The following is a 93,444-nucleotide window of genomic DNA, read 5'->3' as shown; positions in this document are numbered from 1 at the left end:
TCCGCGCTCCAGGATTTCAATGCCCGATCATCCACTTGTGACGCGTGGAGGGCCCCTTCTTGCCGACCTTGCAGATTCCGCAGCCGCAGCCGGCGAGGTGGGCCTTCTTCACCACCTTCGGCTCGGTACCGCTCTTTTCGGAACGAGCAAGAGCGCGGCGCAGCGTGCCGTTCATCAGGCTGAGCTGCGGGGAGGCGACGTCGCGCTGGCCGGGCTCGCTGCAATTGGGGCAGGCGCAGGCCTTGGCGGCATCCGCCATCGGCACCCATTCGTCGAAAGGGCCGCAATCGTCGCAGACATAATTGTAAAGCGGCATGGTTCTCTCCAACCGATATGCGGAAGATGCCGCGGGGCGTACCCCGCGGCCGGTTCACAGCTTGCCTTCCAGCAGCAGCAAGCCCGGGATCCAGCCGGTGATGATGCCGGAGGCTACGGTGGCCAGCCCCGTCACCTTGAGGATCGGGCGCTTGAGCGCCAGCAGCAGGAAATACATGAACCAGAGCACGGCCCAGATCGCCCAGTTCAGGCCGAGCCAGGTATCGGTGAGGCTCTGGGCCGAGGTCAGGCCCTGGAAGGCGATGGGCACGACGGTGACGGCCACGAACAGGCTGAACCAGCCTAGGCCCCGTCCGTCGACCGTCACCACCCGGTTATAGGCGACCCACAGATAGGTGGTGGTGAACAACAGCGTCAGAGCGGCGGCCTTGATCGAGGCGGCATCGGCCTTGGTGCCGAAGGCCGACGACAGGGCGACGCACAAAGTGACGAAGCCGGAGACGACATTAATGACGACGATCTCCTTGTCGTCGATCCTGCCCATGAGCCACAGGCCATTCAGGAACAGGACGGCACCCACGTAAAGCAGTGCAAATCCGAGCAGCATGATCGCGTTTCCTCTCCACGCAACGCGTCGACCGGAGATGGCATTCCGGCCGAGGCGCAGGTTTCATGATGTATGCGAGGCGATGATCAGCTGGTCCTGGCGACGTCGGCGCCCGACACCTTCTTGGTCGGCCCCGAGGCATTCGGATTGATGTCGAAGTCGAAGATGGCCGTGGGAATGGCCAGCGTCGCGCAGACATTGGGAATGTCGACGATGCCGGCAATGCGCCCTTCCACCGGCGCCGTGCCCAGGATCGAATAGGCCTGTTCGCCGGAATAGCCGAACTTCTTGAGATATTCGATGGCGTTGAGGCAGGCGCGCCGATAGGCGACATGGGCGTCGAGATAATATTGCTCGCCCGTATGCTCGTCGACCGAGATGCCCTCGAAGATGAGGTAGTCGTCGAAATGCGGGTCGATCGGGCTCGGCTTGAAGATCGGATTGATGATGCCGTATTTGGCCATGCCGCCCTTGATGACGTCGACGCTGATGTCGATCCAGCCGGCCATCTCGATGGCGCCGCAGAATGTGATCTCGCCGTCGCCCTGCGAGAAGTGGATATCGCCCATCGAAAGCCCGCCGCCCTTCACATAGACGGGGAAGTAGACCTTGGAGCCGCGTGACAGGTTCTTGATGTCGCAATTGCCGCCATGTTCGCGCGGCGGCACCGTGCGCCAGGCCTCGGCGGCCGCCCTGTGGGCGGCATCGCCCGTCATCTGGCCCATCAGCGCCGTATCGCCGAACGGAAGCGCGGCGAGCGGCGGCACGCGCTCGGGATCGGTCGCAACCAGTTCGGCCTCGCGCCGATTGGCCTCGGCGAGCAGCTTGTGGTCGGGCAGGCAGCCGATCAGGCCAGGATGGATCAGGCCGGGATAGCGCACGCCCGGCACATGGCGCGAGGTGGTGTAGATGCCCTTGAAATCCCAGATCGATTTGGTGGCGTTGGGATAGTGCTCGGTGAGGAAGCCGCCGCCATTCTCCTTGGCAAACAGGCCGTTGAAGCCCCATTCGGAATCCGGCAGGGCGCCGATGTCGAGGATATCGACGACCAGGAGATCGCCGGGCTCGGCGCCCTCGACCCCGAAGGGACCGGAGAGATAGTGCACGCGGGTGAGGTTGACGTCGCGCACGTCGTTGGCACTGTTGTTGTTGCCGATCTGGCCGCCGGTCCAGTCATAGCATTCGACGCGGAAGACATCGCCGGGCTTGAAGGTCTCGACCATCGGAATGTCGGGATGCCAGCGATTATGGGTCTTGATCGCCTGGTCCTCGGGCGCCTTTTTCAGATCGACGGAGAATACGGTCTTGGGCATCGGTTCCTCCTCCTGGGGCCGGCCTGCGGGGAACTCCGGGCCGAACCGTCACGATGTTCTGTGCCGGCGCCGCAAGGGACAGCCTGGCCGTTCGTGCAAGGGGAGCCTAGGCGGGCCCTGTAACCGCCATGAATCGTCCGACCACGGTTTGTGTAATTTTTTGTAACCAGGAAGGCGAAGATGCGCCGCGGATCGATGATCCCTTCGCCATACCACCCGGTTTTCCAGCGAAATCGGCACGAAAGCCCCGATCGCGGCCTTGTGCGCCAGTCGTCATGGCCTTGTGCCCGTCTCGACCACAGGCGGCATTGCGACTATCCTGCCGCCATGCCAGCCACCGACGCCAAGTCTCGCGATACCAAGCCTCGCATTCTCGTGGTCGATGACGATCATCGGCTGTGCCGCTTTCTGGAGAAATTCCTGGCGAGCGAAGGCTTTGCCACTGCCAGCGCCAATGAGGGCCGGGCCATGCGCCGCGCCATGGCGGACGAGAGCTTCGACTTGGTCATCCTCGACCTGACCTTCCCCGCCGGGGAAGACGGCCTCAGCCTGGCGCGCGCCCTGCGCAGCCAATACGACCTGCCGGTGATCATGCTGTCCGGCAAGAACAGCACCATCGACAAGGTGGTCTGCCTGGAACTGGGTGCCGACGACTACATCACCAAGCCTTTCGAGCCGCGCGAATTGCTGGCCCGGGTCCGCACCGTGCTGCGCCGCTTCGCCCGCCGCATCAATCTACCCGAAACAGTGGAGCCTAACGCCTCGCCCGCCATTCGCTTCGCCGGCTGGCAGCTCGATCCCTCGCGCTACGAGCTCTCCTCACCAGAGGGCGAGCGCGTACGCCTGACCAGCCAGGAGTTCCAGATCCTGTCGGCCCTGGTCGAACGACGCGGGCGCATCCTCTCGCGCGACCAGATCCTCGATATCGTCGCCAACCGCAGCTGGACGCCCTATGACCGCAGCATCGACGTGCTGATCGGCAAGATTCGCCGCAAGCTACGCGACGATGTGCGCGACGCCCAATATATCAAGACCATCCGTGGCGTCGGCTACATGTTCTCGGCGGAGGCCCGGGGCGAGTAGGCCCCTCATCCCCCTGCCGGGACCTCTAGTCAACTCAAGAGAGTTGACGACACCCGCAAGGGGAGAAGGAATTTTATCAGGTGAGCACAGTGCGAATCAGCGGTTGCGCCCACCGGCCGCGACCTATGGCATTTTGGCCCCTTCTCCCCTTGCGGGAGAAGGTGGCGGCAGCCGGATGAGGGGTTTCTCAACCTCCCTCCCGCCTTGCCTGCGGCAGATAGAGATTGATCGTGGTACCCTCGCCCGGCGCGCTGACGATGCCGAGGCGCCCGCCGGCCTGGCGCACGAAGGCATCGACCATGGCGAGGCCGAGGCCGTTGCCTTCGCCGGACGGCTTGGTACTGAACAAGGGTTCGAGGGCCCGGCGCCGGACCGCCACCGGCATGCCTTGCCCTGTATCGGTCACCGCCAGCAGCACATAGGCGCCCGGCAGCAGGCCCGAGGCCACGCGGGCATCCTCCGGCGGCACCAGGAGATTGCTGGCCGCAAAGGTCAGGCGCCCGCCTTCCGGCATGGCGTCGCGGGCATTGAGGGCAAGATTGAGCAGGCTCGATTCGAGCTGGCCGGTCGGGATCTCGACCGGATGGAGATCCGGTGCGACGTCGAGGACAACAGCGACCTTGTCGCCCAGCGTGCGGGTGAGGACGCGCATCAGGGGCGGCAATTCCGTACCGAGAGCGACGACCGCCGTCTCTTCCATGCGCTTGGCCCCGAAGCGCAGCAGGCGCGACGCCAGCTCGGAGCCGGACCTGGTGGCATCAAGGGCATCGGCAACGAGTTCGTGCAGCTCCGGCTGGCTATCGAGCCGTTCCTGCAGCCAGCGCAGATTGGAATAGAGCACCGCCAATATATTGTTGAAGTCGTGGGCGATGCCGCTGGCGAGCTGTCCCATCGCCTCCAGGCGCTGGGTCTGGCGGAGGCGCTCGGCAATCCGGCTCTTCTCTTCCACCAAGCGGATACGCTCGAAGCAGCGATCGAGCAGGGCCAGCAATTCCTCGGTGTAGAAGGGCTTGGAAAGGTAGTCATAGGCCCCTGCCTTGAGGGCCTCCACCGCCGTCTCGATCGAGGCATAGGCCGTGACCATCACGCAGACGAGATCGGGATTGCGCTGGCGCAGGGCGCGGACGAGATCGACGCCGTCGCCGAGGCCGAGGCGGACGTCGACCAGCGCCACGGCGATACGCTCGCGACCGAGCATGTCGAGGGCCGCCGCGGGATCGTGGGCGATCGGGGTGTGATAGCCTTCCAGGCTCAGCAGGCCGGCGAGACTGGAGGCGAAGTCGACATCGTCGTCGACGATCAGCACGCAGCGCGTACCGGCCTCCTCGCTCCCGGGGGAAGTTCCCGACGCGCCGATGATATCCGCCGGCAGCTCGCTGTCCTCGTCCTTCATGGCCGGGCCGCCGGAATGCAGGGCAGGGCCAGCGATATCAACGTGCCCTCTCCGGCTTCGCTCTCGACCCTGACTTCGCCGCCATGCTGTTCGAGGATGCGCTTGACCAAGGGCATGCCGAGCCCGACGCCGAAGGCCTTGGTGCTGAACAGGGGCTCGAAGATGCGGGCAGCCACCTCGGCGGACATGCCGCTGCCCTTGTCGGCAATGGCGAGTACCATCCGCTCCCCTTCCCGGCGTGTGGAAATGGTGATGGCACCCTCGTCCTGTGCCCGGCCCTCGCAGGCCTGCACCGCATTGACGAGCACGTTGGAAAAAGCCTGGCGCAGCCGCTCGGCATCCGCCGGCACGGCGCAATCGGCTTCGAGCCTGAGCGTGATCAGGGCGCGGGTTCCCGCATCCTGCTCGCTGGCCTGCTGACGGACCCAGGCATCGATGGCGACGGGCGCGAGCACCAGAGGCCGCTTGCGCGAAAAGTCGAGCAGGTCCTCGATGATGCGCACGCAGCGCCAGGCATTGCGCTGCAGGCGCTGCAGCTCGCCCATCACCGGCTCGCCGGCATCGCGCAGCGAACGCCTGAGCACGTCCGCCGAGGTCACCAGCGTGCCGAGCGGATTGCGCAATTCATGGCTGACCGTGGCCGTCATCTGGCCGATCGCGGCCAGGCGTTCATTGCTCGCCAGTTCCTGCTGGGCCTTGTGCAGGCGCTCCAGCGAGGCGACCAGGTCACGCTCGGCAAGCTCGCGGCTTTCGTGCGAGAGCACGATCCACCAGGCACCGATGCCGAGCAGCGGCAGGAGAGCCAGAAAGACCCTGAGCAGCAGGGCGCCACTGTCGAGATGCGGCTCCTCGGCCCCGGGTTCGATCAGGCGGTAGGTGAGCAGGAACACCGCGGCGGTGACGATGGTGAGCGCAAATCCGACGCCCCCGACCTTGAGCAGGCGCTGGCCCATATGCGGGGCGATCTTGCCGATCAGCGTGCGCCCGAAATAGCGCGAGCGCTGATCCTCCAGCACGCCGCCGGGCGACTTGCAGACATCATGGCAATGCGAATCCAGGCTGCAGCACAGCGAGCAGATCGGCCGGTCATAGAAGGTGCAATGCACCATGTCGGGGCGCTCATAGTCGAGACCGCAGATCTCGCAGGTGACAATGGCCTGCCGGCGGGCGGCGACTTCCTCGCGCGGGCGTGCCAGATAATAACGCCCCCCGGTCGCCACGCCGATCGCGACCGCGCTGGTGAGGGCCGTGAAGAAGGCGATCGGCGCCGCATAGGCTTCCGCCAAGGAGCCGAAGCTCCCAACGAAGCAGAGCACGGCGACGATGGAAGCGAGCGCCATCGAGCCGCAGCCGACCGGGTTGAAATTGTGGAGATAGGCCCGCTTGAACTCGGTGAAAGGCGGGCTGACCTTGAGCGGCTTGAGAATGGCGAGATCGGCGAAGATCGAGCCGATCCAGGCCGAGGCGATGATGGAATAGACGGCCAGCACCAGCGCCAGGGTCTGGAAGATGCCGAGCAGCATCAGGAGTAGCGAGATCAGGATGTTGAAGATCAGCCAGACCACCCGGCCCGGATGGTAGTGGGTGACGCGCGAGAAGAAGTTCGACCAGGCGAGCGAGCCGGCATAGGCGTTGGTGACGTTGATCTTGACCTGCGAGATCAGCACGAACACCACGGCGGCGGCCAGCACCACGGCCGTATCGGCGCTCACATACTCATAGGCCTTGATATACATATGCACCGGCTCGAGCGCCGTCGCCTGCGGCAGGCCCGAACTGACCACCAGCACCGCCAGGAAGCTGCCGCACAGGATCTTGAACCCGCCGACCACGATCCAGCCCGGCCCCGCCGCGATCACCGCAGTCCACCAGCGCCAGCGATTTTCCTCGGTCTTGTCCGGCAGGAAGCGCAGGAAGTCGACCTGCTCGCCGATCTGGATCGACAGGGCGCCGAGCACGCCGATCGCCGAACCGAAGGCGAGGAGGTTGAACTCCCCGCCCCCCGTCGCACTGCCGGCGAAGGCGACCCATTCGCCGAGCGTGCCGGGATGGTCGATGGCGATATAGACGAAGGGGAGCAGATGCAGGCCGATCCAGACCGGCTGGGTCAGCATCTGCAGCTTCGAGATCATGGTGACGCCCATGAAGGTGATCGGGATGATCACCAGCGAGGAGATGATGTAGCCGAGCACCAGCGGCACATTGGCGAAGAGCTTCAGCGCCTGCGCCATGATCGCCCCTTCGAGGGCGAAGAAGATGAAGGTGAAGGTGGCGTAGATCAGCGAGGTGATGGTCGAGCCGATATAACCGAAGCCGGCCCCGCGGGTGAGCAGGTCCATGTCGATGTTGTAGCGGCTCGAATAATAGGCGATCGGCAGGCTGGTCACGAACACGAACAGGCAGGTGACCAGGATGGCCGGAAAGGCGTTGGCAAAACCATAGCTCAGCGTGATGGTGCCGCCGATCGCCTCCAGTGCCAGGAAGGAGATGCCGCCAAGCGCCGTATTGGCGATGACAAAGGGGGACCAGCGCCGGAAGGATCTGGCTGCATAGCGCAGCGAATAATCTTCCAGGGTCTCGTTGGCGATCCAGGAATGGTAGGATCGCAAAGCAGGCAGGCGCGGAATGTCCACTAGCCACCCCGCCCGCAAAGGCGCATGCGCCTCAGGCCGACCGTATCAGACATGCCTCTCCCCTCCCGGCCCGGGCACCGCTTTCATGCGGCGGCAGCGAGCTCGATACGGTCCGCGATCCCGGTGTTACCGGATTGAAGCGGCCGAATCTCCTTCGCTCCGACAGTATCATCCCTCGCCGTCGGTATTGTGATCCGCCCCCGCCGATACCGCAAGGCGGCGCCCGCCATTTCCGGAAGCGCGGAGAAGGCGTTCATAGGCACTGACTTGAGGGGTTGGGCAAGATGAGGCGGTTGGAGATGAAACTCGACATATGAGCCCCCTCGCCCCGTTCTTACGGGGAGAGGATAGAGGTGAGGGGCTGCTCCAAGGGTGTAATTTATGAGGTCGAGCTGCCCCTCATCCTTACCTTCTCCCCGTAAGGACGGGGCGAAGGGGCGATTGGCGTCGCGCCCCTCGCCTCAAGTTAACGCCTACGGATGACGTCCGCCCTGCTGGAAACCCAATCTTGGATCTTGACGAAACGTCTCGCGCCTTCTATAAATGAGCATGTACTCACTCAAATGAAGTCGAACCGTGGCACGCCCCCTCAGCGAAGCAAAGCGCCAGGCGATCCTGGCATCCGCCACCCGGTTGGTGGCGGCCATGGGGATCGGCGCGCCGACGGCGAAGATCGCCCAGGGTGCGGAGATCGCCGAGGGCACGTTGTTCAAATATTTCGCCAACAAGGACGAGCTGCTCAACCAGCTCTACCTGACCCTCAAGACCGAGCTCGGCGGAGCCATCATGCAAGGCTTCGTTTCGAATGCCAGCATCAGGGAGCGTGCCTGGCACATCTGGAGCCATTGGATCGACTGGGGCGCGAAATATCCGGTGAAGCGCAAGGCCATGCGCCAACTCGGCGTATCCGAGCGCATCACCCCGGCCAGCAGGCAGGCCGGCAGTGCGGCCTTTCGGGACGTCAGTGCCGCTTTCGAACAGGCCCATGCGCTTGGCCCGCTCAAGGACCAGCCCATGGCGTTCCTGAGTGCCTCCTTCGAGGCACTCGCGGAGACCACGCTGGAATTCACGGCGCGTGATCCGGAAAGACGGGAAGCCTACAAGCAGGCCGGCTTCCAGATCTTCTGGGGCGGCCTGGGCAGCTAGGACACTCTTAGTCGCCGAACTCTTTTACACGTTAAATGAGTGAGTGCACACTCTTTATTCACCGAAACGGGAAGTGAACCATGTCTAAGATTTGGCTGATCACGGGCGCCGGCCGCGGGCTGGGGCGTTCGATCCTCGAAGCGGCGCTGGCCGCCGGCAACAAGGTGGTGGCGACAGCGCGCGATCCGGAGCGCCTTGCCGACCTCAAACAGCTTTATGGCGACAACCTGCTCAATCCGGCGCTCGACGTCACCAATCCAGCCATGGCCCGCCGCGCCGTCGACGTTGCCGTCGCGGCCTATGGCCGCCTCGACGTCCTCGTCAACAATGCCGGCTTCGGCCATCTGACACCCTTCGAACAGACCGAGGAGGAGGATTTCCGCTCCCAGGTCGAGACCAATTTCTTCGGCGTGGTCAACTTGATCCGGGCGGCCCTGCCGGTGATGCGCAGCCAGCGATCCGGCCACATCATCAACATCTCCTCCGTCGGCGGACGCGTCGCCACCCCCGGTCTCAGCGCCTATCAGGCGGCCAAATGGGCGGTGGGCGGTTTCACCGAGGTGCTGGCCCAGGAGGTCGCGCCCTTCGGCGTCAAGGTCATCGCCCTGGAACCCGGCGGCATGCGCACTGATTGGGGCTACACGGCCCGTGACGCCGCCAGCGACATCCTGCCCGACTACGAGCCCAGCGTCGGTGCGGTCCTCAAGCGCATGAAGGCTTATGTCGGCAACGAGGTCGGCGATCCCGAGAAAATCGCTCGGCTCGTCGTCGATATCTCCACTCGAGAAACATTGCCGGCTCACCTGCTTCTCGGCAGTGACGCACTCCATGTCTACCGCCAGGCGGAGGCGGCCCGGCAGAAGGCCGCTGCCGACTGGGCCGAGGTCAGCGCCTCCACCGATTTCGACGGCGCCGAACTTCCGGCCCTGCTGAGAGCCTGACACCATGAGCGCAACCAGCGCGGCCTGGACTATCCGTGACATGCCGCCCCAGAAGGGGCGGCGCGTCCTGATCACCGGCGCGACCGGCGGTCTCGGCTACGAGACCGCCCTGGCCTTGGCGCAGGCGGGCGCCGATGTGCTGCTGACCGGGCGCAATCCGGCCAAGGGGCAGCAGGCGCTCGCGCGCATCCGCGCCCATTGTCCCGCTGCCACCATCCGCTATGCCGATCTCGACCTGGCGGATCTCGGCGCCGTCACGGCCTTTGCCGATCGCCTGGGCAACGAACAGGAGGGGCTGGATCTCCTCGTCAACAATGCCGGGGTGATGACACCACCCATCCGGCACGAGACCCGGGACGGCTTCGAATTGCAGTTCGGCACCAACTATCTCGGCCATTTCGCCCTCACCGGCCGATTGCTGCCCCTGCTGCGCCGGGGCAAGGCCCCACGTGTCGTCAATCTCAGCAGCGGGGCCCACCGGCTGCTGGCCGATATCCATTTCGACGACCTGCAATGGCGCACCAGCTACAAGCCCTGGCGGGCCTACGCCCAGTCCAAGCTCGCCATGATCCTCTTCGCCTTCGAACTGCAGCGGCGCAGCAACGCCTTCGATTGGGGCCTGCTCAGCAATGCCGCCCATCCCGGCTATGCCGTCACGGATCTGCAGACCAGCGGTCCACGCCTCGGCCGCAGCCGCCCTCACCCGATGGCCTGGCTGACCCGGCTGATGCAGCCTTTGATGTCCCAATCCGCCGCCGAGGGGGCACTGCCGACCTTGTTCGCGGCGACAGCAACCGAGGCCAGGCCGTCAGGCTATTACGGCCCGCAAGACATGTTCGAACTCAAGGGGCCGGTCGGGGATGCCAGTGTCGGCGACAAGGCCCGGGATCCAGCCCTCGCAGCCCGACTCTGGACCATCTCCGAGAAACTGACAGGTGTGATATGGCCGAACCATCAGCCGAGCTTCGTTTGACCGATCCCGGCACGTCCTGTGCCGATTTTTCCCGCTTCTTCCGAGCCTGGGTGAGCAACCCGCTGCGCGTGGCCGCGGTCGCGCCCTCCAGCGACGCGCTTGCCCGGGTGATGACCCGCGAGATCTCCCCGGCGCTCGGCCCCGTGCTGGAACTCGGGCCCGGCACCGGCGTGTTCACCCGCGCTCTGCTGGCACGCGGGGTCGCCGAAAGCGACCTCACTTTGATCGAGTTCGGTGCCGATTTCGCCCGCATGCTGGAGCGCCGCTTCCCGCGCGCCCGCATCCTTTCGATGGACGCCGCCCATCTCGCCCGGCACGCGCTCTATCAGGGCAGTCCCGTCGGCGCCGTGGTCAGCGGCCTGCCCCTGCTGTCGATGCCGCCCGACAAGGTGGCGGATATCGTGGCCGGCGCCTTCCATTATCTGCGCCCGGACGGCGCCTTCTACCAGTTCACCTACGGCCCGCGCTGTCCCGTTCCGCGTGCCGTCCTCTCCGATCTCGGCCTTGAAGCCAAGCGCATCGGCGGCGCACTCTGGAACCTGCCGCCGGCCGCCGTCTATCGGGTCACCCGAAGCGACGGGAAAGCCTGAGGACCGGCAAACCTCAGGCGACAGCCGGCTGACCGCCCGGGCTCACTTGTGAGCCCGGGATCACCACGGTCTGCATCCCGTCGGCGAAGCGGATGCCGGCGGCCTGCAGGGCGGCCTCGATGCGCTTATAGGCTTCGGCCCTGACGTCGAACTGCTTGCCCGGTGCGGTCTGGAACTTGCAGCGGAAGATCTTGATGCCGGGATCGATGCGATAGAGCTTGGCTTTCAGCGGCTCGCGGATCATCGGGCCGATATCAGGATCGGCCTGCATACCCTCGCCCACCTTCTTGATGATCTTGCGGACCTGTTCGGAATCCACGCTCACCGGCAGCGGCAGGTTGAACTTCTCGATCACCCAGTCGCGCGAATTGTTGCGCACGGTGCCGAGCGAGCCATAGGGCACGAAATGCAGGGGTCCGTTGTGGTGGCGCAGCGCCACGGTGCGCAGGGTGATGCGCTCCACCGTACCCTTGGTGCTCGAACCGCTCTCGATATATTCGCCGATGCGGAAGACGTCCTCGACCAAGTAGAAGATACCGGCGATAATGTCGCGCACCAGGGCCTGGGCACCAAAGCCGACGGCGAGCCCGAGCACGCCCGCGCCGGCCAGCAGCGGCGTGATCTCGATGCCGAGGGTCCAGAGGGCGGAGAGCACCAGCAGTACCAACAGCACGATGGCGCTGGTCATGCGTAGCAGCGGCAGCAGGGTGCGCAGGCGCGCATTGGGCCCGGGCTCGGCATGGGGATCGAAGGGCCCGATGCTGCGCAGGCGCCGGTCGATCAGTTCGCGGATGGCGACCCAGCCGACATTGATGACGAGCGCCAGGCCGGCGACACCGAGCAGGTGCAGGACGAAACGCATCAGCGGGCTGTCGCCTCCCGCCATGTTGCGCATCGGCGCGTCGAGGGCGATGAGGGCGGCGGCGATGCCGGTGAGCACCACGCCATAGCGCGACAGCGACAACACGATGTTGGGAATGAGGCCGGCGCCGATGGTGCTGCCGTCGGGCGTGACCTCCTCCGGCCAGAAGAAGAACACCCAGCGCCTGAGCCGCGTCTGCACCGTCGCGACGATGGCCAGGATCGCCAGCAGCGTCGCGAGCGTCGAGCCGGCCGCCAGCCAGACGCCGTAAATGCCGAGGATCAGCGCGGCGGCGAGGAAGCCATAGGGAAAGCGAGGCAGCAGCCGGCCGCTGGCGCTGGCCGTGGCGCGGCCCCGTCTCAGACCGATCAGGACACCGGCCAGCACGATCAGTGTGATGAGCGTGGCCGAGATCACCCGCACCGCCGAAGCCGCATGCGGGGCGCCGGCGACATATTCCAGGAGTTCGGGCAGGAGGTGGCTGAGGGCGAGCAGGAAGGCCATGCCGACAAAGGCGGCCACGAAGCGCTGGGCATGGGCGGGATCGATGTCGCCGAGCCGCAATTGCGGATGACCGGGTGCGGCGATGATATCAGCCATGAGCCAGGCCAGGCGCACGAACACGATGAGCAGGATCGAGGCGATCACGAAGCCGTCGAAGCCGGACGGCCAGTCGAAATAGGCGGCGGCGCCGACAATGCTCACCACGAACAACACCAGGCCGAAGGCACGCAGGCCGAGGCGCCGCATGGCGAGGCTGAATGCCGCGCGGCGGCTCGTGACGGCGGCAGCCTCCAACGCGATCACCGCCGGCGTGGCATAGGTCCAATAGAGCCATTCTGCCCCCGCCCCGACGATGAGCAGGATGAGGCCATAGGTCAGCGTGACGATGCCGTTGCCCGTCGGCATTGCGGTGGAGACGTCCGAGGCAAGGCGGGCGAACTCACCGGGCGCCAGGGTGAGACTGTCGGCGATGCCGGCGAGGCGATGCTTGGCGGCCTGCAGCAGGCTGGCCACGAAGGCCGAAAGCTGCCCCTGCTGGACCGCCTGGTCCTGGATCAGTGCGGCGGCGGCAAGCGTTTCCGCCTGCGCCCGCTGCAGGACCAGGCCGGCGGCCGAAGCGCCTGCCAGGATGGAAAGGACGCTGCGTGTGCTCATGGCGCGGCCTGCGACGGGATGGGCTGTGGTATCACCCCGCCGGCCGAAGCTGCCGTCCAGCCTGCAGGGTCACGCGCCGCGGTGACGTCGGCATAGGCCGGACGCAGGCGGCTGATCGAAACGCTCTCGCCCAACAATCGGGCCTGGCAGGCGAGGCGCTGGCCGGCACCGGCGTGAATGCGCGCAAGCGTCGCCCGTTCGTCGACACCGATCGGCGACAGGTTGGCCTCCCCTTCGTCGACGGCGACCACACAGGTCCCGCACCGGCCCCGGCCGCCGCAGACATGGGCATGGGGAACGCCGCTGGCCAGGCTGACCTCCAGCAGGGAAAGGCCGGGCCGTCCCTGGCCGAGGAGATCACCGTCATAATGCACGCTGACCACTCGCTGCCGGTTCCCCAGCATACGGCTCAGCATCACGCCGCAAGCCAGCAGCACCAGGCCGGCATAAGCCAGCAGGGTAGCGTCGCGGATGGCGCCGATCTCGGCCTGCGCCGCGCTGAAACGCCCCATGCTCGCAGCGATCGCCGCCTGCCATTCGGGCTCGGCGGCGAGCCTGGCCATGGCATCCTTGCCGCCCTGCACGAAACCGAGCAGGGCGGCGACCGGCAGGATGAAGAACAGCGGCGTCAGGATCAGGCCGAGGCGCCGCCAGGCCGGCTTGAGCACCAGCCAGGTATAGAGCCCCACCGCGCCATGCACCCAGACCACCACCACGGCAAGCACCTGCAAGAGGGCATTGGCCGGGGCGAAGTGCCAATAGGCCGCCAGCACCAGGCCGAAATCGGGCTTGAAGTCGGCATCGATCAGGCTGAACACCTGTGCGAACAGGATGTGGTTGATCAAGAGGGGCGTCGCGAGCAGGCCCAGCCCGATCTGCACCCAGTCCGTGCGCGACAGGGCCAGGCTCCGCCGCCTGGCAATCGCCATGAGGCCGAGGGCGCCATGCACCAGGGCCGCGGCCGACAGCAATGCCAGGCCCGGCATGGTGCGCCAGGGCAGTTGCAGAAACGGCTTGGCCTGTTCCATGGCCTCGATGGAGATCAGGCCGAGGGCCGCATTGACGAGGTGCATCGTCACGAAGACGAGCAGGACCAGCCCGGCGATCAGCCGCAACCGACGCTGCAGCGAGCGCATGTGCTGGGAAAAGGGAAGCGCCGACAAGGGACCCGCCTGCCGCTTGAGTTCATTGCCGACATCATCCTACGAAATCCGTAAGATTCAATGATCCCTGTCGGAGACTGGGACGCTCCTGTCCCCCAGCCATTTTCAGGTGGTGCGCCGATAGAGAAAATAGCGCCCGGACGGCACGCCGGCCGGCAGGTCGAGGTGCTGGAGCGTGGCATGCTGCAAGGGAAGGCCGCTGGCGACGATGCCGCCGGGCTGCAGCAGATCGGTCGCCAACGGTGGCAGCCAGCGCATCGTCTCGGCGTCGACCTCAGCGTAGTTGGTCTCGATGTCGGCATGCACCAGTGCGGCGCCGATGCCTGTGAAACGGGCGGCAGTCTCGAGGATTTCGCCGAGCACCAGGTCTTCCTCAGGCGGCACCGAGCTCTTATGGGCGCCCAGGGCCCTGTCGAAGGCGACGATGCGCCGGCCGGGCAGTCTTTCACGCAGATGGTCGAAGGTCCGCCCATTGCCGAGTCCGAGTTCGAGCACGGGGCCGGGCAGGCTGGCGATCAGGCCGCAGACATGGTCGAGCACGTCACGCTGGGCGCAGACCCGGCGGATGAAGCTGTCGAGCCGGCTCACGGACGCTGCCCCGCCAGCACCGGTGCCGGCACGGCGGCCGCGCGGGGGCCGGCCAGCACGCCATCGAACTTGCCGGCCAGCACGGCAATGCCCGCTTCGAAGGAAAAAGCCTCGCGCACGCGCCGATAGGCCCCCTCGCCCAGGCGCTGGCGCAAGGCCGGATCCGTGGCGAGTGTCCACAGCCCCCCGGCGAGGGCTTGCGGATCGTTCGGCGGCACCAGCAGCCCTTCCTCGCCCTCGCGCACGAATTCCGGCACGCCGGCAAAACGCGTGGAAAGGATGGGCAGGGCCTGCGTCGACGCTTCCATGATCACGTTGGGTAGCCCGTCGCGGTCGCCGCTTTCGCCTTCCTTGCAAGGCAGCACGAACAGATCGGCGGCGCGCAGGGCCTCGATCACCTCGCCTTGCGCCAGCGCCCCTCGCCAGATGATGCGATCGGCCAGGTCCAACCGCTCGGCCTGGGCCTGCAGCGCCTTGCGCAATTCGCCGCCGCCGATATGGGTGAGGCGCCACGAGAGGCTCGGGGGCAGTTGCGCCAGTGCCGTGAGCAGGTCGTCGAAGCCTTTCTTGGCGACGGCGCGTCCCACGGTGACGAATTCGACCGGCGCTTCGGCGCTGCTGCCGTCGCGCCACGGCCGTTCGGCCGGCGGCATAGGAAAACGGCCGAGATCGAGGCCGTGATAGACGAGGCTGACCCGATCGGGATCATCCGCCGGCGCGAGGCGCTGCAAGGCCTCGACCCCGCCGCGCGTGCAGGTGACCCCCCATTGGCTGTCGGCGATCTTTTCGCGCTTCTCCCAATCCTTGGTGGTCCAGATGTCCTTGGCGTGCGCGGAGAAAGAGAAGGTCCGCCCGGTCAGCAGGGCGGCATAGCGCGCCACCGAGGCCGGCGTGTGCAGGAAATGCACATGGAGATGGCGGATGGCCGGATCGAGCTCGCGCGCCATCACCAGGGCCTGGCCGAGGCGGCGGCCGCGGCTGGCGCTGAAATCGCGTCGAAGATCACGCAGGAACAATCCCATCAGCTTGAACAGCCCAGGGCGCTTGAGGGCACTGAGCGCCCCTGCCAGCACCCGCAGCGGCGCATGATGCAGATATTCGGGCAGATAGACCGGCCGAGCCTTGATCTGCCGGTTCAGCATGTGCACCGCCCCGTCCGTCGGCTGGCGCAGCGACCAGATCTCGAAGGCAAAGCCTGCCTGCTCCAGCGCCAGGATCTCCTGGGCGATGAAGGTCTCGGACAGGCGGGGATAGCCCTTGACGACGATGGCAATGGGAGAGCGGCTGGAAGACATCAAGATCCGGTCGGAGAGAAACGTGTTGGTCATCGCTCGCGTCGACAGGAACCTCCGGGTGCACGGGCATCCTACCCGTTCTTCCCATCCTGCCAATGCAGCGTATCCAGGAACGGGCAGGATGCCCGTGCACCCGGAAAGGGTCAGGTTCCGGCCACGCGGCCGAGCGGGACGGCGTTCAGCCTGGCCTCGAACCAGGGCGTCGCCAATTGCTCGATACGGTCGAGGCCCTCGAGCAGGTGCGGCAGGAAGGCCTTGGACGGCAAGGACTGGCTGGGCAGGTTGCGGATGGCCTGCGCCATCTCCAGCGGATCGCGGCGAGCGCCCGGATTGAGGTTGTTGCCATCGAGCATCGAGACCAGCCCGAGACGGGTCGCATGCTCGGCCCGAATCGTCTGCTCGCGGCGGGGCGTGGTACGCGGCACGATCAGCGCCCGTTTGTCGAGCGAGAGAATCTCGCAGAAGGTGTTGTAGCCGCCCATCGAGACGATGCCCTGGGCCTTGACCATCAGATGCTCGATCTTGGCGTCGAAGGTGATGGCGTCGACATTGGGCAGGCGGGCGATGCGCTCCATGAAGGGGCCACGGCGGTCTCGGGCGACGAAAGGCCCGAATACCAGCAGTGCGGGAGTCGGGATGCCGGGATCTCGCTCATAGGCGGAGAGCACCCAGTCGACCAGCTCATGCCCGTCGCCGCCACCGCCGGTGGTGACCAGCACGAAGGGTCCCTTGGTCAGCTTGGGATAGCGGATCAATTGCGGTTGGGGCGGCAATTCGCGGCGCAGGAAGCCGGTATAGACGATGCGCCGGCGGACATGGTCGGGCAGGTCGAGTCCGGCCAGCGGCTCGTAGATCTCGCGCAGGCCATAGACCCAGATGTCGTCATAATAGCGCACGAGGGCGTCGACGGCGCCCTTGCGCTCCCACTCCGGCGCCAGCACCGAGGGTTCGTCCATCACGTCGCGCACGCCGAGCACGATGCGGGCACCGGCCCGGTGCAGTTCCTCGAGCGCCGGCAGCAGTTCGCCACGAAAGCCCGTCGGCTCCTTGTCGACGATCACCAGGTCCGGCTTCAACGCGCGGGCCGTCTGCAGGATGATGCCCTCGCGCATCGCCACCGCCTCGTCGAGCGACAGGTTGAGGCTGAGGGTGGTGTAGTTGCCGTCGGCATGTTTGACCACGCCGGGCACGCGCACATAATCGACCCCGTCGCCGAACTCGAAGCTGCCGATCACCGGCGAACCGGAGATGATGACGATCGAGGCGTCCGGGTGGCGTTCGACCAGGCGATTGGCGATGGCGCGCGAGCGCCGGAGATGGCCGAGGCCGAACGTATCGTGGCTGTAGATCATCACGCGCGGGCCGCCGGAGCCGCGTTGCGCGCGGCGGGACGGTCCCGGCCCGGGCTGATGCAACATGACGACTAGCCCCCCGAGCTTTTGCTGGATGCTTTACGCATTAAGACCTGATTCTCGCCTGATCGGTTTGCCGGATCTCGACACAAATGAAGCGGGGCGGCGCAGCGCCGATACCCGCTGTGGTTTCATCATAAACATACCGCGTCGCAGCGACAACGGGCAGATAGCTGCTTTCCCAGCCTCCCCGGAGGGGAGGCGATGCCCGAGCACCCCTGCCGTATCGCCGCGCCGATACGGACGCAACCCACAATTTAGTCACGGATTCATAACAAGCTTTTGTCAGTTCCAAGCAGTCGCTGCGTTGACGGACGGCTTGCAAGCTCTTAACTCCACGACACTGGAAACAGGTGTCACCCGTTGGACCCTAGCCTTTTTCGATATGTCTGGCGGCATTCGCGAGGCGAGCAGATCTTCCTGCTGCTGGTGATTCTTGCGTCCTTGCCCTTCTATTGGATCTCGCTGGAAGTCCCCAAGCACATCGTCAACCAGGCGATCCAGGGCGGCGCCTTCGAGGGTGGCAAGCAGACCGCGCGCCTGTTCGAGATGTCGCTTTCCCTGCCTGATTTCCTCGGCGGCACCACCTGGCGGATCTTCGACGGCATCGAGCTCACGCGGGTGCCGTTCCTGTTCGCCCTCAGCCTGTGGTTCCTGGTGCTGGTGCTGATCAATGGCGCCTTCAAATATGTCATCAACATCCGCAAGGGCATCTTGGGCGAGCGCATGCTGCGGCGCCTGCGCTTCGATCTCTTCTCGATCCTGATGCGTTTCCGGCCCGAGGACATCGCTCCTTTGAAGCCGGCCGAGGTGGCCGGGATGATCAAGGACGAAGTCGATCCGATCGGCGGCTTCATCGGCGATGCCTTCATCCAGCCGATCTTCCTGATCACGCAGGCCGGCACTGCTTTGCTCTTCATCATGATGCAGAGCCCGAGCCTCGGCCTGGCCGCCCTCGTCGTCGTGCTGGCGCAGGCGATCATCATCCCGATCCTGCGGCGTGAGCAGATCCGCCTCGGCCGCGAGCGCCAATTGGCGTCACGCCAGCTCGCCGGGCGCATTGGCGAGGCGATCGAGACGGCACCCGCCCTGCATACGTTCGGCGCCACGCGCTACGTCGAGGCCGAAATCGGCGACAGGCTCGGCGGCCTCTACCGGATCCGTGCCGACCTGTTCCGACGCAAATTCGCGGTCAAGTTCCTCAACAACCTCCTGGCCCAGCTCACGCCCTTCATCTTTTATGCAGCGGGCGGCTATTTCGCCTTGATCGGCACCGTGAGCATCGGCTCCCTCGTCGCCGTGATCAATGCCTACAAGGATCTTCCTGCGCCCATCAACGACCTCATCACCTGGGACCAGCAGCGCCAGGACGTGCAGGTCAAATATGAGCAGGTCTCGGCACAGTTCTCACCGGAGCGGCTGCTACCGCCGGCCAACGGCAAGGCCGCGGCGATCCCTCCCGCCGACACGCCCATCCAGCTCACATCGGTGAGCGTGCAGGATGCCCGCGGTGTCTCGCTGCTCGACCGCCTCTCCCTCACCCTGGAACGGCCTGGTCATATCGCCCTGGTCGGACCGGCCGGTGCCGGCCGCGACATCCTGGCCCGCATCCTCGGACGCCAGTTCCTGGCCTATCAGGGCAGCGTGAAGATCGGCGACGCCGAGATTTCGTCCTTCTCCGACCTCGAACTCAGCCAGATCCTGTCCTTCGTCGGCCCCGATCCCCTGCTCTCGCCCGGTTCCATCCGCGACAACATCCTGTTCGCCGCCCAGCGCCGCCCACCGACCCTCGGCGACATTTCGGTGCTGGTGTCCGACAATGCCCAGTACAAAACCTTCCTGGAGGCTCGCCGTTCCGGCAATCCACTGGTCTCCGCCGACGCCGACTGGACGGACTACCAGGCGCTGGGCATCGCCGGGCCGCAAGAGGTCGATGCGGCGATCCGCAGGGCACTCGACGCCGCCGGCGCCTTCGCCGATATCAACCGCTTCGGCGTACGAGGCCGCTTCGACGACAGCCATAGCGACGCCTTCCTCGAGCGTTTCGTGCGGGCGCGCCAGGTCGTGCGCGAGCGCCTGGCCAGCAAGGGCATGTCCCATCTGGTCGACCCCTTCGACCCGCAGCTCTACAATGCCGGCGCTTCGGTCGGCGAAAACCTGCTCTTCGGCGTGCCCAAGGGCAAGAAGCTGCATATGGACAGCCTGCAGCGCAACCCGTTCATGCGCTCCATCCTCGAGGCTGAGGCCCTGCTGGAACCCCTGATCGATTTCGGCCTGCGCGTGGCGGAAATGGCCGTGGAGACCTTTGCCGGCCTGCCACCGGAACACCCCGTGTTCGAACGCTATTCGGCGATTCGTCCCGAAGATCTGCCGCGCTTCCAGGAAATCGTGGATTCCGTGCATGCGCGCGGCACCACGCGGGCCCTCTCGTCCTCGGCGCGCACGCGGCTGCTCGGCGCGGGCCTGGCCTATATCGAGCCGCGTCATCGCCTGGGCCTGATCACCGAGGCCTTCACGGCACGGGCGCTGCGGGCGCGCCACAGCTTCCGCAGCCACCTGCCATCGCAATACAGCGACGAGATCGAGTTCTACGATCCCGCGCGCTACATGCGCGCCGCGCCGGTGGGCGACAACATCCTGTTCGGGCGCATCAGCTACGGCATCGCCAATGCGCCGGAACGCGTCTATGCGCTGGCGCGCGGCGTGGTCGAGGAACTCGGCCTCGACAAGGATATCTTCGCCCTGGGGCTGAATTTCGAAGTCGGCAAGAATGGCTGGCAGCTGCAGCCGGCCCAGCGTGCCCGCATCGCCATCGCCCGGGCCCTGGTCGCCAATCCCCAGATTCTGGTGATGGAGAACGCGCTTCTGGCCTTTTCCAGCTCGGAAGCGGAGGAGCTTCTCCACAGCGTACGCGGCGCCATGCAGGGGCGCACGCTGATTGCAACCGTTGCGAGCGCCAGCCAGGCCGAGGGATTCGACCGGATCATCGAATTCGACGGGCCAAGAATCGTCACTCGCGATATTGTTACTCTTGCGCAGAGTGCCTAAATGATGCTTGGATTGCATCTGGATTTTGCCTCGATTGCTCAACGAGGGGTTGCTAAAGCGTTTTGCGATGTGAGGGAGTCACCTCGAATCGCAAAGGCGTGTCGGAACAAGGAGCTAGAGCAAATGGGCGTTCACACTTGAACGCGCTTTGCTCTAGGGTTGAGCGGGGAGAGGGACCTTGGATCTCGATCTGGAAGTCAAAACCATCAGGAACGCGCCGATCTTCACGGGCATCGATCCGTGCAAGATGCGGCTGCTCGCCTGCATGAGCGAGCAGTTGACCTTCGAGAAGGGCGACTATCTCTTCAAGATCGGCGAGATTCCCGATGCTGCCTACGTCATCCTCAGGGGCGACGTCGAACTGCTCGCCCAGAATGGCGAGAACCTCATCGCCATCGGTACCGAAGGTCCGGGCGCCATGATCGGCGAAGTCGCGGTGCTCTGCGACGCACGCCGTTTCACTTCGGCGCGGGCCCATACCGACATTTCGGTCATGCGCATCAACAAGGACTGCCTGCTTCGCATGATGCAGGACAATCCGCAGTTCTCCATGTCGATCGCCAAGGAATTGGCGCGCCGCGTCATGCAGATCGCCACGCAGGATGCCCACGTCCTGACGCACTGAATTTCCGCACAGGCGGATACGACCTGCCGGCGCAGCCATGCGGCAGCCGTTGGCTGTTTGCCGAGTGTACCCACAATCGCTTGAATCGTAAAAAATGGGCGGGCAAGGCTCGGTTGTGCCTGTGCGCCATGCCCGCCCCTCCTGCCGAGCGCATCTACAAGCCGCCTCCATCCGATTCCATTTCGACGCATCTTTGCGATTCGATGCCTCCATCCGATCGAAAGATGCCCGAGGAGCCATAATGACCCTTGCACTCGACCGCCTTCGTGCCGAAACCCCCGGTGTCGCCAACCGCATCCATCTCAACAATGCCGGCGCAGCGCTCATGCCGACGCCGGTGGTCGATGCGATGACCTCCTATCTGCGACGCGAGGCCGAGATCGGCGGTTACGAGGCCGCCGAGGAATCGGCAGCCCGGCTCGACAGCGTCTATGACAGCCTGGCCCGCCTCGTCGGCGGCGCGCGCGACGAGATCGCCTTGACGGAGAATGCCACCGTCGCCTGGCAGATGGCATTCTACGCCCTCCCCTTCCGGCCGGGTGACCGCATTCTCACCACCACGGCCGAATATGGCGCCAATTACGTCGCCTTCCTGCAGGTCGCCAAACGGACTGGCGCGGTGATCGAGGTCATTCCCGACGATGCCGACGGCGTGCTCGATCCCGCTGCGCTCGAGGCCATGATCGACGACAGGGTGCGCCTGATCGCCATCAACTGGATCCCGACCAATGGCGGCCTGGTCAACCCGGCCGCCGCCGTGGGGGTCGTGGCCCGGCGCCATGGCATTCCCTATCTGCTCGATGCCTGCCAGGCCGTGGGGCAGATGCCCATCGACGTCGAGGCTCTCGGCTGCGACATGCTGTCTGCGACAGGCCGCAAATTCCTGCGCGGGCCGCGCGGCACCGGCTTCCTCTATGTCCGCCGCAAGCTCTGCCTCACGCTCGAGCCGCCAATGGTCGACCATTTCGGCGCAATTTGGGTCGACAAGGATCATTATCGCCTGCGCGATGACGCGAGGCGCTTCGAAAGCTGGGAGAACAATTACGCCGCCCGGCTCGGGCTCGGCGTCGCCGCCGATTATGCCCTTGCCGTCGGCATCGAGGCGATTCACGATCGCTGCCAGGCGCTGGCACAACGGCTGCGGGCGGGTCTGCGATCGCTCCCGCGCCTGCGCGTCTTCGATCTCGGCCCACATCCGGCAGCCATCGTTTCCTTCACGGTCGACGGCCTGGAGGCGGACGAGGTCCGCAGGCGCGCCACCGAGGCCGACATCAATCTCAGCATATCCCGGCCCGGCAGCACCTTGCTCGACGCGCTCGCCCGCCATCTGCCGATATTGGTGCGTGCATCGCCGCACTACTACAACAGCGAGGATGAGATCGACGCCCTGCTGGCGCTGCTGGAGAAGATGCATTGATGGCAGGCTCGGACCGGAACACCCCGAGGACGGTGCCACGGATCGCAAAGTCGCGTCGAAACAAAGAGCTAGAGTAAAACTGCGTTTTCGCTAAAACGGGCTTTGCTGCCAGGCCCGCATGGGCTCTCCCCTTTGACCGACTGCCGCATCCCGGCACTCATCTTCACGAGTTCGACCGCATGAGCGACACCGAGAGCGCACCCGGGCAAATCGAATGGCGATTGCCACGGGAGCGCGAGTTGCGGCTATGGGCCGGCGTCGTGCTGTTCGCCTTCGTGACCACCCATCTGCTCAACCACGCCCTCGGCGTGTTCGGCGTGACGACCATGGAGGCCGTGCAGCGCTGGCGAATCTGGGCCTGGCAATCCTATGGCGGCACCGTGCTCCTCTATGGAGCATTGCTGACCCATGCGACGCTCGCACTCAAGCGCCTGACCACGCGGCGCATTTCGCGCATGCCACTCGAGGAACTGGTGCAGATCGCCCTCGGCCTGGCCATTCCCTATTTCCTGATCTCCCATGTGCTCGGCACGCGCATCACCTCCCTCTACGGCTACAGCGAAAGCTATGGCGAGGTGCTGGCGCGGATCTGGCAGGGCGGGCCGGCCAAGCAGATCCTGCTGCTGCTCTGTGCCTGGACGCATGGCTGCATCGGCATCGGCCAGGTGCTGCGCAGCCGCTCCTTCTATGCGCGCTGGCGTGACCTGCTGATTCTGGGCATGGGCATGCTGCCCACCCTGGCGCTGGCCGGCTTCTTCTCCGCCAGCCGCGAGCTCGAGGCGGCCGGACGCACGCCCTCGCCGATCGCGACCGACCACACCATGGCCCTGCTCGTCGCGGGGCAATGGCTGCTGCTCGGCCTTGCCGCCGTGATCGCCTTCGTTGCCTTCGTGATGATTCTGCGGGTCGTGCTGCGACTTCGGTCGGGCACGGTCTCCATCCGCTATGTCGGCCACGGCACCTTCAAGATCCCGCGCGGCACCACCGTGCTCGAGGCCAGCCGCGCCAACGCCATCCCCCATCCGGCCCAGTGCGGCGGGCGCGGGCGCTGCTCGACCTGCCGGGTGGCCGTCACCTCGGATGCGAGCGCCCTGCCGGCCCCGAGCAAGGCCGAGCGCACCATGCTGGAGCGCATCTCGGCACCCGCCAATGTGCGCCTTGCCTGCCAGCTTCGCCCCGACCACGACATCTCCGTGCAGATCCTGCTGCCGATCGTGCCGTCAGGCATGCGCGGGCGTAGCGGCGACGATCTCTATCGCTGGGGTGCCGAACGCGAGATCACCGCCCTCTTCGTCGACATCCGCGCCTTCAATGCGATGACGAGGCTGCAGATCCCCTACGATATCGTGCTTTTGATGAACCGCTTCGTGCAGGAAATGACCCAGGCCGCCGAGGCCCATGGCGGGCGCGTCGATGCCTTTGCGGCCGACGGGCTGATCGCGATCTTCGGCCTGGGTGACGAGCCCTCCCGCGGCGCCGCCGATGCCATCCGGGCGGCCCGGGGCATGCTCAAGAGCGTGGAAGGCCTCAACACCGAATTCGGGGCCGCCCTTTCGATCCCCCTCAGGGTGGGCATCGGCATCCATTCCGGCCCCGCCATCATCGCCCGGGTCGGCGACAGCGAGCGCGGCATGCGCCTGGTCGCGCTGGGCGACACCGTCACCATCGCCGGCCGGCTGGAAGCCGCCACCAAGGACTACCTCACCGACTGCCTGATCTCCGAAGAAGCCATGCAGCGTTCGGGCATGTCGCTGCGCCGCCAGAACGGCAAGCATCTGCACATCGTCGGCCGCGACAAGCCGATCACGCTCTATACGCTCGACGAGACGCCGGTACCGGCCGAGTGAAGGGTCACGCCGGCCCTTCAGCGCAAGCCTTCCCGGATCGTCGCCGGGAGCGGCGTATAGGCTGGAGCGGGCTTGGACGGCGTCGCAGATTGCAGGGGTGAGGCAGGCTGCGCGGTGCGCGGGCGACTGCGGGCCTCGGCCGCCCGTCGCTGGTTGGCATCATACTCCCGCCGGGCCCTGCGGCCCTCCTCTATGCCCCATTGCCGCGCCGTGCGGACCAGCCAGGCATCGGCGGCAGCCTTGCCGTTGCGCAACACGCGGCGGCGGTATTCGGGTTCGATCTCGCGCATCTTCTGCTGCACGCGCGCCGGATTCGGCCGGACGGGAATCGCCTGCGCGGACTGAGCATGAACCGGAGGAACAGCCAATCCGGACATGCCGGCGAGGCCGACGAGCGCAGCCATGGCCAGCAACGGGATCTGCCTCTTCAGCTGCATTCCTCTTCCTTCCGGACCGGGACCGACAGGATTGTCGCCTCAGATTCCCTGAAGTCGTCGCCATCGTCAAACCCGGCTGGGATCCGGTACGGTCCCGACGGGATTTTTCCGGCATCCGACACGCCATATCCTGCCGGAACCGCCATCACTCGAATTTGAGCGCGGCCTGTCGCACTCCCGCCAAATCTGCGCTACACACGGGCTCAAGCCACCGGCCTTGACCCGGTGTGCCGGATGGAGAAGACCGTGCTTGACCTGACTGCGATTGGAACCAAATCCGCCGCCCCCAAGCTGCTGCACCGCATGCGTGACAAAGTGACGGACCAGATTCAGAAATCGCCCCTGGCCCGCAAGGCGTTCACCTATGCCGCCAGCCATATTCCGCTCAGCTATTTCAAGAAATTGCCGACGATCATCGTCGTCGACGTCACCAATTCCTGCAATCTGCGCTGCCCCGTCTGCCCGGTCACCTTCGCCATGACGCGTCCGCGCGGCCTGATGAAGATGGAGATCTTCCGGCAGATCGTCGACGATTTCGTCGACGAGCCGCTCAAACCGGCGATGTATTTCAACTTCTCCGGCGAGCCGACCATGAACAAGGCGCTGCCCGAGATGATCGCCTATGCCAATGAGCGCGGGCACGACACCTTCGTCTCGACCAATGCCACCAAGCTTTCTTCCGAGCTGATCGAGAAGATGCTCCAGGCCGGGCTCGGCCGCATCAACCTGTGCATCGACGGCTTCGACGCCGAGGCGCAGGAATCCTACCGCGTAGGCTCGAAGTTCGAGCAGGTGAAAGCCAATATCGAGAACTTCCTCGCCATCAAGCAGCGCCTCGGCAACACCAAGACGGTGACCGTGCTGCAGACGCTGCTGACCTCCTATTCGGAAAAGCAGATCGACGCGATGGTGGAGTGGGCGGACAATATCGGCTTCGACCAGGTACGCTTCAAGACCTTCAGCCTCGGTTCCTACACCGACGACGACCAGCAGACGAAATATGGCCACCTCGTGCCGAAGAACCATGATCTGCAGCGCCACCAGAACGAGAAGATCAGCCTGCTCTGCGACGTGCCGCTCTATCAGACCGTGGTGTTCTGGGAAGGTGACCTCGGCCTGTGCTGCATCGACTATGACCGCATGATCAAGCTGCCCAATGTCGACAAGGTCGGCTTCAAGCAGGCCTATCTGTCGGACGAGGCGGCCAAGGCCAGGCGCCACGGCTATACCAAGCAGTTCGATATCTGCCAGAGCTGCTCCTATTCCAATGCCGACAATATGGGCTTCAAGATCAAGCTCAACAAATTGCGCCGGCAGAGGGCCGCCGAGCTGCAGAGCAAAGCGGCGTGAACGCCCGGTTGCGCAGCGTCGCCGGCGCGAGCTTCGCCGTCGCCGACGACAAGGACGGCTTCTGGGACAAGGCCGAGAGCGGGGCCTGGGAGCCCGAGACACTGGCGAGTGTGCATGCGCTCGCCGGTCCCGGTACGTTGTTCATCGATATCGGCGGCTGGATCGGACCGATCACCCTGACGGCCGCCGCACTCGGAGCCGATGTTCTCGCCTTCGAACCCGATCCACGCGCCTTCGAGCTCATCAGCGCCAATGTCGCCGCCAATCCGGTGCTGGCATCGCACATCCGCCTCCACCATGCCGCGGTGTCGCCGACGCCGGGGCGCGTCAGGCTGGGTTCGCCCAAGAAGCCCGGCGACAGCATGGGCAGCATCCTGGCCGCCGACAGCGGCGCCGCGCTGTGGGAGGCGGAGGCGATCCTGCCCGCCGACATCGCCCCCATGGCGAAGGATGCCGAGCGCATCGTGCTCAAGATGGACGTGGAAGGGGCCGAGTATCAGCTCCTGCCGCATCTGGCCTCCCTCCTCGACCCGCGCACCGTCGCAGCCCTGATCGCCTTCCATCCCCGCCTGCTCGCCAAAGCCGGCCGTTCGGCCGCTGAGATCGAAACCCTGACGGCGACGGCCCAGTCGGCACTTGCCGCCTACACGCTGCGCAGCCTTGATTGCGAGGGCGCGCCAATATCCCGGCAGGCCAATTCCACCGTGCTGGCAACGCGAAAGTAGCGGCTTGCCGATACGGGGCCATTGACCGGCTCTTCCGCCTGTGTCGTGAATTGGTGGCAATCCAGTCGGCAGCACGCGCTATGTGCGACTGCCTGACGGCAGCGGGAGCAAGGCGGGTTCGCGGCTGAAGGCTCGTTTGCGCCAGCTCTGTGTTTCCAGCCAATCCGGCGGGATTGGCTATAGCGTCTTTGCGATTCTCGGCGTAGCCCGCAAATCGCAAAACGCCTTGGGAGGACGTTCGTCTTGAGACTGCCTGGCGGGTTGCGTTGGCTCTTCGTGGTTTTCGCCTTGGCCGCCTGGCCGTGCTGGGCGCAGGGAACGCCGTCTCCTGCCGCTCCCGCGCCTCCCGCCATGAGCCAGCAGCAGATGGACACGATGGTCGAGGCCATCAGCCAATCCGTGATGAAGAAGCTGCAGGCCCAGGGCGCCCAACCTGCTCCGCCCAGCCCCGACGGCAGCGGCATGCAGATGGCAAGTGCCCAGCAGACCGAGATGTTCATGCATGTCGGAGGCCTCGTCACCGGCCTGCCGGCTCTCTGGGCCGAATTGGGCAAGCTCGTCACCAGGCTCGATGCCGATTACAACGATGGTCGGGGCCTCGGCCGCTATTTCCTGCTGCTGATCGGCGCGCTGGTGGCAGCCCTCGCGGCAGAATGGGTGGTCCGGCTGCTGCTGACGCCACTACGGCGCCGGCTGGTGATCCGGATGCACGGCCTGCATGGCATCAGGGCGCTGCTCGGCCTCGGGGCCCTGGAACTGCCGCCCCTGATCGCGCTGTGGATCGTCGGCAATGCCAGCGAAGCGGCTCGCTTCATGGGTGACCTGCCGCAGACCCGCTTCTCCATCGCCATGCTCAAGACCATGCTGATCTGGCGCCTGCTCCAGGCCGTGTTCCGCTTCACCCTGCAGCCCCGCCTGCCCGAGGCCCGCCTGCCCGATCTCGGGGACGCCGATGCGCGCGCGATCTACCGTGGCGCTTCCTTCGCGATCCTGCTGCTTTTGTTCAACGCCGTGCTCGCCGATGTGCTGCGTGCCCTGCAATCCCCGCCGCTGGCGGTCGGAACCGCCCAGCTCTATGGCGCCGTGGTCATGATGCTGGGCATGGTGGCCGTCTGCATCCGCCTCAACGGCCCGATCGGCCGCTGGTTCATCGGCGTCGCCAATCCCGCTCAAGCCAGCCCGGTCAAGACCGCGATCGCCAAGCACTGGTTGTTGGGGGCCCTGCTGCTGTTCGCCCTGTTCGTCACCGCCGATATCTACGCGGCCGTGGCCGGCCAGACGCGCATCTCCGGTGCCCTGATGCTGACGCTGGCGATCCTGGTGGCCCTGCTGGTGGTCGAATCGCTGGTGCACCGTATCCGCATCATGCTCCAGCACCAGACCGACGGCGTCCGTCTGATCCATCCAAGGGGTGCGGAAGCGCTGGCGCGCTGTGCCCGCTTCGGCGTGCTGATCCTGGCGATCGGTGCCCTCGGCCGCACCTGGGCCGTCGATGTCAGCGGCGTCATGGCCGGCGATGACTTCAACCGGGTGGCGCGTAACCTGTTCTCTGCCGGACTGACGGCCTTCGCCGCCTATTGCGCCTGGGAGTTGGTGCGCTACATCACCGACCGTTATTCCGCGGGCCGCAGCGGCCCGGCCCTGCCGGGCGCAGCTGATGCCGAGGACGACGCCCCGGTTTCCACCGCCTCGCGCATTGCCACCATGATGCCGGTCTTCCGCATCGGCCTGGCGATCGCGATCTCCATCCTGGCCGTGCTGACCGTCCTGTCCCAGCTCGGCGTCAACGTGACGCCGCTGATCGCCGGCGCCTCGATTTTCGGCCTTGCCATCTCCTTCGGATCGCAGACGCTGGTGAAGGACGTGGTGTCGGGCGTCTTCTTCCTCATCGACGATGCCTTCCGGGTCGGCGAATATATCGATGTCGGCAAGGCCAAGGGTACCGTCGAGGGGTTCACCCTGCGCTCGCTGCGCCTGCGACACCAGAACGGCCCGGTGCATACCATCCCCTATGGCCAGCTCGGCCAGGTCACCAATTACAGCCGCGACTGGGCGACCATCAAATTCCCGCTGCGCTTCGCGCGCGAGACCGATCTGGAAAAGCTGCGCAAGGCGGTCAAGAAGATCGGCCAGGACATGCTCGAGGATCCCGAGATGAAGGAGGAGTTCCTCACCCCCCTGAAGATGCAGGGCGTGTTCGACATCACCGACAACGCCATCGTCGTCCGCTTCAAATTCACGGTCAAACCGAACAAGCCGACCTTCATCCAGCGCGAGGCGCTCAAGCGCCTGGTCCGCATCCTACCCGAACAGGGCATCGAGTTCTCCACCGGCACCGTGGCGGTGCGCACGCTCGACGGGGAGGGCCGTGCCGGCCTCGGTGCCGCCGTCGCCGCCAATGCAGCGTTGGCCTTGCCTCCGGCCGCAGCCGGATAGGCCCGTAAAGATAGGAGGTGAGGAGGGCTGGCGCCACCTAACCCTTTCCCAAACGCGCATCCGGGTGTAGCAGACACCTACTTGATTTGTGCTGGCGGATTGTCGCGATGACGTTTCTACCCGATCTCCATACGCTTGCCCTCTATTCGGCCGCCTGCATCTTCCTCTTCATCACGCCCGGTCCCGATATGAGCCTGTGGCTGGCCAAGACCATCTCCGGCGGCCGGCGCGGCGGCACCGCCGCCATGCTGGGCACGCAGGTCGGCTGCCTGTTCCATACCTTCTTCGCCGCGGTCGGCCTGTCGGCCGTGCTGGCGGCCTCGGCCACCGCCTTCACGGCCCTGAAGATCGTCGGCGCACTCTATTTGCTCTGGCTTGCCTATGGCGCCATCCGCTCCGGTTCGGCCCTGAACGTACGCGATGAGGGCAAGCAGGAGGCCGGATTCTGGCCGACCTTCATGGTGGGGCTCGGCATCAACCTCACCAACCCCAAGGTGGTGCTGTTCTTCCTGACCTTCCTGCCGCAATTCGTCGACGCAGCCGACCCCCATGCCTCCCAAAAACTTTTCTTTTTGGGACTCTATTTCATTGCCATCAATCTGCCGTTTGCGTTTCTATTGATTCTCGGGGCTGAGAAGGTGGTGTCGTGGCTGAAGGCCCGCCCGCGGGTCTTGCGAGGCATCGACTTCACCTTCGCCGGTGTCTTCGGGCTTTTCGCCTTCAAGATCCTGACCACGCAGACCCGCTGACGGAGTTCGCCTAAAGCGTTTTGCGATTTGACCGAATCGCTCCAAGTCGCAAAATCGCTTTGAATCAAAGAGTTAAAGTAAAAGCGTTTCTGCTCGAAATGCGCCTGGCTCTGGGGAGTTGTTGCTTGCCGTCGTTCCTGCGCCGAGCCCTGCTGGGCCTGGCAATCATCGTCGCTCTGATCGGTTCGGCCGTTGCAGCCGAGGCTGCCTGCGAGGACATGACCTCGAAGGGGCGCAGCTACATTGTGTGCCGTTTCGATCTGTCGAACGACAGTCTGGCCCTCTATTGGCGCGGTGCCGACGGCACGCCGCTCGGCAGTCCGGACCGGCTCGCCCAGGAACTGGACACCCAGGGCAAGAAGCTGATCTTCGCCATGAATGCCGGCATGTACGACAAGGCGCTCGGCCCTGTCGGCCTCTATGTCGAGAATGGCCGCATCCTGCACAATGCCAATACCCGCAACGGCTTCGGCAATTTCCATCTCAAGCCCAATGGCGTGTTCTATTTCGGCGACGGCAAGGCCGGCGTGATGGAGACGAGCCGGTTCCTGAAAGCCCGCATCAATGCCCGCTTCGCCACGCAATCGGGCCCGATGCTGGTGATCGACGGCCAGATTCATCCCAAGATCCAGCCGGACGGGCCGTCGGAGAAGATCCGCAATGGCGTCGGCGTGCGCGACGGCAAGATCGTGATCTTCGCCATCTCGGCCGAGCCGGTGAGCTTCCACGATTTTGCCGAGCTGTTCCGCGACCGGCTGGGCACCCAGAACGCCCTCTTCCTCGACGGCTCGATCTCCACCCTCTACGCGCCGCCCATGCCGGCGATCGGCGGCTGGACCACGCTGGGGCCGATGGTGGGCGTGACGGAAGGACCGTAGCGCCGGCGCGACGCGCTCCTGCTTGCCGCAAGGCTGTTAGTTTTTACACTCTTTTCCAGACGGGCATTTTTGACTACATCAGCCGTCAAAATCGCGTCACACTCTAGGAACAGCCATGGCTCCCCGCACGCTCTATGACAAGATCTGGGACGATCACGTCGTCGAAACCTCCGCCGACGGGACGAGCCTGCTCTATATCGACCGCCATCTCGTGCATGAGGTGACCAGCCCGCAGGCCTTCGAGGGCCTGCGCGTTTCCGGTCGCCAGGTGCATTCGCCCCAGCGCACCTTGGCCGTGGTCGACCACAACGTGCCGACCTCCGACCGCTCCAAGGGCATTGACGACCCCGAAAGCGCCATGCAGGTCAACACGCTGGCCCAGAACGCCAAGGATTTCGGCGTCGAGTACTACTCCGAACTCGACAAGCGCCAGGGCATCGTCCACATCGTCGGCCCTGAGCAGGGCTTCACTCTGCCCGGCACCACCATCGTGTGCGGCGACAGCCACACCTCCACCCATGGCGCCTTCGGGGCGCTGGCCCACGGCATCGGCACCTCCGAGGTCGAGCATGTGCTCGCCACGCAGACGCTGATCCAGAAGAAGGCCAAGAACATGCGGGTCACCGTCGACGGCGTGCTGCCGGACGGCGTGACCGCCAAGGATATCATCCTGGCCATCATCGGCGAGATCGGCACGGCGGGTGGCACCGGCCATGTGCTGGAATATGCCGGCGAGGCCGTTCGCGCCCTCTCGATGGAGGGCCGCATGACCATCTGCAACATGTCGATCGAAGGCGGCGCCCGCGCCGGCCTGATCGCGCCCGACGAGAAGACCTACGCCTATCTGAAGGATCGCCCCAAGGCGCCGAAGGGCGAAGCCTGGGATAGGGCCCTGGCCTATTGGAACACGCTCTACACCGAGGATGGCGCGCATTTCGACCGCGAGGTGAAGCTCGACGCCGCCGCCCTGCCGCCGATCGTCACCTGGGGCACCAGCCCCGAGGACGTCGCCTCGATCATGGGCAAGGTGCCGCATCCGGACGATGCGCCGAACGAGCACAAGAAAGCCGCGATCCAGCGTGCCCTGGCCTATATGGGCCTGCAGGGTGGTGAACGCATCCAGGACCTGACGCTCGACCGCGTCTTCATCGGCTCCTGCACCAATGGCCGTATTGAGGATCTGCGCGCCGTCGCCGGCATCGTTGCGGGCCATACGGTCAACGCCAACGTCAATGCCATGATCGTGCCGGGCTCGGGCCTGGTGAAGATGCAGGCCGAGGCCGAGGGTCTCGACAAGATCTTCCGGGCCGCCGGCTTCGACTGGCGCGAGCCGGGCTGCTCGATGTGCCTGGCCATGAATGCCGACAAACTCAAGCCCGGCGAGCGCTGCGCCTCCACCTCGAACCGCAATTTCGAGGGACGCCAGGGCTACAAGGGCCGGACCCACCTGGTCTCGCCGCAGATGGCCGCCGCTGCCGCCATCGCCGGCCATTTCGTCGACATCCGCGAATGGGAAAAGATCGCGGCCAACGCGTAAGCGGGCAGCGCCCTCCCGCGCTTTCCCCATATGCGGGAAGAGAGCAAGGGTGCGTCCGTCAAAAAGGGGGGCTGAATTGGCTCCGACATTTGTCATTGCCGGGCTTGACCCGGCAATCCAACCCCTTCCCCGCAGGCGTCGCAGACGAGGCCTCTGGATGCCCGGGTCAAGCCCGGGCATGACAAAGGTGGCGTTTCAGTTATTTCTAGGCGAGACCTAGAGCAAAACGCGTTCAAGTGTGAACGCTTATTCACTCTAACTCTTTGTTTGGACGCGTCTTTGCGATTCTTGGTGACGCCGTCAAATCGTAAAACGCTATAAGGGTGAGGGGCGGCGCGACCGTGCACGAACAAGTCCTCATGCCCCATCTCTCGCCCGCCGATGCCCGTCGCCTGCCGCCCTTTGCCCCGGGGATGACCATCGGGCTGTTCGGCGGCAGCTTCAACCCGCCCCATGAAGGCCATCGCCATGCCAGCCTGGTGGCGCTGACGCGGCTCGGGCTGGACCGGGTCTGGTGGCTGGTGACGCCGGGCAATCCGCTCAAGGACAACCGTGCCTTGCCCCCGCTCGAGTTACGGGTGGCCGCCGCCCGCCGGCTCGCCGATCACCCGCGCATCGAAGTAACCGGCATCGAGGCCGATATCCACACCCGCTACACCTATGACACCATTGCCTGGCTGCAGCGCCGCTGCCCGGGCGTGACCTTTGTGTGGATCATGGGCGCCGACAATCTCGCCGGCTTCCACCGCTGGCAGCAATGGCAGGCCATCGCCTCGCGGGTAGCCATCGCCGTGGTGGCCCGCCCCGGCGCCACCACCAAGGGCCCGCTTGCCAAGGCGGCTCGTGTGCTTGCCGCCTATCGCGTCCCCGAATATCAGGCCGCGACGCTGAAATATCGCCGAGCCCCTGCCTGGATCTTCCTGCACGCGCCACTCGACGCCAATTCCTCCACGGCTTTGCGGGCCAGCGGCCAGGGCTTGCCCGTAAGGTAAAAATTAACCACTTATTAACCATGTCGGAGCAGGCTTAATTCTATTGGCGTCATTGAATCGACGCGATGGCTTGCTAATATTGCGGAGCGAGTGGAATTCGCGGAGGTCCGCGAATCAATGAGCAAGAGGGTGTGCCCCTGACCACGTTGGTGAGACGCGAAGCGGACGTGATTCCGCTTCATCCCGTGAGCCGAGCGATCCGCCCGGACGTTGAAGCTACGGTTCGCCTGATCCTCAATGGCCTCGATGACATGAAGGCCGAGGAGATTGTGGAAATCGATCTGCGCGGCAAGAGTGCAATCGCCGACGTCATGATCATCGCGACAGGCCGGGTGGCCCGCCATGTCGCCGCGATCAGCGATCGCATCGCCAAGGATCTCAAGGAAAACGGACACGGCAATCCCCGCATCGAAGGCGTCCCGGTCTGCGACTGGGTGCTGATCGATACGGGAGACGTCATCGTGCACGTGTTCCGCCCCGAGGTCCGCGCCTTCTACAATCTCGAGAAGATGTGGTCGTCAGGCCGCCCGAACGAACTGCTTCCGAGCTGACCTGAATGCGCCTATTGATCTGCGCCGTCGGCCGGCTCAAAGCCGGCCCGGAACGCGATCTCGTGGCCCGTTATGCCGAGCGGCTGAACGCCAGTGGCCGGAGCCTCGCCCTCGGCCCGCTCGACATCATCGAAATCGACGAAAGCCGCGCCCGGCGGCCCGATGACCGCAAGGCCGAAGAGGCCGACAAGCTGCTCTCGGCCGCCGGCCAGGCCTCCATCATTGCCCTGGATGAAACCGGCAATTCGCCCGGCAGCGAGGCGTTTGCCGCCAAGATCGCGGGCTGGCGGGACAGTGGAACCCAATCCCTTGCCTTCCTGATCGGCGGCGCCGATGGTCATGGTGACGCGATCCGGTCGCGCGCAATCCTGTCGCTGTCCTTCGGCAAGATGACCTGGCCTCACCAGATCGTGCGCATTCTCCTGGCCGAGCAGCTCTATCGCGCTGCCACCATCATCGCCGGCCACCCCTACCACCGGGTGTGACGCACGCTCGCCCCGAGACCATCTTCCCAAAAGACCCCCTGACCGTGCCGGCATTTCCAAAGCCTGGCGCGAAGGCACAAAGTCGCCGAGGCCAATGACTGGGGCCGATCTCAACCACCGCCGTCGCGAACGCCTCCCCCGCACATCGTCCTTTTGTCGGCGATCCGTGGAGTTCGAATAAATAATGCAAGGTACCTTGCATTAAAAGGTACCTTGCATTATTCTCTATCTCGAAGCATAGGGAGGCCATGACCGATTCCATCGATATCCAGCTCAAGAAGGGCGCCCTTGAGCTCTGCGTCCTCGCTCTGCTGCACCGGCGTGAAAGCTATGCCTATGAGATCGCCAGCACGCTCACCGAGCGGGTCGGCATGGGCGAAGGCACCATCTATCCGCTGATGCGCCGGCTGCAGACCGAGGGACTGGTCAGCACCAGGCTGGAAGAATCGGCCAGCGGCCCGCCGCGCAAATATTACCGTCTGACGCCCGCCGGCCAGGCCGCCTATGCGGCCCGCCAGCGCGAATGGCGGGATTTCGTCACCGCCGTCGACCGACTAATGGAAGGCATGCCATGACCCGCCAGGACTTCTCTCGCCAGGAATTCCTCGACGCGTTGAAGGCCGGTCTCGATGGGCTGCCGCCGGCGGAGATCGAGGACGTCCTGCGCGACTATGCCGCCTATTTCACCGATGCGCAGGAGGCCGGGCGCAGCGAGGACGACGTGGTGCAGATGCTCGGCGATCCCGTCCAGCTCGCCCGGGCGCTCAAGGCGGAAAGCGGCTTGCGCCAATTGCAGGCGCGACCGAGCCCGTCGACCGTGCTGGGCGCGATCGCCGCGCTCACCGGCTTGGCCATGCTCGACCTCTTCGTGCTGCTGCCGGTTCTTTCGATCCTTCTGGTGGTCTTTCTCGTCCTCGGCCTGGTCGCCTTCGCCCTGGCGCTCGGCGGCTCGGCGATGGTGCTCCATTCGGCTTTCATGTGGGATGGCGCACCCCTTCTCGCCCATCTCGGACGGGCCTTCATCGGCTTCGGTTTCATCGCCATGGCGGTGTGCCTGAGCTGCCTCTTCCTGCTCGGTCTCAATGCCGGACTGAAGGCGATGGCCGCCCATGCCCGGCGCTATACTCGCTTGCTCACTTCCCCTCCACGCTCCGTCGCCACGCCGTGACAATGTTCGCGCCCCGCAGGCGCCATGGGAGGCACCATGCCCTCGAAACTCGGAAAACTGGCGGCCTTCTCCTTCCTGATCGCCTTGGCCTGCCTGTTCCTCGGCACCAGCCTTGCAGGCCCGAATTACGGCTCACCGTGGCGAGGCTGGCACCGAGCGGCGCTGACGGGATGGGGAAGCTGTCCCGAAACACCGCAAAGCAGCGATGCCAAGGCCGGTTCGGTCACCTTGCCTTGGGACAATGACGGCTCGCTCGTCATCGCCGTTCCGGCCAGCGTGAGCTATGCTCCCGGCTCGCAATCCAGCGCCGTGATCAGCGGTGATCCCGCCCTGATCGGCCATGTCCGCCTTTCGGCGGGCCGCCTTGAGCTGGACGAGGACTGCGATCTCCCGGACGGCGCCATCACGGTGCGGCTGACAGGTGGCACCGTCAGGGACTGGACGGTGAATGGATCCGGCGAACTCCATCTCGCGGCGATCGCGCAGGATCGACTCGATCTTCGCCTCCATGGCAGCGCGCAGGCGACCGGCGAAGGCTCGGTGGACCAGCTGAACCTGCGCATCTCCGGCTCCGGCAACGCGGATCTGGCCAAACTCTCCGCCAAAGCGGCCGAGATCCGCATCAGCGGCAGCGGCGAGGCAGGCATCGCCGCCAGCGAGAGTGCCGACGTCACTCTTTCCGGCAGCGGCAATGTCACACTGCGCGGCAAGCCCAGGCTTACGACACAGATCCACGGCAGCGGCCGGATCGAGGCAATTCCCTAAATCACAGTGTGACTAGACGGAATCACCTCGACGCAAGGAGCGGGAACAAGCAAGTGCCGTCACCAGAACGCGCTTTGCACTAGCCGCCACGACTCAAAGCACTGATTCCTTCCCGTCGCCTCCAGCGGCGTCGGGGATGGCTGTCCCTTCGCGCCCCGCGTCCACGGGTAAACCCGTGGAATTCCAGGCTTATTCCGGTCGAAGTCTCGCTGTTCCCATCTCCCCGTCACACCTTGCAAGGAGGCGCTCATGCGACCCCATAGCTTTTCCGTTGCCTTGGCTATTCTTCTGACCGGCATGACCACGGCCGGGCTGTCGGGCCCGGCGGAGGCCCAATCGACCTGTGGCGCGCCCGGGAAGGGCAGCGAGGGATTGGGCACGTCGGGCTGGCCGGTCGCCGCGCCCGACGATGTCGGCCTCGATCCACAAAGCCTGTGCACGCTCGCCCAGAGGCTCGACTTGGCGAAGGAGGACAATGTCCATGCCGTGCTGATCGCCCGGCACGGCAAATTGGTGTTCGAACGCTATTTCACCGGCTCCGATTCCCATTGGGGCCAGCCCGAAAAGGACGTTACCTTCGGGCCGGACGTTCCGCACGATCTGCGTTCGATTACCAAGAGCGTGGTGTCGCTGCTGGTCGGCATCGCCGTGGGCGAGGGCTGGGTCGCCTCGATCGACCAGCCGGTGCTGGGGCTGCTGCCCGCTTATGCCGATCTGAGCACCCCGCAAAAACAGGGCATCACGCTGCGCCATCTTCTCACCATGTCGCCGGGCCTGGCCTGGAGCGAGCAGCTCCCCTACAGCGATCTTCGCAATAGCGAGAACGGCATGGACATGGCCAAAGATCCCTGCCGCTATGTGCTGGAGCAGCCCGTGGCCCATGACCCCGGCACGGTATGGACCTATAGCGGCGGCACCACCGGCCTGCTTGCCTGTGTGCTGCGCCAGGCCACCGGAAAGCCTCTTGACGCGTTCGCCCGCGAAACCCTGTTCGAGCCCTTGGGCATCACCAAGGTCGACTGGGCGCGTTATCCGCAAACTGGCGAGCCGGTTGCGGCTTCGGGCCTGCGTCTCCTGCCGGCTGACACCTTGAAATTCGGCCAGCTCGTGCTCGACAAGGGCGCCTGGAACGGCAGGCAGATCGTGCCGGCCACGTGGATCGAGATGGCAACGGCGCCGCAGGTCAATGCTCCCAACGCGATGTTCTACGGCTTCCAGTTCTGGCTCGGGCGCTCCCTGGTCGACCACCGCACCATCGAATGGATCGCCGGCTTCGGCTATGGCGGGCAGCGCCTCTTCATCGTGCCGTCGCTCGACCTTACCATGATGGTGCAGGCAGGGCGCTATGGCGGCCAGGACGAGGGCGGATTCGCCGCCGCCATCCTCAACCGCTACGTGCTGCCGGCTGCCAAGCCGTAGGTCGCACGGAGTGTCAGGACCCGATCGCCGCCCTGATCAGCGCCTTGGCATCCTCGCTGGCCCACTCGGCCGGGCCGGCCATGGCGCCGATGCGGCAGCCCTGCTTGTCGATCAGCACCGAGGTCGGCAGGCCCTGGCCGAGGCCCTCGTTGCGCAGGCTCTGCAGGATGCCGGTCGAGGGATCGGCATAGCGATGCAGCTTGTCGATCTTGGTCTCGTTCAGGAAGGCCTCGACCCGCTCGGGTCCCTGCGTGTCGATATTGACGGCCACGACCTCGAAATCCTTGCCGCCGAGATCGGCCTGCAGCTGATTGAGAGCCGGCATTTCCTTGCGACAGGGCACGCACCAGGTCGCCCACAGGTTGAGCAGCACGGTCTTGCCCTTGAAATCGGCCAGGGTCGTCTTGCTGCCATCTGCCTTCTGGAAGCTGATCGGCACCAGCGGCTGGGGCGCCTTGGAAACGGCGAGGGCCGCCACCTCGCCCTTGGCCAGGGGGTCGACGCGAGCGGCAATCGCCGCCGAAGCAGGGCAGGACGCGCTTTCCTGATTGCCCGAGCCGCCCTTTGTCCCGTATACCGCGGCAACACCCACCACGGCTCCCGCCAGGATTGCCGCGCCGATCAGCCAGCGCCGGTTCGATCCTTGCGGTGGCTGACTCTCAGAATGTTCCTGCCGACTATTCTCGTTCACTGAAAGCCTATCCGGATGAGCAACAAAATGTGGGGCGGCCGGTTCCAGTCGGGACCGGACGCGATCATGGAAGAGATCAACGCCTCGATCGACTTTGACAAGCGCCTATGGGCCCAGGACATCCGCGGCTCTCTGGCGCATCTCGCCATGCTGGAAAAGCAAGGGATCGTCGCCGCCGCCGATGCCAAGGCCATCGCGGATGGTCTAGAGGCGGTCCGCGGCGAAATCGAGAGCGGCTCGTTCACTTTTTCGCGTGCGCTCGAAGACATCCATATGAATGTCGAGTCGCGCCTGGCAGCGATTGCCGGGCCGGCGGCCGGCCGCCTGCATACCGCCCGCTCGCGCAACGACCAGGTCGCCACCGATTTCAAGCTGTGGGTGCGCGACACCATCGACGATCTCGACGCCCAGCTGAAAGACCTGATGACCGCGCTCGCCGAGAGGGCGCTCGCCTTCGCCGGTGCCGTGATGCCGGGCTTCACCCATCTGCAATCGGCCCAGCCGGTCACCTTCGGCCATCATTTGCTCGCCTATGTCGAGATGCTCGGCCGTGACCGCGGCCGCTTCGCCGATGCGCGCCGTCGTCTCAACGAATGCCCGCTCGGCGCCGCCGCGCTCGCCGGTACCTCCTTCCCGATCGACCGCCATGCCACGGCCAAGGCGCTCGGCTTCGACCGCCCCACCGCCAATTCGCTCGATTCGGTCTCCGATCGCGACTTCGTGCTGGAGGCGCTCGCCGCCGCCTCGATCACCGCCATGCATCTCTCCCGCTTTGCCGAAGAGATCGTGATCTGGACGACGCCGCAATTTGCCTTCGTGGCGCTGTCGGACAAGTTCACCACCGGCTCGTCCATCATGCCGCAGAAGCGCAATCCCGACGCAGCCGAACTGGTGCGCGGCAAGGCCGGCCGGGTCATCGGCGCGCTGGTCGGCCTGATCACCATGATGAAGGGCCTGCCGCTTGCCTATGGCAAGGACATGCAGGAGGACAAGGAACCGGCCTTCGACGCGCTGCAGACCCTGTCGCTGTGCACGGCGGCCATGGCCGGCATGGTCAGGGACATGGTGCCCGACCTCAAGCGCATGAAGGCGGCGGCTGGCTCGGGCTATGCCACCGCCACCGACCTTGCCGACTGGCTGGTACGCGAGCTCAACCTGCCCTTCCGCGAGGCCCATCACGTCACCGGCCGCCTGGTCGGCATCGCCGCCGAAGCCAAGCTGCCGCTGGAGAAGCTCTCGCTGGCGCAGATGCAATCGGTGGAGCCACGTATCCATCAGGGGCTTTTCGCCGTACTCGGCGTGGAAAAGTCGGTCCGCAGCCGTATCTCCTATGGCGGCACGGCGCCGGCGAACGTCAAGGCCCAGGCCAGGAAGTGGCTGAAGGCGCTGGCGAAATAGCCGGAGCGCGGACATCACAGCAACATGCTTGCATGTTGCGATGTCCGCCCTTGGAACCACCATGCCGACAGGATAGGAAGAGCGGACAAGATGTCCGCGCTCCAAAGAACACCAAATCAAAATTCGTGCTACACAGCGTCAAACACTGGAGTTCCCCATGGCTGGTAATGCGTTCCGCATCGCGCTTGCTTTGACGCTGGTCACGACCCTCGGCCTGGCTGGTTGTGGCCGCAAGGGCAAGCTCGAGCCGCCGCCCGAGCAGCATGTCACGACTGGCGATGGCAATGGCTACAACAAGAAGAAGGATCCGGGCTATGTGAAACCGGACCGCAAGCTGCCGATGGACTTCCTGTTGAACTGATTTCGAACCGAACCGACCATGCATCACTTCACTTATCGCAACGGCGTGCTTCATGCCGAAGATGTCGCACTGCCGGCGATCGCCGCCGCCGTCGGCACGCCCTTCTACTGTTATTCGGCCGCTACGCTGCGCCGGCACTACAAGGTGTTCGCGGGCGCCTTCAGCGATGTGCCCTCGCTGGTCTGCTTTGCGGTGAAGGCCAATTCGAATCTCGCCGTGCTGCGCCTGCTCGCCAAGCTCGGCGCCGGCATGGACGTGGTTTCGGAGGGTGAGCTGCGGCGCGCCCGCGCTGCCGGCGTGCCCGCCAGCAAGATCATGTTCTCGGGCGTCGGCAAGCTCGTGCGCGAAATCGACTATGCGCTCGACGAGGACATCCTGTGCTTCAACGTCGAGTCCGAGCCCGAACTGGAGCTCTTGTCGCAGCGCGCCAGCGCCAAGGGCCGGATAGCCCGAGTGTCGCTGCGCATCAACCCGGACGTCGACGCCAAGACCCACAAGAAGATCTCCACCGGCAAGTCGGAGAACAAGTTCGGCATCCCGATCGCCCAGGCCCGCGCCATCTATGCCCGTGCAGCCAAGCTGCCGGGCATCCTGGTCACCGGCGTCGACATGCATATCGGCAGCCAGATCACGGCGCTCGAGCCCTATGATGCCTCGATCGAACGCCTGGTCGGCCTGGTCAGGGACCTCAGGGCCGACGGCCATGTCATCGATCACATCGATTTCGGCGGCGGCCTCGGTATTCCCTATCGCGACGACAACGAGCCGCCGCCCCATCCCGACGACTATGCCGCAGTGGTCAAGCGCTATGCCAAGGATCTCGGCGCCACGCTGGTGTTCGAACCCGGCCGCCTGATCGCCGGCAATGCCGGCATCCTGGTGAGCGAGGTCGCCTTCGTGAAGGAGGGCGAGGGCAAGACCTTCGTCATCGTCGACGCCGGCATGAACGACCTGATCCGCCCGACGCTCTATGAAGCCTATCATGCGATCTGGCCGATCAAGGAACGCCCGCTCGGCGGCGCCATGGTGACGGCCGACGTGGTCGGCCCGGTCTGCGAGACCGGCGACTATCTCGCCCTCGACCGCGATATCCCGGTGGTGGCGCGCGGCGACCTGGTGGCGGTGATGTCGGCTGGCGCCTATGGCGCCGTGCAGTCGGGTACCTACAACACCCGTCCCCTCATCCCGGAAGTGCTGGTGGATGGCGACAAGTTCGCGGTGATCCGGCCTCGCCCGAGCTATGACGAACTGCTCGGGCTCGACAAGGTGCCGGACTGGCTGTGATCCTGCGACGGGAACGCGTTCCCGGGAACAGAGAGTGTTTCCGGGAACAGCCCGCTTCCCGATCCTGTCGTAAGGTCGTCATTCCATCTGGAACTCCGAGGATCCATGCGCAGTCTCGTTGCACTTTCCCTTCTCGCCAGCGTCGCCGCGGCCACGCCCGCCTTGGCGGACGCCTATCGCTGGCAGCTTCGCCAGTCGCCGGAATCGGTGGTCGTGGCCTATGAGGTGCCCGACACCGACGACCAGCCGCTCGGCCTTTTTTGTGAACCCGAGGGCAAGGCCTTCTCGATCACCTATCGGCCTGGCGCCGACAAGATCCGCAAGGGCTGGAGCGGGGTGGTCAGTTTCAGTTCCGACGGCGGGCAGGTCGATGTGCCCATGCAGGCGGTCGAGGACGAACTGAGCGGGCTCACGTTGGAAGCCAAGGCAGCCTTCGACCCGGACTGGACCGTCGTCCTCGGCAAGGGCCGCACCCTCAAGATCGCCTTCAGCGGCCAGAGCGAGAGGATCAAACTGGCCGGCGTCGCCAAGGGAGCCGCTGCGCTGGCCAAGGCCTGCGGTCTGTAGGAAGATTGCTTTGTAGCGCAGTGCCGCCCTTCACCCGTACCATCCCCCCGTAAGAACGGGGCGAGGGGGCACGGGCGTCGCGCTCGATCCTCAGACCCTTCACCTCGCCCGGCGGTTGAGCGAGACGATCGGGGTTGTATATGAAATACGCGATCACAGTCCCCTCGCCCCGTTCTTACGGGGAGAGGATACGGGTGAGGGGCTACGCTACCCCCGACAATTTCTGCGGGAAATGGTCCCTCGATCAGCCCTTTTGATCCGCACTTGCTCCATGCTCACCTGGCAATGCCGAAGCATTTGGCCAGTTTCGCCGCGACGGCGTCATAAGTCGCCGCTTCCTTGGCTGGATAGGTCAGGCGGAAGGCGCGGATGGTCTCGACCGCGCCCTTGGCGTCCTTCTCCAGCAGGAGCTTGCCATAGAAGATCTCGCCACCCTTCCGGCCGGAGACCACCACGCCGTTCTTGGCCGCACTGCGATAGGTGATCTTGCCGTCATCGGCGATACCAGCGACGATCGCATCGATGTCTTCTTCCGCAGCATTGTAGGAACCCCAGACCCGCAGGCTCGCGCCGGAAGGGGCCGAGAAGACGCGTCCGTCGCCATTGTCGGCCTCGGGTTCCGCCGTCATGAGGTCGGACGGATAGCAGATGCGGTAGCCGAAACGCGCATTGGCGTAGTCGCTCCAGTCACGCGCCGCCGCCGGCCCGGCCGCAATGGTGAGGCTCAGGAGCGGGGCGATCAGGGCGCAGAAACGGATCAGGCGGCGCATCGGCCTCTCCTTGCGATATGAACGCCATCGCGGCGGGGAGGCTCCGCGCGATGGCTGTCCTGTCTTAGGTTGCTTGGCCCGGGCCGGCTGTTCTGCAGGGAACCAGCGCGGCCGGCTCAATGCCGGCGCCGGCGGCGCACCTCTTCGCCACCGCCTGCCTTGGGTGGGGCGACCAGCGGACCGATCTCGGCGATCACCTTGGCCGCATCCGGGCGCTCGGCGCGGACATGGCCGTCGATGGCCTGGCGCATGGCGGCAAGATGGGCCGGCGAGGTGCCACAGCAGCCGCCGATGATGCGCGCGCCTGCATCGATGGCGAGCCGCGCATAATTGGCCATCAGCTCCGGCGTGCCGGAATAATGGATATGGTCGCCATGGAACTGGGGAATACCGGCATTGGCCTTGGCAATGACAACCGCCTCGGGATTGGCCTCGGTCATCGACAACACGGAGACCAGCAGGTCGGAAGCCCCGACGCCGCAATTGGCGCCGACCGCGACGGGGTTGGGATCGACACCACCGGCAACCTCCGGCATAGCCGAGGGCGGAATGCCCATCATGGTCTTGCCGGCCGTGTCGAAGCTCGCCGTCACCGTATAGGGCATGCCGGCCTTGACCGCCGCCTTGGCCGCGGCGCGCATCTCCTCGGCGGCCGACATCGTCTCGATCCAGATCACGTCGGCGCCGCCTTCCTTGAGCCCTTCGATCTGCTCGACGAAGATCTCGACGGCCTCGTCCTCGGTCAATGGCCCGAGCGGCTGGAAGAGGTCGCCGGTCGGGCCGACCGAGCCGGCCACCACCACCGGGCGGCCCGCGCCGTCCGCAACCTGGCGTGCATTGCGCGCCGCCGCGGCATTGAGTTCCTTCACGCGCCCGTCGAGCTTGTGCAGCACCAGGCGCCGGCGATTGCCGCCGAAGGAATTGGTCAGGATGATATCGGCCCCGGCATCGACGAAGGATTGATGCAGGGCGTGGATGCGGTCGGGGTGGTCGAGGTTCCACATCTCCGGCGGATCGCCCGACATCAGGCCCATCTCGAACAGATTGGTTCCGGTGGCCCCATCTGCGAGCAGCACGGGCTTTTGAGCCAGAAGTTCGGTCAGGCGCATGGCGTGTCCTTCATCGAGAAACCATGCTTCCACATAGGCCTTTGCGGCAACGATTCAAGCAGGAATGTCCGGGAACGGCCTCGTTCCCAAAAACAGCAACGCCGGGACAAGCCCGGCGCAAAAGTCATCCCGGACGCGATGCGGCACGAAGTGCTGCGGCGCAGATCCGGGATCGCAGGAGGAATAAGGCACTTTCGATCCGATCCCGTGTCTGCACCGCACCATTACATGGTGCGACGCGCACGGGATGACGAAGCCTACGGCTTCGTCAGTTCGGCACGCCCGCCTTCGGATCCGGCGGGAAATAAGCGCTCTTCTGCACGCCATGCAGCAGGTCGATCGCCTTGTTGAGCTGGGTATCGTCCTTCTCGTTGGCGGGCACATAGGCCGAGGAGCCGCCCTCTTCGGTCTTGTCCGCATCCGGATTGGCCAGATGGCCCTTCAGGCCGGACTCGCCCTTGGTCTGATCCTTGCCCTTGAGATCGTCCGGCACGTTCTCCTGCACCACGATCTCCGGATCGATGCCCTTGGCCTGGATCGAGCGTCCGGACGGGGTGTAGTAGCGCGCCGTGGTCAGGCGCAGCGCGCCATTGCCCTGCAGCGGGATGATGGTCTGCACCGAGCCCTTGCCGAAGGAACGCGTGCCCAGGATGGTGGCCCGCTTGTGGTCCTGCAAAGCGCCGGCCACGATTTCCGAGGCCGAAGCCGAGCCGCCATTGACCAGCACGATCACCGGCTTGCCATTGGTCAGGTCACCGCCACGGGCGGAATAGCGCTGCACGTCATCGGCCTGGCGGCCGCGCGTGGACACGATCTCGCCGCGCTCGAGGAAGGCATCGGAGACCTGGATCGCCTGGTCGAGCAAGCCGCCGGGATTGTTCCGGAGGTCGATGATGTAGCCCTTGAGCTTGTCCTGCCCGATCTCCTTGCTCAGCTTGTCGATATTCTTCTTCAAGCCGTCGAAGGTCTGCTCGTTGAACTGGGTGATGCGGATATAGCCGATGTCATCGCCGGTCTTCTTGGCCTTGACCGACTGCACCTTGATGATGTCGCGCACCACCTTGATGTCGATCGGCTCGCCCTTGTTGCGCAGGATCTTCAGGGTGATCGGCGTGTTGACGGCGCCGCGCATCTTGTCGACGGCCTGCTGGAGCGTCATGCCCTGCGTCGCCTCGCCGTCGATGGCGGTGATCAGGTCGCCCGCAAGCACGCCCGCCTTGGAAGCCGGCGAATCATCGATCGGCGAGACCACCTTGATGGCACCGTCTTCCTGGGTCACCTCGATGCCGAGACCGCCGAACTCGCCCTTGGTCTGGACCTGCATGTCCTGGAAGCTCTTGGCATCCATATAGCTCGAATGCGGATCGAGCGAGGTCAGCATGCCATTGATGGCCGCTTCGACCAGCTTGCCGTCCTCAGGCTGCTCGACATAGTCCGAACGCACCCGCTCGAACACGTCGCCGAACAGGTTGAGCTGCTTGTAGGTGTCGGTGACGGCGGCGTTGGCACCGCCCATCAGCAGCAGGTGGGGCTGCGTTACCGCGATCGTCGCGATCGCGCCCATGGCCACGCCGCAGAACAGAATGGGAAGCTTGCGAATCATCCGCGTGCCTTCTCGCCTTGATTGGCCCACCACGGGGTGGGGTCTATGGAAACACCGTCTTTGCGAAACTCTATATATAGGGCGGGTTGCCTTGCGCTTGAAGCACCGCCAAACGCCGCAGCCGTCGCCTGCATTCCCGTATCTGTCTTACCCAAGCCCGCCTGTGATCCCGGATCGGCATCCGATCCCAGAGACGGACCTGAACCCATGGCGGCAACCGGCTCGCCCGTCAAGACAAACTGGCCCAGCCCCACATTGATCTTATCCATGCCGGCCATCACGATATGATACCCGCCACCGGCATTGATGATCAAGAGTTGGCCGTAGGAGCGGAACTTGCCAGCGAAGACGACCCAGCCGTCGCAGGGCGCGGTGACGCTGGCGCCGGGCGTCGCCGTCAGGGTCATGCCCTTGGCCGCGCCGCCATTGCCGTCATCGGCACCGAAGCCGCGCAGCATCGCGCCGGTTACCGGCAGGCGCAGCAGGCCCTTGGCCTGGTCGAAGGGCATGGCCGGGGTCAGGCGGCTCGGATCCTGCAGGGCGGCAAGGGACGGCCGAGCCTGGTTCGTCGCCGCATCGGCCGTGTCGGCGGCACGCTTGGCCGGCGCCACCTCGCGCTCCATGCGGGCGATCAAATCTTTGAGATTGGCCGCTTCCTGCGCCAAAGCGGTGGCATGGGCCTGCTCGGTGGCGAGGGTATTCTGCTCCTGGGCCAGCACCTTCTGGCGCTCCTCGACCAGAAGCTGGGTGCGGGTGCGTTGCTCGGCCAGGGTGATCAGCGCCTGTTTGAGCGTGTCGCGTTCGACGGAGATCTCCCCGCGCACCCGGGCCAGTTCCTTAAGATCGGCCACGAGGGCCTGCATTTCCTGGCGCATTTCCGGCAGCACCGCACCCAGCAGCATCGCCGTGCGCACCGCTTCCAGCGCGTCGTCCGGACTGACCAGCAGGGCCGGCGGCGGATTGCGCCCCATGCGCTGCAGCGAGGCCAGCACCTCGATCAGCAGGCCGCGCTTGGAATCGAGCGAGACGCGGATATTGTCCTCGTTGCTGTCGAGCGAAGCCAGCCTTGCCTCCGCCCCCAGCACCTTGGCCTCGGTCTCATGCGTCTGGTTGCCGGTCTCGACCAGTTGCTGGCGCAGCTTCTCGCTGTCGGCCCCGATGGCCTGGATCTCCTTGCGCAGGCGGGCCAGGGTCTCGTCGGACAGTTTGATCTCGCCCTGGATGCGTGCGAGGTCCTGGCGCTTGGCGGCCGCCCCGTCGGTGGCGGACGGGGCCGCAGCCGGAACATCCTGGGCCGCTGGCGGCGTCTCGGCTCTTGCCGACGGCAAGGCCACGAACAGCGCCAGCAAAGCCCCGGCAAGGACGGAGCCGATGATCGAGTTTGCGCTGTCGTGGTTCATTCCAGATTGATGCGACCAATATGGTTAACGAAGTTTCAATCGTTAACGATTCTTCATTGTTGTCGAGGGATAGTGGCGTGTCATCCAGTCTTTTCTGGGGCAGGCCGGCCATGCCACCGGGAAATGGCCTGTCGCGATGTCGTGCGAATCGCGATTTTTTTCCAATTTGGCGCTTTGACGCATTTTCTCAACCAAAAATGCTGTAAGGGGCCTCATCCTGCCGCGAACATGCCGCAATCGCACTGCCGTCATGCCCGCCTGCCATTCAACCATGCAGTCGCTTCGGTGGCTGCATCGAACAAGGTGCGATTTCCTTGGATCATGCCTTGTTCAAATTGCCTGTTTGACGCGCTTTCTTAATCGACAAGTCTGTCAACTTTTCAGGAAAGCGCTTTAGGGACGATCATGCTGCGCCGCTTCTACGACTGGATGATCCGCATTTCGGAAAGTCCCCGGGCCGTCTGGGCCCTCGGCATCGTTTCCTTTGCCGAAAGCTCCTTCTTTCCCTTTCCGCCCGACGTCATGCTGGTGCCGATGGCGGTCGCCAAACCCAAGAGGGCCTGGCTTTATGCCGCCGTCTGCACCGTCACCTCGGTGCTGGGCGGCGTGTTCGGCTACATGATCGGCTGGCTGCTCTACGACACCGTCGGTTCCTGGCTGATCCGGGCCTATGGCTATGAGCACGGCGTCGAGCAATTCCGCTGCCTCTATGCCCAGTATGGCAGCTGGATCATCCTGATCAAAGGCCTGACGCCGATCCCCTACAAGATCGTCACCATCACCTCCGGCTTTGCCGGCTACAGCCTGTTCTGGTTCGTCCTGCTGTCCCTGCTCACGCGCGGCGCCCGCTTCTTCATCCTGGCCGGCATCCTCAACCTGCTGGGCGAGCGTATCCGCACCTTTATCGAGAAGCACCTGACGGTCGTCGCCATCGCCTTCGTGGTGGTGCTGGTCGGCGGGTTCTTCGTCGTCGAACATCTGATGCCCACCGGTGGTAGTGCCACATGCCAGTAAATTTCAGTTCCCGGGCCGCATTGGCGGCCGGATTGATCGGCCTCGTCGTCATCGTCAGCGCCCTGGTGCTGCAGCATGGCTTCGGCTACGCCCCCTGCCCGCTCTGCTTGGAGCAGCGCTGGCCCTATTATATCGGCGTGCCCATCGCCTTCATTCTCGCTTTCATCGGCGACAGACTGCCCCGGAAGGTCATTGCCGCGGCGCTGCTGCTGCTCGCCATCCTCTTCGCCTATGGCTGCGGCCTCGGCATCTACCAGGCGGGCGCGGAGTGGGAATATTGGCTCGGTCCGGCCAATTGCGCCGCGGGCAATATCGGCTCCAACCCAGCCAATGTCGGCGGGCTGCTCGATGCGATCGACAGCTCCACCGTGGTATCCTGCACCAATCCGAGCCTGCGCATCCTCGGCCTCTCCCTGGCCGGCTGGAACGCCATCGTCATGGCCGTGATGGTGCTGATCTCGCTGAAGGGGGCTTTGAGCGCGGCCAAGTCTGGCTGAGGAAGCGCTGTCATCCCGAACGCGGCGCAGCACGAAGTGATGCGGCGCAGATCCGGGATCGCCTTCCCGTTCGAGCACCTTCTTCGTCTTACGATCCCGTGCGCGACGCAGCATTGCGTGCTGCATCGCGCACGGGATGACCACATTTCAGATCACGTTGAGCTCGAAGACCGGCCTGTTCTCGATCACGCGCGAATAGTCGAATACCGAGAGGTCGAGCGTCTGGAAGCGGCCCGTCGTGATCAGTTCGGCAAGCGCGCGTCCGGCGGCGGGTGCCTGCTGCAGGCCGTGGCCTGAAAAGCCGTTGAGGAAGAAAAAGTTCGGCATGGAAGGATGCGGGCCGATCACCGCATTCTGGTCGAGCGTGTTGTATTCATAATGTCCCGCCCAGGCACGCACGAGCTTGAGCTCCTCCAGCGCCGGGACCTGGGTGGCGAGCGCCGGCCAGACCGCCTCCTCGAACAGGCTGTAGTCGACCTCGAAATCGCCATCGGCCCGCTTCTCGCCGCGTTCGTCCTCGGCACCGCCGCAGATATAGACGTCGCCTTCCGGCCGGATATAGATGCCGCCCGGCTCGACCAGCAGCGGCATGCGCGGCAACTCGGTCTTGCAGCGCACCACGAAGACGGAACGCTTGCGCGGCTCGACCGGCAAAGCGAGGCCGGCGAGGGCGGCGACGTCGCCGCCCTGCGGCCCCGCCGCGTTGACCAGCGTGCCGCAGGCGATGCGCCCGCCCGATTTCAGCCTGACCGCCTCGGCCTTGCCATCCCGGTGATCGATGCCAACCACCTCGTCCTTGACATAGACGGCGCCGGCATCCCGGGCCGCCTTGCGGAAGAGATCGAGCAGGGAATGGGCATCGAACCAACCCTCGCCCCGGCGGCCATAGGCACCGGCGGCGATGCCCTCGACATTAAGCCAGGGAAATTCATGGCTGAGGGCCTCGGGGCCGAGCAGTTCGATCGCCGTGCCCTCGGCCTGCTGGACCTGCCAGTTCTGCTCCAGGATCGCCTTGCCCCCCTCGCTCGCCAGCAGGAGGTAGCCGCCCTCATGAAAGCCGATATCGGCGCCCGGCCCGAAGCGCTCCTTGAGGCTGCGCATGATCTCCAGCCCGAACAGGCTCATGCGGATGTTCTCGGGCGTGGAGAATTGCTGGCGGATCGAGGCCGCCGAGAGGGTGGTGGAGGAATGGGCGTAGGTGGGATCCCGCTCGATCACGGTGACGGTGCCGGCAAAGCCGAGCTGGACCTTGAGGAAATAGGCGGTAGCGGAGCCCATGGCGGCGCCACCAACGATGACGATGTCCGAGAAGGAAGGGATCACGAGAAACTCGCTGGCAGAAGGGGCGATTGCACCCGGGGGTCGGCCTTTCTATGATCGGAGACGGGATATGTGCAACGTCCTCGAGCAAAGCGCGTTCAAGCGTGAACGCTCATTTGTTCTATCTCTTTGTTTCCAAGCCAATCCGAGGGATTGGCTCGAACGTCTTTGCGATTAGCGGCGACTCCGTCAAATCGCAAAACGCCATGGGAGAGTGTCTGTGAGTTCCTGGCGGCCGCAGCCTGCAAGCGACCTGCCCGACGGGCTGATCCTGTTCGACGGGGTCTGCGTGCTGTGTTCAGGCATGGTGGCCTTCGTGATCCCCCGCGATGCCGTCGGCCGGTTTCGATTCGTCGCCGTCCAGAGCGAGGCGGGCGCCGCGCTCGCCCGCCGCTTCGGCATCCGGACTGACGATCCCGAGGCTGTCGCCGTGGTCAGCGACGGTATGGCCTATTTCAAGGCGGACGCGGCCATCGCCATCGGCCGGGGCCTGCCGGGCTGGCGCTGGGCGATCATGCTGAAGGCTCTTCCCCGGCCCGTGCGGGACTTTCTCTATGACCGCATCGCCCGCAACCGCTATCGCCTGTTCGGCAAGCGCGAAAGCTGCCTGATGCCGACCCCGGAGATCCGTTCGCGCTTCATCGCCACCTTGCCCGATCTGGCGAGCGCGGCATGATCGAGGCCGACATCACCGTCCGGCGCGCCGGCTTCACGCTCGAATCGGCCTTCACCTCCGATGGTGGCATCACCGCCTTGTTCGGACGCTCGGGCTCGGGCAAGACCACGCTCCTCAACGCCATGGCCGGGCTGATCCGGCCTGACAATGGCCATATCCGCCTGGATGGGCAGACGCTGTTCGAAGCCTCCACGCGCATCTTCCTCGCCCCGCATCGGCGCCGGATCGGCCTCGTCTTCCAGGACGCCCAGCTTTTCCCGCACCTGACCGCCCGGCAGAATCTCCTTTATGGCCGATTCTTCAACCGCCGATTCTTCAACGTCGCGGCCGGCCCGAAGCTCGATTTCGACGCAGTGGTCGGCGTGCTCGGCATCGGAAAGCTGCTGGAGCGCCGCCCAAATGCGCTTTCGGGGGGCGAGAAGCAGCGCGTCGCCATTGGCCGCGCTCTGCTGGCCTCCCCTCGCCTCCTGCTGATGGACGAGCCCCTCGCCGCCCTCGACACCCCGCGCAAGCTCGAAATCCTGCCGCTGATCGAACGCGTGCGCGACGAGATGAAAGTGCCGATTCTCTATGTCTCGCACGCGGTGGAGGAGGTCGCGCGCCTCGCCGCCCGTGTCGTGGTCCTGGAAGCCGGCAAGGTCAGCCGCATCGGCACGCCGCAGGAAGTGCTGGCGCCGGCTCCAAATTCACTCCTTGGCCCGCTCTCCAATCAGCGCTTCGAGACGGTCTCGCTGCTGGAAGCGCGGGTGCGCAGCTATGACGAGCATTATGGCCTCTCGACCCTGGATCACCCCGCCGGCCCGATCAGCATTCCCGGCCGCGCCGGCACGCCCGGCGCCAAGGTCCGCGTGGTGGTGCGCGGCTCCGACGTTTCGCTCGCCATGAAGCGCCCGGGAGCGGTGTCGATCCGCACCATGCTGGCGGGTGAGGTCAAGACGATCGATGCCGATGATGGTCCGGTCGCCCGCGTCGATCTCGCGCTGTCCGGCGGCGACATGCTGTCCGCTTTCATCACCCGCAACGCCGTGGATGAACTGGGCCTGGGCCAGGGCGACACCGTGCTGGCCATGATCAAGGCCGCCTCGATCGATGCGCGTTGAGGGCTAGCGGGCCTTCTTCACCTCGTCCAGCCAGCGCCGGGCCGCTTCGTGATGGCGCGGCTGGATGGCGCCGGAGACCATGCGGATGGCGGCATAGAGGATGGCGGCATCGTCGGTGAAGCCGAGGCCGACGATGAAATCGGGAACGACGTCGAAGGGCAGCACGAAATAGGCAAGCGCAGCGGCCAGCGTCGCCCGTACCTTGAAGGGCGTATCGCGATCGAGCACCGCGTAATAGGCGGCCAAGAGATCGGAAGCGAAGGGGACATGGGCGAGCGCCAGCTTCAGCTTGGGCAGGAAATCGGCCTTGAGCTGCTCCTTGCGCCGCTCGAAACGACGGCCGGCATCGTCATACATACGCGACTGTGTGACCATGGTACCCTCCTCAACGCGAAAGCATGTGGCCCCGCCTTCAGCGGTTTCAAGCGCTACATACCCTTACGTCATGAAAATATTTCGATCTGCATGGCTGCTCTGCGCCCAAAATCCGCCAGGATCTCGGGATTCGCGTTCTAATCCATTGCACTGAGCCCGCCGACAGGATATCGCATCGCAGCAAGATTATAACGGGTCGAAACTGGAGGTCCTTCCGATGGCCGATCCAAACGCGTCCGCCGGCAAATCTGGTCTGGCTGATTCGCGTCCCTTGTCGCCGCATTTGCAGATCTATCGCTGGCCGATCACCATGACGATGTCGATCCTGCACCGCGTCACCGGCGGGGCTCTCTATGTCGGTACCTTGCTGCTCGCCTGGTGGCTTCTGGCCGCGGCGACCAGCCCCTCGGCCTTCGCCTGGGTGCAATGGGTGATCGGCAGCCCGATCGGCCTCCTGATCCTGTTCGGCTATACCTGGGCCCTGATGCACCACATGCTCGGCGGCATCCGCCACTTCATCTGGGACTTCGGCCACGGCCTCGGACCGGGCGAACGCGATACCTATGCCTGGGCCAATCTGATCGGGTCGGTGGTGCTCACCGTGCTGATCTGGCTCATCGGCCTGCTGGCCTTCTGAGGATCCGACATGAGCAAGAGCCTCAAGACCCCTCTCGGCCGCGTGCGTGGCCTCGGTTCGGCCAAGTCCGGTACCCATCATTTCTGGCTGCAGCGCCTCACCGGCGCCGCTATGGTGCCGCTCACCATCGCCTTCGTGCTGACGGTGGTCTGCCTTGCCGACGCGAGCCAGGCCACGGCGATCGCCACCTTGTCGTCGCCGCTCGTCGCCATTCTGCTGTTCCTGTTCATCATCGCCGGCATCGTCCATATGCGGGCCGGCATGCAGGTGATCATCGAGGATTACGTCGAGACCGAAAGCCTGAAGATCCTGGCGGTACTCGCCAACACCTTCTTCTCGCTGCTTGTGGGGGCTGCGTGCCTCTACGCTCTGCTGAAATTGAATTTCGGGATGTAACCCAGTTTCGGGGTATTTATTTATGGCCGAAGGCACTGTTAACAATCCCTCCGCCCTGGGCATCGCCTATCCCATCACCGACCACACCTATGACGTCGTGGTCGTCGGTGCGGGCGGTGCGGGCCTGCGCGCCGTGGTCGGCTGTTCCGAGGCCGGACTGCGCACCGCCTGCATCACCAAGGTCTTCCCGACGCGTTCCCACACCGTGGCCGCCCAGGGCGGCATCGCCGCCTCGCTCGGCAATATGGGCCGCGACGACTGGCGCTTCCACATGTACGACACCGTCAAGGGGTCGGACTGGCTGGGCGACCAGGACGCCATCGAATATCTGGTGCGCAACGCGCCGGCCGCCGTCTACGAGCTCGAGCATTGGGGTGTGCCCTTCTCGCGCACCGAGGACGGCCGCATCTACCAGCGCCCCTTCGGCGGCATGACCACCGATTTCGGCAAGGGCATCGCCCAGCGCACCTGCGCCGCCGCCGACCGTACCGGCCACGCCATGCTGCACACGCTCTATGGCGCGGCGCTCAAGCACCAGGCCGAGTTCTTCGTCGAATATTTCGCCCTCGACCTGATCATGGACGAGGAGGGCCGCTGCCGCGGCATCGTGGCGCTGAAGATGGATGACGGTACCATCCATCGCTTCCGCGCCCACCGCACCATCCTGGCGACCGGCGGCTATGGCCGTGCCTATTTCACTGCGACCTCGGCCCATACCTGCACCGGCGACGGCAATGCCATGGTGCTCAGGGCGGGCCTGCCGCTGCAGGACATGGAGTTCGTGCAGTTCCACCCCACCGGCATCTACGGCGCCGGCTGCCTGATCACCGAAGGCGCCCGCGGCGAAGGCGGCTACCTCACCAATTCGGAAGGCGAGCGCTTCATGGAGCGCTACGCCCCCTCGGTGAAGGACCTCGCCCCGCGCGACATGGTCTCGCGCGCCATGACCATGGAAATCCGCGAGGGCCGCGGCGTCGGCAAGCGCAAGGACCACATCTTCCTGCATCTCGACCATCTGGATCCCAAGATCCTGGCCGAGCGCCTGCCGGGCATCTCCGAATCGGCCCGCATCTTCGCCGGCGTCGACCTCACCAAGGAGCCGATCCCGGTGCTGCCGACGGTGCACTACAATATGGGCGGCATCCCCACCAATTATCACGGCGAGGTGCTGACCAAGAAGGGCAACGATCCCGATGCGATCGTGCCCGGCCTGATGGCGCTGGGGGAAGCGGCCTGCGTTTCCGTGCACGGCGCCAACCGCCTCGGCTCCAATTCGCTGATCGACCTCGTGGTCTTCGGCCGTGCGGCGGGCCTGCGTTGCGCCGAGATGCTCAAGCCTGGCGAGAAGCATGCCGACCTGCCGGCCGATTCGGCCGAGAAGGCCCTCTCCCGCTTCGATCGCCTGCGCTATGCCAAGGGCGGCACGCCGACGGCGGAGCTGCGGCTCTCGATGCAGCGCGTGATGCAGAACGATTGCGCGGTTTATCGCACCGGCACCTCCCTTGCCGAGGGCAAGGAGAAGATCCACCAGGTCTGGCAGAGCGCCGACGACGTCCGCGTCAGCGACCGTTCGCTGATCTGGAACTCGGACCTGATCGAGACGCTGGAATTCGACAATCTGATCAGCCAGGCCGTGGTCACCATGGATGGCGCGGAGAACCGCACCGAAAGCCGCGGCGCCCATGCGCGCGAGGATTTCCCCAACCGTGACGACCAGAACTGGATGAAGCACACGCTGGCCTGGGCCGATACCGAGAAGAAGTCCGTCAGCATCGACTACCGGCCGGTACACACCTACACCATGTCGAACGACGTCCAGTACATCGAGCCGAAGGCACGCGTTTATTGAGAAAGGCAGCTCGCTGACGCGAGCCGCCAGCCTGACATCATCAGACTTATCCGGGCGCCTTGCCGCAGCCCACGAGAGACCCGAAAATGGTTCAGCTCACACTTCCCAAGAACTCCCGCATCGTCGGCGGCAAGGTCTGGCCGAAGCCGGAGAACCAGAAGAATCTGCGCGAGTTCAAGATCTATCGCTACGATCCGGACGGTGAGACGAACCCGCGCACCGATACTTATTTCGTCGATCTCGACGATTGCGGCCCGATGGTGCTGGACGCCATCATCTGGATCAAGAACACCATCGATCCAACGCTGACCTTCCGCCGCTCCTGCCGCGAAGGCATTTGCGGCTCCTGCGCCATGAACATCGACGGCGCCAACACGCTCGCCTGCACCAAGGCGATGGACGACATCAAGGGCGTGATCAAGATCTATCCGCTGCCGCATATGCCGGTGGTGAAGGACCTCGTGCCCGATCTCACGCGCTTCTACGCCCAGCATGCCTCGATCGAGCCCTGGCTGAAGACCGACACGCCCCAGCCCGAGAAGGAATGGCGCCAGACCCATGGCGACCGTGAAAAGCTCGATGGCCTCTACGAGTGCATCCTGTGCGCCTGCTGCTCCACCTCCTGCCCGAGCTATTGGTGGAACGGCGACCGCTATCTCGGCCCGGCTGCCCTCCTGCAGGCTTATCGCTGGCTGATCGACAGCCGTGACGAGCGCACCGGCGATCGCCTGGACGAGCTGGAGGATCCCTTCAAGCTCTATCGCTGCCACACCATCATGAACTGCGCCCAGACCTGCCCCAAGGGCCTGAACCCGGCCAAGGCAATCGCCGAAATCAAGAAGATGATGGTGGCAAGGCAGGTGTGAGGGGGCGGTTCACCCCTCATCCGGCTGCCGCCACCTTCTCCCGCAAGGGGAGAAGGGAATTTACTTGGCTCGGGAGGCGGTACTTCGGAGCCATTCAGCCCACCTCGATCTAGACCACTGGAGCCCCTTCTCCCCTTGCGGGAGAAGGTCCCGGCAGGGGGATGAGGGGTGCAGGCGCTCTTCAGCAAGGTAGCCCTGCCCTTGCCAGAATCGTGTCCTGCACGATCTGCGGCGTCTTCAAAATCTCGACATTCCAGAAACGCACGATGGTGAAGCCCTGCGCTTCCAACCATTGGTCTCGAACTTGATCATGGACGCTTTCGGCATGCTGCGAGCCATCCGCCTCGACGATCAGCCTATGCTCGAAGCAGACGAAATCGACGATATATTTCCCGATCGGCACCTGGCGCCTGAACTTGAGTTCAGCAAGCCGGCGCCCCCCTCAACAGCCGCCAAAGCCTGGCTTCCGCGTCGGTCGATTCAGCTCGCATTGAACGGGCGAAGCCGAGTTGCTCCTGCTTCACGATCGAGGCTCGTTGAAAAAGGAGTAGCGAATTACTCCCCTCATCCCCCTGCCGGGACCTTCTCCCGCAAGGGGAGAAGGGGCTTCATCCAGCTTGGCCCACTTTCGCCCTCACCGCACCGGGCCGGTGACGTCAACGTCTTCCACCGGCGGCTGCCGGCCGAGTTCGTTGCGATCGAGCCGCGGCGAGGCGGCGGCCGGCACCGTGGCGGGCGCGTGGAGCGTGAGCTTGGGCAGTTCGAGATTGCTGTCGACGCGGCCGATCGGAGCGGCTGCAGACGTCATCGTCGACAGGGCAACCAGCACTGCAACGGCGCTTGGGGCAGCCATGGGGTCTCTCCGGGACGTGTGACGTTCGGGCCACACCTTGGCGGAATTGATTTAAGCAAGCCTTAAGATCATCCGGCCTATCAAAGAATCGACACAGAACCAGCTCAACAGGGTCGTGCATTCTCGCTATCCGACTTCCCCTACGGTATGCGGGATTGTCCGGCCGATTATCGCATGCGGCATTACGCTTCTTGCTGTCGCCACCTGCCTCGATCTGATATTGGCAGTACCTGTTAACTCTGACTGGGACCGGATGGACCGATGAGATTTTCCGCGCTGGCAATTCTACCCTGTGCCCTGCTGCTGGCGTCGTGTGCGTCATCCACTCGTCTTGGCGACGCTTTCGATTTCGGCAGTTCCCAACGTCCCCCGCCGGATGCCGGCCGGCCCGTACCGGCGCCGGAGCCGCTGATGGCGGCACCGACGGAGGACGTGACCTCTCAGCCTTTGCCGCCCGCCGGCGGCGAGGCGACGCCCGGCGGCACCGCTGCTGCGCCTTCCACTTCGCTTGCCCCGCCGAGCAACCAGGTCGCCGCCCTGCCGACAGCACCGCGCCCCTCCTCTACCGGCAGCATCTCCGGCAGTTGGAAGATCTCCGATGCCGCACGCGGCAGCTGCAACATCTCGCTGACGCGCCAGGCCCTGCTCGACGTCTACCGCGCCTCCCCCTCGGGCTGCCAGGCCGGTTCGCTCGCCAAGGTCAATGCCTGGCAGCAGCGCGGCCAGGAGATCGACCTGCTCGAGCCCGGTGGCCGCACGGCGGTGCGCCTGTTCCCGACGGGCGACGGCGCCTATGAAGGCGCTGCCACGCTGTCGGGCGCCAAGATCCGGATGACCCGCTAGAGAGGGCTGCTTTCAGCAAGCAGGCGTCCCGGGGCAGGCTCGCAGCCTGCCCTTTGTCTTTGTAGATCCCGGCGGACGAGCCGGCCCTGTCCGACTCATCCCTGCACGGGAGCCCGCCCATAGGGATGGATCAGCGTGTCGTGCTCGGTGATGAAATAGCGCCGGGCCACATCCCAATAGCCGTCATAGACCAGGCCGCCATTCTCGCGAATCACCCGCTCGCGGTTGGCGCGATACCAGGCCGGGATCTCGTACCAGGGCATCATCGGATTGTCGTGATGCACGACATGCAGATTGTTGTAGAGGAAGAGCAGCCCGAAGACCGGCGCATTCTCGACGATGGCCGTACGCTCCTCCACCTCGTTCTCGGCACGGTGCTCGGCGAAGGAACGCACCAGCATCAGCGCCGTAGCCGGATAGACGATCGCCGCAAAATAGATCAGCGGATTGAGATCGCATATCAGCACCAGCCAGGCCAGTACAACCAGGAGTTGCAGGGCATGGCTGGTCCAGATTCGGCGATGCATCGGCTCGCCATTCCACACGGCGCGGGCTTCGCGGGTGAGGAAGGTCGACATCGCCCGCGCCGGACCGATGGTCATCCGGCCGAGGAAGGTGGAATTGGCGCGGATCGCCCAGGCATGGAAGCGGCCGAGCCGGTCCCACTGCTCCTGCGTCCAGTAATGTGATTCGGGATCATCGAGCGGGTCGGTCAGCCGCTCGTCCCGGTGATGCAGCAGATGGCTGATGCGATAGGATTCATAGGGCAGCCACAAGAGCAGCGGCCAGCAGCCGATCCAGCGGTTGAGGGCGCGGTTCGCGGTCGGATGGCCGTGAATGACCTCGTGCTGGAGGGAGGCGTGCCAAGCGACCGTCCAGGCCCCGAGCGGGATCCAGATCCAGAGCGGGATTGCCGCATGAAAATAGGTCAATAACCCCCAAAGACTATAGATTATAGACGCAAGAACGACCGTCGGCCACTCGACCGCCTTCCGTCTCCACCGCGCCTGAATCTCAGCCTTACGCATTCAAATCACTCCACAATTACAGTGATGATGCGGTGAAAGCCCAAATCACACAAGGATTGTGTTGTCGCATAACATTGACATTTGTCGTCTAATGCTCTCTCTTGTAGATTATTCCATTATTTGTTGACCAACATAAACATCTAGGGCAAAAAATGGCGCATCCCTCCGCGGCGCAGAGCTTTCGTGACCGACTCGAACGGGTCATCGCCCAGACGGGCCTCAACCAGGCGGGCTTTGCCCGCCATGTCGGCATCGACCGCTCCACCCTGTCGCAATTGCTCTCGGCGGAGAACGACCGCCTGCCCCGGGCCGAAACCTTGGCGGCCATCGCCAAGGGGTGCCGTATCTCGATCGACTGGCTGCTGGGCCTGAGCCAGCGCGAGCAGATCGGTGCGGAACTGGTGGAAGCCGTGCTGACCATCGAGACCCAGGCCCACGCTCCCTTCAACGAGCGCTTCCTGCGCTGGCATGCCGAGGCAGCCGGGCGCAAGCTGCGCACCGTGCCGATGAGCTTTCCCGACTTCCTGAAGACCGACGAAGTGATGCAGTTCGAATATGCAGCGGCGCTCGGCCCCGATTCAAAGCCGGCACTGGCCGAGCGGCGGCGGCTGACCATTGCCTCCATCCGCGATGGCGGCGAGATGGAGGCCTGCGTCTCCGTCCAGGCGCTGGAACTCTTCGCCAGGGGCCACGCTCAATGGGAGGGGTTCGATGCCGCCGCCCGCAAGGCCCAGTTCAACACCATGGCCAGCCTGGTGGACGAACTCTATCCGACGTTGCGGCTCAATCTCTACGATCTCAGGCAGACCTATTCGGCCCCCTTCACCATCTTTGGCAATTCCCGCGCCGCAGTCTATCTCGGGCCGACCTACCTGGTGCTCAATGCCAGCGAGCATATCCGCATGCTGACGCGCCGTTTCGAGGACATCGTACGCACCGCCACGGTTCAGCCCCATGTTGCGGCAGCCTATCTGCGCGATCTCGGCGCCTCTCTCGACTGAGGGCCCGACGGGCGCATCCTCCACGCAAGATGAACGCCACGTGAACGGGTGCTTGCATGATTGTTCACACTAATCCGGTTATGGTCCGCCTCAAGTCAAGGGCATTCGCGATCGAATGCTCGTCTGCGCCAACGTTTCGTCTCGACGTCTCTTTGCGACCTCCGGTGATTCCGACCGGTCGCAAAGCGTTCTAGCATCTGGTCTGGAGAAGCTTCATGCCCTGCCGAGCCCTTTTGGGGGTGATTGCCGGTCTGGCCCTGCTGACCCTGGGCCTTCAGACCGACGTGAACGCTGCTTTCGCACAAAATTCGCTGAATAATTATGCCCAGACGCCACAGCAGGCACCGGCGCTGGGGCGCAATCGAGGCCTTCCCCAGGCTCCCGACGAGATCGGCCAGGGACCGGACCAGGGACCCGACATGGCAGGCAATCCGCGCCTATTGCCACCGCGCGCCATCATTTCGAGCCTCGCCGGCCGGGGATACCACAATGTCGTCATCAAGCGGGTACGCGGCGACAGCTATATCGCCGAGGCGGAGGGTTCGGAAGGCGGGCGCGTGCTCATCGTCATCGACGGCCATACCACCGAAATTACGGGATTGCGGCAATTGGGCTGGGCTCGCCCGCCCCGGCAATGGGACAACGACAGTTGGGTCCCACCGCGTCCCTGGAGTGGTCCACGCTGGTAGGCTCGAGCCGAAGTTCAGTTCCTGGCTCGATAGCTCGGCGTGCTCCGGAGCGGTCCGGCAGCCCGCCTGCGCCCTCGGCGCGGGCGGGCTCGTTATTTGACGCTGCCGCGGCAAAAAATGCTAAGGAGCAAGTCATGCTCCAGCCTACTGGCCCCCGGCTCCACGACAGCCCAGACAATCCCTGCCCGGCCGGCGCCATCGTCGAGGCGCTCACCACCCGGGACGGCATCACTTTGCGCACGGCGCGCTGGCCCTCGCTGTCACCGCATCCCAAGGGAACGGTCTGCCTGTTCCAGGGGCGCTCCGAATTCATCGAGAAATATTTCGAACTCATCCGCGAATTGCGGGCGCGGGGCTTTGCCGTGGCAACCCTCGATTGGCGGGGGCAAGGCGGATCCGACCGTCTGCTGCGCGACGGGCGCCTCGGCCATATCGACGATTTCGGCGATTTCGGGCCGGATCTCGATGCCTTCATGCGCAAGATCGCCTTGCCCGAATGTCCCGGCCCCTTCTATGGGCTGGCCCATTCGATGGGCGGCGCCATCCTGTTCGCCAATCTGCCGCCCGGCTCGATCTGGTTCGACCGGCTCGTCGTCACCGCGCCCATGATCGAGATCGACCGCAAGCCCCCCGGTGCGCGCTGGCTCGCCCGTTTCCTCGGCGGGCTTGGGCTGGGACGGCTGATCGTGCCGGGCTGGTCGCCCCGCCCGGTCGGGCTCAAACCTTTCGACGGCAATCCGGTGACCTCGGACAAGGCCCGCTATGACCGCGCCGCCCGCATCGCCCGCGACGCCCCCGAGCTTGCCATCGGCGGGCCGACGATCGGCTGGGTCCGGGCTGCCTTCCGGGTGATGGACCGGCTGGCCGACCCGCGCTTCGGAGCAGATTGGCGGATCCCCACCCTGGTCCTGCTGGCGGGCGACGATCACGTGGTTTCCTCGCCGGCCGCCCAGCATTTCGCGGCCAAGCTCTATGCCACCCGGACCCTGACCCTGCCCGGCTCGCGCCACGAGATCACCCAGGAACGCGACGCCATCCGCGAGGCCTTCTGGGCTGCCTTCGACGCCTTCGTGCCGGGCACGCAGGCGTAAGTCCGGGACCGCAGGAGATCCTCAGCCCTGTGCCTGCAGCAGGGAAAGCGCCGCCGCATGCACGCGCGCATCGCCCGCCGCGACGATGCGGCCGCCGGCCTGGGCTGGACCGCCATCCCAGGTGGTGATGACGCCGCCGGCGCCTTCCACGATCGGGATCAGGGCCGTGATGTCGTAAGGCTGCAGGTTGGATTCGATTACCAAGTCGACCAGGCCCATCGCCAGCATGGCATAAGCATAGCAGTCGCCGCCATAGCGCGAGAGCTTCACCTTCTCTTCCACGACGGAGAACAAGGCCCGATCGGCCTCGGCCATTAGGCGGGGGCTGGTGGTGTAGAGCACGGCATCGGCGAGGCCTGCGCAGGAGCGGGTGCGCATGGCGCGCTCACCACCGGGGCCGCGATATTTGGCCGAGCCGCCATCGCCCGAAAAACGTTCGCGCGTGAAGGGCTGGTGCATCATGCCATAGCAGGGCTGCCCATTGCGCAGGAGGCCGATCAGCGTGCCCCAGCCGACCATGCCGGAGATGAAGGATTTGGTGCCGTCGATCGGGTCGAGCACCCAGACGAATTCGGCATCCAGGCGTTCGGAGCCATATTCCTCGCCCATCACGCCATGGCTGGGAAACATCGCCCGGATCTTCTGGCGGATCACCGCCTCGGCGCCTCGGTCGGCCTCCGTGACAGGATCGAAATTGCCGCCGCCGGACTTGTCTTCCGTGGCCAGGGCCGAACGGAAGAAAGGCAGGATCGTGGTGCCCGAAACATTGGCGAGTTCATCCACGAAGGCTTCGAAATCCACCGGTGCCATCTTTTTCTCCGCGCGGCCAGAGCGCTTCGTCTGCGCCGGTCTCCCCTAGAGCAAAACGCGTTCAGGCGTGAACGCTTTTTTTCTCTAGCTTGTTGATCCGACGCGTCTTTGCGATTCTTGGTGATTCCACCAAATCGCAAGACGCTTTAGAGGCTTTTGCGTTCCGGCGAAATCGCCGGGGCACGCAAAGGCATGTCAACGAGGAGTTGGAGCAAAGCGCGTCTCAGTCTGAACGGGCTCTGCTCTAGAGCAGATTCCCGCCGGAGCAAACCGGTTTTTGAAAATGAAAACCCCGCCTCGCGGCGGGGTTCCGGGGCCCGGCTGCCAGCCACCTGTCGGGGCCGGTGCCGGGACGCTACCGTGATATTCGATTAGCGGCAGACGCGCACGCGCTCGACATGATAGCCGTAGTCGTACTGGTTCGGCACGCGCTGGCGCTCGAACCAGCAGCGGGGCTGCACATAGACCGGAGCGGGCTCGTAATAGCCGTCATCATAATCATAGCCGCGATCACGGTTTGACAGCGCGCCGCCGAGGAGCAGGCCGCCGACGAGGCCGGCTGCCGCACCGCCGGCGAAGGCGCCGCCACGGCCATAGCGAGCTTCGGCGGTGCCGGTGGTCGCCATCGAGGCACCGGCAACAGTGGCAACAACCAGGGCCGATGCGAGAATTTTCTTCAACATGATCAATTCCTCACGGAGGGGCGCTCCAGAAGCGCCACCATCGGTAGCTGCTTTGTGCCCTTGAACTCATGGGGTGCACTTTAGGGGGTACAAGCTGAATGGACTATGAACGCTTCCGTCAGCTTTCGGACGGGTTTTGCGGGTCCAGCGCGATGATGTCGACGGCCGGTCCCAGGCGTTCACGCGCGATCTCTATCACATGGCGGTGGTGGGTGAACAGAATCTTCTGGAGCCCCGATTCCTTGGCCGCCAGCACCTGCAGCGCAGCGGCGACGCGCTCCTCGTCGAAGGTCATCACCAGATCGTCGCCGACGAAAGGCGGCACCTCGCGTCGCGCCGCCATGGCTTCGAGATGGGCGAGGCGTAGCGACAGATAGAGCTGGTCACGCGTGCCCTCGCTCAGGCCGCCGATGTCGGTGGTGCCGCCATCGGGGCGGCGTGCGGCAAGGCGCAGCCTGTCGGCCTCGTCATAAAGCGTGGCGATGCCGGCAAAGCCGCCGGCGGTGATGGTGGCGAACAGGCCGCCCGCCCGTGCGAGCAATGGCCCCTGCTCGGAGCGGAGCTGGCGCTCGAGCCCCGCCTCGAGCAGCAGGGAAGCCGCCTTCAGCACCAGATAGTCACGGGTGATGCGGGCAAGGTCGCTGCGGGCATCCTCCAACGCCTGGGCCGCCCCGGCTGCGCCGGCTTCCCGCTCGATCGCCTCGCGCCGCCGCCGCAATTCCCCGAGGGCCAGGGCCGCCTGCTTGTCCGCTTCGATCAGGCCGTTAAGTTCGGCCTGCACTGCCTCGCTCTCGCCCGCGGCCTCGTCGACGCCGATCTCGGCCGCTTCGGCCCTTAGAGCCGCCTCTTCCAAACCGTCGCCCTGTCCGCCCAGTTCGGCCCGGGCCGCCGCGAGTTCACGGTCGAGGCCGGCGCGCAGGGCGAGATCGGCCGCCAGCGCGGCAAGCGCTGCTGGTTCGCGGCCGGCCGTGGCGGCCAGACCGGCAATGGCTTCGTCATGGCCTGTTTGAGCCGCCTCCGCCTTGGCCAGCGCGGCGCGGTAGCGATCCAGGCCCTCCCGTGCGGTGCGCCGCCGGATCGCCGCGTCGCGGGCCGCCGTCAGCGCCGCCATCAGGCCGAGAGCCGTCTCCGCCGGCTCGCCGCTCGCCTCGGAGGGGAGCCTGTCGACGAGGCCGGCAGCCCGCTGCGCGAAGGTGGTGCTGTCGTCGAGAATGCTGGCGATGCGGTGCTCCAGGCTGCCGAGCTGGGCCAGCTTGCCCTGCACGGCGATCCAGAGCTCGCTCGCCTTGGCTGCTTCCTGGGGACTCGCTTCCGGCGCCAATCCGAGAACGGCGAGAGCCGCTGCCCAATCCGCCTGGCTGGCGTCGCGGGCGGCCTCGGCCGCCTCTCGCGATTTTTCCGCCCGGGCAAGCTCGGTGCGGCTGGCTTCCAGCTGGTCGGCGAGAGAGCGGGCCTCGCGGGCCCCGAGTTCGAGCGCAGCGAGGCCATCCTCGATCAGCCGCACCAGACTGGGCAGGCTCTGTGTCGACGTGCCCGCAATGCCGATTTCGGCGGCAAGGGCCTCGAGGCCGGGCCGCTCCCCGGCCAGACGTCGCTGGCCCCGCTCGATCCTGAGCTCCAGATCCCGCAGCGCCTGGCGTTCCTCGCGCAGCCGCGCCAGTTCCACCAGAAAGCGGCGCATCGCCACCGGCGTCTCCGCCTGGCAGCCCAGCGGTGCGAACAGGGCCTGCCAGTTTTGACTGACCTGCTCGCTTTCACGCAAACGCGCCGCGATCCCGACCTCGGTCTCGGCAAGAGCCGCGGCGTCCCTGTCACGCGTCCGCCGTACCACCTCCCGGCGAGCCAGATGCTCGGCCTGCGCCAGCCTGCGGTCGGCAAGTTCGTCCACGGCAGCGACGATCTTGCGATAGGCCTTTGCCGCCGCCGCCGAAGGTTGGCTGAGGACGGCATCGAACAAGGCATCGCGCTCCGACCGTTCGCGGGCCAGCGTGGCATCGTCGATCAGTCCATCCCTGTCCCCCGTCTGGGCCAGGAGCGCGTCGGCTTCCGCCAGGGCGTCACGCAGGCGCCGGACTTCGGCTTCCTGTTCCCTGGCCGTGCTCTCCAGCGCCGCCAGGGCCCGTTCGGCCTGGGCGATCGCTTCCTCGGATGGCTCGCGCCAGGCCCAGAGCCTGTGCTCGTCCGCCACCGCCGGCGACAGCCGCGCCAGCCTTTCCTGCTGCAACGCGCGGCGGCGCGCCAATTCGCCTTCCTGCTCTTCGATGGTGCCGGCTTCCGCCAGGGCCGGCTGCATGGCCTTCAGCCGCTGGCGCAGGGGACCGGGATCGGCGCTCGCCTGGAAGGCAGCCGCCTTGCGTTGCAGGGCCTCGATGGCTTCGCGGGCCCGTTCGGCGGCGCGGGCGTTTTCGCCCGCCTCCCGCTCGATCTCGCGCCGGCGCTCGGCCAGCACGCGGATACGTTCGAGAGCGAGATCGTCCGGGCTCAGGGCCGAAAGGGCGGCCCGGTTCTTCTGGCCGAGCCGCCGGGCGAGGTCGTCGAGCTCATCGGCTATTTCCCGTGCCTCTGCCTCCCGGCGCGGCAGGTCCAGCATCGCCTTGGCCAGGGCGGCGCGCTCCTCGTTGAGAGCCGTGATCGCCTCGCCCGCCGCCAGCACATCGTCATCGACGATGATCGCGGCCAGGGCCCGCTCGGCATCCTCGACCTCCCGCTCGAGGCGCGCCAGGGTCTCCCGCCCCGCCTCGGCCCGGGCCAGCGCCACCTCGATCTCGGCGGCAAAACCGTCGGGCAGATCCGGCAGGGCCTCGAGAGCGGCCAGGGCCGACTCGGCCTTGCCAATCCGGGCGAGCAGGGGCGCGACGCGGCGGACGCGATCGATGCGGGCGCGCCGGATGCCGGCCTGGCGCAGCTGCTCGGCCAGGGCGCGCGCCCGCGCCTCGCCGGCTTCGATCTCGGCTTCGAGGGCGCGCACGTCATCGGCCCGCAGTGATCGCTCGCGCAAGGCACGGCGGGCCTGGTCGTAGCGCTCCTGCGCCTCGTAGAAGGCGCGCTTGCTCGACTTGCGCGCGCCGAACAAGCCGTCCGCCTCGCCCTCCAGCCCGGCACGGACCGAGACCAGGGTCTTCAAGCCGGAAGCGGCGGCGAACAGGCTTTCACCCACCTCGCCCTCGGCTGCCAGCATCTGGCGGGCGCCTTCCCGCAGGCCGGCCTGGTCGAGCCCGAAGGCGGCCAGGAAGACCTCGCGCGAGATGCCGCTCAGCAGCGGCTCGAGCAGCCCGTCGTCGAGCGGTGTGTCCTCGGCGTCGGTGAGGGAATGCTTCAGCCGCTTGCGCCGCCAGAACCGCAAGGCGCTGCCATCGGCTTGCTGCAGTTCGGCGCCGACCTTCAGATCCTCATAGCGATGCCTGAAATTGGCGGGGCTGCGCGGCTCAAAGCCATAGAGCAGGTCGGTGATCGCCGACAGTGCCGAGCTCTTGCCGGCTTCGTTCGGGCCATAGACGATGTGCAGGTCGGCATCGGGACGAAAATCGAGACGTGTCCCGGTGAAGGGGCCGTAGCGGTCGAGATCGAGACGGGTAAGCTTCATGCCGCCTCCCCGGCGCCGGCCCTGCCGCCGCGGCGCAGGCGCGCCAAGGCAACGGCGCGCGCCTCCTCCACCAGTGCAGCGCCGATCTCCTCGCCACGCACGGCCTGGCGGACCTCATCCGGCAATTTGGCGAGGATGTCCTCGACGATGCCGGCCAGCGCCTCGCTGAAATCCGGCTCCGTCTCCAGCCCGGCCAGCAGGCCCTGCGGATCGGCAAAGCCCACGGTCTCGTCCACCGCGATTTGCGGGGACGTGGTCGCAAGCTCGATGCGCTCGATATAGAGCCGTTCGCTCACCCGGTCGGCCGCCGCCTGGATCTCGGCCCGCAAATGCTGAGCATCCGCAGCAAGCCCGTCGTGGACCGGGGTTTCGCCCGTCAGCGTCAGGCGCAGAGCGAGCGGGCGTTCGCCCGCCGCGTCGATTTCCTCCCGCAAGGCAGTCTCGACCCGCACCAACACCTCGGCCAGCGTCGTGGCCTCGCCGATCGCCACGCGGCGATGCCCCCAGCGCGCCTTGTCGAGCACCAGGGGCGTGAGCGCGGCGACGGTGCCATCCTCGACCTCCACCAGCATGGCGCCTTTCGGCCCGCTTTCCCGCACATGGCGGCCCTGGAGATTGCCGGGGAAGACGACAGGGGGATCGGTGGCGACGATTTCGGCGGCATGGATATGCCCGAGCGCCCAATAGTCGTAATTGCGGGCCTTGAGATCGGCGAGGGTGCAGGGCGCATAGGAAGCATGGCCCGCCCGACCATCCAGCGAGGTATGGAGCAAGCCGAGATTGAGCCAGCCCGGGCGCGCCGGCGGAAAATCGCGCACGATATTGTCGCTTAGGGAGCGCTCGGCGAAGCTGCGCCCGTGCAGGGCGACCTTGAGCTCGGGCAGCTCCATGGTCTCGGCCTTGCGGGTGCCGAAGGAATGCACCAGGGGCGGCAGCGTCACCTTGCGCGAGATCTGGCTCTCGGCGTCATGATTGCCCTGGATCAGGTAGGTGGGAATGCCGGCGCGCGACAGCCGTGCCAGCTGTGCGGCGAAGAACAGGCCGGTGTGATAGTCGCGCCAGTCGCCGTCATAGACGTCGCCCGAGATCACCAGGAAGGCGGCCTGCCGAGCCAGCACCTCGTCGATCAGCACCTCGAAGGCCTCGCGCGTCGCCCGGGCGAACAGCGCCGCCAGCTCGGGCTGGCGGGCCGTCAGGCCATGCATGGGGCTATCGAGATGCAGATCGGCGGCGTGGACGAAGCGAAAGCGCATCACCGCTTTTAGGATCGATTGCGCTGCTTTGTCGAGGCGACCCGCCTGGGCCCCTGGCCCGTCAGTCGAACAGCGGGCCGAGATAGTCCTTCTTGCTCAGTTCCACGCCGTTGGCGCGCAGGATGGCGTAGGCGGTGGTGGCGTGGAAGAAGAAATTCGGCAGGGCGTAGAAGTTGAGATAGTCGTCGGGCTTCAACTCGCGCTGCGTGCCGGCGATCTTCAGGCTGATCACGCGTCCGCCGCCAGCCTCCACATCGGCCTGCGGCACGGAGCGGATGAACTCCAACGTCCTGGCGATGCGCGAGCGCAGCTCGGCGAAATCCTTCTCGTCATCGTTGAATTTCGGCGCCTCCACGCCGGAAAGCCGCGCCACACACAGCTTGGCAAAATCACAGCTCGTACTGACCTGGCGCGAGAGCGGCAGCATGTCGGCGGTGAGCCTGAGCCCGCACATCACCACCGGATCAACCTTCTTGGCTTCGGCAAAAGCAGCAGCCTTGTCGAGAATGGCCGAGAGGGCGTCCAAGGTGTGCACGAAAACCGGCACGGTGGCCTGATAGTATGAGAGCGACATGGGTTCCTCCGAGCCTGTTTTGGCATTGGGGATGTTCTGGGTGGAGGTGTTTTACTTGGCTCGGCGACCGATGGCCACGGCTTCTTCGCCTCACGCCCCGAAGATCGACCAGCCCATGCGGCGGGTGAGGGCCTCCAGGGCGATACGGCCGAGATGGGAATTGCCGTTGGCATCGAGCCCCGGCGCCCACACCGCGATCGAGGCCTTGCCCGGCGCCACGGCGAGGATGCCGCCGCCCACACCGCTCTTGCCGGGCAGGCCGACGCGATAGGCGAATTCGCCCGAGCCGTCATAATGGCCGCAGGTCAGCATGATCGAATTGATGCGGCGGGCCCGCTCGGCCTGCACCACACGGTGGCCGGTGGAGGGATTGAGGCCCTGCCAGGCAAGGAAGCGCCCCGCCATCGCCAGTTGCCGGCAGGACATCGCAATGGCGCAATGATGGAAATAGACGCCGAGCGTGTAGTCGACGGGATTGTCGAGCACGCCGAAGGATTTCATGTAGTTGGCGAGAGCCGCGTTGCGGAAGCCGGTGCGCTGCTCGGACGCCGCCACTGCCTCGTCGATGGCGATCGAGGGATCGTCGGCGAGAAAGCGCATGAAATGCAGGATCTCGCCCAGGGCCTCGCGCGGCTGGTGCCCGGAGAGGATCAAATCGGTGACGGCGATGGCGCCCGCATTGATGAAGGGATTGCGCGGGATGCCCTTCTCGTTTTCCAGGAGCACGATCGAGTTGAAGGCGCTGCCCGAGGGCTCGCGTCCCACCCGCCGCCACAGCCGGTCGCCGGCCTTGCCGAGGGCGAGGGTCAGGGTGAAGACCTTGGAGATGCTCTGGATCGAGAAGGCCATGTCGCCGTCGCCCCCGACATAGGCGTTGCCCTCGGCATCGATGACGGCGATGCCGAAATGCTTGGGGTCGATGCGGGCAAGCTCGGGAATATAGCTCGCCACCTCGCCGCGGTCGCTGTAACAGGCCATCTCCTGCGCGATTTCGGTGACGATCTCATCAAGCTGGGGCAAGGCGGGTCTCGGGTTTCGTGTCGGTCTTCTCCCTTAGCGCAAATCGGCGGCGGTTTGGGAAGAGGTGACTTTGGGAGGGTGACGTTTCACCCCTCATCCCCTTGCGGGTGTCGTCAACTCCCTTGAGTTGACTGGAGGTCCCGGCAGGGGGATGAGGGGTGAAACACCCTCTTTCCTTGACTCTCGCCCCCATATCCCCTACATCCCGCCCCGTTCTTACACAGTAAGACGCCCTTCCGCCGACCATCCCGAGAGGATGGAGGCCAACGCCCGTCAGCGCGATGCGCCCACGGGCGTGTTTTGCGTTGTGCGCCTTGCCTTGCGGGACGATGGCTCCGATATCTTTCTCGAAGCCAAACAGGAAAAGACGAATGTTCGATGGTCTCTCCGCACGTCTGTCCGATGTGCTCGACAAGCTCACCCGGCGTGGCGCCCTCACCGAGGCGGATGTCGGCGAAGCCATGCGCGAGATCCGCCGTGCGCTGATCGAAGCGGACGTCGCGCTCGATGTCGTGCGCTCCTTCACCGACAAGGTCCGCGCCCGTGCCGTCGGCGCCGAGGTGCTGAAATCGGTGACGCCCGGCCAGATGGTCGTCAAGATCGTCAACGACGTCCTGATCGAGACCCTCGGCGGCGAGGGCCAGGCCATCGACCTGCAGGCGGTGCCGCCGGTGCCGATCCTGATGGTCGGCCTGCAGGGCTCCGGCAAGACCACCACCACCGCCAAGATCGCCAAGCGCCTGACCGACAGGTTCGGCAAGAAGGTGCTGCTGGCCTCGCTCGATACCCGCCGTCCCGCCGCCATGGAGCAGCTTGCCGTGCTCGGCAAGCAGGTCGACGTCTCCGTGCTGCCGATCGTCGCAGGCCAGTCCGCCGTGCAGATCGCCAAGCGCGCCATGGATGCAGCCCGCTTCGGCGGCTACGACGTCGTCATGCTCGACACCGCCGGCCGCACCACGGTCGACGAGGCGCTGATGGCCGAAGCCGCCGAGGTCAAGGCCGTCACCGAGCCGCATGAAGTGCTGCTGGTCGCCGATGCCCTCACCGGCCAGGACGCGGTCAACACCGCCCGCGCCTTCGACGGGCGCCTGGGCATCACCGGCATCGTGCTGACCCGCCTCGACGGCGATGGCCGCGGCGGTGCGGCCCTGTCGATGCGCGCCGTCACCGGCAAGCCGATCAAGCTGGTCGGCACCGGCGAGAAGGTCGACGCGCTCGAAGATTTCCACCCCGCCCGCATCGCCAACCGCATCCTCGGCATGGGCGACATCGTCTCCCTGGTCGAGAAGGCCGCCGAGACGATCGACGCGGAAAAGGCGGCCAAGATCGCCGCCAAGATGCAGAAGGGCGCCTTCGATCTCGACGATCTGCGCGAGCAGCTCGTCCAGATGGAAAAGATCGGCGGCATGTCCGGCATGCTTGGCCTGTTGCCCGGCATGGGCAAGATCAAGGACCAGCTCGCCAACGCCAATCTCGACGAGAAGCTGTTCAAGCGCCAGCGCGCCATCATCGAATCGATGACGCCCGAGGAGCGCCGCAAGCCGGAGATCCTCAAGGCCTCGCGCAAGCGGCGCATCGCCGCCGGCTCCGGTACCACGCCCGAACAGATCAACCGCCTGCTGAAGATGCATATGCAGATGGCGGACATGATGAAGAAGATGGGCGGCGCCAAGAAGGGTGCGCTCGGCAAGATGGCCTCGATGTTCGGCCTCGGCGGCGGCATGCCGCAATTGCCGCCCGGCGCCATGGACGCCCTCGCCAAGGGCCAGATGCCGCCAGGAATGCCTTCTGGCCTGCCCTCCGAAATGCCCAAGCTGCCGCCCCAGATGCCGAATTTCGGCCCGGGTGGCCCCAAACTGCCAGGCTTTCCCGGCCTCGGCGGACCGAAATTGCCGGGCGGCCTGCCGCCGGGCTTCCCCTTCGGCGGCAAGAAGAAATAGCCGCCCGAAACCTTTTCACCTCACCGACGAACAAACTGACAAACGGAGTTACCCATGTCCCTCAAGATCCGTCTCGCCCGCCGCGGCGCCAAGAAGCGCCCGTTCTACGCGGTCGTCGTTGCCGATTCGCGCTCCCCGCGCGATGGCCGCTTCATCGAGAAGCTCGGCACCTATGACCCGATGATCGCCAAGGATTCGGGCAAGTCGCGCTGGACCGTCGACCTGGAAGCCGCCAAGGCCTGGATCGCCAAGGGAGCCCAGCCGACCGACCGCGTGCTGCGTCACTTCGCCGATGCCGGCCTGCTGGCTCGCGAAGCCCGCAACAACCCGGTCAAGGCCGTTCCCGGCAAGAAGGCGCAGGACCGCGCCGCCGAGAAGGCCAAGAAGGCCGAGGCTGCTGCCAGCGCAGCCGCCGAGTAAGCTGATCCTGCTCCCCTCTCCCAAGTTGGGAGAGGGGTCGGGGGTGACTCAAGAACCGCTTGCGCGTCATTGAATGCGCAGCAAAGCAATCCAGCTTGTCAAAGGCCAGGAACCCGATTGCTTCGCTGTGCTTGCAGTGGCGCGATTCAACGAATCGAGGCCTGATCCCTCCCCTACCCCTCTCCCCACTGGGGAGAGGGGATCCCGCGCCCCTTCGCTAAAGGCTCCCCATGCCCCCTGCCCCGCAAAACCTGGTTCTTCTCGGCGTTTTCGGCGCAGCCCATGGGCTCAAGGGCGAGATCCGGCTGAAATCCTATACCGAGGAGCCGTTGGCCATCGCCAATTACGGCCCCCTGCTCACCAAGACCGGACGCCGGATCAAGCTGGCCACTGTGCGCCAGGCCAAGGACGTGCTGATCGCCCGGGTCGAGGGCGTCGGCGACCGCACCGGTGCCGAACAACTCGTCAATCTCCAGCTCTTCGTCGAGCGCGAGGCATTGGGCACGCCCGATGACGAGGACGAATTCTTCCATGCCGACCTCATCGGTCTCGTCGCGCGCGATGAGGACGGCCACAAGATCGGCATGGTCACCGGCCTGTTCGATTTCGGTGCCGGCGACATCATCGAGGTCACGCCCGAAGCCACCAAGGAAGCGCCTGGCAGCGCCAAGCCCCTGCTGCTGCCCTTCACCAAGGCCGTCGTGCCCGCGGTGGATATCAAGGCCGGACATATCGTCGTCATCCTGCCTGAGGAAGGTGGGGCGGCTGATGAAAACGAGGAGACAGGCGACGATGAGCGCTGACCACAGTTCCACCGGCAGCCTGGACGGCGATTTCAGGCAGCTCGCCGGCGCGCCGGTCGCCGGTCTGATCTTCGACATGGACGGCACGCTGGTCGACAACATGCATGTCCACAACGATGCCTGGGAAACCTGGCATCAGCGCCATGGCCTGGCCTTCGACCGCGAACGCTTCTTTCGCGACACCGCCGGCCGCGCCAATCGCGAAGTGGTCGGCATGGTCAAGCCCGATGCGAGCGAATACGAGCTCGACACGCTGGGCCTGGAGAAGGAAGCGATCTACCGCGAGATCTATCGCAGCCAGATGGCGCCGATGCCGGGCCTGATGGCACTGATCGCTGCCTGCGAGGCTCGCGGGCAGAAGATGTCGGTCGCCACCGCCGCCACGCCGGAGAATGCCGCTTTGGTGCTCGACGGGCTCGATCTGCGCCGCCATTTCGTCACCGTGGTGTCGCCCTCCATGGGCTATCGCGGCAAGCCGCATCCCGACCTCTTCCTCGCCGCTGCCGAAGCGATGGGCCTGGCGCCCGGCCAATGCGTGGTGTTCGAGGACGCGCCGCTCGGCATCGAGGCCGCCCGCAATGCCGGCATGCGTGCCGTAGGCGTCAAGACCATGCTGGACGATGCGGCACTTGACGGCTCGAACACCGTGTTCTCGATCAAGGACTTCACGGACGAGAGGCTGAAGGGGCTGCTCGAAGGGTAAAGTATGAAACGCAACTCGCCTTCTCCACGCAGTGGGGAAGTCCGTAACATGTTCGCGAGCGAACATGTTACTGCGCCCGACGAAGTCGGGTCGGATGGGGTGCAGCCCGCTAGCGGTGCCCCTTCCGGATAGAATGCACTAGCGGGCCGCACCCCATCCGTCATTGCTGCGCAATGACACCTTCCCCACTGCGTGGGGAAGGCTTTCGCGCCCGTACCTCAAGCGAGATTGTCCATGTGGCGCGCCTCCATCCTCACCCTCTATCCCGAGATGTTCCCGGGGCCGCTCGGCGTCTCCTTGTCGGGCGAAGCCCTGGCAACCGGCACCTGGGCGCTGGATGTCAGCAATATCCGCGATTTCGGCCAGGGACGCCATCGCTCCGTCGACGACACGCCGGCCGGCGGCGGCCCGGGCATGGTGATCCGTGCCGACGTGCTGGCGCAGGCCATCGATGCCCTCGGTGATGACGGCCGCCCGCGCCTTTTGATGTCGCCGCGCGGCCTGCCCCTGCAGCAGGCCCATGTACGGGCGCTGGCGGCCGGGGACGGCGCCGTGATCGTGTGCGGGCGCTTCGAGGGCGTCGACCAGCGGGTGATCGAGGCGCGCGGCCTCACCGAGGTCTCGATCGGCGACTATGTGCTCTCGGGCGGCGAGCTTGGCGCCATGGTGCTGATCGACGCCTGCGTCAGGCTGCTGCCCGGCGTGATGGGCGGCGCCACCTCCGGCGACGAGGAGAGCTTCGAGAACGGCCTGCTCGAATATCCGCACTACACCAGGCCCCTCACCTTCGAGGACCGCGCGATTCCCGACATCCTACGCTCGGGCCACCACAAGAACATCGCGGCCTGGCGCCGGAGCGAGGCGGAGGCGCTGACGCGTGAGCGCCGGCCGGACCTGTGGGCGGCCTATGAGGCGCGCCAGCCGCCGCCGAAGAAGAAGAGAAGGTAGGTACCTGGTCATCCCGCGCGCGCCGCGGCACGAAGTGACGCTGCGCAGACGCGGGACCGCCAGAGGAGACAAGCGCCCCGCCTGACAGCGGTCCCGGATCTGCATCGCATCATTGCATGCTGCGATGCGTCCGGGATGACAGCATCACCGAATTCGGTGGACTCGCCTTCCGTAATGGCGTATTGGCACGCCTCCACTTCAAGTAAGAGCAAGATGCGTCCTTCGGGTACGCGCGGAGATCGAACATGAACCTGATTCAGACTATCGAGCAGGAAGAAATTGCCCGCCTTTCGGCCGGCAAGGACATTCCCGAATTTCAGCCCGGCGACACGGTCATCGTGAACGTCAAGGTGAAGGAAGGCGAGCGCACCCGCGTTCAGGCCTATGAAGGCGTCTGCATCGCCCGCGACGGCGGCGGCCTGCAGGAGAGCTTCACCGTCCGCAAGATTTCCTACGGCGAAGGTGTCGAGCGCGTGTTCCCGCTCTACTCGCCGATGATCGATTCCATCAAGCTGGTCCGCCGCGGCAAGGTCCGTCGCGCCAAGCTCTATTACCTGCGCGATCGCCGCGGCAAGTCTGCCCGCATCGCCGAGCGCGTCGACTACAAGAAGTAAGTCCGACGCCTTTGACGGATTTCGACGCCGGCCCGGCAACGGGCCGGCGTTTTGCGTTTCCCAGGGACCGCCGGCTTCCAGCCGGCTCTGGGAGTCAAGAAGAGCCGGCTGGAAGCCGGCGGTCCCTGGAAACTACGTCTTCTTGGCCCACCACAGATCAGGAATGCCCCGGTCGTAGATCACGCCGGGATCGCCATGCTCGAACTCGTCCCAATAGGCCAGCCAGTGGTTCGGGCGGTTGTACATCGGCACCCAGTAATAGCCCGCGCGCAGCACGCGGTCGAAGGCGCGGCACGCCGCGACGAGCGCGACCCGGCTGTCGGCGGCGGCGATGGCGTCGATCAGGGCATCGAGCACTGGATCGGCGATGCCGGAGATATTGCTCGAGCCAGGCACGGCGGCCGTCCGGCTGGAAAAAGGCCCGCGCATGTCTTCGCCCGGGGTCAGGCCGTAAGTGGCACGGCGGGAAATGATGTCATAGTCGAACGCGTCGGTGCGGCGCTGATATTGCGAGGAATCGACGGCGCGGAAACTCGCAGCGATGCCGAGCCGGCCCAGGCTCTGGATGAAGGGGGCCGTGATCTTGTAGAGGAAATCGCTCTCCTCCAGGAACTCGATGGTGAAGACCTCGCCCTTGGCATTCTTGAGGACGCGGTTGTCGAGGCTCCAGCCGGCCTCCTTGAGGAGCCCCAGCGCCGTGCGCAGATTGGCGCGGTCGAAGCCGCTGCCATCCGAGACCGGCGGCAGCAGGGCTTCGCCGAAGACGGCATCGGGCACCTTGCCGCGATGCGGCTCCAGCAGGGCGATTTCGTCCGGCCCGGGTTTGCCCTCGGCCTTCAGCGGCGAATTCTCGAAGATCGAGGCCGTACGCTGGTAGGACGAGTACATCACGTTCCGGTTCACCCATTCGAAATCGAAGACGAAACCGAGGGCCTGGCGCACACGGGGATCGGAAAACTTGGCGCGGCGCGTGTTGAAATACCAACCCTGGGCGCCCGAGGGCGTGTGGTCGGGCACCGTCTCGCGCTTGATGCGGCCGTCGCGCACGGGCGGGATGTCGTAGCCCTTGGCCCAGTTCTCGGAGCTCGTCTCCTCGCGGAAGCGGTAATTGCCGGCGCCGAAGGCGATGAAGGACACCGAGGGATCGCGGTAATAGTACCAGGTCAGGCGGTCGAAATTGTTGGTGCCGACCTGGGTGGGCAAGCTCTCCCCCCACCAATTCGCCACGCGCTCATAGCTGATCGCTTCGCCCACATCGACCTTGCCCACCTTGTAGGGCCCGCTGCCGAGCGGGGCTTCCAACGTGGATTTGGTGAAATCGCGGCTCGACCACCAGGCCTTCGAGAAGATCGGCAGGCCGGCGACGATCAGGGGCAGCGAGCGCCCGCGCCCGGGCAGCAGCGTGACGCGCACGATGTCGGGGGCCTCCGCCACCGCCTCCTTGAAGAAGCGCAGCGGCTCGGTGATGAAGGGATGCCCCTTCTCCTTCAATGTGTTGAACGACCAGGCGCAGTCCTCCGCCGTCAGCGCCGAGCCGTCATGGAAGCTGAGGCCGGGGCGCAGGCGGAAGCGATAGGTCTGCCTGTCGGCTGAGACGGCCACCGATTGGGCGGCATAGCCATACACCGCATCCGGCTCGTCCACGGCCCGCGCCATCAGCGTGGCGAAGGTGGCGTCCACCCCCACCGCGCCCGTGCCCTTGAGGATGTAGATGTGCAGGCTGTCGAAAGAGTTGAAGGACTGGTTGTAGCCGGTCTGGTAGACCAGCTGCGAGAAGGCGCCGCCCTTGGGCGCGTCGGCGCGCACATAGTCGAATTTCTTGAAGTCGGGCCCATATTTCAGGTCGCCGAAGGTCGACAGGCCATGGCTCTCGACCTCCTGCCCCCAGGCGCCCGCCGGCAGCAGCGCACAGGCTGCGCCGAAGAAGCCGGTCTTCAGAAGCGTGCGGCGGTCGAGTTCGGCCATGGGCGGGATCCTTATGGGTGTCGTCATCCCGGACGCGCTGCAGCACACAGTGGTGCGGCGCAGATCCGGGATCGCAAGACGAAAAGCGCTCCTTTACCCGGAGCGCGGTCCCGCGTCAGCGAAGCAGCATTGCATGCTGCATCGCGCGCGGGATGACTAGGCTATTTGGCCGCGCCGGTCTTGGCGGCCAGGGCCGGGTCATACCACCAGACGGTGGGGAAACCGCCGGTCGGGCTCTGCGTGGGAAGTACGGCCGGCTGGCCGAAGCGGTTCCAGCGCAAAGTGTGCCATACATCGTTGTACCACATCGGTACCACATAGTTTCCGGCGAGCAGCACCCGGTCCAGCGCCTTGGTGGCGGCGACCAGCTCGGCCCGGTCCTTAGCATAGACGATGCGGTCGGCCAGCGCGTCGATCGCCGGATCCTTGATGCCGATGATGTTGCGCGAGGTCGGCTTGTCGGCGGCGTCGGAGCCCCAATAGTCGCGTTGCTCATTGCCGGGCGACTGGGTCTGGCCCATGCCGAACAGGATCATGTCGAAATCGCGATTGTTCTCGCGCTGGTTGAACTGCGTGTCGTCGACCACCCGCACCGAGGCCTCGATGCCGATACGCTTGAGATTTTCGACATAGGGCAAGGCGACCCTGGTGAAGGTATCGCTGGAGAGCAGGATCTCCACCTTCATCACCTCGCCAGTCTTCACATTGGTGAGCTTGCGGTCCTTGAACTCCCACCCGGCCTCCTTCAGGAGGCCGATGGCTGCGCGGATATTGGCGCGCTGGACCTCGTCGCTGCCATTGACCGGATTGGCATAGGGCATGGTGAACACCTCCGGCGGCAGCTTGTCCTTGACCGTTTCGAGGATGTCGCGCTCTTGGCCCTCAGGCAGCCCGCTGGAGGAGAGTTCGTCGAGCCCGGCGAAATAGGAGCCGATGCGCTTGTATTGGTTGAAGAAGATCGTGCGGTTCAGCGTCTCGAAATCGAAGACCAGGTTGAAGGCCTTGCGCACCCTGACATCCTGGAATTTCGGCCGCCTGAGATTGAAGGCGAAGGCCTGCATGCGGCCAACGGTGTTGGACGGGAAGTCCTGCTTGACGATACGCCCTTCCGCCACCGCCGGGATGTTGTAGAGCGTCATCCAGTTGGCGATGATATTCTCCAGGCGGAAGTCGTAGGAATCGCTCTTGAACAGTTCCGGAAGCTGCTGGGTGTTGGTGTAGTAGTCGTAGCGGATCTCGTCGAAATTATAGTGGCCCTTGGCGGTGGGCAGGTCGGCGCCCCACCAGTCCTTGACCCGCTCATAGACGGCCCCGCGCCCGGCCTCGAAGCTCTTGAGGCGATAGGGGCCGGAACCGAGCGGCGGCTCGAGCGTGGTGTTGGCGACGTTGCGCGGCTTGCCGTCGGGCCCATTGGCCAGCCACCAATGCTTGGGCATGACATAGAGCTGGCCGAGGATCTGGGGCAGCTCGCGATTGCCCTTGGTGGAGAAGGTGAAGGTAACCTGGTCGGGCGCGCTGACCTCGGCCTTGGTGACGTCGTGATAATATTGCGCGGTCTGCAGATTGTTGGCCTTCTGCACCTCGAAGGACCACACCACGTCTTCCGGCGTCAGCTTGGTGCCGTCGTGCCAGCGCGCCTTGGGATTGATGCGGAAGGTCACCGAGGAGATGTCGTCGGGAAAGCGCACGGCATCGGCGATCTCGCCATATTCGGTGGAAGCCTCGTCCTGCGCCGAGGTCATCAGGTTCTGATAGACATTGGTGACACCGGCCTCGATGTTGCCCTTCACCGAGACACCGTTGATCGCCATCAGCGCGATGTTGAAATTGTCGAAGGTGCCACTGATCGCCAGCCGCACCTGGCCGCCCTTGGGCGCATCCGGATTGACGTAGTCGAAATGGTCGAACGCCTCCTTGTGTTTGGGCTCGCCCAGCAGGGAGATGCCGATCCGCCAGGGTGGTGCCGCGCCCGCCGCCGCGCCGGCGGAGGCTTCGGCCGGCTTGGCCGCCTCCTCCGCCAGGACCTGCTGCGAGGCGAACATCGCCAGTGTCACGAAAGCGGCGAAGGCAGCCGAAGCGAGCGGGGAACGGACGAGGCGCATGGGATCTCCGTTGGTTTCCCTTGCCATCGGCAGGGAGGCGGGCCTGGGGCGGCCGGGACTTGCGGGCACGGCCTGCAGGCGCCGCTGGCGGGCAGCGGCGGCAAACCATCGAGGGTAGGAGCCAATGCGGCGGAAATACAGCTGATTCGGCAAGATGACATCGTGTTCACCTTGCAGGGCATTCGGCACTTGGTCCACGCCCGCCCGATCGCAAGGATGCATCGAACCCAGGGAGCGAGACCGGCCACGCTCGTGGCTGAACATGCCTTGCCCCCGCAACAATCTGCCAGGAAAGCACGTGCCAACACGCTCGGCCGGGCTTATCCTTGTGACCGCATCTCGCATGGCATGGCGGCGCCCTCCTCGGCGCGGGCCGATGCAGCGGGACTGCAAGAGGCGCGATCCGGAGGCACCGTCATGCTGGGAGCAAAGCTCGCCGTCGCCACTTTGCCCGTGCGCGACCTCGCCACGGCCCGACGCTTCTACGAGGACCTGGTGGGGCTGGAGATCGCCTTCGAGCACGCCGGCAGCGCCATCGCCTACAAGGCCGGCCCCTCGATCGTGCTCGTCTACGTCTCCGCCAATGCCGGCACCAACCACGCCACCGCCGTGACCTGGGTGGTGGGCGACGACATGGCCCGCCTGGTCGAGGCGCTCAAGGCCAAGGGCGTCGCCTTCGAGCATTACGAGATCCCCGGCACCACGCTGGACGGCGACATCCACCGCACCGGCGACCTCGAACTCGCCTGGTTCCGCGACCCCGACGGCAACATCCATGGCCTGGCAAGCGGGTGAACCCCGGGTGCACGGGCGTCTCGCCCGTTCTTCCCTGCCAGCACGCGCGGCGCTCCCAAGAACGGGCGGGACGCCCGTGCACCCGGAGAAAGCCCGCAATCGCGGATTGACGCCGCCTCATCCCTCGCTATAGTGCCGGCCGCGTTGCCCCTATGGCGGAACTGGTAGACGCGTCCGACTCAAAATCGGATTCCGCAAGGAGTGCTGGTTCGATTCCGGCTAGGGGCACCAATCTCACTTCATGCTGATGGACGTGCCGCCGCGATCAGTCACTCGCGCCACAATCCTCGCCCTTCCCTCCCGCTCCCACCCGTGACACTCTCCCGGTTCAGCCAATCAGGGAGTTCTCGCCATGTCCTCGTCCCCCGCCATCATCGTCACCGGCGCCGCCGGCAATCTCGGGGCCGCGGTGGTGCGCGAGCTTGCCAAAGGCAGCGCTCCGCTGGTCCTGATGGAGCGCTCGGCCGAGAAGCTCGAGGCGCTGGTCGCCTCGCTGCCGGCGGGGGTCGAGGTGCTGTCGATCGCCGGGACGGACATGACCTCGCAGGAGGCCTGCGAGGCGGCGGTGGCGCAGGCAATCGCTAAGTTCGGGACGGTCGGCGGGCTGGCCAACACGGTGGGCGGCTTCGCGATGGCGCCGGTCGCCAAGGCGCTTGCGCAATGGGATGCCATGCTCACCGGCAATGCCCGCACGGCGCTGGCCATCAGCGCCGCGGTGCTGCCGGCGATGCAGGCCGCGCGCCAGGGCCGCATCGTGCATGTGGCGGCGCTGGCCGGGCAGAGGGCCTCGGCCGGGATGGCCGCCTATGCCGCCTCCAAGGCGGCGCTGCTCCGGCTCACCGAGGCGATCGCCGAGGAATATCGCAAGGACGGCATCACCGCCAATTGCGTGCTGCCCGGCGTGATCGACACGCCGCCGAACCGCGCCGCCATGCCCAAAGCCGATACCAGCACCTGGGTAGCACCGGAGGCGATCGCGCGGTTGATCGCCTTCCTGCTCTCGCCGGAAGGCGGCGTGGTGACGGGCGGGGCGATTCCGGCCACGGGCGTGCCGGCGGTTTCGGCGTGAGGCCGTAGATCTGCTGCCTGGGAGCGAGCACGTCTCCGGCCGCCCTTGGAAACGCCCAGCGTACGGAAAGGAAGAGCGGACAGGATGTCCGCGCTCCCAGGAGCCGCCGGATGTCGCCTCAGGGCAATTGCCCGGCAATCTTCCGGCGCTATAGTTGCGCAAAATCCTGCCGGAGGAAGAAGCGCATGCCGACCCCTTTCATCCGTCTCGCCAAGACAGCCCTGCTCGCACTACCCCTGGCCCTCGGCCTCGCCGCGGGGGCCACGCCGGCAGCAGCAAAGGGCTGCGAGGACCTGGCGGCCGGGCGCTGCAAGGTGAAGCTGCCCGGCGGCATCACCATGGCCTATGTCGAGACCGGGCCGAAGGACGGGCCGGCGGTACTGCTCATCCATGGCCTCACCGACAATATCCGCTCCTGGTCGACGACGATGGCCGCGCTGCACAAGCGCGATCCCGGCCTGCATATCCTCGCCATGGATCTGCGCGGCCACGGCCAGACCTCGATGCCACCCCGGGCGGCCTGTTCGCCCGCGCCGGAAAAATGCTTCCGGACCAGCGATTTCGCCGGCGACATCGTCGCCTTCATGAAGGCCAAGAAGATCGCCAAGGCGACTCTGGCCGGCCATTCGCTCGGCAGTTTCGTCACCCAGGAAGTCGCGCTGGAGCACCCCGAACTGGTCGAGCGTGCCGTACTGGTGGCGAGTTCCACCAAGGGCGTCGACAATGTCGCCCTGCGCGACTACGTGCTGAAGGAGCCGGTGGAAGGCTCCTGGAAGAAGGCGCTGGAGGCCAAGGGCTGGAAATATCCCGCCGGCTTCTACATGCTCACCCCGCTGAAGGCCGATCCCAAGGCCGAGGACTGGATCGCCAAGAACTGGGTGGTCGACCCGGCTGCCGATCCCGCCTTCCTCAAGCCCTATGTGCCGGAGACCGCCAATGTGCGGCTCGGCACCTGGATCGGCGCCAGCAAGGCGCTGCTCGCCACCGACAACACCGAGCGGCTGAAAAGCTTCTCGGTACCCGTGCTGGTCCTCTGGGCGACGCAGGACAGCATCTTCCTAGAGGCCGACCAGACCTGGCTGAAGCAGTCCCTCTCCGAGGCAGCCAAGACCAAGGGCATCCCTGCCTTCTGGAAGCGCTACGGCGTGATCCCGCTGCCGGCTTCCGGGGCGCAGGTCAGCGATATCGGCCATAACGTGCAATGGGGTGCGCCGGACGCCGTCGCCGCCGACATCGATGCCTTCATCAAGACCGGCGCGCCCACCAGCGATCTCCTGCACAGCGACAAGCCGCCGGCGCTCGACCACATCGTCACCGAGCCCGGTAAGGCGGAAGTTATCAAGCTCGGCCAGCCGGCTACGGCGAATTGAGGGCAGAGACCGCCAGGTTCGGCGACAAGGGTAACGGGTCCGGGCCGGTCTGGAGAGACTGACGCAACAATCGCAACGAAGCCGGGAAAAGCTCAATTTTGTCATGCCCGGGCCTGTCCCGGGCATCCAGCTACCGCTGTTCGTTGAGGCTGCGGCCCTGGATTGCCGGGACAAGCCCGGCAATGACAAAAGTCGAGTCCCATCGATTTTCGGCCACACCGGGCCACCGGGGTCGCGGATCCAAGTTCACTTTATGGCTTGTTAAGTACGGCAATTCACTTTATGACTTGTTAAGTGAACTTGCCGAGGCCCTGATGAAGCGTGCCGACGATCACACTGCCGACAGCGGCGCCGCACCCAATCTGGAGGCGCGGCGCTCCAGCATTTTGGGCCAGCGCGTCAAGGCCTTCCGCACTGCGCGCCGGCTGACCCTGCGCGAGCTCGGCGATCTCACCGGCACCACGGCCAGCTTCCTCTCCCAGCTCGAACGCGGGCTTTCCGGCGCCAACACCTCCACGCTGATGGGGATCGCCAACGCCCTCGGCATCAATGTCGCCGACCTCTTCGACGAGGGCGAGGCTCTGCCGCACAAGGTCGTCTCCCGCTCCGAGCGCCCGGCCTTGCCGGCCAGCGGCGGCTGCCACAAGACCTTGCTGTCGCGGCGCCCGCTTCGCGACCTCGAAGTCTATTCCGGCGAGTTCGACATCGGCGGCTCCACGGGCGACCAGCCCTATACCCATGGCAATTCCCACGAAATGTTCCTGGTGCTGCGCGGACGCCTGCAGCTGACGCTCGGCCAGGAGAGCTTCATCCTCGAGGCAGGTGACAGCATCGAATATTCGTCCTCGACGCCGCACAAGACGGTGAACATCGGCGACACCCCGGCCGAGGTGGTGTGGATCATCTCCCCCCCGACCAGCGGCGCCGCCGATCTCGACCAATATGTGATCCGGAAATCGCTCGCATCCGGATCACCAGAACAAACAAGCGAGTCTTCAGAGGGATAACGGGATGACAACTGCAACGGCATTTGCCCAAAGATCTTGCGCTAAGGCATTTTGCGCCGGCCTGGCCGGCGCTGCCTTCGCCCTGCTGGCGGCCTCGTCGGCCCTGGCCCAGAACGCGCCGCCCGCCGGCACCATCGCCGAGGGCTCGCTGAAGGGCAAGACGCTGACCTTCGTCTCCTATGGCGGCATCTACCAGGACGGCCAGAACGCCGCGCTGAAGGAATTCGCCGACAAGTCCGGCGTCAAGCTCCTGAACGACGGCCCGACCGAGCTCGCCAAGCTCCAGGCCCAGATCGAATCGGGCAATGTCAGCTGGGACGTCGTCGATACCGGCGACCTCGCGCCCTTCGCCTATTGCGGCAAATATTTCCAGAAGCTCGACTTCACCAAGATCGACGTCTCCCACATTCCGCCCGGCCAGGTCGGCCCCTGCAGCGTGCCGGCCATGAACTACGGCATCGTGCTGATGTACAAGACCGACAAGTTCAAGGACCATCCGCCCAAGAACTGGAAGGACTTCTTCGACACCAAGAACTTCCCGGGTACGCGCGGCATCGACGGCAGCGGTGACCCGCCGGTCGGCCTGCTCGAACAGGCGCTGCTGGCCGACGGCCATCCGGTGGACAAGATGACGCCTGCGGACATCGACACGGCCATCGCCAGGATCAAGGCCCTCGGCCCCGACACCGTGTTCTGGAAGACCGGCGCCGAATCCCAGCAGCTCGCCGAATCCGGCGAGATCGACATGCTGCTGATGTGGACCGGCCGCGCCATGACCGCCGTCAAGAACGGTGCCAAATACACGCCCGTCTGGCAGGACTGGCTGGTGGTCAAGGACCAGCTCACCATTCCGGTCGGCGTCAAGGATCCCGCCGCCGCCCATGCGCTGATCAACGCCTATCTCGGCAAGAGCGCGCAGGAGGCCCTGACCCAGAAGACCTCCTACTCTCCGGTCAACAACGAGTCCAAGCCGCAGGTCGACGCCCAGGTGCAGGCCTTCCTCACCAACACCCCCGAGCGTGTCAAGCAGGGCTATGGCTTCAACACGGCCTTCTGGACCGAGAACTTCGAGGCCCTGAACGAGAAATGGGGCTCCCTGCTGGCGGGCAATTGAGGCGGAAAGTTCGGCTCGCGCCACAGGCACCGGTAGGCAGTTCGAAGGTTCCACGGGGGCGGCGACGCCCCTCACCCTTACCCTCTCCCCGTAAGAACGGGGAGAGGGGGGACTTCGAACAAGCATCCTATGCCGATAGCGCGCCACCTCGCCCGACCGCCGGGTGAGATGGGAGGTCCGAGGATCAACCGCCACGCCTGTGCTCCCTCGCCCCGTTCTTACGGGGAGAGGGTAAGGGTGAGGGGCAGCGCGACCTCGAAGTACAGCATGAGTCGCTGTGCTTCGGAGGCAAGACTTAACTCCGGTTCCCGTCTGTCCCAACCGCCACCTCGCCAAAACGGAGCTTTTGCGCGTGACTGACACCATGCAATCCTCCATGGCCATTGCACGGCAACGCAGGCTGAGGCCGCTTTCGGCCTATCCGTCGCTGCTGGCGGTCCCGGCCGTGCTGCTGCTGATCCTCGCCATGGGCTATCCCCTGCTGACGGTGGTGGTGCGCAGCTTCGCCGAGCCGAGCTTCGGCCTGCAGAACTATGTCTGGTTCTTCTCCACCCCGGCGAACCTCACCGTGCTGGCGCGCACCTTCTCCATCGCCGCCTGGGTCACGCTGGTCTGCGTGATCGCGGCCTATCCCTATGCCTATCTGATGACGGCGGTCGGGCCGAAATGGCGCCTGGTGCTGATCCTGTGCGTGCTGGTGCCCTTCTGGGTCAGCGGCGTGGTGCGCACGCTCGCCTGGGTGGTGCTCTTGCAGGATTCCGGCGTGATCAACACCGCCCTCCAGGCGCTCGGCTTCGACGGCATCAAGCTGATCCGCACCCCGGTCGGCGTCGTCATCGGCATGGCGCAGGTGCTGCTGCCCTTCATGATCCTGCCGCTCTATTCGGTGATGCGCAGCATCGATTTGCGCCTGATCCAGGCCGCGCGCAGCCTCGGCGCCAGCCCCGTCAGGGCCTTCTGGCAGATCTATCTGCCCCTGTCACTGCCCGGCGTCTTCGCCGGCGCCATCATTGTCTTCATCCTGTCGCTCGGCTTCTACATCACCCCAGCCCTGCTCGGCGGGCCGCGCAGCACCATGCTTTCGACCCTGGTGCAGAACCAGGTGCTGAGCCTGCTGGCCTGGGGCCGCGGCGGCGCCATGGGCGTGATCCTGCTGGTGGCGACCTTCCTGCTGCTCGCCATTGCCGCGCCCCTGATGCGCCAGCGCCACAAGCAGGCGTCGAGGAGCTGACGATGAAACCTGGTTGCTCACGAAGTCATCCCGGACGCGCTGCAGCGCGCAGTGATGCGGCGCAGATCCGGGATCGCAACCCGGATAAAGCGTGTTCTCGTCTCGCGATCCCGTGTCTGCGACACAGCATTTCATGCTGCATCGCGCACGGGATGACCCAATGAGGAGCTGACGATGAAACCGCTGCGTCTCTTCCTCGCTTTGTTCTGCCTGCTGGTCGCGATCTGGCTGGTGCTGCCGACCCTGGTGATCATCCCGATGTCGTTCAACCAAAACAAGTCGCTGGCCTTCCCGCCATCGGGCTTTTCCTGGCAGTGGTACGAGAACTTCCTCACCAATCCGGACTGGTCGTCGAGCTTCGTCAATTCGCTGCGCATCGCCACCATCGTCGCCCTGATCGCCACGCTGATCGGCACGCTCGCCGCCCTCGGCCTCAGCCGCATGAAGCATGCCGGCGGCGGCATCCTGCGCGCCCTGCTGATCACGCCGATGGTGGTGCCGGGCGTGGTGCTGGCGGTGGGGATCTATTCGGTCTACCTCACCTACAAGCTGGTCGGCACGGATCTCGGCTTCGTCATCGCCCACACCATGCTGGCGATCCCCTTCGTGCTGATCGCCGTCTCCGCCAGTCTCGAAATGTTCGACGTCAGGCTCGAAAAGGCGGCGGCCAGCCTTGGTGCCAACCGTTTCACCACCTTCCGCACCATCACGCTGCCGCTGATCGCCCCCGGCATCCTGTCGGGCCTGCTCTTTGCCTTCGTGACCTCGTTCGACGAGATCATCGTCGCGCTGTTCATCACCAATCCCTACCTGAAGACGCTGCCGGTGCAGATCTTCACCTCCATCACCCGCGACGCCGATCCCACGGTCGCCGCGGTGGGAACCATCGTCTTCCTTGCCACGACATTGCTGATCGCCGCCGGCCTCCTCCTCGGCGCGCGCTCGAAGAGGAGCTGAGATGTCCAACGCAGCCGCCATTACCAGCTCCGCCGCATCAGCCCCGGGCGCGGCCGGCGCCGCCATCGACATCCGCAATGCCAGCAAGCATTACGGCAGCTTCACTGCGCTCGACGATGTCAGCCTCCATATCGAGCCGGGCGAGTTCATGACGCTGCTCGGCCCCAGCGGTTCGGGCAAGACGACCACGCTCAACGTGGTGGCCGGCTTCACCGAACTCTCCAGCGGCACGCTCGCCGTCGGCGGCGAGGACATCAGCGGCCTGCCGGCGCACAAGCGCAATATCGGCGTGGTCTTCCAGCACTATGCCCTGTTCCCGCACATGACGGTCGGCAAGAACGTCGCCTACCCCCTCGCCTTGCGCGGCGTTCCCAAGGGCGAACGCGAGGCGCGCGTCCGCCGCGCCCTCGACATGGTGAAGATGGCCGATTTCGCCCATCGCTATCCGAGCGAACTTTCCGGCGGCCAGCAGCAGCGCGTGGCGCTGGCCCGCGCCATCGTGTTCGATCCGCCACTCCTCCTGATGGACGAGCCGCTCGGCGCGCTCGACAAGAAGCTGCGCGAATGGCTGCAGCTCGAGATCAAGCGCATCCATCGCGAGCTCGGCACTACCTTCGTCTACGTTACCCACGACCAGGAAGAGGCCCTGGTGCTGTCGGACCGCATCGCCGTGTTCAACCACGGCCGCATCGAGCAGGTCGGCACCGGCCGCGAGCTCTATGACGAGCCGGCCACTTTGTTCGTCGGCAAGTTCATCGGCGAATCCACCACCTTGCGCGGGGCCGTGGAGACCTCCGGCAGCGAGACCTGCCTCACCATCGCCGGGCAGAAGGTGGTTTCGCGGGACAGGCTCGCCGACGGCCGGCAGCCGGTCATGCTGCTGCGGCCTGAGAAACTCTCGCTGGTGCCGGCGGCCACCGGTGTGCGCGACGGCCACAACAGCCTGTCCGGCCAGGTGAGCGAGGCGATCTATCTCGGCTCCAGCTCGAAATACCAGGTGGTGCTGGCCGACGGCTCGGTCGCCATCGTGCGTGCCCCGCTGGAAAGCCGGCCCTTCGCCATCGGCGAGGCGGTCGATCTCACCTGGGCGAGCGGCGATGCCAAGCTGCTGGCCGACGACGAGCGTGCCGACCTGACCCTGACCTGAATCGGGGGGCGGGTCTTCAGACCCGCCGCTTTTCTATCTAGCCCCGCGCTTCCGGGCCGGTCTGAAGACCAGCCCCCCATACCATTCCTCATGCGAGACCCATCATGGACGTCAAAGTCAACGGCAACATCTCGTTCTGGTACGCCGATATTGGCGGCGTGCCCGGCTATCGCCCGGCGCTGCCGGGCGACCGCAGCGCCGATGTCTGCATCGTCGGCGGCGGCTTCACCGGGCTGTGGACGTCCTATTATCTGAAGCAGGCCAATCCCAGCCTCAACATCGTCGTGGTCGAGAAGGAATTCGCCGGCTTCGGCGCTTCCGGGCGCAATGGCGGCTGGCTCTCGGGGGGCTTTGGCTGGTCGCGCGAGAAATATCTGAAGACCTCCTCGCGCGGTGCGGTCGTCGACATGGAAGCGGCGATGCACGGTTCGGTGAACGAGGTGATCGCCGTCACCGAGCGCGAGGGCATCGACGCCGATGTCCGCCGCAACGACACGCTGACGGTAGCGGTCAACCAGGCCCAGCTCGGCCGCATCCGCCAATCCTACGAGTATGAGAAGGGCTGGAGCGTCCCCGATGCGCGCATCAGCCTGATCGGCCGCGAGGAGATGCGCAAGCGCATCGAGATCCACAATGCCGAGGGCGCCCTGGTGCACCACGACACCGCCCGCGTGCAGCCGGCCAAGCTGGTGCGGGGCCTCGCCGCCGTGGTCGAGCGCCTGGGCGTTTCCATCTACGAGCAGACCGAAGTTGTCAGGATCGAGAAGGGCGCGGTGACCACCAAACGCGGCACCGTGCGCGCGCCGATCATCATCAGGGCGACGGAGGGCTTCACCGCCGGCATTCCCGGCTTCGAGCGCCTGTGGATCCCGATGAACAGCGCCATCCTGATGACCGAGCCGCTCAGCGAGGAGCAGTGGAGCCGGATCGGCTGGAACGGCTATGAGCTGTTGGGCGACGCCACCCACGGCTATTGCTATGCCCAGCGCACCCGCGAGGGCCGCATCGCCATGGGCGGGCGCGGCGTGCCCTATCGCTACGGCTCGGCCACCGACGTGCGCGGGCAGACGCAGGACCAGACCATCGCGCAGCTCTATGCCATCCTGATGCGCCATCTGCCCCAGACCAAGGGCCTGAAGATGGAGCATGCCTGGTGCGGCGTGCTCGGCGTACCGCGCGACTGGTGCACCACCGTCGGCCTGGATCGCAAGAACGGCATCGGCTGGGCCGGCGGCTATGTCGGCCTGGGCGTCTCCACGTCCAATCTATCCGGCCGTACCCTCGCCGACCTGATCCTGGAGCGCGACACCCCGCTGACCCGCCTGCCCTGGGTCAACCGCTCCGTGCGGGAATGGGAGCCGGAGCCCTTCCGCTGGCTCGGCATCCATTCGATGTACCAGCTCTATCACATGGCCGACCGGCGTGAGGCGGCAGGCCTCCAGCAGACCTCGCGCCTCGCCACCTTCGCCAACAAGATCACTGGGCGCTGAGAAGCCCCGGTTCCAGCTCTTTCAACGTGTCTGCATTGGAATGACCATGATCGACAGCAAGACGTTCGCCGATCTCACCACCCTCGATCTCGGCCCCTTCGGCCCCAAGCCGACCACCCTCAGCGAAGGCCAGGTCGAGGCGGCCAAAACCCTGTGGAAGTCGGAGGACGGGCTGATGGAAGTCGGCGTATGGGAATGCACGCCGGGCCGCTTCACCGCCTCGCGCGAGCGCAATTCGGAAACCTGCCATATCGTGTCGGGGCGGGTGTCGCTGCATGACGCCGGCGGCCAGACCCGCGAGGTACGGGCCGGCGAGGCGCTGGTCCTGCCGAAGGGCTGGAAGGGCGAGTGGACCATCCACGAGACCACCCGTAAGCTCTACATCATGCACTACGATGCGGCCTGAATGCGTTTGTGGCGCCGCTCGGCCAGGATGGCGTTGATCTCTGCCCCGAGCAGGAAGGCCAGCGCCACCAGCCACAGGAAGAACAGCGCCGCGAAGACGCTGCCCAGGCCTGCATAGAGCTTGGAGTAGGCGGCAAAGTCGCTGATATAGATGCTGAAGGCGTAGCCGCCGGCGAGCCAAAGCCCCATGGTGATCAGCACACCGGGCCAGATCACGCCGAGCGAGGGGCGGCTCGCCACCAGGAACAGGTGTACCAGGATGATGGCGCCGCCGAGCACCGCGGTGGTGATGCCGTAGCGCGCAATCTCGATCAGCGGCTGCAACGGTGCCAGCACCGGCGTGAAGCTGATGGCTGCCTGCCATATCACCGGCCACAGCACCACCAAAAGAGCGAGTGTAACCAGAGCGAGCGAGGCCAGCAGCACGAAGAACAGGCTCTGCAGCCGGCACCACCAGAAGGACCGCGTCTCGACCAGGCCATAGGCCCGGTTGATGCCGACGCGGATGGCCTCGACGCCATTGCTGGCCAGCACCACCGCCACGATGGCGCTGACGGTGAGCAGGCCGGGCCGCGCCGTGCCCAGCACGCGGGTGACCTCGCGGGCGATCGGCTCGGAAACTTCGTGCGGCCAGGTTTCGAACAGCAGGCGCACGATCTCGTTCTGGAGGTCGGCGGTGCCGAGCACGCCGGCCAGGGACGCCACGAAGATCAGGAAGGGAAACATCGCCGTGAGCAGGGACAACGCCATATGGCTCGCCAACGCGTAATCGTCATGCTCGGTGACCCGTTGGGTAAGATCGGAAATGAATTTGTACGCCCGCATGCGGCAACCATGCCATTGCATCGCGGGATTTGCCAGAAAGGGCGGACCGGCATCCCGCGGAAACGGTGGATGCAACGCCGGGCGAGGCCACGGCAATCTCTCGATATCACACCCTTTCACGAATCGCGGAGGTGCCGCTTTCTCACCACTGTGTTACTCGCCCGTTCATCTTCGATGGGCTATGGCTTGCGGGTGTTTCCCACCGGAGCAAGGCGGCTTTCAACCAGAATATGCCTTGCTCGCCTGCCCTGTTTCAACTTGTCCTTGCGATTGCCGGTGGTTCGGCCGGGTCGCAAGGCGCTTTAGGCCCGGACGAGATCGATGCGGCAAAACCTGGTTGCAGCTCTGTTGTTGCTGGCCGCGAGCGGCCCGGCGATGGCGCAGCCGCGTGCCGTGGTGGAGCTGTTCACCAGCCAGGGCTGCTCGTCCTGCCCGCCGGCGGACAAGATGATGGGCGAGCTCGCCCGCGATCCCAGCGTCATCGCCTTGTCCCTGCCGGTCGACTACTGGGACTATGTCGGCTGGAAGGACACGCTGGCCGACAACACCTTCACGCGCCGCCAGCGCGCCTATTCGGAGGTGCGCGGCGACAGGGCCGTCTATACCCCGCAGATCGTGGTGGACGGCGTGCAGCATGCCGTCGGCTCCAATGGGGAAGAAGTCCGACGGGCCATCGAGATGGCCGCCACCCATCCCAGCGTCCTCAGCGTTCCCGTCGCCATTTCCGGCAAGAACGGCGCCTACAGCATTTCGCTGGGCAAGAGCGCCCACAAGGGCGAGGTCTGGGTGGTTCCCATCGAGACGAGCGCGGAAGTCAAGATCGAGCGCGGCGAGAATACCGGCAAGACGGTGACCTATTCCAACGTGGTGCGCTGCTTCCGCAAGATCGCCGACTATGACGGTAATGCCGCCACGCTGGCGCTGAAACCGGACGTCACCAATGCCCCGGGCGCCGACAGCTTCGCCGTCCTGGTACAGGCCAATGCCGCAGGCCGGCCGGGTGCCATTCTCGGCGCCGCCCTGCGCAAGCCGTGAGGACCGTGGGAGCGTCGACCTCCTGATCGACATCCCTCTCCTGCACACGCGACGTTTCAAGAATGTCGGCCCGGAGGTCGACGCTCCAGCGCAACCCGATCTTGGAACCGGCGCGACTTGCGGTTAGGAAGGAGAGATTGGCAGCCTGCCAGCCAGGCCTTCTTTTCCGCCGGAATCCATCATGATTGACCAGAACGATATTCGCGCCGCCTATCAGCGCGTCGCCTCCCATATTCGTCGCACCCCGCTTCTCGACACCCAGGCCGGCACCTTCGGCCTCGACCATGGCGTGCAGCTCAAGCTCGAATTCCTGCAGCATGCCGGCTCCTTCAAGCCGCGCGGCGCCTTCAACAACCTGCTGTCGCGCGACGTGCCGGCGGCCGGAGTCGCCGCTGCCTCGGGCGGCAATCACGGCATCGCGGTTGCCCATGCCGCCCGCGCGCTCGGCCACAAGGCCCGCATCTTCGTGCCCGTGATCTCCAGTCCGGCCAAGATCGCGGCGATCCGCGCCCGCGGGGCCGACCTCGACATCGGCGGCGAACGCTATGCCGATGCCCTGGCCGCCTGCGAGCGCTATATTGCGCAGACCGGTGCGCTCTCCGTGCATGCCTTCGACGCCTGGGAGACCATTGCCGGCCAGGGCACGCTCGGGCTGGAATGGGAGGAGCAGGCCGGCGGCGCGCTCGACACCGTGCTGGTCGCCACCGGCGGCGGCGGCCTGATCGCCGGCATCGCGGCCTGGTTCGCCGGCAGGGTCAAGGTCGTCTCGGTGGAGCCGGAAGGCTCGCAATGCCTCAAGGCGGCGCTGGACGCCGGCGGCCCCGTCGATGTCGGCGTGGAGAGCGTGGCGGCGGATTCGCTCGGCGCCCGCAATTGCGGCGCCAAGGTCTATGCCGTCGCCAGCCGCCATGTCGGCGAGGCCGTCACCGTGCCCGACAGCGCCATCGTGGAGGCGCAGAAGCGCGCCTGGGCCGATGCCCGCCTCGCCCTCGAGCCTGGCGGTGCCACCGCCCTGGCGGCCCTGGTCGGCGGCGTCTACCGTCCCAAGCCGGGCGAGCGCGTCGGCGTGCTGGCCTGCGGCGCCAATGTGGATCTGACGACGATCGCGGGTTAAGCGGTTCAATCCCTATCGGGCGCGCCGAGCGGAAAGAGCTTGCGATAGGGGCGGGCCTCGTCGACGGCGCGCTTGACCGAGGCACGTGCAAGCAGACGCGAGCGATAGGCCTTCACGGTCGGGAAGGCCTGGCCGATGGGATGCGTCCAGTCGGCATAGAACAGGAACGGTGCCGCTGCGCAATCGGCCATCGAAAAGGCCTCGCCGGCCGCCCAGTGCCGGCCTCGCAGCCGGGTCTCGAGCCAGCCATAGGCGGTTTCGAGCAGGCGCTTGGCCTCCTCCACGCCATAGGGATCGCGATGTTCCGGCGGACGCAGCGCGTTGTAGACCACCCGGCTCTGGGGGGTCGAAACATAATTGTCGAAGAAGCGGTCCATCAGCCTGACTTCGAGTGCCGCGTCGGGATCATCCGGCAACAGCCGCACCGGCCCCGGATGATGGAGCTGCAGATATTCGATGATGATGCTGGTCTCCAGCACCACATGTCCATCATCCTCCAGCAAGGGAAATTTCTTCAGGGGGCAGAGCTTCTCGAGGGCTGCCATGCTGGCGGGATCGGCCAGCATGCGGAACTCGAAGGACAGGTCGTTCTCATAGAGCGCGATCAGCACCTTCTGGCAGTTGGAGGAAAAGGGATGCGCGTGCAGGACCAGGGACATTGCCGTCTCCTTCGATGGCATGGGGCGTCAGCGCGTGCGGCGGTAATGCAGGATCACGGCGCCGGTGTCGAGCGGGCGGTTCTCGATCAGTTCCAGCCCGAGCTGGGGCAGACCCGGCTCGAACAGGCGCTTGCCGTCCCCGAATATCGTCGGCGTCACCATCAGGCGATATTCGTCGACGAGATCGAGGCTGACGAGGCTGTTGGCCACGCCGGCACCGCCGAAGCAGTAGATGTCCTTGCCCTCGAGGCTCGACTTCAACGCCCCGATCGTGGCGGCGAGATCCGGCCCAGCCAGGGCGGCGTTCCAGCCGGGGTCACCCGACAAAGTGGAGGAGACCACCGTCTTGGGCAGGCGATTCATCACCGCGGCATGGGGAATGCCGGCGGCAGGACTGGCGGGATCGGTTTCGGCCGGGCTCCAGAAGTCCTTGTTGAACAGGAAATTGGTGCGGCCATAGACGAGATGGCCGGCGCGCTCCAGGGCATAGCCGGACCAGTGGGTTTCCAGGTCGCCCGACCACGCCGG

General features: G+C 65.5%; 88 protein-coding genes and 1 tRNA gene (1 of these 89 only partly in view). 57 read left to right on the top strand and 32 right to left on the bottom strand.

The features are described from left to right. Positions 1–16: 16 nt before the first annotated feature. From ACTJKX_RS10645 to fmdA, 3 genes are all read right to left on the bottom strand, one after another. Positions 17–316, bottom strand: a complete 300-nt coding sequence (locus ACTJKX_RS10645) for an FmdB family zinc ribbon protein (protein ID WP_394310977.1) — start codon at positions 314–316, stop codon at positions 17–19. A 54-nt stretch (positions 317–370) separates the two neighbouring features. Then, the gene (locus ACTJKX_RS10640; RefSeq protein WP_394310975.1) at positions 371–883 is read right to left on the bottom strand and encodes an AmiS/UreI family transporter; all 513 of its coding nucleotides are present in this window, start codon (positions 881–883) and stop codon (positions 371–373) included. 86 nt (positions 884–969) lie between these two features. Beyond that, positions 970–2,196, bottom strand: a complete 1,227-nt coding sequence (gene fmdA / locus ACTJKX_RS10635; RefSeq protein WP_440725238.1) for a formamidase — start codon at positions 2,194–2,196, stop codon at positions 970–972. A 327-nt stretch (positions 2,197–2,523) separates the two neighbouring features. Here fmdA and ACTJKX_RS10630 point away from each other — a divergent pair, with 327 nt between their 5' ends. Further along, the gene (locus ACTJKX_RS10630; protein ID WP_440725237.1) at positions 2,524–3,279 is read left to right on the top strand and encodes a response regulator; all 756 of its coding nucleotides are present in this window, start codon (positions 2,524–2,526) and stop codon (positions 3,277–3,279) included. A gap of 187 nt (positions 3,280–3,466) precedes the next feature. Here the strand turns inward: ACTJKX_RS10630 and ACTJKX_RS10625 are convergent, their stop codons facing one another. Both ACTJKX_RS10625 and ACTJKX_RS10620 read right to left on the bottom strand, forming a co-directional pair. Continuing rightward, a complete protein-coding gene (locus ACTJKX_RS10625) occupies positions 3,467–4,672 on the bottom strand; it encodes a response regulator (protein WP_440725236.1) in 1,206 nt (401 codons plus the stop codon). Then, entirely contained in the window at positions 4,669–7,305 is a 2,637-nt protein-coding gene (locus tag ACTJKX_RS10620; protein WP_440725235.1) for an ATP-binding protein, read from the bottom strand. The genes ACTJKX_RS10625 and ACTJKX_RS10620 overlap by 4 nt, the downstream gene beginning before the upstream one ends. Positions 7,306–7,881: 576 nt before the next feature. On the opposite strand from ACTJKX_RS10620, the gene ACTJKX_RS10615 reads away from it, so the two are divergent. The 4 genes from ACTJKX_RS10615 to ACTJKX_RS10600 all read left to right on the top strand — a co-directional run bounded on the left by ACTJKX_RS10615 (position 7,882) and on the right by ACTJKX_RS10600 (position 10,955). Beyond that, a complete protein-coding gene (locus tag ACTJKX_RS10615) occupies positions 7,882–8,451 on the top strand; it encodes a TetR/AcrR family transcriptional regulator (RefSeq protein WP_311934546.1) in 570 nt (189 codons plus the stop codon). 80 nt (positions 8,452–8,531) lie between these two features. After that, positions 8,532–9,392: an oxidoreductase gene (locus ACTJKX_RS10610; RefSeq protein WP_440725234.1), complete on the top strand. Its 861-nt coding sequence runs from the start codon at positions 8,532–8,534 to the stop codon at positions 9,390–9,392. A gap of 4 nt (positions 9,393–9,396) precedes the next feature. Further along, positions 9,397–10,365, top strand: a complete 969-nt coding sequence (locus ACTJKX_RS10605; RefSeq protein ID WP_440725233.1) for an SDR family oxidoreductase — start codon at positions 9,397–9,399, stop codon at positions 10,363–10,365. Further along, positions 10,362–10,955, top strand: coding sequence for a class I SAM-dependent methyltransferase (locus ACTJKX_RS10600; protein ID WP_440725232.1), 594 nt, complete (start codon positions 10,362–10,364; stop codon positions 10,953–10,955). The genes ACTJKX_RS10605 and ACTJKX_RS10600 overlap by 4 nt, the downstream gene beginning before the upstream one ends. Before the next feature lie 13 nt (positions 10,956–10,968). On the opposite strand, the gene ACTJKX_RS10595 is transcribed toward ACTJKX_RS10600, so the two are convergent. The 5 genes from ACTJKX_RS10595 to ACTJKX_RS10575 all read right to left on the bottom strand — a co-directional run bounded on the left by ACTJKX_RS10595 (position 10,969) and on the right by ACTJKX_RS10575 (position 17,439). Beyond that, on the bottom strand, positions 10,969–12,975 hold the full coding sequence (locus ACTJKX_RS10595) for a mechanosensitive ion channel domain-containing protein (RefSeq protein ID WP_440725231.1): 2,007 nt from the start codon (positions 12,973–12,975) through the stop codon (positions 10,969–10,971). Beyond that, positions 12,972–14,138 (bottom strand): 2Fe-2S iron-sulfur cluster-binding protein, encoded by a 1,167-nt coding sequence (locus tag ACTJKX_RS10590; RefSeq protein ID WP_394310959.1) that lies wholly within the window; start codon positions 14,136–14,138, stop codon positions 12,972–12,974. Before ACTJKX_RS10590 ends, ACTJKX_RS10595 begins: the two co-directional genes overlap by 4 nt. Positions 14,139–14,243: 105 nt before the next feature. Beyond that, a complete protein-coding gene (locus ACTJKX_RS10585) occupies positions 14,244–14,726 on the bottom strand; it encodes a class I SAM-dependent methyltransferase (RefSeq protein WP_440725230.1) in 483 nt (160 codons plus the stop codon). After that, positions 14,723–16,021, bottom strand: coding sequence for a glycosyltransferase family 4 protein (locus tag ACTJKX_RS10580; protein WP_440725371.1), 1,299 nt, complete (start codon positions 16,019–16,021; stop codon positions 14,723–14,725). The genes ACTJKX_RS10585 and ACTJKX_RS10580 overlap by 4 nt, the downstream gene beginning before the upstream one ends. Before the next feature lie 143 nt (positions 16,022–16,164). Beyond that, positions 16,165–17,439, bottom strand: coding sequence for a glycosyltransferase family protein (locus ACTJKX_RS10575; RefSeq protein ID WP_311934539.1), 1,275 nt, complete (start codon positions 17,437–17,439; stop codon positions 16,165–16,167). Positions 17,440–17,796: 357 nt separating this feature from the next. Between ACTJKX_RS10575 and ACTJKX_RS10570 the strand changes: the two genes are divergently transcribed. The 4 genes from ACTJKX_RS10570 to ACTJKX_RS10555 all read left to right on the top strand — a co-directional run bounded on the left by ACTJKX_RS10570 (position 17,797) and on the right by ACTJKX_RS10555 (position 24,370). Continuing rightward, positions 17,797–20,481: an ABC transporter transmembrane domain-containing protein gene (locus ACTJKX_RS10570; protein WP_440725229.1), complete on the top strand. Its 2,685-nt coding sequence runs from the start codon at positions 17,797–17,799 to the stop codon at positions 20,479–20,481. Positions 20,482–20,659: 178 nt separating this feature from the next. Continuing rightward, a complete protein-coding gene (locus tag ACTJKX_RS10565; protein ID WP_311934536.1) occupies positions 20,660–21,106 on the top strand; it encodes a cyclic nucleotide-binding domain-containing protein in 447 nt (148 codons plus the stop codon). Positions 21,107–21,347: 241 nt separating this feature from the next. After that, a complete protein-coding gene (locus ACTJKX_RS10560; protein WP_440725228.1) occupies positions 21,348–22,523 on the top strand; it encodes an aminotransferase class V-fold PLP-dependent enzyme in 1,176 nt (391 codons plus the stop codon). A 179-nt stretch (positions 22,524–22,702) separates the two neighbouring features. Beyond that, complete coding sequence (locus ACTJKX_RS10555) at positions 22,703–24,370, top strand: adenylate/guanylate cyclase domain-containing protein (protein ID WP_311934534.1); 1,668 nt, start codon at positions 22,703–22,705, stop codon at positions 24,368–24,370. Positions 24,371–24,387: 17 nt separating this feature from the next. On the opposite strand, the gene ACTJKX_RS10550 is transcribed toward ACTJKX_RS10555, so the two are convergent. Beyond that, a complete protein-coding gene (locus ACTJKX_RS10550; RefSeq protein WP_440725227.1) occupies positions 24,388–24,807 on the bottom strand; it encodes a hypothetical protein in 420 nt (139 codons plus the stop codon). 246 nt (positions 24,808–25,053) lie between these two features. On the opposite strand from ACTJKX_RS10550, the gene ACTJKX_RS10545 reads away from it, so the two are divergent. The 13 genes from ACTJKX_RS10545 (at position 25,054) to ACTJKX_RS10485 (ending at position 37,862) form a co-directional block, all read left to right on the top strand. After that, positions 25,054–26,157 carry a radical SAM protein gene (locus ACTJKX_RS10545; RefSeq protein ID WP_311934531.1) on the top strand — a complete coding sequence of 368 codons (1,104 nt, stop codon included), beginning with the start codon at positions 25,054–25,056 and terminating at the stop codon, positions 26,155–26,157. Continuing rightward, entirely contained in the window at positions 26,154–26,882 is a 729-nt protein-coding gene (locus ACTJKX_RS10540) for an FkbM family methyltransferase (RefSeq protein WP_440725226.1), read from the top strand. The genes ACTJKX_RS10545 and ACTJKX_RS10540 overlap by 4 nt, the downstream gene beginning before the upstream one ends. A 243-nt stretch (positions 26,883–27,125) precedes the next feature. Next, positions 27,126–29,318: a mechanosensitive ion channel family protein gene (locus tag ACTJKX_RS10535; protein WP_440725225.1), complete on the top strand. Its 2,193-nt coding sequence runs from the start codon at positions 27,126–27,128 to the stop codon at positions 29,316–29,318. Between the two features lie 107 nt (positions 29,319–29,425). Then, positions 29,426–30,067 carry a LysE family translocator gene (locus ACTJKX_RS10530; RefSeq protein ID WP_311934528.1) on the top strand — a complete coding sequence of 214 codons (642 nt, stop codon included), beginning with the start codon at positions 29,426–29,428 and terminating at the stop codon, positions 30,065–30,067. A gap of 125 nt (positions 30,068–30,192) precedes the next feature. After that, positions 30,193–30,945 carry a phosphodiester glycosidase family protein gene (locus ACTJKX_RS10525; protein ID WP_440725224.1) on the top strand — a complete coding sequence of 251 codons (753 nt, stop codon included), beginning with the start codon at positions 30,193–30,195 and terminating at the stop codon, positions 30,943–30,945. A gap of 115 nt (positions 30,946–31,060) precedes the next feature. Beyond that, positions 31,061–32,482, top strand: a complete 1,422-nt coding sequence (leuC, locus tag ACTJKX_RS10520) for a 3-isopropylmalate dehydratase large subunit (RefSeq protein ID WP_311934526.1) — start codon at positions 31,061–31,063, stop codon at positions 32,480–32,482. Positions 32,483–32,841: 359 nt separating this feature from the next. Next, positions 32,842–33,474, top strand: coding sequence for a nicotinate-nucleotide adenylyltransferase (locus tag ACTJKX_RS10515; RefSeq protein WP_440725223.1), 633 nt, complete (start codon positions 32,842–32,844; stop codon positions 33,472–33,474). Between the two features lie 167 nt (positions 33,475–33,641). Beyond that, on the top strand, positions 33,642–34,025 hold the full coding sequence (rsfS, locus tag ACTJKX_RS10510) for a ribosome silencing factor (protein WP_376717645.1): 384 nt from the start codon (positions 33,642–33,644) through the stop codon (positions 34,023–34,025). 5 nt (positions 34,026–34,030) lie between these two features. Continuing rightward, positions 34,031–34,510 (top strand): 23S rRNA (pseudouridine(1915)-N(3))-methyltransferase RlmH, encoded by a 480-nt coding sequence (gene rlmH, locus ACTJKX_RS10505; RefSeq protein WP_440725222.1) that lies wholly within the window; start codon positions 34,031–34,033, stop codon positions 34,508–34,510. Positions 34,511–34,758: 248 nt separating this feature from the next. After that, entirely contained in the window at positions 34,759–35,085 is a 327-nt protein-coding gene (locus tag ACTJKX_RS10500) for a PadR family transcriptional regulator (RefSeq protein ID WP_311934523.1), read from the top strand. Then, positions 35,082–35,678 (top strand): DUF1700 domain-containing protein, encoded by a 597-nt coding sequence (locus ACTJKX_RS10495; protein ID WP_367626221.1) that lies wholly within the window; start codon positions 35,082–35,084, stop codon positions 35,676–35,678. Before ACTJKX_RS10500 ends, ACTJKX_RS10495 begins: the two co-directional genes overlap by 4 nt. A gap of 36 nt (positions 35,679–35,714) precedes the next feature. Continuing rightward, complete coding sequence (locus ACTJKX_RS10490; RefSeq protein ID WP_440725221.1) at positions 35,715–36,443, top strand: GIN domain-containing protein; 729 nt, start codon at positions 35,715–35,717, stop codon at positions 36,441–36,443. Between the two features lie 249 nt (positions 36,444–36,692). Next, positions 36,693–37,862 (top strand): serine hydrolase domain-containing protein, encoded by a 1,170-nt coding sequence (locus ACTJKX_RS10485; RefSeq protein ID WP_394310938.1) that lies wholly within the window; start codon positions 36,693–36,695, stop codon positions 37,860–37,862. 13 nt (positions 37,863–37,875) lie between these two features. Here the strand turns inward: ACTJKX_RS10485 and tlpA are convergent, their stop codons facing one another. Further along, positions 37,876–38,553 carry a thiol:disulfide interchange protein TlpA gene (tlpA, locus tag ACTJKX_RS10480; protein WP_311934519.1) on the bottom strand — a complete coding sequence of 226 codons (678 nt, stop codon included), beginning with the start codon at positions 38,551–38,553 and terminating at the stop codon, positions 37,876–37,878. Between the two features lie 15 nt (positions 38,554–38,568). Between tlpA and argH the strand changes: the two genes are divergently transcribed. The 4 genes from argH (at position 38,569) to ACTJKX_RS10460 (ending at position 42,163) form a co-directional block, all read left to right on the top strand. Further along, a complete protein-coding gene (gene argH / locus ACTJKX_RS10475) occupies positions 38,569–39,951 on the top strand; it encodes an argininosuccinate lyase (protein ID WP_440725220.1) in 1,383 nt (460 codons plus the stop codon). Positions 39,952–40,108: 157 nt separating this feature from the next. Beyond that, on the top strand, positions 40,109–40,312 hold the full coding sequence (gene lptM / locus ACTJKX_RS10470) for an LPS translocon maturation chaperone LptM (RefSeq protein WP_068291140.1): 204 nt from the start codon (positions 40,109–40,111) through the stop codon (positions 40,310–40,312). A gap of 18 nt (positions 40,313–40,330) precedes the next feature. Beyond that, complete coding sequence (gene lysA, locus ACTJKX_RS10465; protein WP_415084381.1) at positions 40,331–41,596, top strand: diaminopimelate decarboxylase; 1,266 nt, start codon at positions 40,331–40,333, stop codon at positions 41,594–41,596. Between the two features lie 105 nt (positions 41,597–41,701). Next, the gene (locus tag ACTJKX_RS10460; RefSeq protein WP_440725219.1) at positions 41,702–42,163 is read left to right on the top strand and encodes a hypothetical protein; all 462 of its coding nucleotides are present in this window, start codon (positions 41,702–41,704) and stop codon (positions 42,161–42,163) included. Positions 42,164–42,438: 275 nt separating this feature from the next. Here the strand turns inward: ACTJKX_RS10460 and ACTJKX_RS10455 are convergent, their stop codons facing one another. From ACTJKX_RS10455 to ACTJKX_RS10440, 4 genes are all read right to left on the bottom strand, one after another. Continuing rightward, positions 42,439–42,933, bottom strand: coding sequence for a hypothetical protein (locus ACTJKX_RS10455; RefSeq protein WP_440725218.1), 495 nt, complete (start codon positions 42,931–42,933; stop codon positions 42,439–42,441). A gap of 116 nt (positions 42,934–43,049) precedes the next feature. Further along, positions 43,050–44,042, bottom strand: a complete 993-nt coding sequence (gene bmt / locus ACTJKX_RS10450; RefSeq protein ID WP_440725217.1) for a betaine--homocysteine S-methyltransferase — start codon at positions 44,040–44,042, stop codon at positions 43,050–43,052. A 268-nt stretch (positions 44,043–44,310) separates the two neighbouring features. Next, positions 44,311–45,645 (bottom strand): S41 family peptidase, encoded by a 1,335-nt coding sequence (locus ACTJKX_RS10445; protein WP_311934512.1) that lies wholly within the window; start codon positions 45,643–45,645, stop codon positions 44,311–44,313. Then, the gene (locus tag ACTJKX_RS10440; RefSeq protein WP_440725216.1) at positions 45,642–47,045 is read right to left on the bottom strand and encodes a murein hydrolase activator EnvC family protein; all 1,404 of its coding nucleotides are present in this window, start codon (positions 47,043–47,045) and stop codon (positions 45,642–45,644) included. The genes ACTJKX_RS10445 and ACTJKX_RS10440 overlap by 4 nt, the downstream gene beginning before the upstream one ends. A gap of 405 nt (positions 47,046–47,450) precedes the next feature. Here ACTJKX_RS10440 and ACTJKX_RS10435 point away from each other — a divergent pair, with 405 nt between their 5' ends. Next, positions 47,451–48,059: a YqaA family protein gene (locus ACTJKX_RS10435; protein ID WP_311934510.1), complete on the top strand. Its 609-nt coding sequence runs from the start codon at positions 47,451–47,453 to the stop codon at positions 48,057–48,059. Further along, positions 48,050–48,556: a disulfide bond formation protein B gene (locus tag ACTJKX_RS10430; protein ID WP_440725215.1), complete on the top strand. Its 507-nt coding sequence runs from the start codon at positions 48,050–48,052 to the stop codon at positions 48,554–48,556. The genes ACTJKX_RS10435 and ACTJKX_RS10430 overlap by 10 nt, the downstream gene beginning before the upstream one ends. 147 nt (positions 48,557–48,703) lie before the next feature. Here the strand turns inward: ACTJKX_RS10430 and ACTJKX_RS10425 are convergent, their stop codons facing one another. After that, on the bottom strand, positions 48,704–49,879 hold the full coding sequence (locus tag ACTJKX_RS10425) for an NAD(P)/FAD-dependent oxidoreductase (protein WP_440725214.1): 1,176 nt from the start codon (positions 49,877–49,879) through the stop codon (positions 48,704–48,706). A gap of 217 nt (positions 49,880–50,096) precedes the next feature. Here ACTJKX_RS10425 and ACTJKX_RS10420 point away from each other — a divergent pair, with 217 nt between their 5' ends. Then, positions 50,097–50,552, top strand: coding sequence for a thiol-disulfide oxidoreductase DCC family protein (locus ACTJKX_RS10420; RefSeq protein ID WP_440725213.1), 456 nt, complete (start codon positions 50,097–50,099; stop codon positions 50,550–50,552). Then, positions 50,549–51,652, top strand: a complete 1,104-nt coding sequence (gene modC, locus ACTJKX_RS10415) for a molybdenum ABC transporter ATP-binding protein (RefSeq protein WP_311934507.1) — start codon at positions 50,549–50,551, stop codon at positions 51,650–51,652. The genes ACTJKX_RS10420 and modC overlap by 4 nt, the downstream gene beginning before the upstream one ends. Positions 51,653–51,655: 3 nt before the next feature. On the opposite strand, the gene ACTJKX_RS10410 is transcribed toward modC, so the two are convergent. Next, on the bottom strand, positions 51,656–52,027 hold the full coding sequence (locus ACTJKX_RS10410) for a YkvA family protein (RefSeq protein WP_394310924.1): 372 nt from the start codon (positions 52,025–52,027) through the stop codon (positions 51,656–51,658). A 217-nt stretch (positions 52,028–52,244) separates the two neighbouring features. Here ACTJKX_RS10410 and sdhC point away from each other — a divergent pair, with 217 nt between their 5' ends. The 4 genes from sdhC (at position 52,245) to ACTJKX_RS10390 (ending at position 55,775) form a co-directional block, all read left to right on the top strand. Further along, a complete protein-coding gene (gene sdhC / locus ACTJKX_RS10405; RefSeq protein ID WP_311934505.1) occupies positions 52,245–52,664 on the top strand; it encodes a succinate dehydrogenase, cytochrome b556 subunit in 420 nt (139 codons plus the stop codon). Between the two features lie 9 nt (positions 52,665–52,673). Beyond that, positions 52,674–53,060, top strand: coding sequence for a succinate dehydrogenase, hydrophobic membrane anchor protein (gene sdhD / locus ACTJKX_RS10400; RefSeq protein WP_149252777.1), 387 nt, complete (start codon positions 52,674–52,676; stop codon positions 53,058–53,060). A 22-nt stretch (positions 53,061–53,082) separates the two neighbouring features. Next, on the top strand, positions 53,083–54,909 hold the full coding sequence (gene sdhA, locus ACTJKX_RS10395; protein WP_440725212.1) for a succinate dehydrogenase flavoprotein subunit: 1,827 nt from the start codon (positions 53,083–53,085) through the stop codon (positions 54,907–54,909). Between the two features lie 86 nt (positions 54,910–54,995). After that, positions 54,996–55,775 (top strand): succinate dehydrogenase iron-sulfur subunit, encoded by a 780-nt coding sequence (locus ACTJKX_RS10390; RefSeq protein ID WP_311934503.1) that lies wholly within the window; start codon positions 54,996–54,998, stop codon positions 55,773–55,775. Between the two features lie 181 nt (positions 55,776–55,956). On the opposite strand, the gene ACTJKX_RS10385 is transcribed toward ACTJKX_RS10390, so the two are convergent. Together ACTJKX_RS10385 and ACTJKX_RS10380 are read right to left on the bottom strand one after the other, a co-directional pair. Continuing rightward, complete coding sequence (locus ACTJKX_RS10385) at positions 55,957–56,178, bottom strand: DUF559 domain-containing protein (protein ID WP_440725211.1); 222 nt, start codon at positions 56,176–56,178, stop codon at positions 55,957–55,959. 231 nt (positions 56,179–56,409) lie between these two features. Continuing rightward, on the bottom strand, positions 56,410–56,628 hold the full coding sequence (locus ACTJKX_RS10380) for a hypothetical protein (RefSeq protein WP_311934502.1): 219 nt from the start codon (positions 56,626–56,628) through the stop codon (positions 56,410–56,412). Between the two features lie 411 nt (positions 56,629–57,039). Between ACTJKX_RS10380 and ACTJKX_RS10375 the strand changes: the two genes are divergently transcribed. Then, complete coding sequence (locus tag ACTJKX_RS10375; protein WP_440725210.1) at positions 57,040–57,471, top strand: AprI/Inh family metalloprotease inhibitor; 432 nt, start codon at positions 57,040–57,042, stop codon at positions 57,469–57,471. A gap of 95 nt (positions 57,472–57,566) precedes the next feature. Here ACTJKX_RS10375 and ACTJKX_RS10370 read toward each other — a convergent pair whose 3' ends face one another. Further along, positions 57,567–58,403: a fatty acid desaturase gene (locus ACTJKX_RS10370; RefSeq protein WP_394310909.1), complete on the bottom strand. Its 837-nt coding sequence runs from the start codon at positions 58,401–58,403 to the stop codon at positions 57,567–57,569. A gap of 248 nt (positions 58,404–58,651) precedes the next feature. Between ACTJKX_RS10370 and ACTJKX_RS10365 the strand changes: the two genes are divergently transcribed. From ACTJKX_RS10365 to ACTJKX_RS10355, 3 genes are all read left to right on the top strand, one after another. Continuing rightward, positions 58,652–59,500 (top strand): helix-turn-helix domain-containing protein, encoded by an 849-nt coding sequence (locus ACTJKX_RS10365; RefSeq protein WP_311934500.1) that lies wholly within the window; start codon positions 58,652–58,654, stop codon positions 59,498–59,500. Positions 59,501–59,715: 215 nt separating this feature from the next. Then, positions 59,716–60,189: a hypothetical protein gene (locus ACTJKX_RS10360; protein ID WP_311934499.1), complete on the top strand. Its 474-nt coding sequence runs from the start codon at positions 59,716–59,718 to the stop codon at positions 60,187–60,189. Positions 60,190–60,323: 134 nt separating this feature from the next. Further along, on the top strand, positions 60,324–61,280 hold the full coding sequence (locus ACTJKX_RS10355; protein WP_311934498.1) for an alpha/beta hydrolase: 957 nt from the start codon (positions 60,324–60,326) through the stop codon (positions 61,278–61,280). Between the two features lie 21 nt (positions 61,281–61,301). Here ACTJKX_RS10355 and hisN read toward each other — a convergent pair whose 3' ends face one another. From hisN to ACTJKX_RS10325, 6 genes are all read right to left on the bottom strand, one after another. Further along, positions 61,302–62,090 carry a histidinol-phosphatase gene (gene hisN / locus ACTJKX_RS10350; protein ID WP_311934497.1) on the bottom strand — a complete coding sequence of 263 codons (789 nt, stop codon included), beginning with the start codon at positions 62,088–62,090 and terminating at the stop codon, positions 61,302–61,304. Positions 62,091–62,461: 371 nt separating this feature from the next. Then, a complete protein-coding gene (locus ACTJKX_RS10345) occupies positions 62,462–62,773 on the bottom strand; it encodes a hypothetical protein (protein WP_156771603.1) in 312 nt (103 codons plus the stop codon). Positions 62,774–62,891: 118 nt separating this feature from the next. Continuing rightward, positions 62,892–66,356 (bottom strand): AAA family ATPase, encoded by a 3,465-nt coding sequence (locus ACTJKX_RS10340; protein WP_440725209.1) that lies wholly within the window; start codon positions 66,354–66,356, stop codon positions 62,892–62,894. Further along, positions 66,353–67,609: a metallophosphoesterase family protein gene (locus ACTJKX_RS10335; protein WP_440725208.1), complete on the bottom strand. Its 1,257-nt coding sequence runs from the start codon at positions 67,607–67,609 to the stop codon at positions 66,353–66,355. The genes ACTJKX_RS10340 and ACTJKX_RS10335 overlap by 4 nt, the downstream gene beginning before the upstream one ends. Before the next feature lie 61 nt (positions 67,610–67,670). Next, positions 67,671–68,183: a DUF1993 domain-containing protein gene (locus ACTJKX_RS10330; RefSeq protein ID WP_311934494.1), complete on the bottom strand. Its 513-nt coding sequence runs from the start codon at positions 68,181–68,183 to the stop codon at positions 67,671–67,673. A 90-nt stretch (positions 68,184–68,273) separates the two neighbouring features. Beyond that, the gene (locus tag ACTJKX_RS10325; RefSeq protein ID WP_394310899.1) at positions 68,274–69,203 is read right to left on the bottom strand and encodes a glutaminase; all 930 of its coding nucleotides are present in this window, start codon (positions 69,201–69,203) and stop codon (positions 68,274–68,276) included. A 371-nt stretch (positions 69,204–69,574) separates the two neighbouring features. Here ACTJKX_RS10325 and ffh point away from each other — a divergent pair, with 371 nt between their 5' ends. The 6 genes from ffh (at position 69,575) to rplS (ending at position 74,631) form a co-directional block, all read left to right on the top strand. Further along, positions 69,575–71,143 carry a signal recognition particle protein gene (ffh, locus tag ACTJKX_RS10320; RefSeq protein ID WP_394310897.1) on the top strand — a complete coding sequence of 523 codons (1,569 nt, stop codon included), beginning with the start codon at positions 69,575–69,577 and terminating at the stop codon, positions 71,141–71,143. 54 nt (positions 71,144–71,197) lie between these two features. Beyond that, on the top strand, positions 71,198–71,563 hold the full coding sequence (gene rpsP / locus ACTJKX_RS10315) for a 30S ribosomal protein S16 (protein WP_311934490.1): 366 nt from the start codon (positions 71,198–71,200) through the stop codon (positions 71,561–71,563). Between the two features lie 230 nt (positions 71,564–71,793). Continuing rightward, on the top strand, positions 71,794–72,366 hold the full coding sequence (rimM, locus tag ACTJKX_RS10310) for a ribosome maturation factor RimM (RefSeq protein WP_415084356.1): 573 nt from the start codon (positions 71,794–71,796) through the stop codon (positions 72,364–72,366). Beyond that, positions 72,356–73,069, top strand: coding sequence for an HAD family hydrolase (locus tag ACTJKX_RS10305; RefSeq protein WP_440725207.1), 714 nt, complete (start codon positions 72,356–72,358; stop codon positions 73,067–73,069). Before rimM ends, ACTJKX_RS10305 begins: the two co-directional genes overlap by 11 nt. A 234-nt stretch (positions 73,070–73,303) precedes the next feature. Then, the gene (trmD, locus tag ACTJKX_RS10300; protein ID WP_440725206.1) at positions 73,304–74,017 is read left to right on the top strand and encodes a tRNA (guanosine(37)-N1)-methyltransferase TrmD; all 714 of its coding nucleotides are present in this window, start codon (positions 73,304–73,306) and stop codon (positions 74,015–74,017) included. 245 nt (positions 74,018–74,262) lie between these two features. After that, a complete protein-coding gene (gene rplS, locus ACTJKX_RS10295) occupies positions 74,263–74,631 on the top strand; it encodes a 50S ribosomal protein L19 (RefSeq protein ID WP_068291206.1) in 369 nt (122 codons plus the stop codon). A 132-nt stretch (positions 74,632–74,763) separates the two neighbouring features. On the opposite strand, the gene ACTJKX_RS10290 is transcribed toward rplS, so the two are convergent. Both ACTJKX_RS10290 and ACTJKX_RS10285 read right to left on the bottom strand, forming a co-directional pair. Then, a complete protein-coding gene (locus tag ACTJKX_RS10290) occupies positions 74,764–76,596 on the bottom strand; it encodes an extracellular solute-binding protein (RefSeq protein WP_440725205.1) in 1,833 nt (610 codons plus the stop codon). A gap of 161 nt (positions 76,597–76,757) precedes the next feature. Next, positions 76,758–78,698 (bottom strand): extracellular solute-binding protein, encoded by a 1,941-nt coding sequence (locus ACTJKX_RS10285; RefSeq protein ID WP_440725370.1) that lies wholly within the window; start codon positions 78,696–78,698, stop codon positions 76,758–76,760. Positions 78,699–79,115: 417 nt separating this feature from the next. Here ACTJKX_RS10285 and ACTJKX_RS10280 point away from each other — a divergent pair, with 417 nt between their 5' ends. The 11 genes from ACTJKX_RS10280 to ACTJKX_RS10230 all read left to right on the top strand — a co-directional run bounded on the left by ACTJKX_RS10280 (position 79,116) and on the right by ACTJKX_RS10230 (position 89,284). Beyond that, complete coding sequence (locus ACTJKX_RS10280; protein WP_440725204.1) at positions 79,116–79,493, top strand: VOC family protein; 378 nt, start codon at positions 79,116–79,118, stop codon at positions 79,491–79,493. Between the two features lie 146 nt (positions 79,494–79,639). Beyond that, a tRNA-Leu gene (locus ACTJKX_RS10275) sits at positions 79,640–79,724 on the top strand. Between the two features lie 121 nt (positions 79,725–79,845). Then, the gene (locus tag ACTJKX_RS10270) at positions 79,846–80,562 is read left to right on the top strand and encodes an SDR family NAD(P)-dependent oxidoreductase (RefSeq protein ID WP_440725203.1); all 717 of its coding nucleotides are present in this window, start codon (positions 79,846–79,848) and stop codon (positions 80,560–80,562) included. A 185-nt stretch (positions 80,563–80,747) separates the two neighbouring features. Continuing rightward, on the top strand, positions 80,748–81,932 hold the full coding sequence (locus tag ACTJKX_RS10265; RefSeq protein ID WP_440725202.1) for an alpha/beta fold hydrolase: 1,185 nt from the start codon (positions 80,748–80,750) through the stop codon (positions 81,930–81,932). A gap of 314 nt (positions 81,933–82,246) precedes the next feature. After that, positions 82,247–82,939 carry a helix-turn-helix domain-containing protein gene (locus ACTJKX_RS10260; protein WP_440725201.1) on the top strand — a complete coding sequence of 231 codons (693 nt, stop codon included), beginning with the start codon at positions 82,247–82,249 and terminating at the stop codon, positions 82,937–82,939. 4 nt (positions 82,940–82,943) lie between these two features. Then, a complete protein-coding gene (locus tag ACTJKX_RS10255) occupies positions 82,944–84,053 on the top strand; it encodes an extracellular solute-binding protein (protein WP_440725200.1) in 1,110 nt (369 codons plus the stop codon). Between the two features lie 376 nt (positions 84,054–84,429). Then, a complete protein-coding gene (locus ACTJKX_RS10250; protein WP_440725369.1) occupies positions 84,430–85,284 on the top strand; it encodes an ABC transporter permease in 855 nt (284 codons plus the stop codon). Positions 85,285–85,452: 168 nt separating this feature from the next. Next, positions 85,453–86,241, top strand: a complete 789-nt coding sequence (locus tag ACTJKX_RS10245) for an ABC transporter permease (protein ID WP_440725368.1) — start codon at positions 85,453–85,455, stop codon at positions 86,239–86,241. Between the two features lies 1 nt (position 86,242). Continuing rightward, entirely contained in the window at positions 86,243–87,388 is a 1,146-nt protein-coding gene (locus ACTJKX_RS10240) for an ABC transporter ATP-binding protein (RefSeq protein ID WP_440725199.1), read from the top strand. Between the two features lie 104 nt (positions 87,389–87,492). Continuing rightward, the gene (locus ACTJKX_RS10235; RefSeq protein ID WP_440725198.1) at positions 87,493–88,878 is read left to right on the top strand and encodes an NAD(P)/FAD-dependent oxidoreductase; all 1,386 of its coding nucleotides are present in this window, start codon (positions 87,493–87,495) and stop codon (positions 88,876–88,878) included. Positions 88,879–88,924: 46 nt separating this feature from the next. Continuing rightward, the gene (locus ACTJKX_RS10230) at positions 88,925–89,284 is read left to right on the top strand and encodes a cupin domain-containing protein (protein WP_394310878.1); all 360 of its coding nucleotides are present in this window, start codon (positions 88,925–88,927) and stop codon (positions 89,282–89,284) included. On the opposite strand, the gene ACTJKX_RS10225 is transcribed toward ACTJKX_RS10230, so the two are convergent. Then, the gene (locus tag ACTJKX_RS10225; protein ID WP_311933957.1) at positions 89,269–90,108 is read right to left on the bottom strand and encodes a YihY/virulence factor BrkB family protein; all 840 of its coding nucleotides are present in this window, start codon (positions 90,106–90,108) and stop codon (positions 89,269–89,271) included. The two genes, ACTJKX_RS10230 and ACTJKX_RS10225, sit on opposite strands and share 16 nt — an antisense overlap. Before the next feature lie 321 nt (positions 90,109–90,429). Between ACTJKX_RS10225 and ACTJKX_RS10220 the strand changes: the two genes are divergently transcribed. Together ACTJKX_RS10220 and ACTJKX_RS10215 are read left to right on the top strand one after the other, a co-directional pair. After that, positions 90,430–91,143 (top strand): DUF1223 domain-containing protein, encoded by a 714-nt coding sequence (locus ACTJKX_RS10220; protein ID WP_311933958.1) that lies wholly within the window; start codon positions 90,430–90,432, stop codon positions 91,141–91,143. A gap of 181 nt (positions 91,144–91,324) precedes the next feature. Further along, positions 91,325–92,257: a threonine/serine dehydratase gene (locus ACTJKX_RS10215; RefSeq protein ID WP_311933959.1), complete on the top strand. Its 933-nt coding sequence runs from the start codon at positions 91,325–91,327 to the stop codon at positions 92,255–92,257. Between the two features lie 5 nt (positions 92,258–92,262). On the opposite strand, the gene ACTJKX_RS10210 is transcribed toward ACTJKX_RS10215, so the two are convergent. Together ACTJKX_RS10210 and ACTJKX_RS10205 are read right to left on the bottom strand one after the other, a co-directional pair. Continuing rightward, complete coding sequence (locus tag ACTJKX_RS10210; protein WP_440725197.1) at positions 92,263–92,916, bottom strand: glutathione S-transferase family protein; 654 nt, start codon at positions 92,914–92,916, stop codon at positions 92,263–92,265. A gap of 27 nt (positions 92,917–92,943) precedes the next feature. Further along, positions 92,944–93,444 carry the 3' portion of a dihydrofolate reductase family protein gene (locus ACTJKX_RS10205; protein ID WP_367623449.1) on the bottom strand. The gene runs 72 nt beyond the window's last position, so only the last 501 of its 573 coding nucleotides appear in the window; the start codon falls outside the window, past its right edge; it ends in the stop codon at positions 92,944–92,946.

This window comes from Labrys sp. 22185 (genome assembly GCF_052045555.1).
In the GTDB taxonomy this organism is placed as follows: Bacteria; Pseudomonadota; Alphaproteobacteria; order Rhizobiales; family Labraceae; genus Labrys; species Labrys neptuniae.
This window is presented reverse-complemented; position numbering and strand designations above follow the sequence as displayed.

Excerpts from the sequence above, each read along its gene's own strand:
- ACTJKX_RS10645 (WP_394310977.1), bottom strand. The coding sequence starts at position 316 with ATGCCGCTTTACAATTATGTCTGCGACGATTGCGGCCCTTTCGACGAA.
- ACTJKX_RS10640 (WP_394310975.1), bottom strand. The coding sequence starts at position 883 with ATGCTGCTCGGATTTGCACTGCTTTACGTGGGTGCCGTCCTGTTCCTG.
- fmdA (WP_440725238.1), bottom strand. The coding sequence starts at position 2,196 with ATGCCCAAGACCGTATTCTCCGTCGATCTGAAAAAGGCGCCCGAGGAC.
- ACTJKX_RS10630 (WP_440725237.1), top strand. The coding sequence starts at position 2,524 with ATGCCAGCCACCGACGCCAAGTCTCGCGATACCAAGCCTCGCATTCTC.
- ACTJKX_RS10625 (WP_440725236.1), bottom strand. The coding sequence starts at position 4,672 with ATGAAGGACGAGGACAGCGAGCTGCCGGCGGATATCATCGGCGCGTCG.
- ACTJKX_RS10610 (WP_440725234.1), top strand. The coding sequence starts at position 8,532 with ATGTCTAAGATTTGGCTGATCACGGGCGCCGGCCGCGGGCTGGGGCGT.
- ACTJKX_RS10605 (WP_440725233.1), top strand. The coding sequence starts at position 9,397 with ATGAGCGCAACCAGCGCGGCCTGGACTATCCGTGACATGCCGCCCCAG.
- ACTJKX_RS10595 (WP_440725231.1), bottom strand. The coding sequence starts at position 12,975 with ATGAGCACACGCAGCGTCCTTTCCATCCTGGCAGGCGCTTCGGCCGCC.
- ACTJKX_RS10580 (WP_440725371.1), bottom strand. The coding sequence starts at position 16,021 with ATGTCTTCCAGCCGCTCTCCCATTGCCATCGTCGTCAAGGGCTATCCC.
- ACTJKX_RS10575 (WP_311934539.1), bottom strand. The coding sequence starts at position 17,439 with ATGTTGCATCAGCCCGGGCCGGGACCGTCCCGCCGCGCGCAACGCGGC.
- ACTJKX_RS10560 (WP_440725228.1), top strand. The coding sequence starts at position 21,348 with ATGACCCTTGCACTCGACCGCCTTCGTGCCGAAACCCCCGGTGTCGCC.
- ACTJKX_RS10555 (WP_311934534.1), top strand. The coding sequence starts at position 22,703 with ATGAGCGACACCGAGAGCGCACCCGGGCAAATCGAATGGCGATTGCCA.
- ACTJKX_RS10550 (WP_440725227.1), bottom strand. The coding sequence starts at position 24,807 with ATGCAGCTGAAGAGGCAGATCCCGTTGCTGGCCATGGCTGCGCTCGTC.
- ACTJKX_RS10530 (WP_311934528.1), top strand. The coding sequence starts at position 29,426 with ATGACGTTTCTACCCGATCTCCATACGCTTGCCCTCTATTCGGCCGCC.
- leuC (WP_311934526.1), top strand. The coding sequence starts at position 31,061 with ATGGCTCCCCGCACGCTCTATGACAAGATCTGGGACGATCACGTCGTC.
- ACTJKX_RS10515 (WP_440725223.1), top strand. The coding sequence starts at position 32,842 with ATGCCCCATCTCTCGCCCGCCGATGCCCGTCGCCTGCCGCCCTTTGCC.
- rlmH (WP_440725222.1), top strand. The coding sequence starts at position 34,031 with ATGCGCCTATTGATCTGCGCCGTCGGCCGGCTCAAAGCCGGCCCGGAA.
- ACTJKX_RS10500 (WP_311934523.1), top strand. The coding sequence starts at position 34,759 with ATGACCGATTCCATCGATATCCAGCTCAAGAAGGGCGCCCTTGAGCTC.
- ACTJKX_RS10495 (WP_367626221.1), top strand. The coding sequence starts at position 35,082 with ATGACCCGCCAGGACTTCTCTCGCCAGGAATTCCTCGACGCGTTGAAG.
- ACTJKX_RS10490 (WP_440725221.1), top strand. The coding sequence starts at position 35,715 with ATGCCCTCGAAACTCGGAAAACTGGCGGCCTTCTCCTTCCTGATCGCC.
- ACTJKX_RS10485 (WP_394310938.1), top strand. The coding sequence starts at position 36,693 with ATGCGACCCCATAGCTTTTCCGTTGCCTTGGCTATTCTTCTGACCGGC.
- argH (WP_440725220.1), top strand. The coding sequence starts at position 38,569 with ATGAGCAACAAAATGTGGGGCGGCCGGTTCCAGTCGGGACCGGACGCG.
- lptM (WP_068291140.1), top strand. The coding sequence starts at position 40,109 with ATGGCTGGTAATGCGTTCCGCATCGCGCTTGCTTTGACGCTGGTCACG.
- lysA (WP_415084381.1), top strand. The coding sequence starts at position 40,331 with ATGCATCACTTCACTTATCGCAACGGCGTGCTTCATGCCGAAGATGTC.
- ACTJKX_RS10460 (WP_440725219.1), top strand. The coding sequence starts at position 41,702 with ATGCGCAGTCTCGTTGCACTTTCCCTTCTCGCCAGCGTCGCCGCGGCC.
- ACTJKX_RS10455 (WP_440725218.1), bottom strand. The coding sequence starts at position 42,933 with ATGCGCCGCCTGATCCGTTTCTGCGCCCTGATCGCCCCGCTCCTGAGC.
- bmt (WP_440725217.1), bottom strand. The coding sequence starts at position 44,042 with ATGCGCCTGACCGAACTTCTGGCTCAAAAGCCCGTGCTGCTCGCAGAT.
- ACTJKX_RS10445 (WP_311934512.1), bottom strand. The coding sequence starts at position 45,645 with ATGATTCGCAAGCTTCCCATTCTGTTCTGCGGCGTGGCCATGGGCGCG.
- ACTJKX_RS10440 (WP_440725216.1), bottom strand. The coding sequence starts at position 47,045 with ATGAACCACGACAGCGCAAACTCGATCATCGGCTCCGTCCTTGCCGGG.
- ACTJKX_RS10435 (WP_311934510.1), top strand. The coding sequence starts at position 47,451 with ATGCTGCGCCGCTTCTACGACTGGATGATCCGCATTTCGGAAAGTCCC.
- ACTJKX_RS10430 (WP_440725215.1), top strand. The coding sequence starts at position 48,050 with ATGCCAGTAAATTTCAGTTCCCGGGCCGCATTGGCGGCCGGATTGATC.
- modC (WP_311934507.1), top strand. The coding sequence starts at position 50,549 with ATGATCGAGGCCGACATCACCGTCCGGCGCGCCGGCTTCACGCTCGAA.
- ACTJKX_RS10410 (WP_394310924.1), bottom strand. The coding sequence starts at position 52,027 with ATGGTCACACAGTCGCGTATGTATGACGATGCCGGCCGTCGTTTCGAG.
- sdhC (WP_311934505.1), top strand. The coding sequence starts at position 52,245 with ATGGCCGATCCAAACGCGTCCGCCGGCAAATCTGGTCTGGCTGATTCG.
- sdhD (WP_149252777.1), top strand. The coding sequence starts at position 52,674 with ATGAGCAAGAGCCTCAAGACCCCTCTCGGCCGCGTGCGTGGCCTCGGT.
- sdhA (WP_440725212.1), top strand. The coding sequence starts at position 53,083 with ATGGCCGAAGGCACTGTTAACAATCCCTCCGCCCTGGGCATCGCCTAT.
- ACTJKX_RS10390 (WP_311934503.1), top strand. The coding sequence starts at position 54,996 with ATGGTTCAGCTCACACTTCCCAAGAACTCCCGCATCGTCGGCGGCAAG.
- ACTJKX_RS10380 (WP_311934502.1), bottom strand. The coding sequence starts at position 56,628 with ATGGCTGCCCCAAGCGCCGTTGCAGTGCTGGTTGCCCTGTCGACGATG.
- ACTJKX_RS10375 (WP_440725210.1), top strand. The coding sequence starts at position 57,040 with ATGGCGGCACCGACGGAGGACGTGACCTCTCAGCCTTTGCCGCCCGCC.
- ACTJKX_RS10365 (WP_311934500.1), top strand. The coding sequence starts at position 58,652 with ATGGCGCATCCCTCCGCGGCGCAGAGCTTTCGTGACCGACTCGAACGG.
- ACTJKX_RS10360 (WP_311934499.1), top strand. The coding sequence starts at position 59,716 with ATGCCCTGCCGAGCCCTTTTGGGGGTGATTGCCGGTCTGGCCCTGCTG.
- ACTJKX_RS10355 (WP_311934498.1), top strand. The coding sequence starts at position 60,324 with ATGCTCCAGCCTACTGGCCCCCGGCTCCACGACAGCCCAGACAATCCC.
- hisN (WP_311934497.1), bottom strand. The coding sequence starts at position 62,090 with ATGGCACCGGTGGATTTCGAAGCCTTCGTGGATGAACTCGCCAATGTT.
- ACTJKX_RS10345 (WP_156771603.1), bottom strand. The coding sequence starts at position 62,773 with ATGTTGAAGAAAATTCTCGCATCGGCCCTGGTTGTTGCCACTGTTGCC.
- ACTJKX_RS10340 (WP_440725209.1), bottom strand. The coding sequence starts at position 66,356 with ATGAAGCTTACCCGTCTCGATCTCGACCGCTACGGCCCCTTCACCGGG.
- ACTJKX_RS10335 (WP_440725208.1), bottom strand. The coding sequence starts at position 67,609 with ATGCGCTTTCGCTTCGTCCACGCCGCCGATCTGCATCTCGATAGCCCC.
- ACTJKX_RS10330 (WP_311934494.1), bottom strand. The coding sequence starts at position 68,183 with ATGTCGCTCTCATACTATCAGGCCACCGTGCCGGTTTTCGTGCACACC.
- ffh (WP_394310897.1), top strand. The coding sequence starts at position 69,575 with ATGTTCGATGGTCTCTCCGCACGTCTGTCCGATGTGCTCGACAAGCTC.
- rpsP (WP_311934490.1), top strand. The coding sequence starts at position 71,198 with ATGTCCCTCAAGATCCGTCTCGCCCGCCGCGGCGCCAAGAAGCGCCCG.
- rimM (WP_415084356.1), top strand. The coding sequence starts at position 71,794 with ATGCCCCCTGCCCCGCAAAACCTGGTTCTTCTCGGCGTTTTCGGCGCA.
- ACTJKX_RS10305 (WP_440725207.1), top strand. The coding sequence starts at position 72,356 with ATGAGCGCTGACCACAGTTCCACCGGCAGCCTGGACGGCGATTTCAGG.
- trmD (WP_440725206.1), top strand. The coding sequence starts at position 73,304 with ATGTGGCGCGCCTCCATCCTCACCCTCTATCCCGAGATGTTCCCGGGG.
- rplS (WP_068291206.1), top strand. The coding sequence starts at position 74,263 with ATGAACCTGATTCAGACTATCGAGCAGGAAGAAATTGCCCGCCTTTCG.
- ACTJKX_RS10290 (WP_440725205.1), bottom strand. The coding sequence starts at position 76,596 with ATGGCCGAACTCGACCGCCGCACGCTTCTGAAGACCGGCTTCTTCGGC.
- ACTJKX_RS10285 (WP_440725370.1), bottom strand. The coding sequence starts at position 78,698 with ATGCGCCTCGTCCGTTCCCCGCTCGCTTCGGCTGCCTTCGCCGCTTTC.
- ACTJKX_RS10280 (WP_440725204.1), top strand. The coding sequence starts at position 79,116 with ATGCTGGGAGCAAAGCTCGCCGTCGCCACTTTGCCCGTGCGCGACCTC.
- ACTJKX_RS10270 (WP_440725203.1), top strand. The coding sequence starts at position 79,846 with ATGTCCTCGTCCCCCGCCATCATCGTCACCGGCGCCGCCGGCAATCTC.
- ACTJKX_RS10265 (WP_440725202.1), top strand. The coding sequence starts at position 80,748 with ATGCCGACCCCTTTCATCCGTCTCGCCAAGACAGCCCTGCTCGCACTA.
- ACTJKX_RS10260 (WP_440725201.1), top strand. The coding sequence starts at position 82,247 with ATGAAGCGTGCCGACGATCACACTGCCGACAGCGGCGCCGCACCCAAT.
- ACTJKX_RS10255 (WP_440725200.1), top strand. The coding sequence starts at position 82,944 with ATGACAACTGCAACGGCATTTGCCCAAAGATCTTGCGCTAAGGCATTT.
- ACTJKX_RS10250 (WP_440725369.1), top strand. The coding sequence starts at position 84,430 with ATGGCCATTGCACGGCAACGCAGGCTGAGGCCGCTTTCGGCCTATCCG.
- ACTJKX_RS10240 (WP_440725199.1), top strand. The coding sequence starts at position 86,243 with ATGTCCAACGCAGCCGCCATTACCAGCTCCGCCGCATCAGCCCCGGGC.
- ACTJKX_RS10235 (WP_440725198.1), top strand. The coding sequence starts at position 87,493 with ATGGACGTCAAAGTCAACGGCAACATCTCGTTCTGGTACGCCGATATT.
- ACTJKX_RS10230 (WP_394310878.1), top strand. The coding sequence starts at position 88,925 with ATGATCGACAGCAAGACGTTCGCCGATCTCACCACCCTCGATCTCGGC.
- ACTJKX_RS10225 (WP_311933957.1), bottom strand. The coding sequence starts at position 90,108 with ATGCGGGCGTACAAATTCATTTCCGATCTTACCCAACGGGTCACCGAG.
- ACTJKX_RS10220 (WP_311933958.1), top strand. The coding sequence starts at position 90,430 with ATGCGGCAAAACCTGGTTGCAGCTCTGTTGTTGCTGGCCGCGAGCGGC.
- ACTJKX_RS10215 (WP_311933959.1), top strand. The coding sequence starts at position 91,325 with ATGATTGACCAGAACGATATTCGCGCCGCCTATCAGCGCGTCGCCTCC.
- ACTJKX_RS10210 (WP_440725197.1), bottom strand. The coding sequence starts at position 92,916 with ATGTCCCTGGTCCTGCACGCGCATCCCTTTTCCTCCAACTGCCAGAAG.